The sequence below is a fragment of the Serratia sp. K1WW1 genome, from assembly GCF_055790865.1.
This window is the reverse complement of sequence record NZ_CM147697.1, coordinates 4,147,915-4,261,416: the sequence shown is the minus strand read 5'-3', so window position 1 is coordinate 4,261,416 and position 113,502 is coordinate 4,147,915. Positions and strand designations below refer to the sequence as shown.

At 54.9% G+C, this 113,502-nt stretch carries 109 protein-coding genes, 5 tRNA genes and 1 riboswitch (1 of these 115 only partly in view); of the genes, 70 read left to right on the top strand and 44 right to left on the bottom strand.

What is annotated here, in order from left to right; genetic code table 11:
- Positions 1 to 576 precede the first annotated feature (576 nt).
- The 26 genes from sdhC (at position 577) to pnuC (ending at position 23,307) form a co-directional block, all read left to right on the top strand.
- Positions 577 to 966, top strand: coding sequence for a succinate dehydrogenase cytochrome b556 subunit (gene sdhC / locus ACX9GU_RS19280; RefSeq protein WP_024483149.1), 390 nt, complete (start codon positions 577 to 579; stop codon positions 964 to 966).
- Positions 960 to 1,307 carry a succinate dehydrogenase membrane anchor subunit gene (gene sdhD, locus ACX9GU_RS19275; protein WP_021805273.1) on the top strand — a complete coding sequence of 116 codons (348 nt, stop codon included), beginning with the start codon at positions 960 to 962 and terminating at the stop codon, positions 1,305 to 1,307. Before sdhC ends, sdhD begins: the two co-directional genes overlap by 7 nt.
- Entirely contained in the window at positions 1,308 to 3,074 is a 1,767-nt protein-coding gene (gene sdhA / locus ACX9GU_RS19270) for a succinate dehydrogenase flavoprotein subunit (RefSeq protein ID WP_024529344.1), read from the top strand.
- A gap of 16 nt (positions 3,075 to 3,090) precedes the next feature.
- A complete protein-coding gene (locus ACX9GU_RS19265; protein ID WP_021805271.1) occupies positions 3,091 to 3,807 on the top strand; it encodes a succinate dehydrogenase iron-sulfur subunit in 717 nt (238 codons plus the stop codon).
- A 254-nt stretch (positions 3,808 to 4,061) separates the two neighbouring features.
- Positions 4,062 to 6,878 carry a 2-oxoglutarate dehydrogenase E1 component gene (gene sucA / locus ACX9GU_RS19260; RefSeq protein WP_166734456.1) on the top strand — a complete coding sequence of 939 codons (2,817 nt, stop codon included), beginning with the start codon at positions 4,062 to 4,064 and terminating at the stop codon, positions 6,876 to 6,878.
- A 10-nt stretch (positions 6,879 to 6,888) separates the two neighbouring features.
- Positions 6,889 to 8,106, top strand: coding sequence for a 2-oxoglutarate dehydrogenase complex dihydrolipoyllysine-residue succinyltransferase (gene odhB, locus ACX9GU_RS19255; RefSeq protein WP_021805269.1), 1,218 nt, complete (start codon positions 6,889 to 6,891; stop codon positions 8,104 to 8,106).
- 119 nt (positions 8,107 to 8,225) lie between these two features.
- On the top strand, positions 8,226 to 9,392 hold the full coding sequence (sucC, locus tag ACX9GU_RS19250) for an ADP-forming succinate--CoA ligase subunit beta (RefSeq protein ID WP_020825677.1): 1,167 nt from the start codon (positions 8,226 to 8,228) through the stop codon (positions 9,390 to 9,392).
- Positions 9,392 to 10,264: a succinate--CoA ligase subunit alpha gene (gene sucD / locus ACX9GU_RS19245; RefSeq protein WP_021805268.1), complete on the top strand. Its 873-nt coding sequence runs from the start codon at positions 9,392 to 9,394 to the stop codon at positions 10,262 to 10,264. Before sucC ends, sucD begins: the two co-directional genes overlap by 1 nt.
- A gap of 765 nt (positions 10,265 to 11,029) precedes the next feature.
- Positions 11,030 to 12,598, top strand: a complete 1,569-nt coding sequence (cydA, locus tag ACX9GU_RS19240) for a cytochrome ubiquinol oxidase subunit I (RefSeq protein ID WP_021805267.1) — start codon at positions 11,030 to 11,032, stop codon at positions 12,596 to 12,598.
- A 15-nt stretch (positions 12,599 to 12,613) separates the two neighbouring features.
- Positions 12,614 to 13,753, top strand: coding sequence for a cytochrome d ubiquinol oxidase subunit II (cydB, locus tag ACX9GU_RS19235; protein WP_021805266.1), 1,140 nt, complete (start codon positions 12,614 to 12,616; stop codon positions 13,751 to 13,753).
- Positions 13,754 to 13,770: 17 nt separating this feature from the next.
- Positions 13,771 to 13,884, top strand: a complete 114-nt coding sequence (cydX, locus tag ACX9GU_RS19230) for a cytochrome bd-I oxidase subunit CydX (protein ID WP_021805265.1) — start codon at positions 13,771 to 13,773, stop codon at positions 13,882 to 13,884.
- Positions 13,884 to 14,180, top strand: a complete 297-nt coding sequence (gene ybgE / locus ACX9GU_RS19225; protein WP_021805264.1) for a cyd operon protein YbgE — start codon at positions 13,884 to 13,886, stop codon at positions 14,178 to 14,180. The genes cydX and ybgE overlap by 1 nt, the downstream gene beginning before the upstream one ends.
- A gap of 133 nt (positions 14,181 to 14,313) precedes the next feature.
- On the top strand, positions 14,314 to 14,721 hold the full coding sequence (gene ybgC / locus ACX9GU_RS19220) for a tol-pal system-associated acyl-CoA thioesterase (protein ID WP_021805263.1): 408 nt from the start codon (positions 14,314 to 14,316) through the stop codon (positions 14,719 to 14,721).
- Positions 14,718 to 15,401 carry a Tol-Pal system protein TolQ gene (gene tolQ, locus ACX9GU_RS19215; RefSeq protein ID WP_024483139.1) on the top strand — a complete coding sequence of 228 codons (684 nt, stop codon included), beginning with the start codon at positions 14,718 to 14,720 and terminating at the stop codon, positions 15,399 to 15,401. Before ybgC ends, tolQ begins: the two co-directional genes overlap by 4 nt.
- Positions 15,402 to 15,417: 16 nt before the next feature.
- The gene (gene tolR / locus ACX9GU_RS19210) at positions 15,418 to 15,846 is read left to right on the top strand and encodes a colicin uptake protein TolR (RefSeq protein ID WP_021805261.1); all 429 of its coding nucleotides are present in this window, start codon (positions 15,418 to 15,420) and stop codon (positions 15,844 to 15,846) included.
- Between the two features lie 78 nt (positions 15,847 to 15,924).
- Entirely contained in the window at positions 15,925 to 17,130 is a 1,206-nt protein-coding gene (gene tolA / locus ACX9GU_RS19205; RefSeq protein ID WP_473192586.1) for a cell envelope integrity protein TolA, read from the top strand.
- 133 nt (positions 17,131 to 17,263) lie between these two features.
- Positions 17,264 to 18,556, top strand: a complete 1,293-nt coding sequence (tolB, locus tag ACX9GU_RS19200) for a Tol-Pal system beta propeller repeat protein TolB (protein ID WP_422527279.1) — start codon at positions 17,264 to 17,266, stop codon at positions 18,554 to 18,556.
- A 47-nt stretch (positions 18,557 to 18,603) separates the two neighbouring features.
- Positions 18,604 to 19,113 (top strand): peptidoglycan-associated lipoprotein Pal, encoded by a 510-nt coding sequence (pal, locus tag ACX9GU_RS19195; protein ID WP_065686444.1) that lies wholly within the window; start codon positions 18,604 to 18,606, stop codon positions 19,111 to 19,113.
- A 9-nt stretch (positions 19,114 to 19,122) separates the two neighbouring features.
- Complete coding sequence (gene cpoB, locus ACX9GU_RS19190) at positions 19,123 to 19,926, top strand: cell division protein CpoB (RefSeq protein ID WP_473192585.1); 804 nt, start codon at positions 19,123 to 19,125, stop codon at positions 19,924 to 19,926.
- Positions 19,927 to 20,119: 193 nt separating this feature from the next.
- Positions 20,120 to 20,195: transfer RNA gene (locus tag ACX9GU_RS19185), tRNA-Lys, on the top strand.
- A 152-nt stretch (positions 20,196 to 20,347) separates the two neighbouring features.
- Positions 20,348 to 20,423, top strand: a tRNA-Val gene (locus ACX9GU_RS19180).
- 7 nt (positions 20,424 to 20,430) lie between these two features.
- Positions 20,431 to 20,506 (top strand) — tRNA-Lys (locus tag ACX9GU_RS19175).
- A 166-nt stretch (positions 20,507 to 20,672) separates the two neighbouring features.
- Positions 20,673 to 20,748 (top strand) — tRNA-Lys (locus tag ACX9GU_RS19170).
- Positions 20,749 to 20,778: 30 nt separating this feature from the next.
- Positions 20,779 to 20,854, top strand: a tRNA-Lys gene (locus ACX9GU_RS19165).
- 635 nt (positions 20,855 to 21,489) lie between these two features.
- Positions 21,490 to 22,551: a quinolinate synthase NadA gene (nadA, locus tag ACX9GU_RS19160; protein WP_037375120.1), complete on the top strand. Its 1,062-nt coding sequence runs from the start codon at positions 21,490 to 21,492 to the stop codon at positions 22,549 to 22,551.
- A gap of 30 nt (positions 22,552 to 22,581) precedes the next feature.
- Positions 22,582 to 23,307: a nicotinamide riboside transporter PnuC gene (pnuC, locus tag ACX9GU_RS19155; protein ID WP_473192584.1), complete on the top strand. Its 726-nt coding sequence runs from the start codon at positions 22,582 to 22,584 to the stop codon at positions 23,305 to 23,307.
- Positions 23,308 to 23,339: 32 nt separating this feature from the next.
- On the opposite strand, the gene zitB is transcribed toward pnuC, so the two are convergent.
- A complete protein-coding gene (gene zitB, locus ACX9GU_RS19150; protein ID WP_473192583.1) occupies positions 23,340 to 24,278 on the bottom strand; it encodes a CDF family zinc transporter ZitB in 939 nt (312 codons plus the stop codon).
- A 209-nt stretch (positions 24,279 to 24,487) separates the two neighbouring features.
- On the opposite strand from zitB, the gene aroG reads away from it, so the two are divergent.
- From aroG to ACX9GU_RS19135, 3 genes are all read left to right on the top strand, one after another.
- The gene (gene aroG, locus ACX9GU_RS19145; protein ID WP_218519681.1) at positions 24,488 to 25,543 is read left to right on the top strand and encodes a 3-deoxy-7-phosphoheptulonate synthase AroG; all 1,056 of its coding nucleotides are present in this window, start codon (positions 24,488 to 24,490) and stop codon (positions 25,541 to 25,543) included.
- Positions 25,544 to 25,909: 366 nt separating this feature from the next.
- Entirely contained in the window at positions 25,910 to 27,088 is a 1,179-nt protein-coding gene (locus ACX9GU_RS19140; protein ID WP_473192582.1) for a YjgN family protein, read from the top strand.
- A 10-nt stretch (positions 27,089 to 27,098) separates the two neighbouring features.
- Entirely contained in the window at positions 27,099 to 28,136 is a 1,038-nt protein-coding gene (locus tag ACX9GU_RS19135; protein ID WP_473192581.1) for a M48 family metallopeptidase, read from the top strand.
- A 52-nt stretch (positions 28,137 to 28,188) separates the two neighbouring features.
- Here the strand turns inward: ACX9GU_RS19135 and gpmA are convergent, their stop codons facing one another.
- The 9 genes from gpmA to modE form a co-directional block, all read right to left on the bottom strand.
- Positions 28,189 to 28,941 (bottom strand): 2,3-diphosphoglycerate-dependent phosphoglycerate mutase, encoded by a 753-nt coding sequence (gene gpmA / locus ACX9GU_RS19130; protein WP_021180326.1) that lies wholly within the window; start codon positions 28,939 to 28,941, stop codon positions 28,189 to 28,191.
- 282 nt (positions 28,942 to 29,223) lie between these two features.
- Positions 29,224 to 29,562: a PsiF family protein gene (locus ACX9GU_RS19125; protein WP_024483131.1), complete on the bottom strand. Its 339-nt coding sequence runs from the start codon at positions 29,560 to 29,562 to the stop codon at positions 29,224 to 29,226.
- 187 nt (positions 29,563 to 29,749) lie between these two features.
- A complete protein-coding gene (galM, locus tag ACX9GU_RS19120) occupies positions 29,750 to 30,793 on the bottom strand; it encodes a galactose-1-epimerase (RefSeq protein ID WP_473192580.1) in 1,044 nt (347 codons plus the stop codon).
- On the bottom strand, positions 30,787 to 31,938 hold the full coding sequence (galK, locus tag ACX9GU_RS19115) for a galactokinase (protein ID WP_473192579.1): 1,152 nt from the start codon (positions 31,936 to 31,938) through the stop codon (positions 30,787 to 30,789). The genes galM and galK overlap by 7 nt, the downstream gene beginning before the upstream one ends.
- The gene (galT, locus tag ACX9GU_RS19110) at positions 31,938 to 32,987 is read right to left on the bottom strand and encodes a galactose-1-phosphate uridylyltransferase (RefSeq protein WP_473192578.1); all 1,050 of its coding nucleotides are present in this window, start codon (positions 32,985 to 32,987) and stop codon (positions 31,938 to 31,940) included. Before galT ends, galK begins: the two co-directional genes overlap by 1 nt.
- A 264-nt stretch (positions 32,988 to 33,251) precedes the next feature.
- On the bottom strand, positions 33,252 to 34,070 hold the full coding sequence (locus ACX9GU_RS19105) for a lysostaphin resistance A-like protein (protein ID WP_473192577.1): 819 nt from the start codon (positions 34,068 to 34,070) through the stop codon (positions 33,252 to 33,254).
- A 280-nt stretch (positions 34,071 to 34,350) separates the two neighbouring features.
- Positions 34,351 to 34,923 carry a cysteine hydrolase family protein gene (locus tag ACX9GU_RS19100; RefSeq protein WP_473192576.1) on the bottom strand — a complete coding sequence of 191 codons (573 nt, stop codon included), beginning with the start codon at positions 34,921 to 34,923 and terminating at the stop codon, positions 34,351 to 34,353.
- 120 nt (positions 34,924 to 35,043) lie between these two features.
- Positions 35,044 to 36,513 carry a molybdate ABC transporter ATP-binding protein ModF gene (gene modF / locus ACX9GU_RS19095; RefSeq protein ID WP_473192575.1) on the bottom strand — a complete coding sequence of 490 codons (1,470 nt, stop codon included), beginning with the start codon at positions 36,511 to 36,513 and terminating at the stop codon, positions 35,044 to 35,046.
- 90 nt (positions 36,514 to 36,603) lie between these two features.
- Complete coding sequence (gene modE / locus ACX9GU_RS19090) at positions 36,604 to 37,395, bottom strand: molybdenum-dependent transcriptional regulator (protein WP_473192574.1); 792 nt, start codon at positions 37,393 to 37,395, stop codon at positions 36,604 to 36,606.
- A gap of 179 nt (positions 37,396 to 37,574) precedes the next feature.
- Between modE and ACX9GU_RS19085 the strand changes: the two genes are divergently transcribed.
- From ACX9GU_RS19085 to modC, 4 genes are all read left to right on the top strand, one after another.
- Positions 37,575 to 37,718 carry an AcrZ family multidrug efflux pump-associated protein gene (locus ACX9GU_RS19085; protein WP_021180335.1) on the top strand — a complete coding sequence of 48 codons (144 nt, stop codon included), beginning with the start codon at positions 37,575 to 37,577 and terminating at the stop codon, positions 37,716 to 37,718.
- A gap of 150 nt (positions 37,719 to 37,868) precedes the next feature.
- Positions 37,869 to 38,642, top strand: a complete 774-nt coding sequence (gene modA / locus ACX9GU_RS19080; RefSeq protein WP_473192573.1) for a molybdate ABC transporter substrate-binding protein — start codon at positions 37,869 to 37,871, stop codon at positions 38,640 to 38,642.
- Positions 38,639 to 39,328: a molybdate ABC transporter permease subunit gene (gene modB, locus ACX9GU_RS19075; protein ID WP_473192572.1), complete on the top strand. Its 690-nt coding sequence runs from the start codon at positions 38,639 to 38,641 to the stop codon at positions 39,326 to 39,328. The genes modA and modB overlap by 4 nt, the downstream gene beginning before the upstream one ends.
- Complete coding sequence (modC, locus tag ACX9GU_RS19070) at positions 39,329 to 40,432, top strand: molybdenum ABC transporter ATP-binding protein ModC (protein WP_473192571.1); 1,104 nt, start codon at positions 39,329 to 39,331, stop codon at positions 40,430 to 40,432.
- A 217-nt stretch (positions 40,433 to 40,649) separates the two neighbouring features.
- Here the strand turns inward: modC and ACX9GU_RS19065 are convergent, their stop codons facing one another.
- A complete protein-coding gene (locus ACX9GU_RS19065) occupies positions 40,650 to 41,471 on the bottom strand; it encodes a pyridoxal phosphatase (protein WP_473192570.1) in 822 nt (273 codons plus the stop codon).
- 155 nt (positions 41,472 to 41,626) lie between these two features.
- On the opposite strand from ACX9GU_RS19065, the gene pgl reads away from it, so the two are divergent.
- A complete protein-coding gene (gene pgl / locus ACX9GU_RS19060) occupies positions 41,627 to 42,622 on the top strand; it encodes a 6-phosphogluconolactonase (protein ID WP_473192569.1) in 996 nt (331 codons plus the stop codon).
- 43 nt (positions 42,623 to 42,665) lie between these two features.
- On the opposite strand, the gene ACX9GU_RS19055 is transcribed toward pgl, so the two are convergent.
- Entirely contained in the window at positions 42,666 to 43,148 is a 483-nt protein-coding gene (locus ACX9GU_RS19055) for a kinase inhibitor (protein ID WP_473192568.1), read from the bottom strand.
- 75 nt (positions 43,149 to 43,223) lie between these two features.
- Positions 43,224 to 44,498, bottom strand: coding sequence for an adenosylmethionine--8-amino-7-oxononanoate transaminase (gene bioA / locus ACX9GU_RS19050; RefSeq protein ID WP_473192567.1), 1,275 nt, complete (start codon positions 44,496 to 44,498; stop codon positions 43,224 to 43,226).
- Between the two features lie 91 nt (positions 44,499 to 44,589).
- Between bioA and bioB the strand changes: the two genes are divergently transcribed.
- The 4 genes from bioB to bioD are packed head-to-tail and all read left to right on the top strand — an operon-like array spanning position 44,590 to position 48,202.
- A complete protein-coding gene (gene bioB / locus ACX9GU_RS19045) occupies positions 44,590 to 45,627 on the top strand; it encodes a biotin synthase BioB (RefSeq protein ID WP_473192566.1) in 1,038 nt (345 codons plus the stop codon).
- On the top strand, positions 45,627 to 46,778 hold the full coding sequence (gene bioF, locus ACX9GU_RS19040; protein ID WP_473192565.1) for an 8-amino-7-oxononanoate synthase: 1,152 nt from the start codon (positions 45,627 to 45,629) through the stop codon (positions 46,776 to 46,778). The genes bioB and bioF overlap by 1 nt, the downstream gene beginning before the upstream one ends.
- Complete coding sequence (gene bioC / locus ACX9GU_RS19035) at positions 46,762 to 47,529, top strand: malonyl-ACP O-methyltransferase BioC (RefSeq protein WP_473192564.1); 768 nt, start codon at positions 46,762 to 46,764, stop codon at positions 47,527 to 47,529. The genes bioF and bioC overlap by 17 nt, the downstream gene beginning before the upstream one ends.
- Entirely contained in the window at positions 47,522 to 48,202 is a 681-nt protein-coding gene (gene bioD / locus ACX9GU_RS19030) for a dethiobiotin synthase (protein WP_473192563.1), read from the top strand. The genes bioC and bioD overlap by 8 nt, the downstream gene beginning before the upstream one ends.
- A 25-nt stretch (positions 48,203 to 48,227) precedes the next feature.
- Here the strand turns inward: bioD and ACX9GU_RS19025 are convergent, their stop codons facing one another.
- Positions 48,228 to 48,938, bottom strand: a complete 711-nt coding sequence (locus ACX9GU_RS19025) for an ABC transporter ATP-binding protein (RefSeq protein WP_473192562.1) — start codon at positions 48,936 to 48,938, stop codon at positions 48,228 to 48,230.
- A 1,065-nt stretch (positions 48,939 to 50,003) separates the two neighbouring features.
- On the opposite strand from ACX9GU_RS19025, the gene uvrB reads away from it, so the two are divergent.
- Together uvrB and ACX9GU_RS19015 are read left to right on the top strand one after the other, a co-directional pair.
- A complete protein-coding gene (gene uvrB, locus ACX9GU_RS19020) occupies positions 50,004 to 52,016 on the top strand; it encodes an excinuclease ABC subunit UvrB (RefSeq protein ID WP_473192561.1) in 2,013 nt (670 codons plus the stop codon).
- Positions 52,017 to 52,118: 102 nt separating this feature from the next.
- A complete protein-coding gene (locus ACX9GU_RS19015) occupies positions 52,119 to 52,364 on the top strand; it encodes a VF530 family protein (RefSeq protein ID WP_021180393.1) in 246 nt (81 codons plus the stop codon).
- Here the strand turns inward: ACX9GU_RS19015 and ACX9GU_RS19010 are convergent.
- Positions 52,361 to 53,278 (bottom strand): uridine diphosphate-N-acetylglucosamine-binding protein YvcK, encoded by a 918-nt coding sequence (locus ACX9GU_RS19010; RefSeq protein ID WP_368438363.1) that lies wholly within the window; start codon positions 53,276 to 53,278, stop codon positions 52,361 to 52,363. The genes ACX9GU_RS19015 and ACX9GU_RS19010 overlap by 4 nt on opposite strands.
- Positions 53,279 to 53,540: 262 nt before the next feature.
- Positions 53,541 to 53,683: riboswitch (molybdenum cofactor riboswitch) on the top strand.
- Between ACX9GU_RS19010 and moaA the strand changes: the two genes are divergently transcribed.
- From moaA to ACX9GU_RS18980, 6 genes are all read left to right on the top strand, one after another.
- On the top strand, positions 53,674 to 54,657 hold the full coding sequence (gene moaA / locus ACX9GU_RS19005) for a GTP 3',8-cyclase MoaA (RefSeq protein ID WP_021180395.1): 984 nt from the start codon (positions 53,674 to 53,676) through the stop codon (positions 54,655 to 54,657). (Overlaps the previous riboswitch by 10 nt.)
- 138 nt (positions 54,658 to 54,795) lie before the next feature.
- The gene (moaB, locus tag ACX9GU_RS19000; RefSeq protein ID WP_422527304.1) at positions 54,796 to 55,308 is read left to right on the top strand and encodes a molybdenum cofactor biosynthesis protein B; all 513 of its coding nucleotides are present in this window, start codon (positions 54,796 to 54,798) and stop codon (positions 55,306 to 55,308) included.
- Positions 55,309 to 55,311: 3 nt separating this feature from the next.
- Complete coding sequence (gene moaC, locus ACX9GU_RS18995; RefSeq protein ID WP_071683176.1) at positions 55,312 to 55,791, top strand: cyclic pyranopterin monophosphate synthase MoaC; 480 nt, start codon at positions 55,312 to 55,314, stop codon at positions 55,789 to 55,791.
- A complete protein-coding gene (moaD, locus tag ACX9GU_RS18990) occupies positions 55,788 to 56,033 on the top strand; it encodes a molybdopterin synthase sulfur carrier subunit (protein ID WP_021180398.1) in 246 nt (81 codons plus the stop codon). Before moaC ends, moaD begins: the two co-directional genes overlap by 4 nt.
- 2 nt (positions 56,034 to 56,035) lie before the next feature.
- Positions 56,036 to 56,488, top strand: coding sequence for a molybdopterin synthase catalytic subunit MoaE (gene moaE, locus ACX9GU_RS18985; RefSeq protein ID WP_473192560.1), 453 nt, complete (start codon positions 56,036 to 56,038; stop codon positions 56,486 to 56,488).
- A gap of 126 nt (positions 56,489 to 56,614) precedes the next feature.
- The gene (locus tag ACX9GU_RS18980; RefSeq protein WP_021180400.1) at positions 56,615 to 57,322 is read left to right on the top strand and encodes a Bax inhibitor-1/YccA family protein; all 708 of its coding nucleotides are present in this window, start codon (positions 56,615 to 56,617) and stop codon (positions 57,320 to 57,322) included.
- A 243-nt stretch (positions 57,323 to 57,565) separates the two neighbouring features.
- Here the strand turns inward: ACX9GU_RS18980 and ACX9GU_RS18975 are convergent, their stop codons facing one another.
- Genes ACX9GU_RS18975 through ACX9GU_RS18955 form a run of 5 tightly spaced genes read right to left on the bottom strand, consistent with a single transcriptional unit; the run spans position 57,566 to position 63,273 of the window.
- Positions 57,566 to 58,672, bottom strand: coding sequence for an ABC transporter permease (locus ACX9GU_RS18975; protein WP_021805223.1), 1,107 nt, complete (start codon positions 58,670 to 58,672; stop codon positions 57,566 to 57,568).
- Positions 58,673 to 58,681: 9 nt separating this feature from the next.
- Positions 58,682 to 59,818, bottom strand: coding sequence for an ABC transporter permease (locus ACX9GU_RS18970; protein WP_414821415.1), 1,137 nt, complete (start codon positions 59,816 to 59,818; stop codon positions 58,682 to 58,684).
- Positions 59,815 to 61,551 carry an ATP-binding cassette domain-containing protein gene (locus ACX9GU_RS18965; RefSeq protein ID WP_473192559.1) on the bottom strand — a complete coding sequence of 579 codons (1,737 nt, stop codon included), beginning with the start codon at positions 61,549 to 61,551 and terminating at the stop codon, positions 59,815 to 59,817. Before ACX9GU_RS18965 ends, ACX9GU_RS18970 begins: the two co-directional genes overlap by 4 nt.
- Before the next feature lie 9 nt (positions 61,552 to 61,560).
- Positions 61,561 to 62,547, bottom strand: coding sequence for a secretion protein HlyD (gene hlyD, locus ACX9GU_RS18960; protein ID WP_473192558.1), 987 nt, complete (start codon positions 62,545 to 62,547; stop codon positions 61,561 to 61,563).
- Positions 62,548 to 62,574: 27 nt separating this feature from the next.
- On the bottom strand, positions 62,575 to 63,273 hold the full coding sequence (locus ACX9GU_RS18955; protein ID WP_473192557.1) for a transcriptional regulator: 699 nt from the start codon (positions 63,271 to 63,273) through the stop codon (positions 62,575 to 62,577).
- Between the two features lie 323 nt (positions 63,274 to 63,596).
- On the opposite strand from ACX9GU_RS18955, the gene rhlE reads away from it, so the two are divergent.
- From rhlE to dusC, 4 genes are all read left to right on the top strand, one after another.
- Positions 63,597 to 64,970 carry an ATP-dependent RNA helicase RhlE gene (rhlE, locus tag ACX9GU_RS18950; protein ID WP_024483101.1) on the top strand — a complete coding sequence of 458 codons (1,374 nt, stop codon included), beginning with the start codon at positions 63,597 to 63,599 and terminating at the stop codon, positions 64,968 to 64,970.
- Positions 64,971 to 65,041: 71 nt separating this feature from the next.
- Positions 65,042 to 66,004: a D-2-hydroxyacid dehydrogenase family protein gene (locus tag ACX9GU_RS18945; protein ID WP_473192556.1), complete on the top strand. Its 963-nt coding sequence runs from the start codon at positions 65,042 to 65,044 to the stop codon at positions 66,002 to 66,004.
- Positions 66,005 to 66,132: 128 nt separating this feature from the next.
- Complete coding sequence (locus tag ACX9GU_RS18940) at positions 66,133 to 67,221, top strand: hypothetical protein (protein ID WP_473192555.1); 1,089 nt, start codon at positions 66,133 to 66,135, stop codon at positions 67,219 to 67,221.
- 264 nt (positions 67,222 to 67,485) lie between these two features.
- Positions 67,486 to 68,415, top strand: a complete 930-nt coding sequence (gene dusC / locus ACX9GU_RS18935; RefSeq protein ID WP_021180408.1) for a tRNA dihydrouridine(16) synthase DusC — start codon at positions 67,486 to 67,488, stop codon at positions 68,413 to 68,415.
- On the opposite strand, the gene ACX9GU_RS18930 is transcribed toward dusC, so the two are convergent.
- Positions 68,412 to 69,173 carry an arylamine N-acetyltransferase family protein gene (locus tag ACX9GU_RS18930; RefSeq protein WP_473192554.1) on the bottom strand — a complete coding sequence of 254 codons (762 nt, stop codon included), beginning with the start codon at positions 69,171 to 69,173 and terminating at the stop codon, positions 68,412 to 68,414. The two genes, dusC and ACX9GU_RS18930, sit on opposite strands and share 4 nt — an antisense overlap.
- Positions 69,174 to 70,147: 974 nt before the next feature.
- On the opposite strand from ACX9GU_RS18930, the gene ACX9GU_RS18925 reads away from it, so the two are divergent.
- The 3 genes from ACX9GU_RS18925 to ACX9GU_RS18915 all read left to right on the top strand — a co-directional run bounded on the left by ACX9GU_RS18925 (position 70,148) and on the right by ACX9GU_RS18915 (position 75,267).
- Positions 70,148 to 70,900, top strand: coding sequence for an SDR family NAD(P)-dependent oxidoreductase (locus tag ACX9GU_RS18925; protein ID WP_473192553.1), 753 nt, complete (start codon positions 70,148 to 70,150; stop codon positions 70,898 to 70,900).
- Between the two features lie 139 nt (positions 70,901 to 71,039).
- Positions 71,040 to 72,155 carry an efflux RND transporter periplasmic adaptor subunit gene (locus ACX9GU_RS18920; protein ID WP_473192552.1) on the top strand — a complete coding sequence of 372 codons (1,116 nt, stop codon included), beginning with the start codon at positions 71,040 to 71,042 and terminating at the stop codon, positions 72,153 to 72,155.
- 10 nt (positions 72,156 to 72,165) lie between these two features.
- Positions 72,166 to 75,267, top strand: coding sequence for an efflux RND transporter permease subunit (locus tag ACX9GU_RS18915; protein WP_473192551.1), 3,102 nt, complete (start codon positions 72,166 to 72,168; stop codon positions 75,265 to 75,267).
- A gap of 63 nt (positions 75,268 to 75,330) precedes the next feature.
- On the opposite strand, the gene ansP is transcribed toward ACX9GU_RS18915, so the two are convergent.
- The gene (gene ansP, locus ACX9GU_RS18910; protein ID WP_473192550.1) at positions 75,331 to 76,797 is read right to left on the bottom strand and encodes an L-asparagine permease; all 1,467 of its coding nucleotides are present in this window, start codon (positions 76,795 to 76,797) and stop codon (positions 75,331 to 75,333) included.
- 160 nt (positions 76,798 to 76,957) lie between these two features.
- Positions 76,958 to 77,395: a PACE efflux transporter gene (locus tag ACX9GU_RS18905; RefSeq protein WP_473192549.1), complete on the bottom strand. Its 438-nt coding sequence runs from the start codon at positions 77,393 to 77,395 to the stop codon at positions 76,958 to 76,960.
- Between the two features lie 119 nt (positions 77,396 to 77,514).
- On the opposite strand from ACX9GU_RS18905, the gene ACX9GU_RS18900 reads away from it, so the two are divergent.
- Positions 77,515 to 78,402: a LysR family transcriptional regulator gene (locus ACX9GU_RS18900; protein ID WP_473192548.1), complete on the top strand. Its 888-nt coding sequence runs from the start codon at positions 77,515 to 77,517 to the stop codon at positions 78,400 to 78,402.
- A 330-nt stretch (positions 78,403 to 78,732) separates the two neighbouring features.
- Positions 78,733 to 79,359, top strand: a complete 627-nt coding sequence (locus ACX9GU_RS18895) for a LysE family translocator (protein ID WP_029710842.1) — start codon at positions 78,733 to 78,735, stop codon at positions 79,357 to 79,359.
- 2 nt (positions 79,360 to 79,361) lie between these two features.
- On the opposite strand, the gene ACX9GU_RS18890 is transcribed toward ACX9GU_RS18895, so the two are convergent.
- Positions 79,362 to 79,925: a DedA family protein gene (locus tag ACX9GU_RS18890; RefSeq protein WP_071683197.1), complete on the bottom strand. Its 564-nt coding sequence runs from the start codon at positions 79,923 to 79,925 to the stop codon at positions 79,362 to 79,364.
- 206 nt (positions 79,926 to 80,131) lie between these two features.
- Between ACX9GU_RS18890 and ACX9GU_RS18885 the strand changes: the two genes are divergently transcribed.
- The 6 genes from ACX9GU_RS18885 (at position 80,132) to ACX9GU_RS18860 (ending at position 86,330) form a co-directional block, all read left to right on the top strand.
- Positions 80,132 to 81,400, top strand: coding sequence for a sensor histidine kinase (locus ACX9GU_RS18885; RefSeq protein WP_473192547.1), 1,269 nt, complete (start codon positions 80,132 to 80,134; stop codon positions 81,398 to 81,400).
- Positions 81,400 to 82,023, top strand: a complete 624-nt coding sequence (locus ACX9GU_RS18880) for a response regulator transcription factor (RefSeq protein ID WP_473192546.1) — start codon at positions 81,400 to 81,402, stop codon at positions 82,021 to 82,023. Before ACX9GU_RS18885 ends, ACX9GU_RS18880 begins: the two co-directional genes overlap by 1 nt.
- A 109-nt stretch (positions 82,024 to 82,132) precedes the next feature.
- Positions 82,133 to 82,816, top strand: a complete 684-nt coding sequence (locus ACX9GU_RS18875) for an outer membrane protein (protein ID WP_024485774.1) — start codon at positions 82,133 to 82,135, stop codon at positions 82,814 to 82,816.
- Positions 82,817 to 83,043: 227 nt separating this feature from the next.
- Complete coding sequence (locus tag ACX9GU_RS18870; protein WP_024527411.1) at positions 83,044 to 84,147, top strand: adenosylhomocysteinase; 1,104 nt, start codon at positions 83,044 to 83,046, stop codon at positions 84,145 to 84,147.
- A gap of 156 nt (positions 84,148 to 84,303) precedes the next feature.
- A complete protein-coding gene (pbpG, locus tag ACX9GU_RS18865) occupies positions 84,304 to 85,233 on the top strand; it encodes a D-alanyl-D-alanine endopeptidase (protein WP_024485772.1) in 930 nt (309 codons plus the stop codon).
- 176 nt (positions 85,234 to 85,409) lie between these two features.
- Entirely contained in the window at positions 85,410 to 86,330 is a 921-nt protein-coding gene (locus ACX9GU_RS18860; RefSeq protein WP_473192545.1) for a DUF808 domain-containing protein, read from the top strand.
- 81 nt (positions 86,331 to 86,411) lie between these two features.
- Here ACX9GU_RS18860 and ACX9GU_RS18855 read toward each other — a convergent pair whose 3' ends face one another.
- The 7 genes from ACX9GU_RS18855 to ACX9GU_RS18825 all read right to left on the bottom strand — a co-directional run bounded on the left by ACX9GU_RS18855 (position 86,412) and on the right by ACX9GU_RS18825 (position 92,218).
- The gene (locus ACX9GU_RS18855) at positions 86,412 to 86,495 is read right to left on the bottom strand and encodes a small membrane protein YohP (RefSeq protein WP_023654377.1); all 84 of its coding nucleotides are present in this window, start codon (positions 86,493 to 86,495) and stop codon (positions 86,412 to 86,414) included.
- 110 nt (positions 86,496 to 86,605) lie between these two features.
- Positions 86,606 to 87,154, bottom strand: coding sequence for a GNAT family N-acetyltransferase (locus ACX9GU_RS18850; protein ID WP_473192544.1), 549 nt, complete (start codon positions 87,152 to 87,154; stop codon positions 86,606 to 86,608).
- 1,051 nt (positions 87,155 to 88,205) lie between these two features.
- Positions 88,206 to 89,231 carry a MerR family transcriptional regulator gene (locus ACX9GU_RS18845; RefSeq protein ID WP_473192543.1) on the bottom strand — a complete coding sequence of 342 codons (1,026 nt, stop codon included), beginning with the start codon at positions 89,229 to 89,231 and terminating at the stop codon, positions 88,206 to 88,208.
- Between the two features lie 132 nt (positions 89,232 to 89,363).
- On the bottom strand, positions 89,364 to 90,176 hold the full coding sequence (locus tag ACX9GU_RS18840; protein WP_021180425.1) for a MetQ/NlpA family lipoprotein: 813 nt from the start codon (positions 90,174 to 90,176) through the stop codon (positions 89,364 to 89,366).
- A gap of 118 nt (positions 90,177 to 90,294) precedes the next feature.
- Positions 90,295 to 91,128: a DUF1460 domain-containing protein gene (locus tag ACX9GU_RS18835; RefSeq protein ID WP_473192542.1), complete on the bottom strand. Its 834-nt coding sequence runs from the start codon at positions 91,126 to 91,128 to the stop codon at positions 90,295 to 90,297.
- A 79-nt stretch (positions 91,129 to 91,207) separates the two neighbouring features.
- Positions 91,208 to 91,750 (bottom strand): GNAT family N-acetyltransferase, encoded by a 543-nt coding sequence (locus ACX9GU_RS18830; RefSeq protein WP_473192541.1) that lies wholly within the window; start codon positions 91,748 to 91,750, stop codon positions 91,208 to 91,210.
- Entirely contained in the window at positions 91,751 to 92,218 is a 468-nt protein-coding gene (locus tag ACX9GU_RS18825) for an acyltransferase (RefSeq protein WP_024485763.1), read from the bottom strand.
- 207 nt (positions 92,219 to 92,425) lie between these two features.
- Here ACX9GU_RS18825 and ACX9GU_RS18820 point away from each other — a divergent pair, with 207 nt between their 5' ends.
- Positions 92,426 to 93,016 (top strand): Yip1 family protein, encoded by a 591-nt coding sequence (locus tag ACX9GU_RS18820; RefSeq protein ID WP_024485762.1) that lies wholly within the window; start codon positions 92,426 to 92,428, stop codon positions 93,014 to 93,016.
- 57 nt (positions 93,017 to 93,073) lie between these two features.
- Here the strand turns inward: ACX9GU_RS18820 and ACX9GU_RS18815 are convergent, their stop codons facing one another.
- The 6 genes from ACX9GU_RS18815 to ACX9GU_RS18790 form a co-directional block, all read right to left on the bottom strand.
- A complete protein-coding gene (locus ACX9GU_RS18815; protein WP_473192540.1) occupies positions 93,074 to 94,447 on the bottom strand; it encodes an NAD-dependent succinate-semialdehyde dehydrogenase in 1,374 nt (457 codons plus the stop codon).
- 61 nt (positions 94,448 to 94,508) lie between these two features.
- Positions 94,509 to 94,883 (bottom strand): hypothetical protein, encoded by a 375-nt coding sequence (locus ACX9GU_RS18810; RefSeq protein WP_473192539.1) that lies wholly within the window; start codon positions 94,881 to 94,883, stop codon positions 94,509 to 94,511.
- 54 nt (positions 94,884 to 94,937) lie between these two features.
- Complete coding sequence (locus ACX9GU_RS18805) at positions 94,938 to 95,897, bottom strand: IS110 family RNA-guided transposase (RefSeq protein WP_473192326.1); 960 nt, start codon at positions 95,895 to 95,897, stop codon at positions 94,938 to 94,940.
- Between the two features lie 257 nt (positions 95,898 to 96,154).
- Positions 96,155 to 97,852 carry a D-lactate dehydrogenase gene (dld, locus tag ACX9GU_RS18800; RefSeq protein ID WP_473192538.1) on the bottom strand — a complete coding sequence of 566 codons (1,698 nt, stop codon included), beginning with the start codon at positions 97,850 to 97,852 and terminating at the stop codon, positions 96,155 to 96,157.
- Between the two features lie 43 nt (positions 97,853 to 97,895).
- Positions 97,896 to 98,690 (bottom strand): type I methionyl aminopeptidase, encoded by a 795-nt coding sequence (map, locus tag ACX9GU_RS18795; protein WP_059200210.1) that lies wholly within the window; start codon positions 98,688 to 98,690, stop codon positions 97,896 to 97,898.
- Positions 98,687 to 98,890: a ParD-like family protein gene (locus ACX9GU_RS18790; protein ID WP_024527427.1), complete on the bottom strand. Its 204-nt coding sequence runs from the start codon at positions 98,888 to 98,890 to the stop codon at positions 98,687 to 98,689. Before ACX9GU_RS18790 ends, map begins: the two co-directional genes overlap by 4 nt.
- Positions 98,891 to 99,061: 171 nt before the next feature.
- Between ACX9GU_RS18790 and ddlA the strand changes: the two genes are divergently transcribed.
- Positions 99,062 to 100,168, top strand: coding sequence for a D-alanine--D-alanine ligase (ddlA, locus tag ACX9GU_RS18785; protein WP_473192537.1), 1,107 nt, complete (start codon positions 99,062 to 99,064; stop codon positions 100,166 to 100,168).
- Between the two features lie 51 nt (positions 100,169 to 100,219).
- Here ddlA and ACX9GU_RS18780 read toward each other — a convergent pair whose 3' ends face one another.
- Positions 100,220 to 101,002, bottom strand: a complete 783-nt coding sequence (locus ACX9GU_RS18780; protein ID WP_071683213.1) for an ABC transporter substrate-binding protein — start codon at positions 101,000 to 101,002, stop codon at positions 100,220 to 100,222.
- 33 nt (positions 101,003 to 101,035) lie between these two features.
- On the bottom strand, positions 101,036 to 102,190 hold the full coding sequence (locus ACX9GU_RS18775; RefSeq protein ID WP_473192536.1) for a methionine aminotransferase: 1,155 nt from the start codon (positions 102,188 to 102,190) through the stop codon (positions 101,036 to 101,038).
- Positions 102,191 to 102,329: 139 nt separating this feature from the next.
- Here ACX9GU_RS18775 and ACX9GU_RS18770 point away from each other — a divergent pair, with 139 nt between their 5' ends.
- The 7 genes from ACX9GU_RS18770 (at position 102,330) to ACX9GU_RS18740 (ending at position 110,463) form a co-directional block, all read left to right on the top strand.
- Entirely contained in the window at positions 102,330 to 103,256 is a 927-nt protein-coding gene (locus tag ACX9GU_RS18770) for a LysR substrate-binding domain-containing protein (RefSeq protein WP_473192535.1), read from the top strand.
- Between the two features lie 96 nt (positions 103,257 to 103,352).
- On the top strand, positions 103,353 to 105,650 hold the full coding sequence (gene bglX, locus ACX9GU_RS18765; protein WP_473192534.1) for a beta-glucosidase BglX: 2,298 nt from the start codon (positions 103,353 to 103,355) through the stop codon (positions 105,648 to 105,650).
- Positions 105,651 to 105,908: 258 nt separating this feature from the next.
- Entirely contained in the window at positions 105,909 to 106,832 is a 924-nt protein-coding gene (locus tag ACX9GU_RS18760; RefSeq protein ID WP_473192533.1) for a DUF7916 family protein, read from the top strand.
- Positions 106,833 to 106,931: 99 nt separating this feature from the next.
- Positions 106,932 to 107,972: an ABC transporter substrate-binding protein gene (locus tag ACX9GU_RS18755; RefSeq protein ID WP_473192532.1), complete on the top strand. Its 1,041-nt coding sequence runs from the start codon at positions 106,932 to 106,934 to the stop codon at positions 107,970 to 107,972.
- On the top strand, positions 107,969 to 108,967 hold the full coding sequence (locus ACX9GU_RS18750) for a FecCD family ABC transporter permease (protein ID WP_473192531.1): 999 nt from the start codon (positions 107,969 to 107,971) through the stop codon (positions 108,965 to 108,967). The genes ACX9GU_RS18755 and ACX9GU_RS18750 overlap by 4 nt, the downstream gene beginning before the upstream one ends.
- Positions 108,960 to 109,739: an ABC transporter ATP-binding protein gene (locus ACX9GU_RS18745; protein ID WP_473192530.1), complete on the top strand. Its 780-nt coding sequence runs from the start codon at positions 108,960 to 108,962 to the stop codon at positions 109,737 to 109,739. The genes ACX9GU_RS18750 and ACX9GU_RS18745 overlap by 8 nt, the downstream gene beginning before the upstream one ends.
- On the top strand, positions 109,732 to 110,463 hold the full coding sequence (locus ACX9GU_RS18740; RefSeq protein ID WP_473192529.1) for a substrate-binding domain-containing protein: 732 nt from the start codon (positions 109,732 to 109,734) through the stop codon (positions 110,461 to 110,463). The genes ACX9GU_RS18745 and ACX9GU_RS18740 overlap by 8 nt, the downstream gene beginning before the upstream one ends.
- 121 nt (positions 110,464 to 110,584) lie before the next feature.
- Here ACX9GU_RS18740 and ACX9GU_RS18735 read toward each other — a convergent pair whose 3' ends face one another.
- The 5 genes from ACX9GU_RS18735 to ACX9GU_RS18715 all read right to left on the bottom strand — a co-directional run.
- Entirely contained in the window at positions 110,585 to 110,890 is a 306-nt protein-coding gene (locus ACX9GU_RS18735; protein ID WP_021180442.1) for a hypothetical protein, read from the bottom strand.
- Positions 110,887 to 111,522, bottom strand: a complete 636-nt coding sequence (locus ACX9GU_RS18730; protein ID WP_473192528.1) for a division plane positioning ATPase MipZ — start codon at positions 111,520 to 111,522, stop codon at positions 110,887 to 110,889. The genes ACX9GU_RS18735 and ACX9GU_RS18730 overlap by 4 nt, the downstream gene beginning before the upstream one ends.
- A gap of 336 nt (positions 111,523 to 111,858) precedes the next feature.
- On the bottom strand, positions 111,859 to 112,200 hold the full coding sequence (gene yajD / locus ACX9GU_RS18725) for an HNH nuclease YajD (RefSeq protein WP_021180444.1): 342 nt from the start codon (positions 112,198 to 112,200) through the stop codon (positions 111,859 to 111,861).
- A gap of 64 nt (positions 112,201 to 112,264) precedes the next feature.
- A complete protein-coding gene (locus tag ACX9GU_RS18720) occupies positions 112,265 to 113,158 on the bottom strand; it encodes a LysR family transcriptional regulator (protein WP_473192527.1) in 894 nt (297 codons plus the stop codon).
- A gap of 61 nt (positions 113,159 to 113,219) precedes the next feature.
- On the bottom strand, positions 113,220 to 113,502 hold the final stretch of the coding sequence (locus tag ACX9GU_RS18715) for an MFS transporter (RefSeq protein WP_473192526.1). The gene runs 902 nt beyond the window's last position; 283 of the gene's 1,185 nt are visible here — the last part of the coding sequence; the start codon falls outside the window, past its right edge — the gene reads right to left on this strand; its stop codon occupies positions 113,220 to 113,222.

The following is a 113,502-nucleotide window of genomic DNA, read 5'->3' as shown; positions in this document are numbered from 1 at the left end:
CCGCAATAAAGTCGAGCGAACGCTAACTCTGTGAGCGACAGCGCATTTGCGCCGGTAGGGGACAGAGTTTGCACCAGGCGAACAAGACGGGTTAGCAGCCGTTAACGATTCATCGGGATTCGTTATTTTCTTTTAATCATTACCTACGATCTGTTTGGAATGTTAACCACATACACTATCGCTACACTGTTGCATAACTTGTGCTTAGGGGGAAGTGTATCCGGTGACAGCTAGTGCATCATAGGGTTGATTGCTGCCCTATTTGTAATGGAAATGTTGATCTCTTGTCAAATCAGATAATTAATTTCGTGCTAAATGTAATAATCGTGATCTAAATCACTGTTCTGGGGAAATGTGACCAAAGGGATTGTATGGGAATTGTAATAAGAATGTGAACCTCCTATACTGCCGCCAGGTCTCCGGATTACCCTGAAGTAGGAGCACCCAGCGTTATCACTACGCGCCGTTTAAGCACTAGGATGTCGATGTTTGAGCGCGTGAGGTGTAAGAGTGAAAACTCTTGGACGCTGTCTGATCCCCACCCAGGCCCGGAGGAAGGAAAATAATAAGAGCTGTGTGGGCAAAACCGTGAAAAAACAAAGACCTGTCAATCTGGATCTGCAAACGATCCGGTTTCCTGTAACTGCGATAGCGTCCATCTTACACCGAGTCTCTGGCGTAATTACTTTCGTTGCCGTGGGCATTCTCCTCTGGCTGCTGGGTATCTCTCTCTCTTCTCAAGAGGGCTTCCTGCACGCTGCCGCCATCATGAATAGCTTCTTCGTGAAATTCATTTTCTGGGGGATCCTCACCGCGTTGGCCTATCACATTTGCGGTGGCATTCGTCACTTGTTAATGGATTTTGGCTATATCGAAGAGAGTTTAGCCGCAGGTACCCGTTCTGCCCAGGTGGCGTTCGGTCTGACCGTCGTGCTGTCAATTCTGGCTGGAGTCCTCGTATGGTAAGCAACGTTTCTGCATTAGGACGTAACGGCGTACACGACTGGTTGTTACTGCGTGCTTCCGCCATCGTCATCACCCTGTATGTTCTCTATATCCTGGGCTTCGTCGTTACGGCTCCGGACATCACCTATGAAATCTGGCGCGGCTTCTTCGCCACCTCCATTACGAAAGTATTCACCTTGCTGACATTGCTGTCGATCCTGGTTCACGCCTGGGTGGGAATGTGGCAGGTGCTGACGGACTATATCAAGCCACTGGCGTTACGCCTGGTGCTGCAACTGGCGATTGTCGTCACGTTGCTGGTCTATTTACTGTACGGAACAATCGTAGTGTGGGGTGCTTAAATGAAACTGCCAATCAGAGAGTTTGATGCAGTTGTTATCGGTGCTGGTGGCGCAGGTATGCGCGCGGCGCTGCAGATTTCCCAGGCGGGCTCAACCTGTGCCCTGCTTTCCAAAGTATTCCCGACCCGTTCCCATACCGTGTCTGCACAAGGCGGCATTACCGTAGCCTTGGGCAATAACCACGAAGACAACTGGGAATGGCATATGTACGACACGGTGAAGGGTTCCGACTATATCGGTGACCAGGACGCCATTGAATATATGTGTAAAACCGGCCCGGAAGCGATTCTGGAGTTGGAACACATGGGCCTGCCGTTCTCCCGTCTGGACGATGGCCGCATTTATCAACGCCCGTTTGGCGGCCAGTCACTGAACTTTGGTGGCGAGCAGGCGGCCCGTACCGCTGCGGCGGCAGACCGTACCGGTCACGCGTTGTTGCACACCCTTTATCAGCAGAACCTGAAAAACCACACCACCATCTTCTCCGAGTGGTATGCGCTGGATCTGGTGAAAAACCAGGATGGTGCGGTAGTCGGTACCACCGCTATCTGTATCGAAACCGGTGAAGTCGTGTACTTCAAGGCCAAGGCAACTATTCTGGCTACCGGTGGGGCAGGCCGTATTTACCAATCCACCACCAACGCCCACATCAATACCGGTGACGGTGTCGGTATGGCGCTGCGTGCCGGTGTACCGGTGCAGGATATGGAAATGTGGCAGTTCCACCCAACCGGCATTGCCGGGGCTGGCGTACTGGTCACCGAAGGTTGTCGCGGTGAAGGTGGCTACCTGCTGAACAAACATGGCGAGCGTTTCATGGAACGTTATGCGCCAAATGCCAAAGATCTGGCGGGCCGTGACGTTGTGGCACGTTCGATCATGATTGAGATCCGAGAAGGCCGCGGCTGTGACGGTCCTTGGGGCCCACATGCCAAGCTGAAACTGGACCACCTGGGTAAAGAAGTGCTGGAGTCCCGCCTGCCGGGTATTCTGGAGCTGTCCCGTACCTTCGCCCACGTCGATCCGGTGAAAGAGCCGATCCCGGTCATTCCAACCTGCCACTATATGATGGGCGGTATTCCGACCAAAGTGACCGGCCAGGCGCTGACCGTGAACGAGAAAGGCGAAGACGTGGTGATCCCGGGCCTGTTCGCAGTAGGCGAAATTGCCTGCGTATCGGTACACGGAGCCAACCGTCTGGGCGGCAACTCGCTGCTGGATCTGGTGGTATTTGGTCGCTCTGCCGGTATGCACCTGCAAGAGTCGTTGGCAGAGCAGGGTGAAAGCCGCGAAGCCAGCGAATCGGACGTCGAAGCTTCGCTGGATCGTCTGAACCGTTGGAACAACACCCGTTCTGGTGAAGATCCGGTGGAAATTCGTAAGGCACTGCAATCCTGTATGCAGCATAACTTCTCGGTGTTCCGCGAAGGTGATGCGATGGCGAAAGGGTTGGAAGAGCTGAAAGTGATCCGTGAACGTCTGAAGAACGCACGCCTGGATGATACCTCCAGCGAATTCAACACCCAGCGCATCGAATGCCTGGAGTTGGATAACCTGATGGAGACCGCGTATTCCACCGCCGTGTCGGCCAACTTCCGTACCGAGAGCCGTGGCGCGCATAGCCGCTTCGACTTCCCGGAGCGTGACGATGCCAACTGGCTGTGCCATTCGCTGTATCTGCCGCAATCGGAAAGCATGACGCGTCGTGAAGTGAACATGCAACCGAAGCTGCGCGCGGCATTCCCGCCGAAAGTGCGTTCTTACTAATTGCGGAGCTCGATTGATGAAACTTGAATTCTCTATCTATCGCTACAATCCGGATGTCGATAGCGCCCCGCATATGCAGGACTACAGCCTGGAAGCGGAAGAAGGCCGTGACATGATGCTGCTGGATGCGTTGATCCAGCTGAAAGAAAAGGACCCGACCTTATCTTTCCGCCGCTCTTGCCGTGAAGGCGTGTGCGGTTCAGACGGCATCAATATGAACGGTAAGAACGGTCTGGCCTGTATCACCCCGGTCTCGTCGTTGCGTAAAGGCAACAACAAGATTGTGATCCGCCCGCTGCCGGGGTTACCGGTGGTGCGCGATCTGGTGGTGGATATGGGGCAGTTCTATACCCAGTATGAAAAAATCAAGCCGTTCCTGATTAATGATGGCAAGAACCCTCCGGCGCGTGAGCACCTGCAAACGCCGGATCAGCGGGAAAAACTGGATGGATTGTACGAATGTATTCTCTGTGCCTGTTGCTCCACCTCTTGCCCATCGTTCTGGTGGAACCCTGACAAGTTTGTTGGCCCGGCCGGTCTGTTGGCGGCGTACCGCTTCCTGATCGACAGCCGTGATACGGAAACTGAAGCACGATTGGATGATCTGAACGACGCTTTCAGTGTTTTCCGCTGCCATAGCATTATGAATTGTGTCAGTGTATGCCCTAAGGGCTTGAATCCGACCCGTGCAATTGGTCATATCAAGTCTATGCTGCTGCAACGCGGCGCATAAACAGAACGAGATGCTGCGCCGGTGGCTTTACCGGCGCACATCCCAAGAGGGTATCTCTAAAAACTGACCCGTGATTGTGGTTAAAGGCAATCAGGTTTGTCCCGCCGGTTTTTAGAGGTTCCTTGTATGGGGCCGCAAGGTCCAAAACAGAACGTGCACTTGTATAAGCACGTCTAGTGAACCGTTAAGCGTACCATTACGGTAATTATGTTAACCACGGCGAAAACTGAAGCTTTAAAGCTTAAGGGATCAAAATGCAGAACGGCGCAATGAAGGCCTGGCTGGATTCCTCCTATCTGGCGGGCGCGAACCAGTCCTACATAGAGCAGCTCTATGAAGACTTTTTAACCGATCCGAGTTCCGTTGAAGATAGTTGGCGTTCGATTTTCCAGCAACTACCAACTGCGGGTGTCAAACCCGATCAGCTCCACTCCCAAACGCGAGACTACTTCCGCCGCCTGGCGAAAGATTCTGCTCGTTATAACACCACCATCAACGATCCTGAAACCGATGCCAAGCAGGTCAAGGTATTGCAGCTGATCAACGCCTTCCGCTTCCGTGGGCATCAGCACGCCAACCTCGACCCGTTAGACCTGTGGAAGCAGGAGCGCGTTCCCGATCTCGATCCGGCGTACCACAACCTGACCGAAGCCGACTTCCAGGAAACCTTCAACGTGGGTTCTTTTGCCATCGGCAAAGAAACCATGAAGCTGAGCGATCTGTTTGCTGCGCTGAAGCAGACCTACTGCGGTTCGATCGGTGCCGAGTACATGCACATCACCAACACCGAAGAGAAACGCTGGATCCAGCAGCGCATTGAATCGGTCGCGGGGCGTGCCAGTTTCACCACCGATGAGAAACGCCGTTTCCTGAGCGAACTGACGGCGGCCGAAGGGCTGGAGCGTTACCTGGGTGCCAAATTCCCTGGGGCCAAACGCTTCTCGCTGGAAGGTGGCGATGCGCTGGTGCCGATGCTGAAAGAAATGGTGCGTCACGCGGGCAAAAACGGCACGCGTGAAGTGGTGCTGGGTATGGCCCACCGTGGCCGTCTGAACGTGTTGATCAACGTGCTGGGTAAAAAACCGGCCGACCTGTTCGACGAGTTTGCCGGCAAGCATAAAGAACATCTGGGCACCGGTGACGTGAAATATCACCAGGGCTTCTCTTCCGACGTGGAAACCGAAGGCGGCATGGTTCACCTGGCGCTGGCGTTTAACCCGTCGCACCTGGAAATCGTCAGCCCGGTCGTCATGGGGTCTGTACGTGCCCGCCGCGACCGTCTGGACGAAGCGCGCAGCAACATGGTGCTGCCAATCACCATTCACGGTGACGCGGCAATCACCGGGCAGGGCGTGGTTCAGGAAACCCTGAACATGTCGCAGGCTCGCGGTTATGAAGTGGGCGGCACGGTGCGTATCGTCATCAACAACCAGGTTGGCTTCACTACCTCCAACCCGTTGGATGCGCGTTCCACCCAATACTGTACCGATATTGCCAAGATGGTACAGGCTCCAATTTTCCACGTGAATGCCGATGATCCGGAAGCGGTGGCCTTTGTCACCCGTCTGGCGTTGGATTTCCGTAACACCTTTAAACGTGACGTGATGATCGATCTGGTCTGCTACCGTCGCCATGGGCATAACGAGGCCGATGAGCCAAGTGCTACCCAGCCGGTGATGTACCAGAAGATCAAGAAACACCCAACGCCACGCAAACTCTACGCTGACGTGCTGACCGAACAGAAGGTTGCCAGCCTGGAAGATGCCACGGAAATGGTCAACCTGTATCGCGATGCTCTCGACCGCGGTGACTGCGTGGTTGAAGAGTGGCGTCCGATGAACCTGCACTCCTTTACCTGGTCGCCATACCTGAACCATGAGTGGGACGAAGAGTACCCAAGCAAGGTTGAGATGAAGCGCCTGCAGGAACTGGCTCGCCGCATCAGCAGCGTACCGGAAGCGATCGAAATGCAGTCGCGCGTTGCGAAAATCTACGGCGATCGTGCCGAGATGGCCGCAGGCAACAAGCCGTTTGACTGGGGCGCAGCGGAAACGCTGGCTTACGCCACCATGGCTGATGAAGGCATCCCAATCCGTATTTCCGGTGAAGATGCTGGCCGTGGCACCTTCTTCCACCGCCATGCGGTGGTGCACAACCAGAAAAATGGTTCCGTCTATGTCCCGCTGGCTAATATCCACAGCGGCCAGGGCGAATTCAAAGTCTGGGACTCGGTGCTGTCTGAAGAAGCCGTTCTGGCATTCGAATATGGCTACGCCACCGCAGAGCCGCGCACCCTGACCATCTGGGAAGCGCAGTTTGGCGACTTTGCCAACGGTGCTCAGGTAGTGATCGACCAGTTCATCAGCTCCGGTGAGCAGAAATGGGGCCGTATGTGTGGCCTGGTGATGCTGCTGCCGCACGGTTACGAAGGCCAGGGCCCAGAGCACTCCTCTGCGCGTCTGGAACGTTACCTGCAGCTGTGTGCAGAACAGAACATGCAGGTGTGCATCCCGTCCACTCCGGCACAGGTCTACCATATGCTGCGCCGTCAGGCGTTGCGCGGTATGCGCCGTCCGCTGGTGGTGATGTCACCGAAGTCCTTGCTGCGTCATCCGCTGGCAGTCTCTTCCCTGGAAGAGCTGGCAAACGGCACCTTCCAACCGGCCATCGGCGAAATTGACGAGCTGGATGCCAAAGCGGTGAAACGCGTGGTGCTGTGTTCTGGTAAGGTTTATTACGATCTGCTGGAGCAACGCCGCAAGAACGACCAGAAAGACGTGGCTATCGTACGTATCGAGCAGCTGTATCCGTTCCCGCATCAGGCCGTTCAAGCGGTATTGGAACAGTATGCCCACGTGCATGATTTCGTCTGGTGTCAGGAAGAGCCGTTGAACCAGGGTGCCTGGTATTGCAGCCAACACAATTTCCGTGAAGTGATCCCGTTTGGGGCCTCTTTACGTTACGCAGGACGTCCAGCCTCTGCCTCTCCGGCGGTAGGTTATATGTCCGTACACCAGAAGCAGCAGCAGGCTCTGGTGAATGACGCGCTGAATATTGAAGAAAAAATTTAAAGGAAAGCTAATGAGTAGCGTAGATATTCTGGTTCCTGACCTCCCTGAATCCGTTGCCGATGCGACCGTCGCCACCTGGCATAAAAAACCGGGTGATACCGTTCAGCGTGACGAAGTGCTGGTTGAGATTGAAACCGACAAAGTTGTATTGGAAGTGCCAGCCAGTGAAGCCGGTGTACTGGAAGCGATCCTGGAAGACGAAGGCGCAACCGTGACTTCACGTCAGCTTCTCGGCCGTATCCGTCAGGGTGACAGCTCTGGCAAGCCGACCGAAGCGAAAGCTCAGAGCGTTGAGTCAACTCCGGCACAGCGCGCAACCGCCAGCCTGGAAGAAGAGAACAACGACGCACTCAGCCCGGCGATCCGCCGCCTGATTGCTGAACACGATCTCGATGCTGCCGCCATCAAAGGCAGCGGCGTGGGTGGCCGTATCACGCGTGAAGACGTAGAAGCGCACCTGGCTGCCAGCAAGAAAGCAGCACCGGCTGCAGCAGCCCCAGCGGCGGCACCTCAGCCAGCCTTGGGCGGCCGTAGCGAAAAACGTGTTCCTATGACCCGCCTGCGCAAACGCGTGGCCGAGCGCCTGTTGGAAGCGAAGAACAGCACCGCGATGCTGACCACCTTCAACGAAATCAACATGCAGCCGATCATGGATCTGCGCAAGCAGTACGGTGAAGCGTTCGAAAAACGCCACGGTGTACGTCTGGGCTTTATGTCCTTCTACATCAAAGCGGTAGTCGAAGCGCTGAAACGCTTCCCGGAAGTGAACGCCTCTATCGACGGCAGCGACGTGGTTTACCACAACTACTTCGATATCAGCATTGCGGTATCGACTCCACGCGGCCTGGTAACGCCGGTACTGCGCGATGTCGACTCCATGAGCATGGCGGACATCGAGAAGAAAATCAAAGAGCTGGCGATCAAAGGCCGTGACGGCAAATTGACCGTGGAAGAACTGACCGGCGGTAACTTCACCATTACCAACGGCGGCGTCTTCGGTTCATTGATGTCCACCCCGATCATCAACCCACCACAGAGCGCCATCCTGGGTATGCACGCCATCAAGGATCGCCCGATGGCGGTCAATGGTCAGGTCGTGATCCAGCCGATGATGTATCTGGCTCTGTCTTACGATCATCGTCTGATCGATGGCAAAGAGTCGGTGAGTTATCTGGTGACGGTGAAAGACATGCTGGAAGATCCGGCTCGTCTGCTGCTGGACGTTTAATCCCTGCAAGGGCGCGGTTTTTGCCGCGCCCACACCCTGTGCTATGTGGCCGATAAGTCATGCGGAATACCGCGAAAGTGACCCGGCTAAAACTTTCTGACCTGAATGGATAGAACATCATGAATTTACACGAATATCAGGCAAAACAGCTGTTTGCTCGGTATGGCATGCCAGCACCAACCGGTTACGCCTGTACCACTCCGCGTGAAGCAGAAGAAGCTGCATCTAAAATCGGCTCCGGCCCGTGGGTGGTAAAATGTCAGGTTCATGCTGGCGGCCGTGGTAAAGCTGGTGGCGTTAAAGTCGTTAACAGCAAAGAAGATATCCGTGCTTTTGCCGAAGCCTGGCTGGGTAAACGCCTGGTGACCTACCAGACCGATGCGCTGGGCCAACCGGTTCACCAGATCCTGGTAGAAGCGGCCACCGACATCGATAAAGAGCTGTATCTGGGGGCGGTAGTTGACCGTGCCAGCCGTCGCGTAGTGTTTATGGCTTCCACCGAAGGCGGCGTTGAAATTGAGAAAGTTGCGGAAGAGACCCCGGAGCTGATCCACAAAATGACCATCGATCCACTGGCAGGCCCACAGCCTTACCAGGGGCGTGAGCTGGCGTTCAAACTGGGCCTGACCGGTAAGCAAGTCGGCCAGTTTGCCAAAATCTTTATGGGCCTGGCAACGCTGTTCCTGGAGCGCGATCTGGCGATGGTTGAGATCAACCCGCTGGTAGTGACCAAGCAGGGCGATCTGATCTGCCTGGATGGTAAGCTGGGTGCTGATGGCAACGCCCTGTTCCGTCAGCCTGAACTGCGTGAAATGCGTGACCTTTCTCAGGAAGACGAGCGTGAATCGCGTGCGGCCCAGTGGGAACTGAACTATGTCGCCCTCGACGGTAACATTGGTTGCATGGTGAACGGTGCCGGTCTGGCGATGGGTACCATGGACATCGTGAAACTGCACGGTGGCGAACCAGCCAACTTCCTGGATGTGGGCGGTGGCGCAACCAAAGAGCGCGTGACCGAAGCCTTTAAAATCATTCTGTCTGACGACAAGGTGAAAGCGGTGTTGGTGAACATCTTCGGTGGCATCGTGCGTTGCGATCTGATCGCTGACGGTATCATTGGCGCGGTAGCCGAAGTGGGCGTTAACGTCCCGGTGGTCGTGCGCCTGGAAGGGAACAACGCCGAACTGGGCGCCAAGAAACTGGCGGACAGCGGTTTGAATATCATTGCTGCGACCAGCCTGACTGATGCGGCTCAGCAAGTTGTTGCGGCAGTGGAGGGTAAATAATGTCCATTTTAATCGATAAGAACACCAAAGTAATCTGCCAGGGTTTCACCGGTAGCCAGGGTACCTTCCACTCCGAACAAGCTATCGCTTACGGCACCAAAATGGTGGGTGGCGTGACTCCGGGCAAAGGCGGTACTGAGCACCTGGGTCTGCCAGTGTTCAACACCGTGCGTGAAGCTGTTGAAGCGACCGGTGCGACCGCGTCTGTTATCTACGTGCCAGCGCCATTCTGCAAAGATTCCATTCTGGAAGCCATCGATGCAGGCATCAAACTGATCATCACCATCACCGAAGGCATCCCAACTCTGGATATGCTGACTGTGAAAGTGAAGCTGGATGAAGCCGGCGTGCGCATGATCGGCCCGAACTGCCCAGGTGTGATCACACCGGGTGAATGCAAGATCGGTATCATGCCTGGCCATATTCACCTGCCAGGCAAGGTGGGCATCGTTTCCCGTTCAGGTACTCTGACCTATGAAGCGGTAAAACAAACCACTGATGCCGGTCTGGGGCAGTCTACCTGCGTAGGTATCGGTGGTGACCCGATCCCGGGTTCCAACTTTATCGATATTCTGAAGTTGTTCCAGGAAGATCCGCAGACCGAAGCTATCGTCATGATCGGTGAGATTGGCGGTAGCGCGGAAGAAGAAGCGGCAGCCTATATCAAAGAGCACGTCACCAAGCCGGTGGTGGGTTATATCGCCGGTGTTACTGCACCTAAAGGCAAGCGTATGGGCCATGCTGGTGCCATCATTGCCGGCGGCAAAGGGACTGCGGATGAGAAGTTCGCGGCTCTGGAAGCGGCAGGGGTGAAAACCGTACGCAGCCTGGCTGATATCGGTGATGCAGTGAAGGCGATCCTGAATCGTTAGTACCCTATAGCAAATAATAATATCTCGACATGTTTGGCCGCCCTTTGGGCGGCTTTTTTTTGTACAACCCACTGACAAGGAATTGTTTTTTCAAGCTCTTGGTTCGCTAGTTGCCAACTGTCCCCTCAGTATTTGCAAGTTCTGGGATCAACCTCGCAACATGGTCTATGATTACTTAGCAAAAAGCAGATTTGTGAGTTAACTCACTGCAATTACCATTGAAAATAAAAAGTTAATATCTATCGAATTGCAATGCTGAAGTAATACAATTGGGGGTATTTTAAATTACATTTATTTAACACAAAGATATCAATAAAAAACAATTAAACCATTGCTTAACATGGGCGCTGGGAAATTACAGCAAAATGCGTAATGAGCCTAGCAATAATATGCAGATAGGCTTAAATTGTTTTAGATCAATATTGGCCTGGCTACCTATTTAGGCTGATTTTTGACCTGTAGCCAAAAGTCCAACCTGTGTCACGCAAATACCTATTTATTGTATGGGCTTTGGCGAGTATCATGCCATTGTGTAATTACGGATGGTTGATCTTGTTGCATTTGTTACCCGCTGTCGGTTTTCATTGGTGCGTTTTGCTCCCGTCCCTCGTGGTCTGGCTCTGAACGTGCGGTTGAAAGCGGAGAGGCTGGATCAAATTTTGTTGTGTTTAAGGGCATTCACTGCGGGGCGTTACCGGCTACTCTTTCGGGAGTAATACCGATAACCGCAAGTCGGAGTCTTCCTGCGAGGAGCAAGGAGTCAAGATGTTTGATATTGTCGAACTGTCGCGCTTACAGTTTGCTTTAACGGCGATGTATCACTTCCTATTTGTCCCATTAACGCTGGGTATGGCGTTCTTGCTGGCAATTATGGAAACGGTATATGTGCTGTCCGGCAAACAAATTTATAAAGATATGACCAAATTCTGGGGCAAGTTATTTGCAATCAACTTTGCTCTGGGTGTGGCCACCGGGTTGACCATGGAGTTCCAGTTCGGGACCAACTGGTCGTACTTCTCTCATTACGTCGGTGACATCTTCGGGGCCCCGCTGGCTATCGAAGGTCTGATGGCGTTCTTCCTGGAATCGACGCTGGTCGGTCTGTTCTTCTTCGGCTGGGATCGCCTGAGCAAGATCCAGCACATGACGGTCACCTGGTTTGTTGCCCTCGGCTCAAACCTGTCTGCGTTGTGGATCCTGGTCGCCAACGGCTGGATGCAAAACCCAATCGCCTCCGACTTCAACTTTGAAACCATGCGTATGGAGATGCTCAGCTTCTCCGAGCTGGTTTTGAACCCGGTCGCTCAGGTGAAGTTTGTTCACACCGTAGCCTCGGGCTACACCACCGGTGCGATGTTTGTGCTGGGTATCAGCTCTTACTATTTGCTGAAAGGGCGTGACGTTGCTTTTGCCAAGCGTTCGTTCGCCATTGCTGCCAGCTTCGGTATGGCTGCTATCCTTTCCGTTATCGTGCTGGGTGATGAATCCGGTTACGAAATGGGGGACGTGCAGAAAACCAAACTGGCTGCCATTGAAGCCGAATGGGAAACTCAACCGGCTCCGGCCGCATTTACTCTGTTCGGGATCCCGAACCAGGAGAAAATGGAGAACTCCTTTGCGATTCAAATTCCTTGGGCGCTCGGCCTGATTGCTACCCGTTCTATTGACACCCCGGTTATCGGCCTGCGCGAACTGATGGCACAGCACCAGGTGCGTATCCGTAACGGTATGAAAGCTTACCAGCTGCTGGAAGAGCTGCGTGGCGGTAATACCGATCCGGCAGTGCGTACCGCATTCAACGATACCAAACAGGATCTGGGCTACGGCATGCTGCTCAAGCGCTATACCGAAAACGTCACCGACGCAACGGAAGCGCAGATCCAGCAGGCAACCAAAGATTCTATCCCACGCGTTGCTCCACTGTACTTCGCCTTCCGTATCATGGTGGCCTGTGGTGTGCTGATGCTGTTTATTATCGGCCTGTCATTCTTGAGCGTAGTACGTGGTCGTATCGGTCAGAAGAAATGGCTGCTTCGCGCTGCGTTGTTCGGCCTGCCATTACCTTGGATTGCCGTTGAAGCGGGCTGGTTCGTGGCGGAGTATGGCCGTCAGCCGTGGGCGATAGGTGAGGTGCTGCCAACCGCAGTCGCCACCTCTTCGCTGACCGCAGGCGACATTCTGTTCTCGATGGGGCTGATATGCGGCTTGTACACCCTGTTCCTGGTGGCTGAAATGTACCTGATGTTCAAGTTTGCACGTCTGGGTCCAAGCAGCCTGAAAACTGGCCGCTACCACTTTGAACAACCGACTGCCGCCGTGCAGGAAGCGCGCTAAACAGGAGTCCAAGATATGTTTGATTACGAAGTACTGCGATTTATCTGGTGGCTCCTGGTTGGCATCCTGCTGATCGGTTTCGCCGTCACCGATGGTTTCGATATGGGTGTCGGTATACTGATGCGCATTATCGGTAAAACCGATACCGAGCGCCGGGTCATGATCAACGCCATTGCCCCGCACTGGGACGGTAACCAGGTGTGGCTGATCACCGCCGGTGGCGCATTGTTTGCCGCCTGGCCAATGGTTTATGCTGCCGCGTTCTCGGGTTTCTATGTGGCCATGATCCTGGTGCTGGCTGCCTTGTTCTTCCGCCCGGTCGGTTTTGACTACCGCTCGAAGCTGGAGAACAGCACCTGGCGTAACATGTGGGACTGGGGCATCTTTGTCGGGAGCTTCGTGCCTGCGGTGGTGTTCGGCGTGGCGTTCGGTAACCTGTTACAGGGCGTACCGTTCCATATCGATGAATATCTGCGTCTGTTCTATACCGGCAACTTCTTCCAACTGTTGAACCCGTTTGGTTTGCTGGCCGGTATTGTCAGCCTGACCATGCTGGTGACTCAGGGGGCAACCTACCTGCAGATGCGTACCACTGCCGAGATTCACCTGCGCTCACGCGCTGCGGCGCAGATTTCCGCGTTGGTGATGGGCGTATGCTTCCTGTTGGCGGGTATCTGGCTGGTGAAAGGTATCGACGGTTTCGTGATCACCTCAGCACTGGATACGGCAGCGGAATCCAACCCACTGCGTAAAGAAGTGGCTCATCAGGCGGGTGCCTGGTTGATCAACTTCAACAAGTATCCATCTCTGTGGGCACTGCCGGCGTTGGGCGTGGTTCTGCCACTGTTCACTATCCTGTTTGCCCGTTTGGACAAAGCTGCGATGGCGTTCCTGAGTTCATCACTGACGATTGCCTGTGTGATCCTGACGGCTGGGGTAACCATGTTCCCGTTCGTTATGCCATCAAGCACCGTGCCTAACGTCAGCCTGACCATGTGGGATGCGACTTCCAGCCTGTTCACGCTGCAGGTGATGACCGTTGTTGCCATTATCTTCGTGCCAATCGTTCTGGCGTACACCGCTTGGGCGTACTACAAAATGTTTGGTCGCCTGGATAAGAACTTCATCGAAAAAAATAAGCATTCGCTGTACTAAGCAAAAGGAGCTAAACCATGTGGTATTTTGCCTGGATCCTCGGAACGCTTCTTGCCTGTGCCTTCGGTATCATCACGGCGCTGGCGCTTGAGCACAGTGAAGATTCAAAAGCGCAGCAAGACGGTAAGTGATGAGTTCGTCACTGGTGGATAAGCTGTACGCTATCACCGACAAGGGCCCGGTTCGGGCCCTTTCATTGGTGCTGGCGGTGATTTTGGCGGGATGTATCTTTTGGGATCCTAGCCGTTTTGCCGCACGTACCAGCTCGTTGGAGATCTGGCAGGGCATCTTGCTGATCTGGGCGGTATGTGCAGGCATCGTTCACGGTGTCGGCTTCCGATCACAGAGCACGTTTTGGCGTGCATTTTTCGCGCCATTACCTGCAATTGTGATCCTGGCCGCAGGATTACTTTACGTTTCTTTATAATCTATTACGCATCCCCCATGTTATGGGCCGTTCAGGCCCATAATTATTTTCATTCCCATTCAGTAACCCATTCCCAACCCGATCCGTCTTGCGTATAGTAGCAATCGTTCAATTGCCTTGGTTTGGAAGTCTCGTGAGTAATAAGTTGTTTCGATGGCCGGTTCGTGTTTACTTTGAAGACACCGATGCCGGTGGTGTGGTCTACCATGCCCGTTACGTCGCTTTTTATGAAAGAGCGCGCACCGAGATGCTGCGTCAACATAACTTTCATCAACAGCAGCTGCTCAGTGAAGAACATGTCGCTTTCGCTGTCCGGCGTATGACGGTGGATTACCTGTCACCAGCTCGTCTTGATGACCTGCTGGAAGTGCAGAGCAAAATCACCTCAATACGCGGGGCTTCTCTTACGTTTGCTCAACGCATTGTTAATTCTGACGGTACTCTCTTGAGTCAGGCCGATGTATTGATTGCATGCATTGATCCACACCAAATGAAGCCGATAGCGCTTCCTAAGTCTATTGTCGCGGAGTTTAAGCAGTGACTGACATGAACATCCTAGATCTATTCTTGAAGGCGAGCCTGCTGGTCAAGTTTATCATGCTGATTTTGATATGCTTTTCAGTGGCCTCTTGGGCGATTATCATCCAGCGTACCCGCATCCTCAATGCGGCCACTCGCGACGCCGAAGCTTTCGAAGACAAATTCTGGTCTGGTATCGAGCTTTCCCGTCTGTATCAGGAAAGCCAGGCACGTCGCGATAGCCTGACTGGCTCAGAGCAGATTTTCCATTCCGGTTTCAAAGAGTTTGCCCGTTTACACCGTGCCAACAGCCATGCGCCAGAGTCGGTGATCGAAGGGGCAACGCGTGCGATGCGTATTTCGATGAATCGTGAGCTGGAAACGCTGGAAAACCATATTCCTTTCCTCGGCACCGTGGGTTCCATCAGTCCGTATATCGGCCTGTTTGGTACCGTGTGGGGGATCATGCACGCTTTTATCGCCTTGGGCGCGGTAAAACAAGCCACCTTGCAGATGGTAGCACCGGGTATCGCCGAAGCGTTGATCGCTACGGCCATCGGTCTGTTTGCCGCGATCCCTGCCGTTATGGCCTATAACCGCCTAAACCAGCGCGTTAACAAGCTTGAGCAGAATTACGACAACTTTATGGAAGAGTTCACCGCTATTCTGCATCGCCAGGCCTTCTCCAGCGACAGCAAATAAGAAGTAGGAGGGTAGCATGGCGAGAGTTCGTGGTCGTAACAAGCGTGAGCTGAAGTCGGAAATCAACATTGTTCCGCTGCTGGACGTCTTGTTGGTGCTGTTGCTGATCTTTATGGCAACCGCGCCAATCATCACCCAGAGCGTGGAAGTTGATTTGCCTGATGCCACCGATTCCAAGACGGTGTCCAGCGACGATAATCCACCGGTGATCCTGGAAGTTTCCGGCGTAGGTCAGTACACCCTGGTGGTGGATCACAACCGTATGGAGCTGTTGCCGCCTGAGCAGGTGGCGGCCGAAGCCAAGTCGCGTCTGGCAGCTAATCCGAAGACGGTGTTTTTGATCGGTGGGGCCAAGGAAGTCCCGTACGATGAGATTATCAAGGCATTGAATATTCTGCATCAGGCGGGCGTCGCTTCCGTAGGGTTGATGACCCAGCCAATCTAACCTTAAGGTCAGTGGCAACCCGGTTCCTGCCCTGTGGCGCAGGAACCCCGTTTAAGCAGCAGTTTTTGGGATTCTATTTTGGTAAAGGCAACTGAGCAAAATGATAAGCTGAACCGCTCCGTGATTGTATCGGTGGTTCTGCACATTCTATTGATTGCCCTGTTGATTTGGGGTTCGCTGTACGAAAATACTGAAATGAGTAGTGCAGGCGGCGGCGGTGAGGGTTCCGTGGTCGGGGCCGTGATGGTCGATCCAGGGGCGGTGGTAGAGCAGTACAATCGCCAACAGCAACAGAGCAGCGATGCACAGCGTGCAGAAAAGCAGCGCCAGAAGAAGGCGGAGCAGCAGGCTGAAGAGCTGCAGCAGAAGCAGGCGGCGGAACAGCAGCGCCTGAAAGAACTGGAACAAGAGCGTTTGGCCGCGCAGGAAAAAGCCGCGCAGGACGCCAAGGCACAGGCCGAACAGCAGAAGAAAGCTGCCGAGCAGCAACAGCAGGCCGCTGAGCAGCAGAAAGCAGCAGAAGCCGCTGCGGCGAAGGCCAAAGAACAACAGAAGGCAGCCGAGCAAGCTGCGGCGAAAGCTAAAGCCGAGGCGGATAAAATAGCCAAGGCGCAGGCAGACGCACAGAAGAAAGCCGAAGCGGAAGCCAAGAAAGAAGCTGCCGCTGCCGCCGCTGCTAAGAAGCAGGCGGAAGAGGCGAAGAAAGAAGCCGCAGCTGCCGCAGAACAGAAGGCTGCTGAAGCCGCAGAGAAGAAAGCCGCTGCTGACGCCGAGAAAAAAGCTGCCGCAGAAGAAGCGAAAAAAGCCGCCGCTGCCGAGAAGGCTGCTGCCGCCAAGAAAGCCGCAGACGCCAAGAAGAAGGCCGCTGCTGAAGCCGCTAAACAGTCTGCTGATGTAGATGATTTATTCGGTAGCTTGGCCGATGGCAAAAATGCGCCAAAAGGTGGCGGTGCCAAGGCTAAAGGTGACGGTAAACCTGCAGGGCAGGGTAATGCCAAAACTGCGGGGGCAAGCGGTGCCGAGATTAATGGTTACCTGGGGCAGATTACCGCCGCAATACAGAGCAAGTTTTACGATGCCGACCTTTACAAAGGAAGGACCTGCGATTTACGGATTAAATTGGCACCGGATGGCTTGTTGATTGATGTTAAGGCCGAAGGTGGGGATCCTGCCTTGTGTCAGGCCGCATTGGCGGCAGCTAAGCAGGCTCGTATTCCAAAGCCACCTAGCCAGGCGGTGTATGAGGCGTTTAAGAATGCTCCTCTTACATTTAAGCCTCAATAATGATTGTCTTAAACCGAGTTAAACGCATGGATGTACCAAGGTAACCAACAGGGAATATGTAGTGTTGTTGGCGTTGGTTTGTTAAAATTCTGCTAAATTATCGCAGGCATACCGCCTGGATAAGGGAGATGAGATGAAGCAGGCATTTCGAGTAGCATTAGGTCTTTTAGTTCTGTGGGCATCCGTGCTGCATGCGGAAGTTCGCATTGAAATCACCCAAGGGGTCGACTCCGCTCGCCCGATTGGCGTGGTGCCATTTAAATGGGCGGGTCCAGGCACGCCTCCGGAAGACGTTGGCCAGATCGTTGGTGCAGATCTCCGTAACAGTGGCAAATTCAACCCGATTGATGTGGCACGTATGCCACAGCAGCCAACCACCGCGTCTGAAGTGACGCCGGCGGCCTGGACTGCGCTGGGCATTGACGCCGTAGTGGTTGGCCAGGTTCAGCCTGGTGCCGACGGCAGCTACCTGGTTTCCTACCAACTGGTCGATACTTCAGGTTCGCCTGGCACCGTATTGGCACAAAACCAGTTTAAAGTGACCAAACAGTGGCTGCGTTATGCGGCTCATACCGCCAGCGATGGCGTATTTGAGAAGCTGACCGGTATCAAGGGCGCATTCCGTACCCGTATCGCTTACGTGGTGCAGACCAACGGCGGGAAATTCCCGTACGAGCTGCGCGTATCGGATTACGACGGCTATAACCAGGTTCCAGTGCATCGTTCACCAGAGCCACTGATGTCACCGGCCTGGTCGCCGGACGGCAGCAAACTGGCCTACGTGACCTTTGAGAGCGGCAAATCTGCGCTGGTGATCCAGAACCTGTCTGATGGTGCTATCCGTCAGGTAGCTTCATTCCCACGTCACAACGGTGCACCTTCCTTCTCTCCAGACGGTACTCGTTTGGCTTTCGCCTTGTCTAAAAGCGGTAGCATGAACCTGTATGTGATGAATTTGGCTTCTGGCCAGATCTCTCAGATTACCGATGGTCGCAACAATAATACCGAACCTTCCTGGTTCCCGGACAGCCAGTCTCTAGCCTTTACCTCTGACCAGGGGGGGCGTCCTCAAATTTATAAAATCAGTGCCAATGGTGGTGCATCACAACGTCTGACCTGGGAAGGTGCCCAGAATCAGAACGCCACTGTGAGTTCTGATGGTAAATTCTTGGTGATGGTAAGCTCCAATAATGGGGCTCAGCATATCGCCAAACAAGATCTCGGATCGGGAGCCGTTCAAGTATTAACGGACACGTTCCTGGATGAATCGCCTAGTATCGCACCAAACGGCACCATGGTGATCTATAGCTCCACGCAAGGTATGGGCTCCGTGCTGCAGTTGGTATCGACTGATGGGCGCTTCAAAGCGCGTCTTCCGGCAACTGATGGACAGGTAAAATCCCCTGCCTGGTCGCCGTATCTGTGATGCATGTTTAAAATATGTATGGCAAAAACTATAAAAGGATCAAAGAAATGCAACTGAACAAAGTGCTGAAAGGGCTTCTGCTGGCACTGCCAGTTCTGGCTGTAGCAGCTTGTAGTTCTAACAAAAGCGCTAATAACGACCAATCCGGTATGGGCGCTGGCACTGGTACAGAAAACGGCAGCAGCAACCTGTCTTCTGAAGAACAAGCACGTCTGCAGATGCAAGAACTGCAACGTAACAACATTGTTTACTTCGGCCTGGACAAATATGATGTCAGCTCTGAGTTCGCTCAGATGCTGGATGCGCATGCTGCTTTCCTGCGTAACAACCCATCCTACAAAGTGACTGTTGAAGGTCATACGGATGAGCGTGGCACGCCAGAATACAACATCGCTCTGGGTGAGCGTCGTGCTAACGCAGTTAAAATGTACCTGCAAGGCAAAGGCGTTTCTGCTGACCAAATCTCTATCGTTTCTTACGGTAAAGAAAAACCAGCAGTACTGGGCCACGACGAAGCAGCCTATGCTAAAAACCGTCGTGCCGTTCTGGTTTACTAAGAGAATCGCATGAACAGTAACTTCAGACGTCACCTGTTGAGTCTGGCGTTACTGGTTGGCGTAGCGGTCCCATGGGCCGCTACTGCCCAAGCGCCAATCAGTAATGTCGGGTCCGGCTCGGTCGAAGACCGTGTCACATCACTTGAGCGTATCAGTAATGCTCAGGGCCAGCTTTTGAACCAACTCCAGCAACAACTCTCTGACAACCAACGCGATATCGATACGCTCCGTGGGCAGATCCAGGAAAGTCAGTATCAGTTGAATCAGGTGGTTGAACGCCAGAAACAGATCTATCAACAGATGGATAGCCTTAGCCAGGGTGGCGCACAGAATTCCGCTGGTGCAGCAGCAGGGGCCGCAGGTGGTACAGCCGCCGCGGCGTCCTCTGACGGCGCTGGCAGCGCTCCTGCGGGTGCGACAGCCGCTGCGGCTAGTACGGGCGATGAAAACAGCGACTACAACGCCGCTGTTTCACTGGCGCTGGAAAAAAAGCAGTATGACCAGGCGATCTCCGCTTTTCAGGCTTTCATAAAGCAGTATCCGAAATCCACTTATCAGCCTAATGCCAACTATTGGCTGGGCCAGTTGTACTACAACAAGGGTAAGAAGGAAGACGCGGCATACTATTATGCAGTGGTGGTTAAGAGTTACCCAAAATCACCCAAGGCGCCGGACGCAATGTATAAAGTTGGGGTGATCATGCAGGAAAAAGGGCAGGCTGATAAAGCCAAAGCCGTTTACCAGCAGGTGATCAAATCATACCCGAACAGCGATGCGGCCAAGCAGGCCAAGAAACGCGAAGCGAGTTTGTAAGTAAAAACTGAGCCCGGAAGTTAGTCGATTTGACTGAATTCTGGGCTCATTCGCGTGAAGAACAAGCAGTTGAACCTATTGCGCCAAAATTTAGGTTGCGCTGCTGAGATAAATTAGTAATATATGCCGCCGTTGCCAAGACAACTTGCAAGATGTTAAAGCAGCTAGGAAATTAGTAGTAAACCACATCAGTGGGTCGTTAGCTCAGTTGGTAGAGCAGTTGACTTTTAATCAATTGGTCGCAGGTTCGAATCCTGCACGACCCACCAATTCTTAATGAGTTGGTAAAGCTGGAATCGTGAAGGATGAGAACCGTCAAAGGTTCGAGCCGACCGTAGGGAGACCACGGCATGGCCGCTAATCCTGCACGACCCACCAATTCATAGTGAATTGGTAAAGAGTGGAGTAGTACCACGACAGTGGGTGATTAGCTCAGTTGGTAGAGCATCTCCTTTACACGGAGGGGGTCGGCGGTTCGAGCCCGTCATCACCCACCACTACAGTGGGTCGTTAGCTCAGTTGGTAGAGCAGTTGACTTTTAATCAATTGGTCGCAGGTTCGAATCCTGCACGACCCACCATTTTTAAGATTTAATTGTGAGTCAAATCGTGAGGATGAGAACCGTTAGAGGTTCGAGCCGAGCGAAGCGAGACAACGGCAAAAGCCGATAATCCTGCCAGGCCCACCATTATGTGCAGTCGAGTCCTTCCTCGTTGCTTTTGTATTAAGAAGTAAACCACGTCAGTGGGTCGTTAGCTCAGTTGGTAGAGCAGTTGACTTTTAATCAATTGGTCGCAGGTTCGAATCCTGCACGACCCACCATCTTAAGATTTAGCAGTAAACCACATCAGTGGGTCGTTAGCTCAGTTGGTAGAGCAGTTGACTTTTAATCAATTGGTCGCAGGTTCGAATCCTGCACGACCCACCATCTTAAAAATTCCAAAGCACTAAACTCCAAACTCCAGCACGTCATATCGCACCAGTCGTGCGGGTGAGATCCTGCGCTCAGGTTCGAGTCTCGCTTGCGAGACAACGGCGGCAGCCGGTCATCCTGCTAGACCCACCATCTTAAAAATTCCAAAGCACTAAACTCCAAACTCCAGCACGTCATATCGCACCAGTCGTGCGGGTGAGATCCTGCGCTCAGGTTCGAGTCTCGCTTGCGAGACAACGGCGGCAGCCGGTCATCCTGCCAGACCCACCATCTTAAAAATTCCAAAGCACTAAACTCCAAACTCCAGCGCACCATATCGCACCAATCGTGCGGGTGAGAGCCTGCGTTCAGGTTCGAGTCTCGCTTGCGAGGCAACGGCGGCAGCCGGTCATCCTGCCAGATCTACTCTCCCACAAATCACTGCTCCTAGCCGTTATTTTTTGAACTCAAAGCTTCTCATTTCAACCAAAATTTCAGCCCATTAAACAAATCTGCCCATGACAAGAAATGTTCAGCGACTTTTAGTCAAAAATTAGGTATTTTGTTTAGTATATAAAACGAGGTGGTTGAGCAAGCGGCAAGATATAGCCTAAAAAGCAGACCCACAGCCTAGCATAGAGATAACAGCGATGAGTGAAATGTTTGATGTCAATGCGGCGATATATCCATTCCCGCCGAAACCGGTGCCGTTAGACGTCGCAGAGAAGGCTTTTTATCGGCAGAAGATCAAAACCTTGCTCAAGCAGCGTGATGCGGTCTTGGTGGCTCATTACTACACCGATCCGGAGATCCAGGCGCTGGCCGAAGAGACCGGCGGTTGCGTAGCCGATTCACTGGAGATGGCACGTTTCGGCAGCCAACATCCCGCGTCTACTTTGCTGGTTGCTGGCGTGCGTTTTATGGGGGAGACGGCCAAAATCCTCAGCCCGGAAAAACAGGTGCTGATGCCAACGCTGCATGCCGAGTGCTCGCTGGACCTCGGTTGTCCCGAGGCGGAGTTCGCCGCGTTCTGCGATAGCCATCCAGATCGGACCGTGGTGGTTTACGCCAATACCTCAGCAGCCGTCAAAGCGCGTGCCGATTGGGTGGTCACTTCCAGCATTGCCGTTGAGCTGATTGAACATCTCGATAGCCTGGGGGAGAAAATCATCTGGGCGCCGGATCGCCATCTGGGCAACTATGTGCAGAAGCAGACCGGGGCGGACGTGCTGTGCTGGCAGGGGGCCTGTATCGTCCATGACGAGTTTAAAACCCAGGCGCTGATACGTATGAAAGCCTTATACCCGGAGGCTGCGATACTGGTGCATCCAGAGTCACCGCAGGCGATCGTCGATCTGGCTGATGCCGTCGGTTCGACCAGCCAACTGATCCAGGCGGCGGTAACCTTGCCCAACCGGCAACTGATCGTGGCCACCGATCGCGGTATCTTCTACAAGATGCAGCAAGCTTGTCCGGATAAAGAATTGTTTGAAGCTCCTACTGCCGGTGAGGGGGCAACCTGTCGCAGCTGTGCCCACTGCCCGTGGATGGCGATGAACGGCCTGAAGGCTATTGCCGAAGGGCTGGAACAAGGGGGCTCACAGCATGAGATTTTTGTTGATGGCGCACTGCGTGATCAGGCGCTGATCCCGCTCAACCGCATGCTGGACTTTGCAGCGCAGTTGAAAATGCAGGTTAAAGGCAACGCCTGAATCCAGGCTTACGTTTTTTAAGGAATAGACATGAGCTTTTTCAGCACCGGCAACATTCTGGTCCACATTCCGATTGGTGCAGGGGGTTATGACCTGTCGTGGATTGAGGCCATCGGCACGCTGTTTGGTTTACTCTGTATCTGGTATGCCAGCAAAGAGAAAATCATCAACTATCTGTTTGGCCTGATCAACGTCACGCTGTTTGCGGTGATCTTCTTTCAGATCCAACTGTACGCCAGCCTGTTGCTGCAACTGTTTTTCTTCGTGGCCAATATTTACGGCTGGTACGCCTGGAGCCGTCAGACGCAGGATAATCAGGCCGAATTGCAGATCCGTTGGTTGCCGCTGCCTAAAGCATTGGCATGGGGGGCGGTGTGCGTGGTTGGTATTGCGTTGATGACGTTTAATATCGACCGGGTATTTGCCTATCTGACGCAAATTGCGGTGGCGGTGATGCAGGGGCTGGGTCTTTACGTACAGATGCCAGAACTGCAACCGGACGCTTTCCCGTTCTGGGATTCGGCCATGATGGTGTTGTCCATCGTCGCCATGATCCTGATGACGCGCAAGTACGTCGAAAACTGGCTGCTGTGGGTAGTGATTGATGTGATCAGCGTGGCGATCTTTGCTTACCAGGGCGTATACGCCATGGCGCTGGAATACGTCATTTTGACGCTGATTGCTCTCAATGGCTCCTGGCTATGGATACGCAGCGCCGCGAAGAATCACTCCCAGCCGTTTTCTTCAGCACCTTAATACGTCAGGGGCGTAACCAGCGCCCCTGGATGTTAATGATGATGCCCCAGATGACTGGAGTGTGAGTGGTCACTCGCAATGCCGCAGTCAGGGGTATCACAATGCTGGTACTCCATCTGGATCGTCGCATGGCCAATCTGGTAATGCTCCAGCAAATAGGCCTGGATGCGGCGTAACAGCCCGTCATGATCGTGTGGTGGGATCACTTGGGCGTGGAGCGTCATCAGCTTTTGCTCACCAATCTGCCAGACATGCACGTGATGGATGTTACGGACTTCCGGAATATTCAGGCACAGATCCTTTTGCAGCTTATTGATATCTACCTCCTGCGGTGTTCCCTCCAGCAGTTCATGGAAACTCTCCTTCAGCAGGCGCCAGGCGCTGCGCAATACCAGGCAGGAAACCAGGACCGAGAGTATCGGATCGATGGGGGTCCAACCGGTTGTCAGAATGATGATGGCTGCTGCGATCGCCCCGACTGAGCCGAGCAGGTCACCAAGAACATGTAGGGCAGCGGCACGCACGTTGATATTTTTCTCTTCATTGCCGCGGTGAAGCAGCCAGAAGGCGAACAGGTTAGCCAGCAGACCTGCTACGGCGATCACCAGCATTGGGGTACCCATTACTGGCTGTGGTTCGAAGAAACGCCGTATGGCCTCCCACAGGATGAATACGACGATCAGCAGTAATGCGGCAGCATTGATAAACGCGGCCAACGTGGTCAGGCGCAGATAGCCAAAAGTATGGCGGGCGTTGGGTTTTCGCTGTGAGAAGTGCACCGCCATCAGCGCGACGAGCAGGGCTGCGGAATCCGTCAGCATATGCCCGGCGTCTGCCAGCAGCGCCAGTGAACCAGAAAGCAATCCGCCCACGGCCTCGACAACCATGAAGAGGGTGGTGACTAAAAATGCGGCTAGTAGGCGCTTACTGTTGCCGTCTTTAGGCTGATGGACATGGGAAGCTCCGGTCATTACTTATCCTTATTGCAAAGTTTGTCGGGTGCCAAAGTCCAATCTTGGCCGTTACTTAGCTCATTATAGGCTGCCCTGATTGAGAGCTGAATATTTGCCGATGGTGATTATGGGATCTAAAGGTGATTTACAGCGCCAGCCTCACAAGCTAGATTGGTGAAATCTACTCTACGCGCTGTGCGATACACCCGATACCGAATGGAAAAGTGATGAATTACCAAAACGACGACTTACGCATTAAAGAAATCAAGGAACTCCTGCCGCCGGTGGCCCTGTTGGAAAAGTTTCCGGCTTCGGCTCAGGCAGCAGAGACGGTGTCACTGGCTCGCCAATCGATCCACAACATCCTGCGTGGCAATGACGATCGCCTGTTGGTGGTGATTGGGCCTTGTTCCATTCACGATACCAAAGCGGCTAAAGAGTATGCCGCGCGCCTGATGACACTGCGCCAGGAGCTCAGTGGTGAGCTGGAAGTAGTGATGCGCGTCTATTTCGAAAAGCCACGTACCACCGTTGGCTGGAAAGGGCTGATCAACGATCCGCAAATGGATAACAGCTTCCAGATTAACGAAGGCCTGCGCCTGGCGCGTAAGCTGCTGTTGGATATCAATGACGGCGGTTTGCCTGCTGCGGGCGAGTTCCTGGATATGATCACTCCGCAATACCTGGCAGATTTGATGAGCTGGGGAGCGATCGGCGCACGCACCACGGAATCCCAGGTGCATCGTGAACTGGCCTCTGGCCTGTCTTGCCCGGTGGGCTTCAAAAACGGCACCGACGGCACCATCAAGGTGGCGATCGATGCTATCAATGCCGCTGGCGCACCGCACTGTTTCCTGTCCGTCACCAAATGGGGTCATTCCGCGATTGTTAACACTAGCGGCAATGGCGACTGCCACATTATTCTGCGTGGCGGCAAAGAGCCAAACTACAGTGCTGCCCATGTGAAAGAAGTGAAAGAGGGGCTGGCCAAAGCGGGCTTACCTGCACAGGTGATGATCGACTTCAGCCACGCCAACAGCAGCAAGCAGTTTAAAAAACAGCTGGAGGTGAACGCGGACGTTTGCCAGCAGCTGCGTGGTGGTGAAAAAGCCATTATCGGGGTGATGATCGAAAGCCACCTGGTGGAAGGAAATCAAAACCTGGAAAGCGGCGAACCGCTGGTTTACGGCAAAAGCGTGACCGATGCCTGTATTGGCTGGGAAGATACCGAAACCGTACTGCGCGATCTGGCCGCAGCGGTGAAGGCGCGCCGTAGCCGATAAGCTACCCGTGTTTGTGGCCCTGCAGCATTGCTGCGGGGCCCAACCTTTAGGGTGATTTTAAGAATTGACTCCTGCAACAATAACACCAGAACAAAATCTGACATTATACTAATTTCGTAGAGCTTTCTTCGTTCTGTTGGGCCTTTTCTAATGATAATAAGTTGGTGTTACCGGCCATTATTTTTATTTCCAGGAAAGCTCTTATTTAGCCCCAGCAGTTTCCATCTCGTGTAACTGTTACTAGTTAAACACAATTTGCTCTTGCTGCGCGGTATGATTATGATGACGTGCTTTTTACAACCAAAATACCCAATCTAAAAATAAGGGCATGATGGTGAATGACTTTAATTTCAGGATGAATAGCGGATGGAAAACAATAGTTCTCGGCATCAAATTTATTTTCGTGGTACGGGTGGGGAGTATTTCGCAATCTGGTTGGTTAACATATTACTGACGGCTATTACGTTGGGAATATACTCAGCCTGGGCAACGGTGCGTCGTCGCCGTTATTTTTATGGCAATACCGAATTGAATGGCGATCGCTTTGATTACCATGCGCAGCCAATGCAAATTCTCAAGGGCCGCCTGCTGGTGATTGGCGCCGTGATCCTGTTCTATATTCTTTTATTTATCAACCCATTGCTTGGCATGATTGCCATGCTGGCACTCCTTGCGTTGATCCCTTGGATTATTATCCGTAGCTGGCGTTATAACGCTATTATGTCTAGCTATCGTGGTGTTCGCTTCAATTACTTATGCCAGACCGGGCGCGCCTACTGGGTATTGCTGTTCTGCCCGATACTGCTAGTGATTGGTCTGTATGCGGTTATGATCGTATTAGGTTTGATTGGCAGCAGTCTGGGCAGCCCGACTGCGATCCTTGTGCTGGCCGCTATTACGGTCATCCTGTTTGTACCGATGCTGGCCGCTATCAATGGTATCCTGGCTACCCTGCAACACGATCTGTATGTGAACAACCTGCGTTTTGGCACTTCACCCTTTGTGGCCGAATTCAAGAAAGCAGAGTTCATTAAGATTGCATTGTTCAGCCTGCTGATCTTCTTGCCATTCCTGGTCATCGCCTTGGTCTTGGTTGGTTCGTTCTTTGTCAGCTTATTCCAAATGGCGCTGTTTGGCGGTATGTCCGATGCAATGCTGCAAGCCCAGATGGCAAATAATATTGGTAGCCTGTTCATGATGATGTTGGTGCTGCTGCTAGGTGTGATGGTTTCCAGCAGTTATATGGTTGTCGCTCAGCGTAACTACGTGTTTAACCAAACCACCTTGCAAGGTGAGGTTAAACTGCGTTCTTCCATGCAGACTCTGCCGTATATGGGACTGTTGATCACCAACAGCCTGATCACCGTGTTCTCATTGGGCCTTGCAGCTCCGGTGGCACACGTACGCCATGCTCGCTATATTGCTGAGTCCACTCAGGTTGAAGGCGATCTGTCGCTGTTGTCGGTACAGGCTCATCACGATACGGCCAATACCGCTATCGCTGAAGAAGCCGTACAGGCGCTCGATCTGGGCACCAGTTTTTGAGTAAAGACTGATGATCCTTGAAGGACACTATCAGTGCCCTGGCCGGGCCGCCCAACAGGCGGCCCGGCTGCTGTTAAACGATATGGGCGATGGGGTAACGCTGCAATATGATGGCGAGCATCGCTATTTTTCGTTAGCGCAAATTACCGTTTCCGAGTCATTAGGACGCATTCCTCTAACGCTGACTTTCCCAGACGGTGGCCGGTTCGTACCCTCCGATGATGCGTCATTCCGCCAGTGGTTTTATCAACGCCGTTCACCGGGGTTGGTGCACCGCTTAGAGCGTTATAAGCGTGGCGTGTTGCTGACGTTGTTGCTAACCGTTCTGTTGACCCTGGCCTATGTTTTCCTGGTTCTCCCTTGGGCGAGCAGTGAAATCGCCATGCGCATTCCTACCGCGGCCGAACAGAAGCTGGGTAAACATACGCTCGATTTCCTGCAAACCAGTGGCTTCAAGCAGTCGCAATTGCCCGCCGAGAAACAGCAGGCGATACAGAAGCTATTCTTGCAGGTGATGCCGGAGCAGATGCGGCACGAGCGCACTCCGCTCAAGTTGAAATTGCTGGCGGTGCCAGAGGTTGCCAATGCGTTCATGTTACCTGACGGGACATTGGTGATCACCGACGATTTGGCCAAGTTGGCGACCAATGACGACGGCCTGGCTGCGGTGATGCTCCATGAAATGGGACATCATGCGTATCGTCATCTCATGCGCATGGTGGTGCGTTCATCCCTGGTGGCACTGACGTTTATGTGGATGACCGGCGATGTCAGCGGCATCGGCGATACCTTGCTGCAATCGGCCTCATTTATGCATGAAATGCAGTTCTCCCGCAGCGTGGAGCGTGAGGCAGACGACTGGGCAATCGCGGAAATGCAGCGCCAGGGGCGTTCGTTATTGGCGATGGAAGATCTTTACCGCGCATTGCAACAGGCGGCAAGCACGTCAACCGTGGCACTAGAGGTGCCGGAGTGGTTAAGCACCCATCCAGAGATGCAGGCGCGTTTGCAGGCTATCGAAGCAGCCAGGATCAAAGAGCAGCAATAAAAAAAGCCCCCGGCTCAACACCGGGGGCTTGTTGTTTTTCAGAGGCGAAAACTTACTTCGCTTTACCCTGGTTGGCGACGGCTGCAGCTTTGGCTGCGATCTCATCGGCATTACCCAGGTAGTAACGCTTGATTGGCTTGAAGTTCTCATCGAACTCATACACCAACGGCACGCCGGTTGGGATATTCAGCTCGAGGATCTCGTCTTCGCTCAGGTTATCCAGATATTTCACCAACGCACGCAGGGAGTTACCGTGAGCCGCGACGATCACGCGCTCACCACTCTTGATACGTGGCAGGATCTCTTCGTCCCAGTAAGGGATAACGCGATCGATGGTCAACGCCAGGCTTTCGGTCAGCGGCAACTCTTTTTCGCTCAGCGCTGAGTAACGCGGATCGTGGCCCGGGTAGCGCTCATCTTCTTTGGTCAGCTCTGGTGGTGTGACCGCGAAGCCGCGGCGCCATTGTTTGACCTGCTCGTCACCGTATTTTTCTGCGGTTTCAGCCTTGTTCAGACCCTGCAGCGCGCCGTAATGGCGTTCGTTCAGCTTCCAGGACTTTTCGGTAGGCAACCAGGCCTGGTCCAACTCATCCAGAATGTTCCACAGAGTGTGGATAGCACGCTTCAGTACGGAGGTGTAAGCGAAATCGAAAGAGAAACCTTCGTCTTTCAACAGCTTGCCCGCTGCTTTTGCTTCGGTACGGCCTTTGTCGGACAGATCGACATCATACCAACCGGTGAAGCGGTTTTCGTTGTTCCACTGGCTTTCGCCGTGGCGCACCAGAACCAGCTTAGTTACAGCCATAGCTTAACTCCTTAATAATCTGAAGGTTTAATGATAACGAATATCATTATATTCTGCTGCTACTGACTCGGCAATCGATATACCCGTGAATATATCCACTAAAAGTCGAGGGTTTCGTACGACGTGCGACATTGTCTAACCCTTACTGCCACTGGGCATAGTGTTAACCATAGCCAATTTTTGGCCGCAAGGTAAGAGGGGCGCAAAGGAAAAAGCTGAATCGTTCAGGCTGGTCGAAGGGCGCGAATGAGAGCTATTCACTCGCGCCACAGCGTTAATGTATCAGGCGGTTTTTTTCAGGCAGCTACTCATAAAGGTTTTGCGCTCGTCACCTTTCAGGCTCTTTTTAGCGGCGTCGGCATTACAGTCTTTCATCTTCTGCTGCTGCGGCGTCAGGGCCTTCTCGGTATGGTGGCCTTCGGCCTTCAGGCAGGTGCTCATGAAGGTGGTGCGGTCAGAACCTTTCAGCGATTGGGTGGTAGCCTGTTGATTACAATCGGTCATGCGTTTTTGCTGGGCAGCCTGCGCCGGAGAAGGCGTTTTTGCTGCGGTATCGGCAGCCATCAGGTTGGTGCTCAGCAGTAAACCTGCCAGTAATGGAAGTGCAGTAATCAGACGCATTAGGTGTTCCTTCAGCTATTGAACGGCCAGCAGGCCGAAAATTGTGATATCACTCACGGGCTTGTGCATACCACGGTAGCCTGATTCTAGTGCGGGGTTGGCAATAAGGAAAGGTAACGGCCTGGGGGTGCAATGTAAGCAATTATAACAATCACGCCCCTTACCGCATGACAAGGGGCATGGCGGCTCAGCTAGGAATAAGCTGATAGTGCGTTGCGCTCTGATAACGCTGGCCAGGCTGTAGCCAACAGTCCGGCTGTGGCCATTCTGGGTGGTTCGGACTGTCCGGCAGGAACTCGCTTTCCAGCGCCACGCCGGCGTAATTTTGGTAGCTACCGCCGTCGCGCGCCGGTGTACCACCCAAATAATTACCGCTGTAAAGCTGGAGTGCTGGCGCGGTGGTGAACACCGTCATCGCGACCTTGCCATCGGCAGACCACAGGTGAGCTGCCGGGCTTGCCAACCCGTGGCAGGTGTCGTGCAACAGGTAAGCATGGTCGTAACCCTTAACCCGTTGCTGATCGCGGTCGCGTAATAAATCTTGCTGCAGGGTTTTCGGCTGGCGGAAATCCATCCCGGTGCCTGCCACCGCCGTCAGATCGGCACTGGGGATGCCATCGCCGTCCACGGGCAGATAACGGTCGGCGAACAGCTGCAAGCGCTGTTGTCGGGCGTCGTGGCCTGCGCCATCCAGATTGAAATAAGCATGGTTGGTCAGATTGACCGGGCAGGCGCGATCGGTCTGTGCCTGATATTCAATCTCCAGCCGGTGATCGGCGGTGAGTCGATAAGTCAGCGTCACGTCGAGGTTGCCAGGGAAGCCCTGGTCACCGTCTGGCGAATGGAGCTGATAAACCACCTGCTGTTCATCCTGCTCCACAATCTGCCAGCGGCGAGCGTGGAAGCCGTTTGGCCCGCCGTGCAGTTGATGCTCCCCTTGGTTAGCGATCAGCGGGTGTGGCTTGCCATCGATGTTCAGGCTGGCATGTGCAATACGGTTGGCATAGCGCCCGACCGTGGCCCCCAGATAAGCTCCTTGATGCAGGTAGTCCTGCGGGGTTTGGCACCCCAGCAGCAGCTCACGTTGTTCCCCTGATTTCAACGGTAGCAGGGCGGAAAGCCAGGTTGCGCCCCAATCCATCAACGTGACCGTCATTCCCGCGGCATTTTTCAGGGTGGTGAGAATAAAGGGCTGGCCGTCTGGGGCAACGGCGGAGTTATCACTCAGCATAGACCGGATCCTTGTGAAGCTTTGCAGACGTAGAAGGTTTCTTGCAGGCCGTTGGTCCGCAGTGGATATTCGCGGGCTACCGCCGTACGTACCGACTCTACCAGATCCTGCGGCATCAGGGCCACGATGCAACCCCCAAAGCCCCCTCCGGTCATGCGCACACCGCCACGATCGCCAATGACCTCTTTAACAATCTCGACCAGCGTATCGATAGGGGGCACGGTAATTGCAAAATCATCACGCATCGACGCGTGTGATTCAGCCATCAGTTTGCCCATCAGCTTCAGGTTGCCAGCGGCCAAGGCATCGGCAGCGGCCAGGGTGCGATCGTTTTCGGTGATCACATGGCGCGCCCGTTTGGCCACGATCGGATCCAGTTCATGCAGGATCGGGAAGAACAGATCCGGGCTGACGTCGCGCAGCGCCTTGACGCCGAAGAAGCGAGCCGCCGCTTCGCACTGTTGCCGGCGGGTGTTGTATTCGCTGTCGACCAGGCCGCGTTTGACGTTGGAGTTGATGATCACCACGGCGACATCGGCTGGCATGGGCACCGCCCGAGTTTCCAAAGAGCGGCAGTCGATCAGCAGGGCGTGATCTTTCTTGCCCAACGCAGAAATCAGCTGATCCATAATGCCGCAGTTGCAGCCGACAAACTGGTTTTCCGCTTCCTGTCCATTCAGCGCCAGCGCTACGCCGTCCAACGGCAATTGATAGAGCGCCTGCAACACCTGCCCGACGGCCACTTCCAGTGAGGCGGAAGAGCTGAGCCCGGCACCCTGCGGGACGTTGCCGCTGATCACCAGATCGGCACCGCCAAAATTGGCATCGCGGGTCTGCAGGTGTTTCACCACGCCGCGCACATAGTCGGCCCAGCGCAGATTGGCGTGGCTGACGATCGGCTCATCCAGCGAAAATTGATCCTGCTGGTTCTCGTAATCGGCGGCCAATACGCGGATCTGGCGATCGTTACGTGGAGCCCCGCTGATCACGGTTTGATAATCAATTGCGCAGGGCAGGACGAAGCCGTCGTTGTAATCGGTGTGCTCACCGATCAGATTGACTCGGCCCGGAGCCTGGATCGTCAGGGTGGGTGCGTAGCCAAAGTGTTCGGTAAACAGGGCTTGGGTAAGTTGCTTCAGACTCATTATTTCACTCCGGCTTCGCGGTAATGGATATCACTGACCGCACGCAGGCGTTCAGCGGCTTGTTCTGCGGTCAGGTCACGTTGGGTTTCCGCCAGCATTTCATAGCCCACCATAAATTTGCGCACCGTGGCGCTGCGAAGTAACGGCGGGTAGAAGTGGGCATGCAGTTGCCAGTGGCGGTTATCGGCCTGGTTGAAGGGCGCGCCGTGCCAGCCCATGGAATAAGGGAAAGAGCATTGGAACAGGTTGTCATAGCGGCTGGTGAGTTTCTTCAACGCAATGGCCAGATCGCGGCTTTGTGCTGCACTAAGGTCGGTCAGGCGCTGTATCGGCGCTTTTGGCAGCAACAGCGTTTCAAACGGCCAGGCTGCCCAGTAAGGGACAACCGCCAACCAGTGCTCGGTTTCCACCACCGTACGGCTGCCGTCGGCCTGCTCGCGCTGAGCATAGTCCACCAGCATGGCGGATTGATGCTGGCTGAAATACTCCTGTTGCAGGCGATCTTCTCGTTCGGCTTCATTCGGCAGGAAGCTGTTGGCCCATACCTGACCGTGCGGGTGAGGATTGGAACAGCCCATCGCGGCCCCTTTATTTTCAAACACCTGTACCCAGGGGTAGCTGCGCCCCAGATCGGCGGTCTGTTCCTGCCAGGTGGCGATCACCTGTTCCAGCGCGGGTAGCGTCAGCTGCGGTAGCGTTTTACTGTGATCGGGGGAGAAGCAGATCACCCGGCTGGTGCCACGGGCGCTTTGGCAACGCATCAGCGGATCGTCACTTTCCGGCGCCTGCGGGGTATCTTGCATCAGGGCGGCAAAATCATTGGTGAACACGTAGGTGCCCGGATAGTCAGGGTTTTTATCACCGGTCACGCGCGTATTGCCGGGGCAAAGGAAGCAGTCGGGATCGTGGGCTGGCAATGTTTCCTGAGCGGGGGATTCCTGCTGGCCCTGCCACGGGCGTTTGGCCCGGTGCGGAGATACCAGCACCCATTGCCCGGTAAGGGGATTAAAACGGCGATGTGGATGATCGATAGGATTGAAATCAGGCATTGCGCTTCCTTTATCTCGCGACCGGGCTAATTGTAATCGCTTTCACCTGCTGCGTGACAGACTATAGCCGAGTGCATTTTGGAAAATAATGGCTAGAAGATAGCACGGCCGCGGTGATAAAAAGGTGATCTAGCGCGAAAAATGGAATCGCTTACATCGATTGAGGCTTTAATCCGGTTGAGGTAGGCAAGGCGGCAGGGGAGGTTAAGTGGTAGCGATTACACAAGGCAGGCCGGCAGAGAAATCTGCCGGTCTGGGGGAGGACTAATATTGGTATGCCGGGTAGGTAAAGAACAGCAAATGGACCAGATTTAGCCCAAAGTGGAAGAGAATGGGCACCCACAGGCGGCCGCTCCACATCCAGGCCAGGCCATAAATCACCCCCGCCAGCGTGGCAAATGCCACCATCAACATGCCACCGGCAAAGTGAGCGGCTCCAAACAGCAGGGCGGTGATAATCAGTGCCGGATAGGCACCCAGCCACTGGCGCAGACGCTGCTGCAAATAGCCACGGAACAGTGCTTCTTCGGCCATCGAAACAAAAAACAGGTTGGCCATAATGAAAGCCAGGATCCAAGAGGGCAGGTGCAGTTCAACTTTCAGCCCACCGAGCGCCACTGCCAGCAGCAGCACCGCAGGTATGCAGAGCACCAGGATCAGCCAGGCGCTGACGCCTACTTGTTTGTCGGGCTTACCCGCGTTAAACAGTGTTGGCAGGCAGGCTACCAGCAGAAAGGGGACCAGTGCCTTATCGAAATTGTAATACATGGAATACAGCGAGCTCATCGGGCCCACTTTGACCTGATCGACCATCAATTGGTTATTGAAGCCCGGTATCAGGTGATAAAACAGAGCGATTGAGCAGGCGACTAAAAATACTTCCAGCGCTAGTGCGATGCTGCGCTGCTGACGATAGTGTTGATGAAGACAGATGGCAATGGCGATAACCGCCAGATAGCCCAGCCCCACGGGCGTCAGGACATGATGGTAAACCCCCATTGCAGCAGCCGCCGCCAATACTACTGAGGCAATCAGCCGGTTAAATGGCAAAAAAAACAACGAAGCCGAAAGTACGCCCCACATAATAGCTATCCCTTTAAATAGATACACGGCGCTCAATGCCGGAAATCCGGCGTGTTAATGTCTGGTTAAATATAAATGAGCACTAAATGGGATAGTAGCACAACAGGATGAATATTAAGGTCGGGACAGTAGTTAATCGTGCCATCCCCGTCGTCTTTCAAGCTGCAGCGTTGTTACCTGCACTTACCCACCCCAGTCACTTACTAAAAGTAAGCTCCTGGGGATGAGTAAGCTTGTTGCCTAGCTGCAGCTTGAAATCCATAGGGTATGAGTGAGTGTTTTAACCCTTCATCCATGCCTGCGAACGCATAACCTCCCCAAGGTTCTGCAAGGTCTCCAGGCTCTGCTGGTGGATCTCTTCCGTTGGGGCGGCGCACAGATCTTGTAGCACCGTTACCTGTAAGCCTGCATCGTGCGCCTGTCGGGCGGTGCTCTCAATGGCTAACGGGGTGCTGATACCGCCCAATAACAGGTGGTGGCAGCGATGCTGCTGTAACCAGGATAACAAATTGTTACCGGCAAACGCGCTGAGCCCTTTCTTTTCCAGGCACAGATCCTCGGTTTTTACTTCCAGACCGGCCAGCCAATGGCATCCCCCGTTACTTAAACGCAGCGCGCCGATATGTTTGAGCTGATTGAACAGCGGCGAGTGTCGGGGAATATCGTGGTAATTGTCGGCAAAACCGGTGCGCAACCAAATCACCGGGATTTTACGCACCCGCGCGTAGGCCGCAGCAGCATTGACGTGCGCGATCACATCACGCGTTACGATCTGTTTGTGGCAGTGATTCGCCCGCCCTTTAGGGCCAGCCAGATCTTCAATCAGGTCAATCATAATCAGCGCGGCGGACATACCTTCTCCAAAAACGTTTCTGTACCCTTTAAGGATAAAAGGCCAAATGTGATGCGTGGTGGAGGAAGTGTTGCCGGATATGTCCCCAGGATGAGCGCTGTAGCACTCACCCCGAGCATGTTAAGCCAGGACGTCTTGCAGATAGCGATAGCTATCGCCTTCAGGAATGAAGGAGAAACGGTGGGTGATACATTGCGGCGCGTCTTCTGCGTGGTGGGAAACAAACAGCAACTGGGTTGAGCCCTGTTGGATCAACACATCTACGAAGCGCCTTACCAATTGGCGGTTTAGCGGATCCAGGCCTTGCAGTGGCTCATCGAGGATCAGCAGCGCCGGATGTTTGACTAACGCCCGGGCGATCAGTGCCAGGCGTTGCTGGCCCCAGGACAGGCTATGGAAGGGGGCATCGCCCATAGCGCCAAGCCCGAGCAGAGCCAGCCATTGCGAGGTCAGCTGATGCTGACGATCGGAAACCGCCTGATAAATACCGATCGAATCAAAGAAACCGGACAGGATCACGTTACGCACGCTGGAGCTGACCCGATAGTCCAGGTGCAGGCTGCTGCTGACGTAGCCGATATGGCGTTTGATATCCCAGATGGTTTCTCCACTACCGCGTCGGCGGCCAAACAACGTCAGATCGTTGCTGTAGCCTTGCGGATGATCGCCGGTGATCAGGCTGAGCAGGGTGGATTTTCCCGCCCCGTTCGGGCCGACGATCTGCCAGTGTTCACCGGGGTTAACCTGCCAACTGAGTTGGTTGAGGATAGGGCGATCGTTATAGCTTACTACGCCATCACGCAGAACGATCAGTGGCCGATCGTCCGGCAGCCTGATGACTTGGGTGGGATCTTCGGTTTCTGGCAGCGTCAAACCGTTGAGATTTTCACTGTGCGCCAGTTGGGCGATTAGCGCATCGGCCATCACCTGTTGCCGTGGGCCCTGGCTGGTGAGGGTGCAATCGGCCAGCACGCCGACCTGCTCAATGAAGTCTGGGATTTCATCAAACCGGTTCAGCACCAGGATCACGGTATAACCTTGCTGTGAAAGTTCGCCAAGCAGAGTGGCGAGCTGAGCGCGCGAATTGACGTCCAGCCCGTCGAACGGCTCATCGAGGATCAATAAATCGGGCTGGGCCATCAGGGCACGACACAGCAGGGTTTTGCGGGTCTCACCGGTAGAGAGATATTTGAAACGTCGCGTAAGCAGGGACGTGATGCCAAACTGCTCGGCCAACTGTGCGCAGCGAGCGGGATCGTTGAGCTCTTCCTGAATGATTTCCGCCGTGGTGCGCCCGGTGTCGTCTTCGTCCTGGCTGAGCAGGTCGGTATTGTTGCGTTGCCATTCGTCGCTGACCAGCTTTTGCAACTGCTCAAAAGAGAGCCGCACTACGTGGCGAAAATCACTGTGGCTTTCGTCTTTCAGCAACGTCAGCTCACCGGACAGCGCACGGGCCAGCGCGGATTTCCCGCTGCCGTTAGCCCCGACGAATGCCCAGCTATCGCCGGACTGAATATCAAGCCGATCCAGCTCCAGCGTGCGGGTATCGCTCAGACGAAATGAACCTTGCGAAATGTGCAACGACGACATCCTATGTTCCCTATTCTGCAATTAATTTCCTTAGAAATAGGCGCAAGCGGAAAAGATGTCAATCGGCAATACTGCAACGTGACGTTGCGTTTAACACAACGTCGCGACAATCACCCGATCGGCGTTGAACAAGGCGTGTACCGGCGTGCCGACGCTCAGTTTCAACTGGGCCAGTTCCTGATTGCTGACGGTGGCGCACAGCGTTTCTCCGCCGTTGAGCGTCACCAGAACCTCACTGTGATCGCTACCAGGCTGAATGCTGACTACGCTTCCCGGCAGCGCATTATCGGCCAGGCCGGTCGAAGCCGGATCGGTACTGAGTTTCACCCAAGGCGCTTTAATCAGGGCTAACACCTCTTTGCCCGGCGTCAACTGTAGGCGGTCGGCGCTTTGCTGAGTCACGGCAGCGGTCAGGCGGGTGTTGCCGTCGGCCAGCAGCAGGCTGATATGCTGTTGGACCTGCTGATGGTCGCGTTCAATCACTGTGCCGAAAAACTGGTTGCGGGCGCTGGTCTGCAACGAAAAACGGGCGATGGCGGCCAACAGGCTGTCCAGCGGCAGAGAGTCCTGCTGCAACACGTCAAAGGCCTTCTGCTGGATTTGACCCAGCAGATCGTAAAGTTGGATCAGCCGCAGGCCATAACGGGTCACCTGCGCGCCGCCGCCGCCTTTGCCGCCGGTAGCGCGTTCGACCACCGTCTGCTCGGCCAGCTGATTCATCTCGTTGATGGCATCCCAGGCGCTTTTGTAGCTGATCCCCGCCAGTTTGGCTCCCTGGCTGATCGAGCCGGTATGCACCACTTGCTTGAGAAGGGCGATGCGGCGTGGGTCAGCGAACAGTTTCTGCTGCAGCTTTAAGGTAAGGAGGATCTCGGCCTGCATGATGGGTCCTTATAAGGCAGTAAGTCAGGCTATTGTCGCCGATTTGCCGCAAAGCGCCAACTGAGCACGTTTAGCCGGTTACAAATTTCCCGCAGTCGGTAAAATAACCGCGTTTTCGCCTGCGTTTTGGTTTACAGTGAAGCCTACGCAGCGGTTTAAAGCAGTCAAGTGAGGCTACGATGTTAGAATTATTGAAAAGTCTGTTGTTTGCCGTGGTCATGGTGCCGGTAGTGATGGCCATTATTTTAGGCCTGATTTATGGCTTGGGCGAGGTGTTCAACATCTTCTCCAAAGTTGGCCATCCTAAAGAAAACCGCAGCTAATCCCCCCTCCCAAATGCCCGCTGAGCTCTCTTGGCGGGTATTTCTCAAGTTATCTCTCGCTTTGCCGATAAACCGCATGACAATCGTTCTCGCTGCGTTATATTATTTTTTACATAGCGATGTGATGAGAGTTAACTTGCGGAGAAAACAATGAAACAGCAATGGATTAACTGGGTTGGCGGTGTGGCATTGGCTTGCGGGCTGGTGGCACAGGTTTCTGCGGCGGAGAAAATCACCGTGTTTGCCGCGGCTTCGCTGACCAACGCCTTACAAGATATCGCCACCGAATACCAGAAAGGCAAAGACGTCGAAGTCGTCTCCTCTTTTGCTTCCTCCTCAACGCTGGCACGCCAGATTGAGCAAGGGGCGCCTGCGGATATGTTTATCTCTGCCGATCAGCAATGGATGGATTACGCCATCGATAAGCAGCAGATGGTGAAAGACACTCGTTATACCCTGTTAGGCAACGAACTGGTGCTGATCGCCGCCAAATCGGCCAAACAAGATAAAATCACTATCAACAAGCAAACCGACTGGGCCAAATTGCTCAACGGTGGCCGCCTGTCCGTAGGCGATCCGGATCATGTTCCTGCGGGCATCTACGCCAAAGAAGCGTTGCAGAATCTGGGGGCATGGACCACGCTGGAATCTCAGCTGGCGCGGGCTAATAACGTGCGCAGCGCCATGGCCATGGTTGAGCGTGAAGAAGCCCCGCTGGGCATCGTTTACGGCTCCGACGCCGTGGCCAGCGACAAGGTCAAAGTGATTGCCATCTTCCCGGAAGACAGCCACAAGCCGGTTGAGTATCCAATGGCCATCGTTAAAGATCACCAAACGCCAGCCGTGACGGCTTTCTACGATTACCTGAAGACCCCGGCCGCTGCGGCTATCTTCGAACGTTATGGATTCACCCCGCGTAAATGATATTAAGTGAGTATGAATGGCAGGCGGTCGAACTGAGCCTGAAAGTCTCCAGCCTGGCGGTGATCTGCAGTTTGCCGCTGGGTATTTTAATGGCCTGGATCCTGGTTCGATGCAATTTCCCCGGTAAATCGTTGTTGGATAGCATTGTTCATCTGCCGTTAGTCTTGCCACCGGTGGTGGTGGGCTATCTGCTGCTGATTGTCATGGGGCGGCGCGGCTTTATCGGGGAATGGCTGTACAACTGGTTTGGTTTCAGCTTCAGTTTCAGCTGGCGCGGTGCTGCCTTGGCTTCGGCGGTGGTGGCATTCCCGCTGATGGTACGTGCTATCCGCATGTCGCTGGAGGCGGTAGATACCCGTTTGGAACAGGCGGCACGCACCCTGGGTGCCAACCCGTGGCGGGTGTTTTTCACCATCACCTTACCGCTTTCGCTGCCCGGCGTGATCGTTGGCGTGGTGCTGGCCTTTGCCCGCTCTTTGGGCGAGTTTGGCGCCACCATCACCTTTGTTTCCAATATCCCTGGTGAAACCCGTACCATCCCGCTGGCAATGTACACCCTGATCGAAACGCCAGGGGCCGAGGCGGCGGCAGCGCGTTTGTGCGTGATTGCCATCGTGCTGGCACTGGCTGCCCTGATGGTTTCCGAATGGCTGGCCCGCTGGGGCCGCAAGCGTATGGGCCTATAGATGTTAGAACTGGATTTCTCCCAGCAGCTTGGCGATCTCAATCTCAACGTGCAGGCCAATCTGCCGGCTCATGGGATCACCGCGATTTTCGGACTTTCCGGGGCCGGTAAAACCTCCTTGATCAATGCCATCGGCGGCCTGACGCTGGTGCAACAGGGGCGTATTGTGCTTAATGGCCGCACGCTGGTGGATACCGCCAGCGGCATCTGTTTACCACCTGAAAAACGCCGCGTTGGCTATGTTTTCCAGGATGCGCGCCTGTTCCCGCATTATCGCGTGCGCGGCAACCTGCAATACGGCATGGCGGCCAGTATGCGCGGCCAGTTTGACAGCATTGTCGAGTTGTTAGGGATTGCGCCGTTGCTGAACCGTTTGCCTTTGACCCTGTCCGGCGGTGAGAAACAGCGCGTCGCGATTGGTCGGGCGCTGCTGACCGCGCCGGAACTGTTGCTGATGGATGAACCGCTGGCCTCGCTCGATATGCCACGCAAGCGTGAGCTGCTGCCGTATCTGGAGCGACTGGCGCAGGACGTCAATATCCCCATTCTTTATGTCAGCCACAGCATGGACGAGATCTTGCGCCTGGCAGAGCAGGTGATGGTGCTGGATCACGGCCAGGTGCGGGCGTACGGCGGGTTGGAGGAGGTTTGGGCCAGCAGCGCGCTGCGGCCTTGGCTACAGCGAGAAGATCAGAGCAGCGTTTTGAGCGTGAGCGTGATTGAGCATCACCCACGTTATGCCATGACCGCGCTGGCACTGGGCGATCAGCGGCTGTGGGTCGGCGGTATTGAAGCGCCGGTCGGTAGCCAGATGCGTATTCGTATCAACGCTGCCGACGTTTCTTTAGTGCTGCAACCGCCAGCCAACAGCAGCATTCGTAATATTTTGCCCGCCAAGGTGGCGGAGTGTCTGGATGTGGCGGGGCAGGTCGAGGTGAAGCTGATGGTCGGGGAAAATATCCTCTGGGCGCGCATCACCCCATGGGCACGTGACGATCTGGCTATCAGGCCCGGTCAGTGGCTGTATGCACAGGTCAAGAGCGTGTCGATCAGCCGCGATGGCCCCTCACCCCAACCCTCTCCCACAGGGAGAGGGAGCTATTAGCCCCTGCTCGTTTGGAAATAAAGAGGTCACTTCAGCAAACTCGACCGCTCCCTCATGCAAGGTGCGTTACCGAATTTTCAACCCAACGTGATCGGTCCCTTTCCCTACGAAAAGTGAGTTGATACAGGGCCGTGGTAGGGTAGTTTTCTGTAATTAATAGCGGCTCGATCGGTCCCCTCTCCCTGTGGGAGAGGGTTAGGGTGAGGGGTCGTTTTTGTTAATTCAGCACACGAGAACGGATCACTTCGGCAATACCCGGCTGCAGGTGATCGGCAATCACCAGGTCCGCACGTTCCTTGATGGCATTATCGGCATTACCCATGGCAACGCCCAGCCCAACGGCTTCAAGCATGCTCAGGTCGTTGTAGTTGTCACCAAAGGCGACCACCTGATCCATGCTCAACCCCTGTGACTCCACCCATTGCTGCAGGCGTTTACCCTTGCTGTTACCGCCTTTGGCAATGTCCACCTGATCGTGCCAGGACCATTCACAGGCCAGGCCCAGCTCTTTTTCTACCATTTCGGCAAAGCTGCGCAGCGCTGGGAGATCGCTATGTGAAGTGGCAAACTTCCAGATGGCCTGCGCGTCATCCGCCGCCTGCGTCAGGCTGTTGACCTGCAACAACGTTGGGCGCTGGGCTACCGGCAAAGTCTCTGACCAAGCCAACGAACGGATCACATGACCGCTGGTCTCCTGATACAGCATGGCGTCGTCCACATACATCAGGCCGTGAATAGCGTTTTGCTTGAGCAGTTGCAGCACCTGCTTGGCCTGCTCTTTTGCCAGCGGATCGGACGCCAGTACCTTTTTCTGCTGGAAGTCGTACAGATAGGTGCCGTTACAACAAATGGCTGGCGTATCGATTTGTAGCGCCTGATAGAAAGGGTGGATAGCCACGTGATGACGGCCGGTGACCACCACGACTTTCACCCCGGCGGCGCGGGCTTCCTCCAGCGCGGCCAGCGACTGCGGCAAGATACGTTTCTGGTTGTCTAGCAAAGTGCCGTCTAAATCGAGGGCAATAACACGGTAGCTCATAGCGGTCTCATTATAGTTAGCAAGAAAATTACCTCGATGGTACACCGGATAACCGTTCGATAAAACTGCGTAACCTGCCAGGGTTGCCATGTCACAAATGTCGCGTAAGCTAGAACAAACTGAAACCGGTTACCCTTTCTCATTAAGGAGAGCAAATGAAGCAAATCGTTTATGTCGCCAGCCCGGAGAGCCAGCAGATCCACGTATGGCAGTTAGACGACAAGGGCGCACTGGCGCTGCTGCAAACGGTCGAGGTCGCGGGGCAGGTACAGCCGATGGCGATCCACCCGGACAAGACTCATCTGTATGTTGGGGTACGTCCGGCGTTTGGCATTGTCAGCTACCGTATCGCGGACGATGGCACGCTGCATGAGGCAGGGATGGCACCACTGCCAGGCAGCCCAACCCATATTTCCACCGATTTGCAGGGCCGTTATCTGTTCTCCGCCTCTTACAGCGGCAACTGTGCCAGCATCAGCCCGATTGGCCATGATGGCGTAGTGCTTGCGCCTACCCAGCAGATCGATGGCCTGACCGCGCCGCATTCGGCCAATATTGACCCGACCAATCAATTGCTGCTGGTGCCGTGCCTGAAAGAGGACCGCATCCGCCTGTTTAATCTGAGCCAACAGGGCCAACTGACGCCACACGGCCAAGAGGCGGTAGCGACGGCAAGCGGTGCAGGCCCGCGCCATATGGCATTCCATGGTAACGATAAATTCGCTTACTGCGTCAATGAACTGGATGGCACGGTAGATGTGTTCGCTATCGAAGCCAACGGTGGCAAATATACGCTGGTGCAAAGCCTGGACATGATGCCTGCCGATTTCACCGGCACCCGTTGGGCGGCGGATATCCACCTCACGCCAAACGGCCGGTTCCTGTATACCAGCGATCGCACCGCCAGCATTTTAACCGTGTTCAGCGTCTCGGAAGACGGCGGCAAGATTGCGGTGGTTGGCCACCATGCCACAGAAGAGCAGCCACGCGGTTTCAATATCGATCACAGCGGTCGCTTCGTGATTGCGGCAGGGCAGAAATCTGGTCATATCGGCGTGTATCAGATTGACCAAAACAGCGGTGAGCTGACGGATCTGGCGCGTTACCCGGTGGGCAAAGGCCCAATGTGGGTGAGCGTGCTGGCAAAATAATGGGTTAAAAATCGGGGCGAAGCGCTTCGCCCCTCAACGTTTCTCAGCTGTATTTTACCGTCAACGTCGCTTTGCCAAGGCTATGGAAGTGGATGTTAAAACCGACCATTGCGCCGCTCGCCTCTGCGTCCACTGGAATGTTTTCCACGTCCAATGCATGCACGGTGAACTGATAACGATGGCTTTCCCCCTGCGGCGGAGCCGCGCCACCGTAACCGGCCTTACCGAAATCGGTACGGGTTTGCACTGCGCCAGCAGGTAGCCCCGGTTTGCCGGAACCCGCACCTTGCGGCAGTTCATGCACGTTTGCCGGGATATTGGCGACCACCCAGTGCCACCAGCCGGAGCCGGTAGGGGCATCGGGATCGTACACCGTGATGGCAAAGCTCTTGGTGCCCGCCGGTGCATCTTCCCAGGCCAGATGAGGGGAGAGGTTATCCCCGTGGTAGCCCATGCCGTTAAATACCTGCCGTTCAGGCATTTTTGCGCCGTCTTGCAGATCGTTGCTGTACAAACGAAAAGCCATAATGACTCCCAGTTGTCTAAAATACCGAACCCCTAAGCTAGATCGGTTTGCCGCCACAATACAACTTTAAAACCGTTACTCCACCGTCACGGCGATTGCTGCCGTCAACTGGGTGAGCTGTTCTGGCGTAATGATATAAGGCGGCATCAGGTAGATCAGTTTACCGAAGGGCCGGATCCACACACCTCGTTCGACAAAGCCACGTTGTAGCAACGCCACATCCACCGGCTGATGCATCTCCACCACGCCAATTGCCCCAAGCACCCGCACGTCGGCCACTTTGGATGATGCCACCAGCGGTAAGAGCTGCTGTTTAAGCTGTGTTTCAATGGCGGCGACCTGATGTTGCCAGCGATTTTCCTCCAGCAAGGACAGGCTGGCGCAGGCTACGGCACAGGCTAGCGGGTTGCCCATAAAGGTTGGCCCATGCATAAAGCAGCCTGCAGCTCCGTTACTGATCGTTTCTGCTATGTGGCGCGTGGTCAGGGTGGCGGAAAGGGTCATATAGCCACCGGTCAGCGCTTTGCCCAGGCAAAGAATATCCGGCACTACGTCGGCATGTTCACAGGCAAACAGTTTGCCGGTGCGGCCAAAACCGGTGGCGATCTCGTCGGCAATCAGCAGGATTTGGTGGCGATCGCACAGCTCCCGCACGCGTTGCAGATAGGTTGGATGATAGATGCGCATTCCACCGGCACCTTGTACCACTGGCTCCAGGATCACAGCGGCTATTTCCCCGGCGTGCTGGTCCAGTAATTCGGCAAACGGGACAATATCCTGTTCGTCCCAAGGCTGGTCAAAACGGCACTGCGGTGCGGTGGCAAACAGGTGGGTGGCCAAATAGCCCTGATACAGACTGTGCATGGAGTTGTCCGGATCGCAGACCGACATCGCGCCAAAGGTATCGCCATGATAGCCATGGCGTAAGGTCAGAATGCGCTGCCGCCGTTCACCACGGGCCTGCCAATATTGCAGCGCCATCTTTAGCGCCACTTCAACCGCCACCGAGCCAGAATCTGCCAGGAATACGCACTGCAACGCTTCCGGCGTCATCGCTACCAGTTTGCGGCACAGTTCAATAGCGGCGGGATGAGTGATGCCACCGAACATCACATGCGACATTTTTTCCAACTGCTGTACGGCTGCCTGATTCAACTGTGGGTGATTGTAACCGTGGATCGCCGCCCACCAGGAAGACATGCCATCCACCAGTAGGCGGCCATCGTCCAGTTGCAGCTCGACACCGCTGGCGGACACCACCGGATAGCAAGGCAAGGGCTGGGTCATGGAGGTGTAAGGGTGCCAGATGTGGCGTCGATCGAATTCAATATCGCAGGGGGAAACAGACATTAACCGTAAACCAAATTTCAATAGAATGGTTGACAGTATAATCGCAAACTCTACACTGACGACACTTTTTTCCCTTTTGGAGACGCCGTAAATGGCCGACCGCATTCGCTGGACAGTGGGGCAAGCCCAGGCCCTGTTTGATAAACCCTTACTCGAACTGCTGTTCGAAGCACAGACTATTCATCGCCAACATTTTGATCCGCAACAGGTGCAGGTCAGTACGCTGCTGTCGATCAAAACCGGTGCCTGCCCGGAAGACTGTAAGTACTGCCCGCAAAGTTCGCGTTATAAAACCGGCCTGGAATCCGAGCGGCTGATGCAGGTGGAACAGGTGCTGGAATCGGCGCGCAAGGCTAAAGCGGCCGGTTCGAGCCGTTTCTGTATGGGGGCTGCCTGGAAAAACCCACACGAGCGCGATATGCCTTATCTGCAACAGATGGTGCAGGGTGTCAAGGCGATGGGGATGGAAACCTGCATGACGCTGGGCACGCTGGATGGCGCGCAGGCCGAACGGCTGGCCGAAGCGGGGCTGGATTACTACAACCATAACCTGGACACCTCGCCGGAATTCTACGGCAACATCATCACCACCCGCAGCTATCAGGAACGTCTGGATACCTTGGATAAGGTGCGTAACGCCGGGATCAAAGTCTGCTCCGGTGGGATTGTCGGGCTGGGCGAAACGGTGCGTGACCGCGCTGGGCTGTTGGTGCAGTTGGCCAATCTGCCCAAGCCGCCGGAAAGCGTGCCGATCAATATGCTGGTGAAGGTGAAAGGCACGCCATTGGCCGATAATGACGACGTCGATCCGTTCGACTTTATCCGCACCATTGCCATTGCCCGCATCATGATGCCGACGTCCTACGTCCGCCTATCGGCAGGCCGTGAACAGATGAGCGAGCAGACTCAGGCGATGTGCTTTATGGCCGGGGCCAACTCCATCTTCTATGGCTGCAAACTGCTGACCACGCCTAATCCGGAAGAGGACAAGGATCTGCAACTGTTCCGCAAGCTGGGCCTGAATCCGCAGCAAACCGCCACCGAACAGGGTGACAACCAACAGCAGCAGGTGCTGACCGAGCAGTTGCTGCACGCCGATACCACCGAATTCTACAACGCGGCGCTGTAATGAGCTGGCAACAACGGATCGAACAGGCGCTGGAGGAGCGGCGAGGAGCCGCTGCTTATCGGCAACGTCAGGTGAATCAAGGCGGTAATGGCCGCTACCTGCAACTCGACGGCCAGCGCTATGTGAATTTTTCCGGCAACGACTATCTGGGCCTGAGCCAACATCCTGAGGTGATTGCCGCCTGGCAGCAGGGGGCGCAGCGTTACGGCGTTGGCAGCGGCGGTTCCGGCCACGTCACCGGTTTTTGCCATGCTCATCATGAGCTGGAGCAGCAACTGGCGGAGTGGCTCGGCTACCCGCGTGCGCTGCTGTTTATTTCCGGCTACGCGGCCAATCAGGCATTGCTGGCTGCCCTGATGCAGGCCGACGATCGCATTTTGGCGGATAAGCTCAGCCACGCCTCTATATTGGAAGCGGCCACTTACTCACCGGCGCAACTGCGGCGTTTTCGGCATAACCAGCCCCAGGCATTGGCCACCTTGCTGCAAAAAACCTGTGCGGGCCAACAGTTGGCGATCACCGAAGGGGTGTTCAGCATGGACGGGGATAGCGCACCGTTGGTCGAACTACATCGGTTGACGCAGCAGGCAGGTGCCTGGCTGATGGTGGATGATGCGCACGGCATTGGCGTACGTGGCGAGCAGGGGCGCGGCAGTTGCTGGCAGCAAGGTGTGCGCCCGGAAGTGCTGGTCGTCACCTTTGGCAAGGCATTTGGCGTCAGCGGCGCGGCGATCCTCTGCGATGAGCCGTTGGCGGAATATCTGCTGCAATTCGCCCGCCATCTGATTTACAGCACCGCGATGCCTCCTGCCCAAGCCTGTGCCTTGCAGGCCGCGTTAAGCTGTATTCAGCAAGGGGATGAACTACGTAGTCGGCTGCAAAAACACATCCAGCATTTTCGTGCCGGAGTGGCAGGTCTGCCGTTAACGCTAACCGCGTCGGATACCGCTATCCAACCGTTGCTGGTGGGGGATAACCAACAGGCGCTGGATTTGGCGCTGCGCCTGCGAGAGCAGGGGTTGTGGGTCAGCGCCATCCGTCCACCAACGGTACCACCGGGGGGCGCGCGGTTACGCATTACGCTCACTGCGGCACACCAGCCACAGGATATCGATCGCTTGTTGGAGGTATTGCATGACGTCTGCCATTGATACGGTGAACAAGCAGGCGGTGGCGGCGGCCTTCAGCCGGGCAGCGGCGAGTTACGATACCGCAGCGGTGCTGCAACGCGAGGTTGGTGAACGCTTACTGGGGATGGGGCTGTCTCATCCAGGCCAACAGGTGTTGGATGCCGGTTGCGGCACGGGCTATTTCAGCCGTCGCTGGCGCGAGCTGGGCAAGCAGGTCAGCGCGCTGGATCTGGCTGCGGGCATGCTGGCTTTTGCCCGCCAGCAGCAAGCGGCGGATCGCTATTTGCTGGGGGATATCGAACATATCCCTTTGCCGACCGCCTCGGTGGATATCTGTTTTAGCAGCCTGGTGGTGCAGTGGTGCAGCGATCTGCCTCTGGCGTTGGCTGAGTTGTATCGGGTAACGCGGCCCGGTGGACTGATCCTGTTTTCTACCTTGGCGCAAGGGGCTTTGCACGAGTTAGGCGATGCCTGGCAGCAAGTTGATGGCGAGCGTCATGTTAATGACTTCCTGCCGCCAGCTCAGATTGCCGCCGCTTGTCATCCCTATCGGCACCAGCTTACGGCAGATTGGCAAACGCTCAGTTATCCCGACGTGATGACGCTGATGCGATCGCTAAAGGGCATCGGTGCGACTCACCTGCATCAAGGACGCGAGGCTGGCCTGCTTTCCCGCCAGCGGCTTGCCGCATTGCAGGCTGGTTATCCTTGCCGGGACGGGCAGTTTCCTCTCAGTTATCATTTGGTTTATGGAGTGATTTATCGTGATTAAGCGCTGGTTCGTTACCGGAACCGACACCGAAGTGGGTAAAACCGTGGCCAGCAGCGCCTTGCTACAGGCCGCCAGCGCGGCGGGATGGACATGTGCTGGCTATAAACCGGTGGCGTCAGGCAGTGAGATGACCGATGAAGGGTTGCGCAACGGCGATGCGCTGGCGCTGCAGAGAAACAGCAGCGTAGCGCTGGATTACGCCGTAGTGAACCCTTACACCTTTGCCGAACCGACCTCGCCGCATATTGTCAGCCAGGCCGAACGTCGGCCCATCTCTCTGGCACGGCTTTCCACCGGTTTACGTCATCTTGAACAACGTGCGGACTGGCTGTTGGTAGAAGGTGCTGGCGGTTGGTTCACCCCACTTTCTGAGCATGAAACCTTTGCCGACTGGGTACAGCAGGAGCAACTGCCGGTGATCCTGGTGGTGGGCATCAAGCTTGGCTGCATCAATCATGCTTTGTTGACTGCGCTGGCGATCCAACAGTCAGGTCTGACCCTGGCAGGCTGGATCGCCAATGACGTTACCCCGCCAGGAAAACGCCATCAAGAGTACCTTGCCACTCTTTGCCGCCTATTGCCCGCGCCCCTGCTGGGCGAGATCCCGCATTTATCGCAGGTAGAACAGCAGGCATTGGGACAGTATCTCGATTTAACCAGGTTGAACCCTTAACCTGATGGCCCACGGAGGGGCCAAATCACTCCGTCAGATAGGCATCAATCAGCCCCTCATCCAACTGCCCCAGCGTGCCATTGGCCACGTTACGGCCTTTATCCATCAAGCAGAAACGGTCAGCCAGATGGCGGGCAAAGGGGAGTTGGTGCTCAACCAGCAAAATGGTCATGCCCAGCTCCTGATTCAGCTTACGAAGTACCTGGCCGATCTCTGTCGCCAGGGAAGGTGACATACCGGCGGTGGGCTCATCCAGGATCAGCAGTTCCGGCTCCAGCATCAGAGCGCGGCCTAATGCCAACTGCTGTTGCTCACTTTGGCACAGGTCGCCCGCACGGCGCATACGCATCGCCTGGAGCCGGGGGAACAGATTGTAAATGATGGGAGGCATACGGCGGACCTTGTCACGCCCGGCCATCAACGCCACCTGCAGGTTTTCTTCTACGCTCAGTTGGGAAAAGATTTGCCGCCCTTGTGGCACGTAACCAATGCCGAGTAACGCCCGGTTTTCTACCGGCTGCCGCAACAGGTTTTGCGGTGGCTCATCGGCCAACTGCCAGGTCATGCTGCCGCTGACGATCGGCAGGTGTCCCATGATGCAATTGACCAGCGTGGTTTTGCCCACCCCATTGCGGCCAAGCAACAGGGTGCATTGCCCACGAGGCAACTCAAGGCTGACATCCCACAGCGTATGCTGTTGCCCATAATATTGGTTTACCGCCCGTAAGCTTAACATTTGGCATCTCCTCCAAGACCGATATTCACGTATGGATAACGTTGACCGCAGCAAGCGGTGTCTCTCCCGGGTGTGGCAAATGCTGTGCTGATTACCCTAATCGCGGCTCAGGCTAAAAAATTGGAAAATGGCCGCTACCGGTCGTTTGGCGGCTCTAGGGGGGCTTTTTGGCATGCTATACGCTTTTTCGCCGAAGATAACCCAGCTGGCTCTGGCCGGTTTTAGCCTGAATTTACCGGTTCTTCTGCAAGGTAACCCCCCCTGATCAGGAAATGCAATTCCCAGGCCATCAGGCGTTGCGCAACAAAAAAGGTGGTTTGTTATTGCTTTGTTAACTGATTTTGGCCCGGTGCACTGGGGGCTCTGCCAAAGCCAGAAGGTTAACTTGGGCGTTTTTTGCACCGTTACCGTGCGGCATGGCAAGCGTTTGGTGCAAGCCTTAAAGGTTGTTGCCGCAACTTGCAACCCCTGAAAAGCAAAATAGCGAAAAGCGCGTTTTCGTTATCACGGCTTTTAGCATTAATCGGCATAACCAAAGCAGAATTATTGTAAAAAAATAACTAAAAAACCGACTCAGTTGACGTTTCATTGGGAAAAGCGTTCTTTCCACAACTCCCGCCCCCCATGGGGTAGTGAGAGTTATCCACTATTCCTGTGGATAACCTTGTGCATTATACTTAGAAAAGCGGTGTGAACAGAGAGCGGGCGCGGGTTGTGCGCAGGTTGTCCGCATTCTCGTCTTTTTATTAAATATATTTAATATCAATAGGTTAATTAAAATCAAGCCAACGGATATTGATAACGTGCCGATGGGTGTTTTTTCAGCGCAATCCGGGCCAAAAGTTAATTTGTAACGCATTCTGGGGATAACAGGGTGATTGACAATAAAAATGTCATGGTATTGTCACCTTGCCGGTGCGCTCGCGCCCCGTTAACGGCCATAATAGCGTAAATCCGCTTGAAGCTGGTTTTATATCCAGTATCATGGGCACTGGCGGAAATCTTCCGGTCTTTCCATAATTAGGCCGCTACCGTCTGGCCGCAAACCTGAAAGATGATGGGGATATGAGCAAACATTTCAAACTGCATTGCGAATTCAAACCGGCCGGCGATCAGCCGCAAGCCATCCAAAAGCTGGAAGAGGGCCTGGAGGACGGCCTGGCGCACCAAACGCTGCTGGGCGTGACCGGCTCGGGTAAAACCTTTACCATCGCCAATGTGATCGCCGATCTTAACCGGCCCACCATGGTGCTGGCGCCCAACAAGACCCTGGCGGCGCAGCTGTATGGCGAGATGAAAGAGTTCTTTCCCGAGAATGCGGTGGAATATTTTGTCTCCTACTACGATTACTATCAGCCAGAAGCCTATGTGCCTAGCTCCGATACCTTTATCGAGAAAGACGCCTCGGTCAACGAACATATCGAGCAGATGCGCCTGTCGGCCACCAAAGCGCTGCTAGAACGGCGTGACGTGGTGGTGGTGGCTTCGGTTTCCGCGATCTACGGTCTGGGCGATCCGGATCTGTACCTGAAAATGATGCTGCACCTGACCAAGGGCATGATCATCGATCAGCGTTCGATCCTGCGCCGTCTGGCCGAGCTGCAATATACCCGCAACGATCAGGCCTTCCAGCGTGCCACCTTCCGAGTACGTGGCGAAGTGATCGACATTTTCCCGGCGGAATCGGATGAGCTGGCGCTGCGCGTTGAGCTGTTCGACGAAGAGGTCGAGCGCCTGTCGCTGTTCGATCCGCTAACCGGCCAGATTGAGCAGGTGGTGCCACGCTTTACCATCTACCCTAAATCTCACTACGTCACGCCGCGTGAACGTATCGTGCAGGCGATGGAAGAGATCAAGGTAGAACTGGCTCAGCGGCGCAAAGTGCTGCTGGAAAATAACAAGCTGTTGGAAGAACAGCGGTTGACGCAGCGTACCCAGTTCGATCTGGAAATGATGAACGAGCTGGGTTACTGCTCCGGTATCGAAAACTACTCGCGCTATCTTTCCGGGCGCGGTGAGGGCGAGCCACCGCCAACCCTGTTCGACTACCTGCCGGCAGACGGGTTGCTGGTGGTAGATGAATCCCACGTCACCATCCCGCAGATCGGCGGCATGTTCAAAGGCGACCGCTCGCGTAAAGAGACGCTGGTGGAATATGGCTTCCGCCTGCCTTCGGCGCTGGATAACCGGCCGATGCGTTTTGAAGAGTTTGCCGCTGCGGCACCGCAGACCATCTACGTGTCCGCCACGCCGGGCAAATATGAGCTGGAGAAATCCGGCGGCGATATTATCGATCAGGTGGTACGCCCAACCGGCCTGCTGGATCCGATCGTCGAAGTGCGCCCGGTGACCACTCAGGTGGACGATCTGCTTTCCGAGATCCGCAAGCGCGTGGCCATCAACGAGCGCGTACTGGTTACCACGTTGACCAAACGCATGGCAGAAGACCTGACGGAATACCTGGAAGAGCACGGGGAGCGGGTGCGTTATCTGCACTCGGACATCGATACGGTAGAACGTGTCGAAATCATCCGTGATTTGCGTCTGGGCGAGTTTGACGTGCTGGTGGGTATCAACCTGTTAAGGGAAGGCCTGGATATGCCAGAGGTGTCGCTGGTAGCGATCCTGGACGCAGACAAGGAAGGGTTCCTGCGTTCTGAGCGCTCACTGATCCAGACCATTGGCCGAGCGGCGCGTAACCTCAACGGTAAAGCAATCCTGTATGGCGACAGGATCACCGATTCCATGGCCAAGGCGATCGGTGAAACGGAACGCCGCCGCGCCAAGCAGCAGGCGCATAACGAAGCCAACGGTATCGTGCCTAAGGGCCTGAACAAGAAGGTTTCGGATATTCTGCAGCTTGGGCAACCAAGCAGCCGTGGCAAGCACAAAGGGAAGGGCAAAGCGGCAGAGAGCGCGGCGCAATACCAGCTACTCACCCCCAAAGCGCTGGAGCAAAAAATCCAGGAGTTGGAGGCGCAGATGTATTCTCATGCACAGAATCTGGAGTTCGAGCAGGCCGCTGCGGTGCGTGATGAAATCCACCAGCTGCGCGAGCAGTTTATCGCGCTATCATAGTGAACTTAAGGGGCGTGCTATGCGCGCCCCGGTAAATTTTCTTGCCGTACGCCCGTTTGCTGATTAAGGTGTGCGCCCCAAGTATTGAGACGAGCAGCCGCCATGACCGCAACCCCATCCAAAGACCCATTACACGGCATTACGCTGGAGCAACTGCTGAACAAGCTGGTAGCCCAATATGGCTGGAACGGGCTGGCAGAGCGTATACGCATCAACTGTTTCAGCAGCGATCCGAGCATCAAATCCAGCCTCAAGTTCTTGCGCCGCACCCCGTGGGCACGCAAGCAGGTGGAAGATCTCTACATCGACAGCGTTAGCGATAATCCTTGGCTCCGTGGTCAAGATTAACCGCGGCTAGCTAGCTGCACCAACGCGGTATCCAGCGCCTGGCGTAATAGTTGGCGATCGTGGCGATACGGGATATCGCTGGCTTCCAGCGGTTGTTGCACCACAATGCGATCCTGCATGGCGCTGGTATCCACCGCCGGGCCAACGATCACCGCGTCAATCATTTTACGGCCGATCTTCTCTTCCATCAGCGCCAGTTTGTCTTGCAGCGTCAGTGCGGCTGCGGCGACGCTCAGCTCGCGGCCCAGGTTACCGATATACACCATATTGGCGCTGCTGCGGCGCAGGGCCTGAGTCAGATCCTCAAGCAGCAACAGTGGCATCAGGCTGGTAAGAAAACTGCCTGGCCCGATCAGGATCAGATCGGCCTGCGCGATTGCCTCAACCGCTTCACGGGTGGCGTGTACCGGCGGGGAGAGCATCAGCTCTTGCGGCATGATCCTCAGTTGATCGATATTGACTTCACCGTAGACCTGGTGCCCCTCATGATCGTGGGCCATCAGATCGACCGGTTGTTCCGACATCGGGATCAGCGCCGCGTCGATCTTCAGCAGGCTACGCACCAGATTGATCGCCTCCAATGGGCGCACGCTCAGGTGATCCAAGGATTTTAGCATCAGATTTCCCAGGTTATGCCCCGCCAGCTCCCCGTTGCCGCTAAAACGGTATTCAAACATCGCCGAGGCGACGCTAGGCTCGGTAATCAGCTGATTGAGGCAATTACGGGTGTCACCCCAGGCAATGCCGCCTTCAGAACGGCGGATGCGGCCGGTAGAACCGCCGTTATCGGTCGTGGTGACAATGCCGGTCAGGCGAGAGCCCAACGACGACAGCGAAGACATCACACGGCCAAGACCGTGACCACCACCTAATGCCACGACGCGATCAAGATCGGCCAGGGTACGGTTGCGCATAAAATTCCTTAACTCAGGGTAGGTAGACTGCCTGCATAAAGTAGCGGATTTGACACAAAAACGCGATAAAGAGTGCGATTTGCGTGATTCTGGTCAATTCGCTGGCATAAGGGTTGTTTATTATGGTTATCCAGACTTGAGAGGGTGAAAAACGCTGTATACACAAGTATATAGCGTTAATCCACATTGGCTATCGCGGCTGTTTAGCGCTAGAATTCTCTGGAAAACCACGGTTTCGTTCCGGCTACTTGAGGTAGCGGGGATGGGATCAAAACTCCTAGCCTTGGTACCTACGTTGTTCTTTGGAGCGATAGGGTATCCTGGCCGTGGCGAAGTCAGCCACCAGGGTGCAGAGTGGAAACGCTCGCATCTCCCGTATTTGGAAGGTGTTACAGGTGCCGCAACTTATTGATGCTTTTGAGCGCAAATTCTACTATTTGCGCCTGTCGATCACCGACGTGTGTAACTTTCGTTGCACCTACTGTCTGCCGGATGGCTATAAACCGAGCGGCAGCCCCAAGACCTTCCTCTCTCTGGATGAAATTCGGCGCGTCAGCCGTGCCTTTGCCGAACTGGGTACCGAAAAGGTACGCCTGACCGGCGGTGAGCCTTCTTTACGCCGCGATTTTACCGACATTATTGCCGCCGTGCGCGAAAACCCGGCCATCCGAACCCTGGCTGTAACCACCAACGGCTATCGCCTGGCACGTGATGTGGCCAGTTGGCGTGATGCGGGCCTTACGGCGATTAACGTCAGCGTAGACAGCCTTGATGCACGCCAGTTTCATGCCATCACCGGCCAGGACAAGTTCCGCCAGGTGATGGAGGGCATCGATGCCGCCTTTACCGCCGGTTACAGCAAGGTGAAGGTGAATGCGGTGCTGATGCGTGATGTTAATCACCAGCAACTGGGCAGCTTCCTGAACTGGATCAAGGATCGGCCAATCCAACTGCGGTTTATCGAACTGATGGAAACCGGTGATGGCAGCGATCTGTTCCGCAAGCACCATGTGTCTGGCGAAGTGATCCGCCTGCAGTTGGAGCAGCAGGGCTGGCAGCGCCAAGTCCGTGGCCGCAGCGATGGCCCGGCGCAGGTATTCAGCCACCCGGATTATCAGGGCGAGATAGGGCTGATCATGCCGTACGAAAAAGATTTCTGTGCCAGTTGCAACCGCCTGCGGGTTTCCGCCATCGGCAATCTGCATCTGTGCCTGTTTGGTGAGCAAGGGATTACCCTGCGCGATCTGCTGGCGGATGACGGCCAGTTGGAACAGCTGAAAATGCGCATTCAAAGCGGGCTGCAAACCAAAAAGCAGACCCACTTCCTGCATCAGGGCAATAGCGGTCTCACGCAGAACTTATCGTTTATCGGCGGTTAACACGTCCCCTATAGCCTCGGGGAACGCCAGATGATTAATATGAGCTCGATCGGTCCCCTCTCCCTGTGGGAGAGGGTTAGGGTGAGGGGGCAACGCCAAGTCTAACCGAGCATCCAATCAGCAGGAGCACAACACATAATGAGCAAAACCAGCAGTGAATTTATTGCGGCAAAGATTGCCATTCTGACCGTTTCGGATCGCCGCACTGAAGCGGACGATACCTCCGGGCAATATCTACAGGAAGCCGCGCAGGAAACCGGCCATCAGGTAGTGGCACGTGCCTTGGTCAAAGACAATATTTATCAGATCCGTGCGCAGGTTTCCGCATGGATTGCCAGCGATGACGTGCAGGCCGTGTTGATTAACGGTGGCACCGGTTTTACCTCCGGGGACAATACGCCAGAAGCGCTATTGCCGCTGTTTGACCGTGAAGTGGAAGGGTTCGGCGAACTGTTCCGCATGGTGTCATACGAAGAGATCGGCACCGCGACCCTCCAGTCCCGCGCCGTGGCCGGTATTGCCAACCAGACGGTGATCTTCGCCATGCCGGGTTCCACCCGCGCCTGTCGTACCGCCTGGGAACGTATTATTGAAGAACAGTTGGACGCGCGCCATCGCCCGTGCAACTTCTTACCCCATTTGAAGAAATAATCCATGACGCAGCTAACCCACATTAACGCCGCTGGCGAGGCCCATATGGTCGATGTCTCCGCCAAAGCGGAGACGGTACGTGAAGCCCGTGCCGAAGCTTTTGTTGAAATGCAGGCGGCAACGCTGGCGATGATTATCGACGGCAGCCACCATAAAGGCGACGTATTCGCCACGGCGCGTATTGCCGGTATTCAGGCCGCGAAGCGCACCTGGGAACTGATCCCCCTTTGCCATCCGTTGATGCTGAGCAAGGTGGAAGTACAGCTCGAAGCGCAGCCGGAATTTAACCGCGTGCGTATCGAAACCTGCTGCCGTTTGACCGGTAAAACCGGGGTTGAAATGGAAGCGTTGACCGCCGCTTCGGTGGCCGCGCTCACCATCTACGACATGTGCAAAGCGGTGCAGAAAGATATGGTCATTGGCCCGGTGCGGCTGCTGGCAAAAAGCGGCGGCAAGTCCGGTGATTTTAAGGTGGGATCATGATCACTATTCTATTTTTCGCCCAGGTGCGTGAACTGGTCGGCACCAGCACGCTGAGCCTGCCGGCGCAGTACCTTACGGTTGAAGAGCTGCGTAAATCGCTGTGCGAGCGTGGCGATCGTTGGGCGCTGGCGCTGGAGCCCGGTAAATTGCTGACGGCGGTCAACCAATCGCTGGTGGCCGCAGAGCATCCGCTGCAAGCCGGTGATGAAGTGGCTTTCTTTCCACCGGTAACCGGAGGTTAACAGTGGAAAATACTCGTATCCGCGTTGGTCAGGCAACCTTTAGTGTAGGTGAAGAATACCAGTGGCTGGCACAGTGTGATGATGACGGCGCGGTAGTGACCTTTACCGGCAAGGTACGCAATCACAATCTGGGGAATGACGTCAGCGCGCTGTCGTTGGAGCATTACCCTGGCATGACTGAAAAAGCCCTTGAAGAGATCGTTGCAGAGGCAAGAACCCGTTGGCCATTGCAACGGGTAACGGTGATCCATCGCATCGGTGATCTCTTTCCTGGTGATGAAATTGTGTTTGTCGGCGTGACCAGCGCCCACCGCAGTATGGCGTTTGAGGCGGCACAATTTATTATGGATTACCTGAAAACCCGAGCTCCCTTCTGGAAACGTGAGGCGACCGGGCAGGGAGACCGCTGGGTAGAGGCTCGCGATACGGATAAACAAGCCGCCAAGCGTTGGTAAATCGCGCCTCAACAGCGGAAATAAATCAATACCTTTGTCCGTTTCGCGCGGTGTTTTCTGTGGTACGCTTATTATTGGCAGGGGAAGTTCCCCCGAAACTTGGCTCACATGTAAAAGGTAACCGTCATGGACCGATATCCACGTAATGGTTCGATCGTTGAACGTGCCAACAGCGGCATTCAGGCTTATATGGCGCAGGTGTATGGCTGGATGACCTGTGGCTTGCTGTTGACCGCATTTGTTTCCTGGTATGCAGCGCATACGCCTGCGATCATCAACTTTATTTTCTCTAGCCAGATCACCTTCTTTGGGCTGATTATCCTGCAGCTGGGCCTGGTGTTTGTGATTTCCGGCATGGTTAATCGCCTGAGCGGCACCATGGCCACTGGGCTATTTATGCTTTACTCGGCGCTGACCGGGTTAACGCTATCGAGCATCTTCATTGCCTACACCTATAGCTCGATCGCCAGTACCTTCGTGGTCACTGCGGGTATGTTCGGCGCGATGAGCCTGTACGGCTACACCACCAAACGCGATTTGAGCGGTTTCGGCAGCATGCTGTTTATGGGGCTGATTGGTATTGTGCTGGCTTCACTGGTGAACATCTGGCTGAAAAGCCCGGCGCTGATGTGGGCAATCACCTATATCGGCGTGCTGGTATTTGTGGGCCTGACGGCGTATGACACCCAGAAACTGAAAGCGATGGGTGAGCAACTGAACGCTGATGATAAAGACAGCTTCCGTAAATACGCTATCGTTGGCGCATTGACGCTGTATCTCGACTTTATCAACCTGTTCCTGATGCTACTGCGTATCTTCGGCAACCGCCGCTAATACCCGTCGCCTTTCAAGCCGCAGCGTTGTTACCTGCACTCGTTCACCCCAGTCACTTACTGAAGTAAGCTCCTGGGGATGAGCGAGCTTGGCGCCTAGCTGCAACTTGAAATTCATAGGGTATTACGGACGGAGCCTGTTGCAGTTTTGGATGTAGAGAGTCTCATCTCTTGCTAGAGTCGCACAATTCAGTTCCGGAACATAAAAACCGACCTCACCCGTCGGTTTTTTTACGTCTGCTATTCAGGCAATCTTGCGCCGGAACATGGCATAGGCCGCGCTGCCGGTGGTGGCGGTGATCACCAGTAACGGCCACAGGCTGTGCCAGATGATGCCGAAACCCGCATCCTTGAGGTAGATCTGCTTGGTGATATCGGTGAAGTGGCGGATAGGGTTGGCCCAGGTGAGATGCTGAAGCCAAACCGGCATATTCTCCACCGGCGAGACATAGCCGGAAAGCAGTATCGCCGGCATCATAAACACAAACACCCCGATAAACGCCTGCTGCTGTGTCGCGCACAGCGAAGAAATCAGCAGCCCGAAGCCCACCAAAGACAGCCCGTAAACCAGCATGGTGCCGTAGAACAGCAGCAACGAACCGGCAAATGGGATCTGATAGGCAAAGATACCGATAAACAGCACGATCGAAGCCTGGAAGGTGGCAATGATCAGGGCCGGTACCGCCTTGCCGATAAAGATCTGCCAGGTGGTTAAAGGCGAAACCAATAACTGCTCTAACGTGCCTTGCTCACGTTCACGCGCGACGGAAAGTGAGGTAACGATCAATACGCCGATGGTAGTGATCATCGCGATCAGTGAAGGCACCACGAACCATTTGTAGTCCAGATTCGGGTTATACCAGTTACGCACCACCAGTTCGCTGTTGTTGGGCTTGGTACGCTGCCCAATCAGCTCATTCTGGTAGTCCTGCACGATCTGTTGCACATAGTTGGCGGCGATCTGCGCGCTGTTGGAGTTACGGCCATCGAGGATCAGCTGCAACGGCGCGGTATTACCGCTGGCGATATCCCGTGAGAAGTTGGCCGGGAAGCGGACCAGCAGCAGCGCCTTCTGATTATCAATGGTGGTTCTAATCTCCTGCGGGCTGCGTAACAACAGCACGTGAGAAAAGGCTTTGGCCTTGGCAAGGCGTTGAGTCAGCTCAATGGAATGCTGGCCGCTGTCCTCACTGTACACCGCGATGGTGGCGTTGGTGACTTCGAGCGTCGCGGCAAACGGGAACAGCACTACCTGCAACAACACCGGCATAATCAGGATCGCGCGGGTCTGCGGATCGCGCAGCAGCGACTGCATTTCTTTTACGATCAACGTCCATAGACGGTGAAACATGGCTTCCCCTTAATCCAGCCGCCGCTGGGTTTTCCAGGCCGTCAGGCCGATAAACACCACCGCCGAGGCGATCAAAAACAGCAGGTTAATCACCAGCACGGTGCCGATATTGCCCGCCAGGAACAGCGTTTGCAGCGTACTGACAAAGTAGCGCGCCGGAATGATATAGGTCACCGCACGCACCACGGCGGGCATACTGTCGATCTGGAAGATAAATCCAGACAGCATAATTGAAGGTAAAAAGGCGGCATTCAGAGCCACCATTGCCGCGTTAAACTGGTTGCGGGTGATGGTCGAGATTAACAGCCCCATGCCGAGCGTGCTGGCCAGGAACAGGCTGCTGATCACGAACAGCAGCAGCAGGGAGCCACGGTAGGGCACGCCGAGTACAAACACCGAAACCACCATACACAGCACCATGGCGATCATACCCAGGAAATAGTACGGCACCAGCTTGGACAGCAGCAGCTCGCTGCGTGTGACCTGGGTCGAAAGCAGTGCCTCCATGGTGCCACGCTCCCATTCGCGGGCGATTACCAACGAGGTCAGAATGGCACCGATCACCGTCATGATAATGGTGATGGCCCCCGGAATAATAAAGTGCTGGCTGATGGCCGCCGGGTTAAACCAGTAGCGCATCTGGACTTCAATCAGCGGCTTGTCATCACGCCCCAGATCGGTGGCGCGCTGTTGCTGCCAGATTTGCCAGATCCCTTGGGTATAGCCTTGCACAAAGTTGGCGGTATTGGGCTCGCTGCCGTCGGTAATGACCTGCAACGGAGCGCGATCGTTAGGCCTTGCCAAATGCTCGGCAAAATCGCTGGGGATCACTACCAGGCCGCGGATGCTGCCAGCCTGCATCATCTGGATCAGCTGCTGGCGGTTATCGCTGACGGTCGGTTCAATATAGGGTGAGCCGATAAAAGCATTGGCCAGATCGCGGGCCTCTTCGCTTTGCTGCTCCATCAGGATCCCCAGCCGTAGCTTGCTGGAATCCAGATTGATGCCGTAGCCAAAGATAAACAGCAGCATCAACGGAATGACGAAGGCAATCAGTCCGCTGCTGGGATCGCGCAATATCTGCCGGGTTTCTTTCAGGCACAACGCCCGCAGTCGCCGCCAGGAAAAGCCGTTGTCGCTGTTCATGCAGTCTCCTCCCGATCGTAACCCTGCACCAGTTCGATAAACGCTTCTTCCATCGAAGGGTTGGGGTTTTGCTCGCTGGCTATCTGCTGTTTGAGATCGTCTGGCGTACCGGCGGCGATAATTTTGCCGCGATACACCAGGCCGATACGATCGCAGTATTCCGCTTCATCCATAAAGTGGGTGGTGACCATCACCGTCACGCCTTTATCCACCATGCCGTTGATGTGCAGCCAGAACTCGCGCCGGGTCAGGGGATCGACGCCCGAGGTGGGCTCATCAAGAAACAGAATATCTGGCTCATGCATCAGCGCACAGGCCAGCGCCAACCGCTGTTTGAAACCGAGCGGTAGCGAATCCGGCGTTTGGTTGAGGATCGGGGCGAAGTTGAAGGCGCGAGACATCTCGTCAATTTTATCGCGCTGGCTCTTGCCGCTCAGCCCATAAACGCCAGAGAAAAACTTCAGGTTCTGCGCCACCGTCAGGTTGCCATACAGCGAAAATTTCTGCGCCATATAGCCTAAATGCTGGCGCGCTTTGCCGGAGCTGGTTTTTAGATCCATACCGAGCACCAGCGCTTTGCCATCGCTAGGCACCAGCAGGCCACACATCATCTTGAAGGTGGTGGATTTGCCCGCGCCGTTGGGGCCAAGCAGGCCAAAAATTTCGCCGCGCTGCACCTTGAAATCCACATGATCGGTGGCCGCAAAGTCGCCGAATTTTTTGGTCAACCCCTGTGCTTCGATCACCGTTTCCGAGCTGTCGCCCGTTACCGTAGGCATGATCTCGGCCAGGGCGGATTTGCTGTTCGGGCCGCCGCCCAGCAGATCGATAAACGCATCCTCAAAACGCGGATCGGCCTCGGTTAATTCGGCCTGTGGCAGATCCAGATCCCGTAATACTTGCTGGTGATCTTCACCCGGCTTGAGGATCAGCCGCAGATATTTCCCCTGGATCACACCGTCGCTAACCGCAGGCAGACAGATCGCCCGTTGCAACAGCGCCCGGTGGCTACCGGCTGGGGTATCGATCAGGATGGTGCGGCCAGCCATGCGCTGGGTAAGATCCTGTGGCGCACCGCTAAATAGCAGTTCGCCTTCGTTCATCAGCAGCACTTCGCGGCACTGCTCGGCTTCGTCGAGATAGGAGGTACTCCACAGGATCAGCATGCCGTCGTTGGCCAGCTCATGCACCATTCGCCACAGTTCACGACGTGAAATGGGATCGACGCCGACGCCGGGCTCATCCAGCAGCAACACCTGAGGTTGGCCAAGCAGCGTACAGGCCAGCCCGAGCTTTTGCTTCATCCCGCCGGAAAGCTTGCCCGCCAGCCGTTTGGTAAAGCGGGTCAGATCGGTAAACGTCAGCAACCGCTCAAAGGTTTGCTTACGCAGATCGCCGGTGACTCCGCGCAGATCGGCATACAGCGTGAGATTTTCCATCACCGTCAGATCCTCATACAGCCCAAATTTTTGCGGCATGTAACCAAGAATGGCGTGCAACTGACGATCCTGTGCGATCGGATCCAACCCGGCGACGGTCAGCTTGCCGCTGCTGGGGAGCAGCAAACCTGCCAACATGCGCAGCAGGGTAGTTTTGCCCGCGCCATCGGGGCCAACCAGCCCGGTCACCGCGCCACTGCGCAACGTGGTCGTCAGGCTGGCTACCGCCGGTTTATCGAGTGATGGAAAGCGTTTTTCCAACGCCACCAGTTCAATCGTATGTGCCTGTGCCATCACGGTTCCTTACGGCTGTGTGAAATGGACGGTTACCGGCATCCCCTGACGCAAGGCGTCATCGGCATCGTTGACGATGATCCGCAGGCGGTAGACCAGATCGGTACGCAGATCCGGTGTTTCTACGCTTTTGGGAGTGAACTCCGCGGTGGGGGAAACAAAGCCGATCTTGCCGTGATAAGGCTTGCCAGGGCGGCTGTCAGTCTCTATCAAAACTTCGGTACCTGGTGTGGCGTTACCCAGGCTGGTTTCATTAATGTAGGCACGAACCCATACCGGCCGGGTCAACGATAGGGTAAACACCGTGCTGCCAGCGCTGAGCATGGTGCCTGGCTCCACGGCTCGCGTCATTACCGTACCAACGGACGGAGAGAGCAGGGTGGTGTCATGCAGATCCAACTGAGCCTGTGCCAGTGCCGCTTCGGCTAGTGCCAGATTGGCGTTGGCCTGTTCGATTTCCTGCGGGCGGTTACCGGTCAGGTATTGCGACAGTTTGTCTTTCGACGCCTGCAGATTAGCCTGCGCCTGATTACGCGCGGTGCGGGCATCTTCCAGGGCGTTGGCAGAGGTGGCCTTTTTCGCCCATAGCCCCTGCTGGCGCTGGAAGAAGCTGTCGGCATAACTGAAGGCCGACTGCCGTTGTGCGACTTCGGATCGCACCTGAGCAATCTCCTCGTTGCGGTAGCCTGCCTGCAATAAATCCAGCTTGGCTTTGGCGCTGGCAACGTTGGCCTGCGCCTGTAGCAACGCGTTCTGGTAAGGGGCATCGTCCAGTTTGCCCAGCAGCTGCCCCTGTTGCACGCTGTCCCCTTCGTCTACCGCCAGTGAGGCCAACCGGCCATTAACGCGGAAACCCAGGTTGACCGTGCGGATATCTACATTGCCATACAGCGTCAAAGGCTTGTCCTGCTGGCGTTGGTAAGACCAGAAACCGTAGGCCGCAGCGGCGATCAGCACGATCGCTATACCCACAATGGCAACTCTTTTCTTGTTCATAATGTTCCTTGACTGCAAGACGGAAAGTTAGACGGCGTAACGCTGGCGTAGCCCGTTAACCAGAATGTCGATATGTTCGGCCAGCACCTCGCTAATTTGCTCGGCTTCTTCTGCCGCGATCTGATGCCAGCCTGCCTGGCGTAGCAAAGTTTCCCGGCCAACGCGGAATGCCAGAACCTCACCGATCAGCGCATGAGTATGCAAGACGATTTTGGTGGAACGCTCATCGATGCCGGTGTAGCCCGCTAACAGGCGACACAGTAAGTGATGCAACGGGGCTATCACTTGCTGGTGGATCAGCGGATAAGCATCGGTTGGCGAAAGCTGTTCGCGAGACATAATCTTGCTCAGGTTGAGCGTGTGGGGTTCGGTCATCAGTTGGCTGAAGGCCAGCAACCCGCTTTTGAGATGGTAGAGATAATGCTCCGGCTGGCGTTGCTCCGCGCGCAGTTGATAGAAACGTTCGATTTCTTCGCTCAGTGGGCGGAAACTTTGCTGGATAAAGTCGGCAATCCACTGGGCTACCGCCAGATATAACCCCTCTTTCGAGTTGAAATAATAGGTGATAGCGGCGATGTTCTGCCCGGCACGCTGGGCGATTTGCCGCGTGGTGGCACCCGAAAGGCCATATTCGCCGAACACTTCAATCGCGGCGGAGAGCAGTTGTTGGCGCGCTTGTTCACCCCGTTTGAGAGGTCTTAGCGGCGGGTTTTCTGCAGAGGACATGGGTTGATCCGAAAAGTTAATCAATCATATGATTAACTTTAGGCCGAGCGGGCTAAAATGTAAACCACAGGCCAGAACATTTTGCTCTTCCGTGAACTTGCTCGGCGAAAAGTGCTATGAACACGTAAAATTGCCTTTTCTTGTTCGATTTCTGCTACACTCTCGCGCTTGGTGCACTGCAGTTTGTGCCAATCCCTCGAGGTCATGCCGAGGATGTGCCGCAAAAAAGTGCGAGTACCTCCTTATGCCCCGTCTGATAATCCTCCCGGAAACTGCACCGAACATTTGTTTAGGTTAGGGGGGATCTGGAGTTTTTCTCTACTATGTCATTTGAAACCCTCGGCTTAAGTGCTGAAATTCTGCGCGCTGTTGAAGAACAGGGCTATCGCGAACCTACGCCAATTCAACGCCAGGCAATCCCGGTGGTATTGGCAGGCCGTGACCTGATGGCCAGCGCCCAGACCGGCACCGGTAAAACAGCTGGTTTTACCTTGCCGCTATTACAGCTGCTGAGCAAACACGATCACCCAATCAAAGGCCGTCGCCCGGTGCGCGCGTTGATCCTGACGCCAACCCGTGAACTGGCTGCACAAATCGGTGAAAACGTTGAGGCTTACAGCAAACACCTGCGCCTGCGTTCGCTGGTGGTGTTTGGTGGTGTGAGCATCAACCCGCAGATGATGAAGCTGCGCGGCGGCGTCGACATCCTGGTGGCAACGCCGGGTCGCCTGCTGGATCTGGAACATCAGAACGCGGTTGATCTGTCTAAAATTGAAATTCTGGTGCTGGACGAAGCCGACCGCATGCTGGATATGGGCTTTATCCATGATATCCGCCGCGTGCTGTCCAAGCTGCCTGCCAAGCGTCAGAACCTGCTGTTCTCCGCGACCTTCTCCGATGAGATCAAAGGGCTGGCCAGTAAACTGCTGACCAACCCGGCCTCGGTAGAAGTGGCCCGCCGCAATACCGCATCCGAGCAAATTGAACAGAGCGTTCACTTTGTCGATAAGAAGCGTAAGCGTGAACTGCTTTCCCAGATGATCGGCGAAGGTGACTGGAAGCAGGTGCTGGTATTTAACCGTACCAAGCACGGTGCCAACCATTTGGCTGAACAGCTGAATAAAGATGGCATCACCGCTGCGGCTATCCACGGCAACAAAAGCCAGGGCGCACGTACCCGCGCACTCGCCGACTTTAAAGACGGCAAAATCCGTGTGCTGGTAGCTACAGACATCGCTGCGCGCGGCCTGGATATCGATCAGTTGCCACACGTAGTGAACTACGAGCTGCCAAACGTACCGGAAGATTACGTTCACCGCATTGGCCGTACTGGCCGTGCCGAACGTACCGGTGAGGCGATCTCGTTGGTCTGCGTGGATGAACACAAACTGCTGCGTGATATTGAGCGCCTGCTCAAGCGTGAAATTCCACGCATTGCGCTGCCAGGCTATGAACCGGACCCAAGCATCAAAGCCGAACCGATCATCAATGGCCGTCAGGCTGGTGGTGGCCGTGGTGCTCCACGTGGCAACGGCGGCGGCGCTCCGCGTACCGGTAACGGTGGCGGCCAGCGTAGTGGCAATGGCGGCGGTCAGCGTGAAAATCGCGGCGGCGGCAGTGCTCGCCCGCAGGGTGACGGCAAACCACGTTCAGGTGCTCCATCGCGCCGTCCGCATAGCCGTAAACCGTCTGAGTGATCCTCGATTGATGATCTATACTGAACCGCCATTGATTGGCGGTTTTTTTTCGCCTGTTTCCGGAGGTCCAGATGAAATTGAAGTGTGCAATTCTTGATGATTACCAAGGTGTAGCGCTGACGATGGCGGATTGGTCCGTCCTTGGCGAGCAGGTCGAGGTCTTCTCCCTGCGTGAGCATATTGACGATGAAGATCAACTGGTGAGCCGCATCAACGACTGTGAGATCGTGGTGATTATGCGAGAACGTACGCCGTTCACCGCCGCATTGCTTGCCCGTTTGCCAAAACTGCAATTGCTGATCACCTCAGGCATGCGCAACGCTTCGATCGATCTGACTGCGGCAACCCGCCAAGGCGTTACCGTTTGTGGCACCGCCAGCGGTTCTGAAGCGCCGATGGAACTGACCTGGGCGCTCGTCCTCGGCTTGGCCAAGCATCTGGTGGCTGAAAGCGGAGGATTGCGTGCCAACGGGCCTTGGCAGCAACATGTTGGCATCACCTTGCATGGCAAAACGTTAGGCTTACTGGGGCTGGGTAAGATCGGCGGCCAGATGGCGAAGGTGGCACAGGCGTTTGGCATGAACGTCGTGGCCTGGAGCCAAAATCTGACGGCTGAAAGGGCACAGGAATTCGGTGTGCAACTTGCCGAGTCAAAACAGGCGTTACTGTCAGCGAGCGATTTTGTTTCGGTGCATCTGGTGTTAAGCGATCGCAGCCGTGGGCTGATCGACCGTCAGGCGCTGGCGCAGATGAAAAACAGCGCTTTCCTGATTAACACCTCACGCGCGGCAATTGTCGATCAACAAGCGTTGGTTGAGGCGCTGCAAACCGGGCAGATCGCCGGTGCCGGGCTGGACGTGTTTGAAGTAGAGCCACTGCCAGCCGATCACCCATTGCGCCGCTTGCCCAACGTGCTGGCTACGCCGCATGTGGGTTATGTCGCGGATGATAACTACCGCACCTATTTCCGGGAAGCGATTGCCGATATCCAGGCGTTTATTGCCGGTGAGACGCTGCGCAAGTTAACGAGTTGAGTGATAAAAAAAGGGGCAATACTCCCAAGTTCCAGATACACACCCTGGAAGTCCTTGGTGGCGGTAACAGCCACTATCAAGATTACCTTTGTATCTAACCCTACCGAAGTGCAGTTAGGAGAAGTATTTTGAACATCAACTTAGATTTCCTAATCATACGTACTTGCAAGTTTTTACCATTGGTCAGCTTGCTCACCGTTGCGATGTGTTGCTCGACAGCGTCGGCGTCCACTGCACCCGATTACAGCGCTTATCGTGCAGGTACCTATCTCACGTATCTGCCAAACGTTGACGAGACTGACCCCTCCCGCTCGGCCCATATCCCAAAATTGCGGATTGCCTTCGGAGACGGCAGCGGCGGGCTGCATCCCATCGTCATGGATACCGGCTCAACCGGCATAGTTGTTTCAGCAGATCGCATCCCCCACTTCGATGAACTCACCGTGACACCGGGGCGCCTGATTTATAGCAGCTCGGGCCGGATTATGCTCGGCGTCTGGGTTACCGTGCCTGTGACCATCGCTGGAGAAAATGGTGCCAGCGTTACGACCGCACCGCTCCCCGTTTTGGCGGTAACGCGTATCGAATGTCTGCCCGATGCTCGTGAGTGCGAGCCAGGTGATGCGCCCCGAGGGGTCGCCATGATGGGAGTCGGTTTTGGTCGGGGATCCGATGGGCAAGGTCAAAGCACTCCGCGTAACAACCCTTTCCTGAATGTAACCAGCGAACAGCCTATGCGTCATGGTTATATCGTGACACGCAACGGCGTTCATATTGGGCTTACTTCGGCCAACACCCAGCGTCAATTCAGCTACGTCAAACTCGCGCCGAACCCTAACGTTGAGCACGAATGGATGAGCGCCTCGGTCTGCATCACGATTAACCACAAAACACCAGCGGCCTGCGGCATTTCGTTAGTCGATACCGGAGTGACCGCGATGTTTTTGACCTTGCCACCGGCCATGCTTGATGGCGCCAAGACGCTTTCATCCGGTACCACTCTGAGTTTGAGTTTTCCAGGCGTCGATAAAGCAGCCATCGCAGCTAAATATGAGTTGACCGTGGGTGGCGAAGCTACCCCGCTCACACCGACGTCTATCCATCTCAACACCACGCGCCCGACGCCATTCGTCAATACAGGCGTGCATTTTTTAAATGGCTTTGATGTGCTGTATGACGCCGATGGCGGTTTTATTGCTTATCGGCCTGTCGAATAGAGGGGGAGGCCCTTGCGTTGTAGTGTTCAGCAGGGGCAGCCTCAATATAGACTGAGAACCGGTGCCGATCTTGGCGCCATCTCTTGTATCACCTGCATATCTCGGCAGACATGGTAACCAGTCGGTTAGGTGCAGGCCTTCCCCGTTACAAAAATTTCTCCAGCGAATAATGCTACCGCTTTTGCTAGCCAATTCGGTCATCTCATGTTGCTGGCACCGCCTTTCGCCCGTATCATTGCGCCCTCTTTGATTGCAGGGGTAGGCATGCGCGTATTATTGGCTCCAATGGAGGGGGTACTCGACTCTCTGGTGCGGGAATTGCTCACCGAGGTGAACGATTACGATCTCTGCATCACCGAATTCCTGCGGGTGATCGATCAGCGGCTGCCAGCCAAATCCTTCTACCGGCTATGCCCGGAACTGCACCATGCCAGCAGAACGCCATCCGGCACCCAGGTGCGGGTGCAACTGCTGGGCCAGTATCCCGAATGGTTGGCGGAAAACGCCGCTCAGGCGGTTGAACTGGGTTCTTACGGCGTCGATCTGAACTGCGGTTGCCCGTCCAAACATGTCAACGGCAGCGGCGGCGGGGCCACCTTGCTCAAAGATCCCGAACTGATTTATCAGGGTGCCAAAGCGATGCGCGCCGCGGTGCCTGCGCATCTGCCGGTGACGGTAAAAGTGCGCTTGGGTTGGGATTCAGATTCCCGCAGCTTTGAAATTGCCGATGCGGTGCAGCAAGCGGGTGCGACCGAAATCACCATTCATGGCCGTACCAAAGAGGACGGTTATAAAGCCGATCGCATCAATTGGCAGGCGATCGGTGAGATCCGCCAGCGTTTGACCATCCCAGTGATTGCCAACGGGGAAATCTGGGACTATCAAAGTGCGCAGGCCTGTATGCAGGCCACCGGGTGCGACGCGGTAATGCTGGGGCGCGGGGCGTTGAACATCCCCAACCTGAGCCGGGTGGTGAAATATAACGAACCGCGTATGCCTTGGCCGCAGGTGGTGCAGCTATTGCAAAAGTATGTGCATCTGGAAAAGCAGGGCGATACCGGTTTATACCACGTTGCCCGCATCAAACAGTGGCTCAGCTACCTGCGCAAAGAGTATCAGGAAGCCACGGAGCTGTTTACCGAGATCCGCACGTTAAACAACTCCAAGGATATTGCGCGGGTGATATGCCGCTAACTCCTTAGCTCAATGGCGAAATAGTGCCGCAGCGCCTCCAACCGTTCTTCCTCCGAATGCAGCGTAGACTCCTTGCGGTGATGGTCTTGGGTCACGATCAGCTTTAACTCGCTGAGGGTGATGCGGCCATCCTCTGTGGGGCGCGAGCACACCAGCTTTTGGGTAAAGTGCGACTGTGGCGAAGTGCTGTGATAGTGGCACATGTCGTTAAATTCTTCCGGCTGCCGGGGTTGCAGGGTAAAGCGATAAAGCGTCTTGGCGTGGGAGGTCCGATCGCCGTTGCGGCGCTCCAGATGATACCACTCGCCGTCTTGCTCAAGATGAAAGGTGCCGCTGGCCTGCGGTTGTTGCTCGGTGGTGGTGATTTTCAGCGGGGCGAGGAAAGAATCGCCAAATCCTACATCGACCAGATACGGCTGATCCAGGGTCACCACCAGCGCCATATGGTCAAACGGCGGGCCAAAAGAACCGTCTCTGGCATGGATTTCCCCGGAAATAAACGCTACCTGAAAGCCGATCTGCTGCAACAGCAGGGCGAATATCCGATTCAATTCATAGCAAAACCCCCCGCGATTATGCTCGACGATTTTGCTGAACAGCCCGGCCTCGCCAAGATCGATTCCCTGATGATAGATAATGCTCAAATTCTCGAAGGGCACCGCCAGCATATGGCAGCGATGCAGCTGTTGCAGAGTTTGCAGATCGGCCTGTGGTGTGCCTGTGAAGCCGATGTGTTGCAGATAGCGTGCTATGTCCACCAGAATTCTCGCTATACGGGAAATTTTGCATAAATTAGCGGGAATTGCGGCAGTCGGGGAAGCAATATGTGCGGTGCTGAAAATCGCAGGCGTAAAGCCGCTTGTGCCAATGCATTACACTCGTCTTCCTGATAGGCGTAGCCACCGAGCTTGCAAGCATGTGAAAGCCGTTTGTAATTAATTATAAAGGTAAATACGTATCGATTTCAGTCCGTTTAAAATTAGCGATTTAGCCAATAAACGTATGTTGTTAAAAACAGTATTGACATAGTTTGAAAAAGTCGTAGATTAGTATCCAGCAGCAGGAAATTGATAGTTAGCTGCTTAGCTAAATAACAGATTGAAAGGTTATCTTTAATAAGTTGTTTAGTGATATTGCGATAAAGGCCACGAAGTTCTGTTGTATGGGGAAGTCGTCGTTGAGTAGCCAGTTCGGACTCAAGGACAATGCTTTAAGGCCACGTAGTCAGTACCGACGATCGCAGGGTGTGTACCATAACGCGATGATGTAAGGCTCTGTTTATCAAGTGTTAATGTTGCAACTTGTTAATTTTATCCTGTAAGTTTGTTGCAATGAAAGTAAAGCCATGCGTCAATAGTTTATATCGCGAGGGGGAATGTACCAGTTTAGCTTGCTTTACCTTGGCTAATTATTATGAGGTAGGTGAGTCGGAATTTGTAAATCAGCCAGTATAGGGGAGGATGTAGTTAGCTTTTTAATACCCAATATTATCTGTGATAAACAAGTACATTTTAAGCAGTATCGAAAGTAGTACCCAGTTAGTAAGTTGATTAATGTTGAATTTTAAATATGCAGTAACCTAAAAGCCCTGGCAAATATTGTCAGGGCTTTTTCGTTTTATCCTTTTGCCCATGGGGTGATGCTTCAGCATTTTTGGAGGATAGCCACTGCCAGAAACTGTCATGCCCAAGCCTTAGCCTGAACGCCTAACTCAAAGCGATCGGGAGGCGTTATGCAAGATTTTACGGGTAAAGTGGCATTGGTGACCGGTGCTTCCACCGGTATTGGTGAGGCTATTGCTCAAGAGTTGGTCGATCGAGGGGCGAAGGTAGCGATCACCGCCAGAAATCACGCAAGGCTGTCAGCAACGGCGCAACGTATCGATCCGACAGGTAAATCGGTATTTCCGTTGGTTATGGATGCTCGCGATCCTGAATCGGTGCGCAGTGCGGTAGCGCAGACGCTGGCCCTCGGCGGGCAATTGCATCTGCTGGTCAACAACGCCGGTATTACCGGGCCGCATGATGTGCCGCTGAATGAATACTCCATTGAAGATTGGCGTGCGGTGATTGAAACCGATCTCAGTGGCACCTTCTATGGCATGAAGTACGGATTACCCGCTATCGCAGCGGCAGGCGGTGGCGCGGTAGTGAATCTCTCTTCCGTCAATGGCATGGTCGGAATTGCAGGCATTGCGCCTTATACCGCGGCCAAGCATGGCATTATCGGTTTGACACGGGCCGCCGCCCTGGAGTTTGCCGAAAGGGGGGTACGCATCAACGCCGTCGGGCCTGGTTATGTCGATACGCCTTCGATGGCCAAATTACCAGCTTTGATGCGGGAGAAAATGGCTGCCTCCCATCCGATGGGGCGTATGGCTACGCGTGAAGAGGTAGCGAAAACGGTGGTTTTTTTGCTTTCTACAGACAGCAGTTTCACCACCGGGGCCTTTTACAGCATTGATGGTGGTTATACGGCACAGTAAACTATGCTGCGCCCTCTGGCCAAGGTGTTAGCGAGCTTGCGTCTTTGCAATAAATCGTCAGCAGAGTTCATTCTGACTTGCTATGAGTGAACTATAATTTTCATCAAGTTAGATTAATTGATGAGCGATCTTGCTGCCGATGACAAAATCTCTGTTCTCCCGTTTTATGGCACTGTGGCTGCTGGCCATAGCCACACCGATCGTTGCTGCACCGCTGCCTGCGGTGACCGTGGCGCTGATTGAACAAAGCCAACCCGAACGCGCATTGCACTATCTTGGCCGCATCGAGGCGATACAAACCGTGGAGGTGAAGACCCGTACCGAAGGGTTTATCGCCAAACGGCCGTTTACCGAAGGGCAGATGGTCAAGGCCGGGGATTTACTGTACGAGATCGAGCCTGCATTACACCATTCTGCCGTGGCACAGGCTCAGGCTCAGTTGGATAGCGCGACGGCCACAGCCAACCTGGCTCAGGTAAACCTGACGCGCTTGCAGCAGTTGGGCAATAACCGCGCGGTTAGCAGAGCGGATATCGATGCTGCGGCAGCCGAGCGTGATACCAGCAGGGCGGCGGTCGCTCAGGCGCGGGCACTGCTTAATACGCAGCAGTTACAACTCAGCTATACCCGTATTTATGCGCCGATAGCCGGGCGCATCGGCCACAGCCGTTTTCATGTGGGCAGCCTGGTCAACGCGGCGAGTGGCACACTGGTCAACATTATTCAGCTCGATCCGATCCGCGTGGCGATCTCCATCAATGAACGCGACTATATTACCGCCGCCTATCAGCGTCAGCGTGGGGAGGGTAAGCTCGCCGAAGGGCAGTTTTCTGCACGTCTTGAACTGGCCAACGGCAAGTCCTACCCGGAGCCGGGCAGTTTTGAATCGGTAGATAACCAGATCGATGCCCACACTGGCACCGTCACGTTGCGCACCCGTTTTGCCAATCCTAATCATCTGCTGCTGCCCGGGGGCGTGGTGAACGTGATCCTGACCGCCGAGCAACCACAGACGGTTACGCTGGTGCCAATTGCTGCGCTACAGCAAAACCAGCAGGGCCACTTTGTGCTGGTGGTCACGCCTGAGAATATTGTGGAAGTCCGAGCGGTGACGCTGGGTAAACAACATCAACAATATTATCAGGTGAATGCCGGGCTCAGTGCTGGCGAAAGGGTGATTATCTCCGGTGTCCAGCACGTCAGGCCCGGAATGCAGGTGAACGCCATTCTCTCCAGCGCCAACGCGCAACCATAAGGGGACGTTGATGCTGCATTTCTTTATCCGGCGGCCAAAATTCGCCATCGTGATTGCGCTGGTGATCACCCTGGTGGGGATCGTTTCTCTCAAGGTGATCCCGGTGGAACAGTACCCCGACATCACGCCACCGGTCGTTTCCGTCAGCGCGCTCTATCCTGGAGCCAGCGCCCGTGACGTAGCTCAGGCGGTGGCATCGCCCATCGAAGCTCAGGTCAACGGCGTCAGCAACATGCTGTACATGGAATCGACCAGCGCCAACAACGGCGGTTATCAACTGAGCATTACCTTTGCCAGCGGCACCGATCCGGATATGGCCGCCGTGGAGGTGCAAAACCGTATTTCACAGGTTAGCGCACAGCTACCGGCAGAGGTGAATAACAACGGGGTTTCGGTGCGTAAGCGGGCCTCGAATCTGCTGTTGGGCGTTAGCGTGTTCTCTCCCAAGGGCAGCCGCGACACGCTGTTTCTGAGCAATTACACCAGTATCCAACTGCGCGATGCCTTGGCCCGCATCAGCGGTGTAGGGGATGTGCAGGTGTTTGGTGCCCGGGATTACAGCATGCGCGTCTGGCTCGATCCGCAGCGTATGGAGTCGCTCAATATCAGCGTGCAGGACATCGTGCAGGCGTTGCAGCAGCAGAACGTGCAGGCCGCAGCAGGCCAGATCGGTTCCGCGCCTTCGCCTTCCCGGCAGCAGCAAACCTTGACCATCAGCGGGCAGGGGCGTTTAACCGATCCGCAGGAGTTCGCCAGGGTGATTATCCGCAGCGGGGCCAATGGCGGTACGGTGCGCGTGGGTGACGTGGCGCGGGTCGAGTTGGGGGCACAAAACTACCAGGTTAATGCTTCGATGAACCAACAGGAATCGGCATTTTTGGTGGTTTACCCCACGCCGGGAGCTAACGCGCTGAATGTTGCTAACGCGGTACGCCAGGAGATGGCACGCTTGTCGCAGTCCTTCCCCAGCGATATGAGCTATGACATCAAATATGACTCTACCCGCCCGGTAACGGCAACGCTGCACGAGATTGCCATTTCGCTGGCGTTAACCCTGGCGGTGGTGTTGCTGGTGGTTTATCTGTTCTTACAGAGCCTGCGGGCCACCTTTATCGTGGCGCTCACCATTCCAGTTTCATTGCTCGGTACTTTCGCCGTGCTGTATGTTTTCGGCTATTCCGCCAACACCCTGAGCCTGTTCGCCATTATTCTGGCGCTGACTATCGTGGTAGACGACGCCATCGTGGTGGTGGAAAACGTGGAGCGTCTGCTGGCCCAAGATCCCGCTCTTAGCCCGGCAGAGGCGACCCGCAAGGCGATTAGCCAGATTGCCGGGCCGATCGTCGCTACGACGTTAGTGCTGATGGCGGTGTTTGTGCCGATTGCGGTGCTGCCGGGCATTACCGGTGAGCTGTATCGTCAGTTTGCCGTGACCCTGTCGGCGGCGGTGATCCTGTCGAGCATCAACGCGTTGACGCTGTCCCCGGCGCTTTGTGCCACACTGATCCGGCGGCGTGAGCTGGCGCAAACCGGCTTTTTTGGTGGTTTCAACCGGGGTATGAACCGGATGCGTGATGGCTATGTTCGCATGACCGCATTGGCTAGCAAGCGAGCTTTAACCACGGTGATTGCACTCTTTGTCGTTGGCTTGGCCACCTGGTATGGCTATAGCCGTCTGCCGACCTCTTTCCTGCCGGAGGAGGATCAGGGCTACTTTTTCGTCAACGTACAACTGCCGGATGGGGCTTCCCTTGAACGTACCCAGGTGGTGATGGATCAGATGCATCAGCAGGTGATACAAAACCCGGCGGTGGAAGATGTGATTAAAATTACCGGCTTCAGCCTGCTGAGCGGGGGCAATTCGCCCAATGCGGGCTTCGCCATCGTGATGCTCAAACCCTGGGGCCAACGCGAACATGTTGATCGGGTGTTAGCCGATCTTCAGGGCCGGCTGGCGGCAATCCCCTCGGCGATGATCATGGTGGTTAATCCACCGGCAATCGCCGGGCTAGGCAACGCCGCCGGTTTTGATTTACGCCTGCTGGCGCTGGAGGGGCAAACGCCGCAGCAGATGGCTCAGGTGGCCCAGGGGATAATTTTTGCGGCCAACCAGCGGCCAGAGCTGAGCCGGGTATTTACCACCTTCAGCGCCGTGGTGCCGGATATCGATCTAGCGGTCGATCGTGAACGGGCTGCACTGTTGCAGGTGCCGGTCAGCCGGATTTTCAATACGCTGCAAGTTTCGCTTGGCGGCCTGAACGTGGGGGATTTTTCGGTCAATAACCGTATGTTCCGGGTGCAGTTGCAAAATGATATGGATTTCCGGCAACGCACCGAACAAATTAATCGCCTGAACGTGCGCAGCGACACCGGCGCTCTGGTGAGCCTGGCTAATCTGGTGCGGCTCACGCCGTCTATCGGCGCGCCTTTTATCAGCCAGTTCAACCAGTTTCCGTCGGTATCGGTGAACGGTTCTGCGGCCGAGGGGGTTAGCTCCGGGCAGGCGATGAAAACCATGGAATCTTTATTGGCCGAGCAGTTGCCAAAGGGTTACGGCTACAGTTGGAGCGGCCTGTCCTGGCAGGAACAACAAACCGGTGACCAAGCCCTGCTGATCTATCTGGCGGCGCTGGTGTTCGCCTATCTGTTCCTGGTGGCTCAGTATGAAAGCTGGAGTATCCCGCTGGTGGTGATGCTGTCGGTGATTTTCGCGGTGGCAGGGGCGGTCGCGGGGTTACGTATGATGGGGTTCGCCAACGACGTTTACGCCCAAATCGGGCTGGTTCTACTGATCGGCCTGGCAGCCAAGAATGCCATCCTGATCGTTGAGTTCTCCAAGGCGCGGCGTGAAGAGGGGGCCAGCATTCGCGAAGCCGCGCAGGACGGTGCCCGGCAACGTTTCCGGGCGGTGATGATGACGGCCATCTCCTTTATTCTCGGGGTGATGCCGTTGGTGTTTGCTACCGGAGCCGGGGCGATGAGCCGCCAAATTATCGGCATTACCGTGTTTGGCGGGATGTTACTGGCAACGCTGGTCGGGATCTTCTTTATTCCTGCGCTGTATCTGCATATTCAACGGCTGCGCGAATGGATGAAATCACGTTTTGCCTAAATAACGACATGTCGTCGTCAGGTTTACCCAGCGAAGTGCTGGGTAAACCCGATAAGTTAACCCTTATTGGCCGATCTGTTGCTCATGAGCCTGTTGTTCCAGCTTCACCTGTGCGGCACGCTTGCGCAGGCCAAACCAGCCAAGTAGCAGTAACACGGCCAGCACTGGGATGGTGGCAATAGTCCAGGTGCCGTTCGGATAATCAAAGGCCATCATGATCACCACCGCTAACAGGAACAACAGCGTCAGCCACGAGGTGACCGGTGCTCCTGGCATTTTAAACGCCACCGGTTTGGCTTTCCCCGCCTTGATCGCCTTACGCAGTTGCATCTGACAAACGATAATAAATGCCCAAGAGCAGATGATGCCCAGTGAAGCGATATTCAGCACGATCTCGAATACCTGCGATGGCACCAGATAATTCAGCACCACGCCAATTACATAGATGCCGCAGGTCACCAGAATACCGGCATAAGGTACCTGCTGGCTGCTCATTTTAGCCATCAGCTTTGGTGCTGAACCACCCATGGAAAGTGAGCGCAGGATACGGCCTGTTGAGTACAGACCAGAGTTCAGGCTGGAAAGGGCGGCGGTCAGCACCACGATATTCATGATGGTACCGATGTAGGGTACGCCAAGCTTGGAAAAGAAGGTGACAAACGGGCTTTGCCCAGCCTGATAGGCGTTCCAGGGTAGCAGCAGAACCAGCAGCACCACCGAGCCGACATAGAACAAACCGATACGCCAGATCACGCTGTTGATCGCTTTTGGCATCATTTTTTCCGGATCTTTACACTCGCCAGCGGCGGTGCCTATCAGTTCGATACCGGCAAAGGCGAAGATCACCCCTTGTACCAACACCAAAGCAGGCAACAGACCGTGTGGGAACATGCCACCGTTATCGGTGATCAGGTGGATACCGGTTGGATTGCCCGCTACCGGTGTGCCGACGCCAAGGAAGATGACCCCCACGACCAGGAACAGAGAGATGGCGGCGACCTTGATCAATGCAAACCAGAACTCCATTTCGGCGAACCATTTCACGCCGATCATATTCATGGTAGCCACAATCCCAAGCGCCCCCAGGGCAAACAGCCACTGGGGAACCTCGGCGAAGGTACCCCAATAATGCATATACAGCGCTACGGCGGTGATATCGACAATGCCGGTCATCGCCCAATTAAGAAAGTACATCCATCCTGCAACGTAGGAGGCCTTTTCACCGAGAAATTCGCGTGCATAGGAAACGAAACTGCCGCTGGATGGGCGGTGTAATACCAGCTCGCCCAAGGCGCGTAGGATGAAAAAAGAAAACACGCCACATACCAGATACACCAGCGCCAGTGCCGGACCCGCCATCTGTAGACGTGCGCCGGTGCCAAGGAATAGGCCAGTGCCGATTGAGCCGCCAATGGCGATCATCTGTATCTGCCGTTTACCCATGCTTTTGTGGTAACCGGACTCGTGCGAGTCCAACCAACGCTTTCTCGCCGCCTGCTTGTCATGTGCAGTCGTTTTGTCTGAGTGCATTATTCGTCCTGTTCCTGTCTGTTTGCATCATGGGAATGAGGTCATGGCAACATTCCGCAGTTTATGGTTGATACCAGCGCCGTTAAATAACGGCGAGGCATGCTACCCGTTCTAAGGAATTGAGGCAAAAAAACTGCGGTTCAGAGGAAGAGGGTGTCACTCAGGCCGATTCGGCGGCAGGCAGGGCGGAGGTCGGCAGCCCGAATATTTTGTCGAAGGCCCAGTTAAATACAAAGGTATAGCAGGGAATAATCACGATCAGCGCCATATCCAGCAGCAAGGCCTGCAGCAAGGAAATCTCCATCCACCAGGCGATCAGCGGGATCAGATAAACCACCAGCGTCAGTTGGAAGCCCACGGCGTGCAGAATGCGGCGTTTCAGCGTGCGGGTGCGTGATGCCTGGCGGCTTTCCCAGAATTCGTACAAGTAGTTGTAAATCAGGTTCCAACTGACGGCGATGGTGGTGATGATCACCGCCAACGGCCCGGTGCTGCTCGGGGCGGTACCAGAGAGTAGTGCCAACCCAAGGGCCGAAATGACCATACCGATAACTTCATAAGCGGTCACATAGACCAGTTTGCGTTTCACGCCTTGCATGTTTTTCTCCTGCTTTATTTTTCGTGCCTGATGACGTCCGGCAACCCGATGCGTAAGATAACGTCAATGCTATTGATAGAAAAAGTCAGGAGCTGTCAGTTTTACTGACAGGTGAGGCGATGAATTTTTCCAGTGACAATATCGAACTGTTTTTGGCCGTGTTGGATCGCGGCTCATTCTCGGCGGCAGCCAGGGCGTTGCGGCGCGTGCCTTCGGCGGTCAGCATGGGGATCGCCAATATGGAGGCGGAGCTGGGTTTTCAGCTGTTCGACCGCTCGCACCGCGAACCGGTGCCCACCGCGCTGGCATTGACACTGGCTCCCCACGCACGCTTGATTGCCGAACAGCTCAAGCAGCTGCAGATCCACGCCATTGAGCTTTCTCAGGGGCTGGAAAGCAGGCTGTCGATCGGTGTGGCATCTGATATCAACAGCAGCGGTCTATTGGCGGCGGTGAAAGCGTTGGCGGAACGCTACCCGTTGTTGGATATTGAGGTGCTGACTGCCCCACAAGATGATGTTTTGCATATGCTGCATCAACAGCGGGTCAGCCTGTGCCTGGCATTCGGCGGGCTGGACGTTAACAGCCAGGAACAGTTTCACTATGTGGGTAGCGAGTCGCTGGTGGCAACCATTGCGGCGCAGCATTCAGCCCTGAGTGCTGGCGGTGCCGAGTTGTTTCTGGAGGAACTGGTCAACGTGCGGCAGATCATGGTGGCCAGCCGGGATTTGCCTATGGCGGATAAACGCCCACAGGTAGCGGAATCTTTCTGGCGCACTGACAGTTTGCCGATGGCGTTAAGCATGGTGGAAGCCGGGCTGGGGTGGGGCAACTTTCCGCTGTCGTTAACTACGCCATTGCTGGAACAGGGCCGGTTGATCCGGCTGAAATTTAAAAATACCAAAAATGAACTGCGTCTGCCTGTGCACCTGATTTGGCTGAAGAATCAGCCGCAACAGAAGGCGGCCAGGGAGTTGGTGGCGTTGATGATGGGCCCCTCACCCTAACCCTCTCCCACAGGGAGAGGGGACCGATCGAGCCATAAATTAACAACGGTATTCACCCTCAACATCAACTATGCAATAGATTAACCTCTGTATTTCTCCCACAGGGAAGGGGACTGATCGAGCCACAAATTAACAACGGCATTCATCCTCAACATCAACCATGCCACAGATTAACCTCTGTACCTGACGGGCAACACCGGACTAGCTCCCTCTCCCTGTGGGAGAGGGTTGGGGTGAGGGGCAGTTTTCTCCCGTATCCTTACGTTACTATTGCTTTTATTTTGGCCAGCGCGTTAATTTGAATAACGGAACCAGGCAAGGGAAAAGAGCATGATCAACGAAACGCTATTATCGGTACTCAGCATTACCGGGGCTATTACGCTTGGCGCCATGAGCCCAGGGCAAAGCTTTATTCTGGTGGCGCGAACGGCGGTGGCTTCGTCACGGCGCGATGGGATGGCGGTGGCATTGGGGATGGGGATCGGCTGTTTTATCTTCGCACTAATCGCCTTGTTGGGCCTGCAATCGCTGCTGTTGGCGCTGCCTTGGCTGTATACCACGCTGAAAATGCTGGGGGGGGCCTATCTGATCTATCTGGCGTTCAAAATGCTGCGCGGAGCCAATCAGCCATTGATGATCGAAGCGGTTGGCGGCCAGCAGCTAGGCTTTCGCCGGGCGTTCACCACCGGGCTGCTAACCCAGCTGGGCAACCCGAACACCGCTATCGTCTTCGGCAGCGTGTTTGCGGCGTTGCTTAGCCATAAGATCCCCATGGTGCTGTATATCGTGTTGCCGTTGATTGCTCTGGCCGTCGATCTGCTGTGGTATGCCTTTGTGGCGTTTGTGCTGTCATCACCGCGCCCGCGCCGCGTCTACCTGCGTTTCAAGGCCTGGTTCGATCGCCTGGGCGGCAGCGTGCTGGCCTTACTGGGCCTGAAGCTGATGCTAAACAAATAGTCTTATTGTGCGTGACGCCGCCGCCACCAGTAGCGAAGCAGCAGAATAGCGGCGATCACCACCACGCAGAACAGCAGGCTATACAGCTTTTTGTCACTACCGCTGACAAAACTGCTGATGGCCTGGCCACCAAAATAGCCGAGCAGTACAAATAGCGTGGCCCACAGGATAGCCCCCAGAATATTCAGCGGGATAAAGCGCGAGGGGGGCAGCTTGCTGGCACCGATCAGCACCGGGCCGATAAGCCGGAACCCGTACATAAAACGTACGCCAATCACAAATAAAATCGGGTGGCTGGCAATCAGCTTTTGGGCGCGTTCAATACGGGCTTGTTGGCTCTCGATACGGGCAAGCACCCGGCCACCAAAATGGCGCCCGGCAAAATAGAGCAGCTGATCGCCCAAGGCGCCGCCAATAGCGACCACCGCAATCACCAACGGCAGGCGCAGCAATCCGTTGTGTGCCGCAATTCCTCCCAGCAGGGTGATGGTTTCCCCTTCGAGCAGGCAGCCAATCAGCAGTGCCCAGTAGCCATATTGGGTAATGTAGTGGGCTAAATCCGTCATTGTTGTTCCTTCATTGCGATGAAATAGGATTATAACACCCTGTCCCCGCAGCGGGAGGTAAATTGAAATAGCCCGATGTTAATAATAGATTCTTGCATTCGCATAGTGTTTAATCCGTTATTAATAAACTCGTCTGCCAATGACATGGAGATATTATGCTCAAGGTTGCTCTCTGGTTGGTTCTATCTCTGTTTTCAGGGAGCGGGGTGATAATTTATGCTTTGCAACAGCAATATGAAGAGCAATCAGTCACCTATCGTATTTTATATCGTGAGGTTACGGTTAAATTATCCCAACTTGAGACGGTGCTTTCCTTACTGTCGGTGTCCAGCGATCCTGCCATCGTCCAGCAAAAATTCCCGCAGATTGTGGCATGGAAACGCATGCCACAGGCACAGTCAATCCCGACCTTGACGCCAACGGGAGAGGGAACTTACTGGCTGGCACACCAACATTTTGCGCTGTTGATCGATCCTGCGCTGTTATTTGCTGACATTCCCCAGCGTCATGATTTCCAGCAGATCGGCCTGAGTTGGCACAACAAACCGTTATTTGAGCAGGGGGATCATGCTCAACCAGCGTATTGGCAATGGGACAAGGGGATCAGTAGTGCCTCTCAGCCTTTTGAATTATCCGCCCGAAACGACCCTGATTGGGCGCGTTTGCCTTGGTTGCTGTTATTGCTGCTGCCGGTTTTTTGGGCTGGTGTCGTCTATTTTATCGACCAATACCGTATTCAAAAACGCCAACGCAATATTGCCGTTTTGCGTGAACACTTCTCGCAATTGACGCGGCTCAACGCCATGGGGGAAATCACGGCCAGTATGGTTCACGAGCTCAACCAGCCGCTAACTGCGGTGTTAAGTTATAACCAGGCCGCTCTGCGCCTGTTAGACCAACAGCAGCAGGATAAAGCCGTGCCGTTGCTTGATGCGGCAGTGATACAAATCAAACGCATCAGCACCTTGCTGCTGCAATTTCGGCAAAAGTTGGCTCATGAGCAGGTAGTATTGCACGAGGTCGACCTGCATAAGGTCTGGTTGCGCGTCACTATGCTGCTGGAAGATGAAATCAACAAGGGCAAAGTCAGGATCGTTAACCGGATGCCCGATGCGTTACCCACTCTACGAGCCGATCCTCTCTGGGTTGAACAAATCTTCCATAACATAGTGACCAACGCGATTCAGGCACAACAGCCCAATCAGCCGGAACCAGGTTGGGTGGCAATCGATGCTGAATACTCGGATCAAGGGATCCAACTGATGATTACCGATGGTGGGCCAGGGCTTTCTGAACCAGCATTACAACAGGTCTTTATTCCCTTCTTCACGACTCGCCAAGAGGGATTGGGGCTGGGCATGGCGCTGACAGAAACTCTGGTTCAGCGCCTGAACGGCACTATTACGGTGGAAAATATGGCCGGTCAGGGAGCGCGTTTTACCCTGTGGTTTCCGTTTAACACTCAGGAGGAGTGATGGAACAGTTTATTTATCTGATTGATGACGATCGGGCTATCCGTAGTTCGCTAACTTCACTATTGGCAACCATGGGCTGGCAAACGCTGGCTTATGAAAATAGTCTGGATTTTCAACAGCGGATGGGGGAACCGCAGGCGCTGTGCGGCTGTTTGCTGCTGGATATTCGCATGCCGGGTAAAAGCGGCATCACGCTACTGGAAGAGTGGCAACAACAGGGGCTGGATATCCCCGTTATCATCATGACCGGCCACGGGAATATTGATTTATGCCGGCGGGCCTTCAAAAACGGGGCTTTTGAATTCCTGACCAAGCCCATTGATGCCGATCTGTTGATCGAAACTGTCGCTGGGGCATTGGATCATCAGCGAACGTTGCAACAACAGCGGCAAGCAACCGCCGAGTTGCAAGAGAGGCTCAATGCGCTGTCAGCGCGGGAACTGGAAGTCACCGGGCTGATTATGCAAGGGAAATCCAGCAAGGAAATTGCTCAGGAGCTGGAGCTTTCGCCGCGCACGGTAGAGGCCCATCGCGCCAATTTATTTGCCAAACTGGCGATTAACTCGTCGGTGAAGTTAATGAAAGTCTATGGTGAGCTGTTTTCTGTAACAAGAGTTAAGTAAAAATACCTAGGGTTTTAGGTATTCAACCGAATTGCGACACCGCTGCGCACTGGTTATTTTAGCTGAACCTTCATTGTTCATCATAAATAACCTTTCAAGCGAGGATCGCATGAATATTAAACCTCTGGTACTGCTGGTTTCCCTCTCCGTTGTTTCCGGTAATGTTTTAGCCGATGATTATTTAGAGGGATACTATGGGGCGATAAAACTATTGCACGCCAGACAATCTGCAGAAGATATGGATACCAGCAGCCGCCCAGGCGTGGGTGATTTTGTCAGCGGTGACGAAAAACATAATTTCTATAACGGGGCTATCGCCGCAGGCTATCAATTCGGCAATGGCTGGCGCAGTGAAGCTGAGTATGTGTTCAAAAAGAAAAGCGAATACACCAGCGGCTCAACCACTTTTGCCAGCAGCTACAATCACCACAAAGTGGACGCTCAGCGCCTGATGCTCAATGCCTATCGTGACTACGCGCTAGGGTATGACTTCTCGGTTTATGGCACGGTTGGCCTGGGTATCGCCAAAGTGAAATCCGACGGCTGGCAGGGCAATACCTCGCGCCAATACGCGGCAAGCACACAAAATAATCTGGCTTACTCCATTGGCGCAGGGATCAGCTATGCGGCCATGGAGCGGCTCAATCTTGATTTGGGCTACCGCTACGTGGATATGGGCAAGATTGAAAGTGGTTACAATAACTTTACCAATGCCCGTGGGTTAAAAGATGAGCAAATGAAAGCACGCCTAGTTTCCAGTGAGTTTGCTTTAGGCGTGCGTTACCTGTTCTAGTCTTATCATTGATATCGGGCCGTGAGTTGCGCCATCGCGGCCTGTACCGCTGAACAATCCGTTCGGCGGTTCCTCCCCCCTGATAGATCGGAAAAACCATCACTCATGCTGCTGTCATGATAGTCACCTCGGTTTTTTGCTGCGAGATAAGTGATAATAGCCGCCATGCGATGCAGATTAATCATTCTGCCATGCCCTGGCGGCGTGGCGTAGTAGAGGAGTAACCGATGTATCAGGATTTTGACAGTGAGTTGAAGTGGGCCATGCGCCATATGCCGCGTACCCGCGCGGCAGTAGCGGCTTTACCGGATCTGCACGGCGTGCGCCTGGCGTGTAACATGCACCTGGATCTGAAAATGGCCCCGCTGGTAGCCGGGCTGTTGGATAAGGGAGCTGCCATTTATCTCACCACCTGTAACCCGACCACGGTACAGGATGACGTAGTGGCCTGGCTGGAACGTCACGGTGCCCAAGCGCACGCCTGGCGTGATATGAGCGATGCCGACTGGTCTGAATCTTTCGACCGCGCGCTGGCCTGGGGGCCGACTCACCTGTGTGAGATGGGAGCCGATCTGACCACTCGCCTGCATCAATCTGCCAATGGCCCGCAGATCAAGGCTGGGCTGGAAGCGACCGGTTCAGGCATCAGCCGCTTGGGGGGCATTGCACCGCGTTACCCGATCTTTAACTGGGATGACCTGCCGGTCAAAGAAGGGCTGCATAATCGCCACATGGTTGGGCTGACCGCCTGGCACACCTTCTTCCAGACCACTCATCTGACGCTGCATGAAAAATGTGTGGTGGTGATTGGTTATGGGCTGGTAGGCCAGGGCGTAGCCGCTTCTGCCAAGGCTTATGGCGGGCAAGTTATCGTGGCGGAAATCGATCCGGCCCGTGCTTTGCAAGCGCGCTACGATGGTTGGGCGGTAGTCGATTTAGCCACTGCCGTAGAGCAGGCCGACGTGATTGCCACGGCCACCGGAGCCAAAAACGTGCTGTCTGCACGGCATCTGGAACGGGCCAAGGATGGGGTGTTTATCCTCAACGTTGGGCATGTGGCGGAAGAGATCGACGTCGGTTTCCTGCAGGCCCTGCCACACAGCGAGCCAATGCCATTTGTGAACGCTTACCAACTGGCAGACAAAACGCTGTATCTGCTGGCCAACGGGTCGATGTTCAACCTGACGGCAGGCTACGGCGACAGCCTGAATGCCTTCGATGTGACCCTGGCCGTGATGGCCGCCGGGATCGGACATATTGTCGGTGCCGGTGAGCAGCATGCTGCCGGATTGTACCTGTTGCCACAATCTGCCTGGCAGCCAGCGCTGTAACTTTTACCTCGCGGGCGTACAACCCAGTACGCTCGCGGGTTGCATAAATTTTGCGCCGATAGATTTTGTCACAAATAGCTACTCACAATCACAGTGCAATTCTATACCCCTCACTTATAATTCAACGCAGTCGGTTCTCTCCTCCGTTACAGAGTAATACATGTGAAAATCCGTGTTTTGGTTCTAACCCTGCTCGCGTTGCAAGCCGGTACTGGACTGGTGCCGAGTGCATTAGCCAGCAATAAAACCGCCGCAGTGCAGGCCTCCCAGCCTGAGTTGGCTTCTGGCAGTGCCATGGTGCTGGATATGCAAACGCATCGGGTGATCTATTCACGTAACCCCGATGAAGTGGTGCCTATCGCCTCGATCACCAAGCTGATGACGGCGATGGTGACGCTGGATGCCCGCCTGCCGCTGGACGAAATGCTGTCGGTCGATATCAGCCAGACGCCAGAAATGAAAGGGGTCTACTCCCGGGTGCGGTTGAACAGCGAAATCAGCCGCAAGGATATGCTGCTGTTGGCGCTGATGTCGTCGGAAAACCGTGCCGCGGCCAGCTTGGCGCATCATTATCCAGGGGGCTATAACGCCTTTATCAAGGCGATGAATGCCAAGGCGAAAGCGCTAGGCATGACTAATACCCGTTACGTTGAACCGACCGGGCTATCGATTCATAACGTATCTACCGCGCGTGACCTGACCAAACTGATGTTGGCGACCAAGCAGTACCCACTGATCGGCCAGTTGAGCACCACTACCGAACGGATGGCGACCTTCAAGGATCCCAACTATACGTTGCCGTTTCGCAATACCAACCATCTGGTCTACAACCAGAAATGGAATATCCAGCTGACCAAAACCGGTTTTACCAATCAGGCCGGACACTGCCTGGCGATGCGTACCGTGATCGGCAACCGCTCCGTTTCGCTGGTGGTGTTAGACGCTTTTGGCAAATATACCCATTTCGCGGATGCTAGCCGCCTGCGTACCTGGATTGAAACCGGCAAAGTAACGCCGATCCCAGCGGCGGCGCGGGATTATCGCCGCCAGAAAGATGCCGCCCTGGCGAAGAACGACACGGAATAAAACGTGACTTATTAGCCTGCCGCCTGTCGCGGCAGGCTATCATTTTCCCATTGTGTAAAATTCACGACTTAAGCCCGCACCTACAGTAAAATCATTAAGATTTTCCCTCTTCATGTTTGCAACCCGCTATGCTAAACCGGTATGGCTATCCCACCCTTTGATAAGGAAAGTGCATTTTGGCAGGCAGTAGCTTATTAACTCTGATCGATGACATCGCTTCGTTACTGGATGATGTTTCACTGATGACGAAAATGGCGGCCAAAAAGACCGCCGGGGTGCTGGGAGACGATCTGGCGCTCAATGCCCAACAGGTCAGTGGTGTTAAGGCCGATCGCGAAATCCCCGTGGTGTGGAAGGTGGCCAAAGGCTCGTTTATCAACAAGGCGATCCTGGTACCGCTGGCATTGCTGATCAGCGCTTTCGCCCCCTGGGCGATTACGCCGCTGCTGATGGTCGGTGGGGCTTACCTCTGCTATGAAGGGTTTGAAAAGGTTTACCACAGCCTGACGCACCGCAAGGGCGCAGAGGCAGAAGAGAAAGCGGAACTGGATGCCAGTGAGGACGTTGCGGTCTATGAACAGCGCAAAATCAAAGGCGCCATTCGTACCGACTTTGTACTCTCCGCCGAGATTATTGCCATCACGCTGGGTACCGTAGCCGGAGCCACTTTTAGCCAGCAGGTGATTGTGCTGTGTGGCATCGCCATTGTGATGACGGTTGGGGTGTACGGCATCGTGGCAGGCATCGTCAAGCTGGACGATCTGGGGTTCTACCTGGCCCGTAAGAGTAGCGCGTTAGCACAATCGTTAGGGCGCGGTATCGTCAGTGCGGCACCTTATCTGATGAAAACCCTGTCGGTGGTGGGAACCCTGGCCATGTTTATGGTGGGGGGAGGGATTTTGACCCACGGCTTACCGCCGGTGCATCACCTGTTCACCGACTGGGCGAGTTATTCTGCGGTGGTACCTGGCGTAGGTGCGATCTTGGGGGGCTTGACCCCAACGCTGCTGAATGCAGTGTTCGGCTTGATCGCCGGTGGCGTTGTGATGCTGGTGGTCTCTGGGGTGAGTTCGGTGCGGGCTCGTTTTAAGGCTTGATGCAAAGAGGATACGGCAGACCATCTCAATCAACTCTTTATCCGCCATTGGGCGCATTGATGCGCCCAATGGCGGTGAGAACTAGAAGATCAGTTTGAACACACCGGTAATGGTCAGTAGGCCAACAATAAAGATAATCGCAATAATCCACAGAAAAATTTTCATCCGTCTCTCCCGACTGTTTATGTTTAGTGAATGCGTGAATGCACGCTGAGATCGCTAAGCCACGACAAGATTAACTATAGATGAAAATCAGCAGCTTGCCCGGAAAGGGCCTAAGGCAGCGTATGGCTGCCGCCATTCAGTGGCCGTTGCATGATGTGGGTATCCAGCCAACCGCCAAATTTAAACCCGACGCCGCTTAGGGTGCCGATACTGGTGAAGCCCAGTTTGCGGTGCAGGGCAAGGGAGCCAGCATTGCCAGCAGCATCGCCAATCGTTGCCAGCATCTGCCGCCACGGGCCGTGTTCACAGCGGGCAATCAATGCGCCGAGTAATGCCTTGCCAATACCGTGCCCTTGCAGGCCTTCGGCGACATAGACCGAATTCTCGATGGTATAACGATAAGCGGGTCGCGGCCGATACGGCGTGGCATAGCAATAGCCCACGACGCGGTCTTCCATCTTCGCCACCAGCCATGGCAACCCCGCAGCCAAGACGTTTTGGCGGCGCTGTTGCATCTCATCCAGCGTCGGGGGCGTTTCTTCGAACGAGGCGGGCCCGTAAAGCACATGATGGGCATAAATCTGTTGAATGGCGGCCATATCCTCAGTGCTGGCATCGGAGACGCTTAGCGTTGCCAGCGGTGGGGGTGCAAGTGACATAGAGCTCCCTTTTATGATGATAAATCAGAGTACCAAGGCATTATGCTCTGTACCTGGCGACAAGATAAATTGGCTTTTTGTCTGGCGGGGATAAGAAAAAATGATGGCATTTTCATGCTGAGAAATGTGTTAAGTGACGAAAGGTATGCCATTGCGTTAGGTGTTACCCCTCACCCTAGCCCTCTCCCACAGGGAGAGGGGACCGATCGAGTCCGTTGATACCCCCATTACCTCCTGAAGCTACACGGATGCCTCAAAGGCGCAAGCTAGTTCAATTACCCTATAATTATTTGATATTAATATATTTTATTAACGTAGCGGGCTAACCAAGTACTCCGGCCAGCTCCCTCTCATACAGGGCTAGGGGACCGCTCGAGTCCGTTGATACCCCCCCATTACCTCCTGAAGCTACACGGATGCCTCAAAGGCGCAAGCTAGTTCAATTACCCTATAATTATTTGATATTAATATATTTTATTAACGTAGCTGGCTAACCAAGTACTCGGGCCAGCTCCCTCTCACACAGGGCGAGGGGACCGATCGAGTCCGTTGATACCCCATTACCTCCTGAAGCTACACGGATGCCTCAAAGGCGCAAGCTAGTTCAATTACCCTATAATTATTTGATATTAATATATTTTATTAACGTAGCTGGCTAACCAAGTACTCGGGCCAGCTCCCTCTCACACAGGGCGAGGGGACCGATCGAGTCCGTTGATACCCCATTACCTCCTGAAGCTACACGGATGCCTCAAAGGCGCAAGCTAGTTCAATTACCCTATAATCATTTGATATTAATATATTTTATTAACGTAGCGGGCTAACCAAGTACTCGGGCCAGCTCCCTCTCACACAGGGCGAGGGGACCGCTCGAGTCCGTTGATACCCCCGATTACTTCCTGAAACGACGCAGATGTATCGAAGGTACAAGCTAGTTCCGTTATCCTATAGTTATTTGATATTGCTATTTTTTATTAATATTGCGAGTTAACCAAGTACTCCGGCCAGCTCCCTCTCCCTGTGGGAGAGGGTTGGGGTGAGGGAAGACGGGTTACCCCCGCATCAGCTGTGTGACGCACTGGCGCAGATAGTCCAACAGCGCCGGGGTGAGCCAGGTACCCTCGGTCAAAGTCGGCTCTTGCTCCATCGCCTGACGGATCTTCATCTGGGTGGCTGGATTGTCACTGGCATAGGACTGGAACAGCTCCAGCCAAAGGGCTGCCAGCTGTTTAGCCTGTGTCGATGCAGGTGCAACCTCCTGCTGCATCGCTTGCTGGAATTGAGCAATGAGCGCAGGCCATTCCTGAATGCGATCAAAATAGTGAGCGCGGACATAGGCATATTCGGTATCAGACAGGTATTTTTGATAAATCGCCAGCTTGGTTTCGGCAAAGGCACGGGTGACGTAATCGGTCATTGCCGGTGTGATCCCCGTTTGTTCGCGCATCGAAGGCTCATCGGCGTGCATGGCGTTGAGGCGGGTCAGAAATGCCGGATTGCCTGCCGTATCACGCTCCAGCGTGCACATCCAGCGGCGCGCAATGGCCTGAGCACGCGGATCTTCGGTGCTTGCCCCACCGTCCATCAGCGCTTGCACCGTGCTCACCATCTCCCGCCATTCACGATTACGCGCTTCGTCGGCCTGATAGAACGGCAGCTGCGCCAGTTCGTCGGCGGTAAAGTATTTGTCGTACATGGTCATCATCTCCAACGTGATCAGCCAATCATTCAGTTCGGGTTCATTGCCTTGAGTCAATTGGGCGTGCATATGCTGTAAGCGACTGCGCAACGTGGTTATCTGCGTCAGTTGCCGATCGAGCATGGCAATTTGCTGTTCAATAACCGCAGGTAACGCCAGCCCCGAGTTCGCCAGAATCGAGTCGATTTCTGCCAGTGCGACTCCCATTCGCCGCAAGGCTTGAATATGGTGCAGGCGAGTAATATCTTCCCGGTTGTAGAGGCGATATCCGGCATCGGAACGTGCAGAGGGAACCAGCAGCCCAATGCTGTGGTAATAATGTAAGGTTCTTATGGTGATGCCCGAACGGCGGGCCAGTTCGCCGACTTTCAGTAACATGCTGGTTATCTCCCTGGTGTGAGCAGAGATACTACAGCCTGACGTTACGTGAGGGTCAAGCAGGGAGGTGGGGAATTTTTGTGACGCGTTGCAGGCACCAACAACCAGCACCTGCAACAGATCGCGGGGGAGTTACCAGCCTTTGACGGCACCGCCGTTGAAGATTTTCTCTGCCGCTTTGGCGACTTCATCGGACTCGTAGGCTTTCACGAAGTTCTGCACGTTCTGCGCATCTTTATTATCTTCGCGCGCCACCACGATATTGGTGTACGGCGAATCTTTATCCTCGATAAAAATCCCGTCTTTGGTCGGCGTCAGGCCAATCTGGTTGATGTAGGTGGTGCTGATCACCGCCACCGCGACTTTAGGATCGTCCAATACCTGGGGCAGTTGCGCACCTTCCAGCTCCATAATCTGGTAGTTGTGCGGGTTGGCACTGATATCCAGCGAGGTTGGCAGCAGGCCTTTGCCTTGCTTAAGCTCGATCAGCCCAACCTTTTGCAGCAGCAACAGCGCGCGGCCCAGGTTGGTGGGATCGTTCGGGATGGCAATTACCGCGCCGTCCTGCAACTCTGACAGTGATTTGATCTTTTTCGAATAGCCCGCCATTGGGAACACAAAGGTATTGCCTACCACCACCAGTTTGTAGCCGTGATCTTTATTTTGCTGTTCCAGGAAGGGGCGGTGCTGGAATACGTTGGCATCCAGTTCGCCTTTGTCGGTGGCATCATTGGGCAGCAACGAACCGCTAAAGCCAATCAGCTCCACGTCCAGGCCATATTTCTCTTTGGCCACCCGTTTGGCGACCTCTGCCACGTCCTGCTCGGCACCGTTAATGACGCCAACCTTGATATGGTTTTGATCGGCCTTCTGATCGCACCCTTGTAATAACAACGTTGCTGCTAATGCTGCGGCCAAAGCGGTGCAGCGCCAAACAATTGCCATGAGTGACTCCCTGTAAAAACAATAAGATCGGTCAGTGTTGTGCCAACAGCTAAACCTATGGCCGTAGCCAAGTCAAATCCTGGTTAAGCACAATTTCTTATAGCTCATAACGCGGCGATCAGCGCGGCCGTAACACCACAATGCCCGGCGTATTCAGCACATAGCTGGCAAACGCCGAGTCCATCACTTTGTAGTTTTCTGGGCGTGAGGATGCATGGCGCAGTACCGGCCCATTAGGGGTCATGATAAAGAAACCGGTATGGGTAACGTCCAGCCCAGGCAGCCTGGTATAGATGCCGATATAGTCGCCGGTCTGTAATTGGCCTATCACCTGCTCATCAATGAATTCGCTGGGGATATAGGTGACGCTGCGCTCGGTGACCGCGATGCCAGGCAGATAGAGCTCGCCGTCCGCTTTGCGGTTGAGCTGTTTGACCACGGTGACGGCATGCGGGCTGAGCTGAGCGGTAACGTCGTCGGCAAGGATCTGGCGGGTGTACGCCCAGTCGGTGAAGAAATGCTTGCGCTGCTGGAAACTGACATCACCATTGATATAGCGCGTCTGAATCACATTTTCGACGAATTCGTTTTCGCTGGTGGCGGTTCTGAGCGCCTGCACGTAATCCAGATAGGTAAAGCAATCTACCCCACGGAAATCGATCACCAATTGTTCCGCAGTGGTGGCGGAACCGATCAGCCGGTTGGCTAGGTAAGGAGTTTCCAGGAAAGTCTGTGAGAGCATCTCAATGGCCCGCCCTTTATCGATTTCCGGTACCGCCGCATGCAGAGCCAGCGCTGCCTGCAGTTTGTTTACTGTGTAATCGTCCATTACTATCGCCATTGTCAGAGGTTTCACCTGTTGCGGTAGCGATTCTACCGGGATTTTGGCCGGTTGTTTACCGCTGCAACCCATCAGCGTCGTACTCAATATTATCAGGGCCAAGCCACGCATCCCTTTCTCCCAAGCGATCATTGGTTTGGCCAGTATGGCGTGCGCAAGGTAAACCTAACGTCACCCAAAAAGTGGTAAATCAATAGCCCACTTCATTATTGAACGGCAGGTACCAGAACAGCGCGATCTCATGATCGGCAATGTCCGGTTGCCCACGATAGAGTAAATGATCGATGCCGCCCAGCACAAAGCCATAGCGTTGATAGCAGCGGCATGCGGTCAGATTATTGTTTTGCGTTTCCAGCATCAGCCCGGCGGTGTCCTGCTCCCGTGCCCAATGACGTGCGGCATGCAATAGCGCCGTGGCTACGCCTTGGCGGCGAGCGTGGCGGCTGACGGCAATCTCCTCGATCAGCGTATAGTCGTTCCAGTTTTTGCTGAGTGTGATATGTCCCACCGCTTCCCCCTGGTAACGAGCGAGGAAGGTTTCCCCATCGTCATTGAGGAACGGGGCCAGCGGATAGACTTTATTGAAAGGAGCCACCGGCTGGGTCGGCCACTGCTCGACCGGCTTATCAAAGCAGGGCTGAGCGTAACAGGCGACGGCAAAGGAAAAATCACCGTATTCCAGGTAACCGAAGGGGAGTTCGCTGATAGTTTCGATGCCGATCGCCTGATGCAATTATTCCAGCTCCCTTAGCAGCCTGGCGGGGTTGCCCGCATAAATGCCTTTGCGGGTAATGCTCTTGCTGACTACCGCACCGGCACCAATCACCACGTCATCGCAGATTTCCACGGCCAGTATGGTGGCACCAGAACCCACCGAAACCCGGTTGCCGAGCCGCGTGTGCCCCCAGCTTGCCGGGTCGGCGTTAGGGGTACCCCCTTTGAACAGATCGTTGGCAAACATCACGCCGTGGCCAATAAAGCAATCTTCGCCCAAGGTCACGTATTCACAAATAAAGCTATGCGACTGGATCTTGCTGCGCGCACCCACGCAGACGTTCTTCTGGATCTCGACAAACGGGCCGACAAACACGTCGTCCCCCAACTGGCAGCCATACAGGTTGCTGGGCTCTATCACCATCACGTTCTGTCCGGCCTGGACGTTATTAATCCCGCTTTGGCGGGTGCGGATCTTGGTTGTCATGGTCTCCCTCCATCAAATAACGCAACATATTGATTATAGTGCAGAGTAACCCACAGGCCGCTGACAGCGTACGTTTTTTCAGCCAAAGACTATAATTGATGCAGGGCAGAGAGCCTGATAGCCGCAACCCTTGCGCGGTGTCTGAACCGCCAGTGGTGTGTTTTCCGTTCGCCGATCGCGGTTGGCGGCGAAATGAGGAGGTGTCTCATGGTCAATCATGTCTGGGGTCTGTTGGCCCATCCCAACGTCGAGTTGAAACAGATCAAAAGCGAGAATGAATCCGTCTCGCACCTGTATACCCACCACGTGCTGCTAATGGCGTTGATACCGGTGGTCAGCGCATTTATCGGTACCACGCAGCTAGGCTGGCTCTCTGGTCAAGGGCAGGCGATCCGCCTGGATATGTTCACCGCTTTCTACACCGCCGTGGCATTTTATCTGTTGATGCTGGCTGGTGTGGCGATCATGGGCAAGGTGATCCACTGGATGGCTCGCCGTTATGAGTCACGGCCAAGCCTGCATCTGTGTATGGTCTTTGCGGGCTATGTTGCTACTCCGATGTTCCTCAGCGGATTAGTGGCGCTGTACCCGGTGGTTTGGCTGTGTCTGTTCGTCGGGGTTATTGGCCTGGCTTATTCGGGCTATCTGCTGTACCTCGGCATTCCGCATTTCCTGAATATCGATCGCAAAGAGGGGTTTATCTTCTCCAGCTCGACGTTGGCTATGGGCATCCTGTTGCTTGAACTGCTACTTGGGCTGACAGTACTGCTGTGGGGGTATGGTTCCTGGTTATTCTGAAGTTAGCGTGATTGTTGCCCCTCATACCCTGCGGTATGGGGGGCTTTCCTTAATAGGCTAGCTGTTGCTTACCACCACCAGCTTCTGGTTCACAAACTCCTTAATCCCCAGATCTGACAGCTCGCGGCCAAAGCCGGAACGTTTCACTCCGCCAAACGGCAGCTCAGGCGCGGTATCGGTCAAGGAGTTGATATACACCATGCCGGTTTCAATGCGTGAGGCCAGCTTTTTGGCTCGTTCAATATCCGTGCTGAAGATGGCCCCGCCAAGCCCGTAGTGGGAGTCGTTGGCCAGCTTGACGATCTCCTCGTCATCGCTCACCACATAGACCTGCGCCACCGGGCCGAAGAACTCGGTGAAATAGGCCGGATTATCGCGGCTGATATGCGTGAGGATGGTGGGTTCAAAGAAGTTACCTTCATGCTGTAACGCCTTGCCGCCCAGGTGCAGTTTGGCCCCTTGTTTCACCGCCTCATTGACCTGCTCGGTGAGCCCTTCCAGTGCCGACTTGGAGGATAGCGGCCCTAAGGTGGTGGTTTCATCCAGCGGATCGCCCATTTTCACATTCTTGAAATGCTCAGTGAGCTGTTGCAGGAACGCTTTCGCCACTTTCTCCTGCACGATAAAACGCTTGGCGGCGGTACAGACCTGCCCGGCATTGTTCAGCCGTGCCTCTGCACCCACTTTGACGGCCTTCTCAAGATCGCAATCGTCGAGCACCACGAAAACGTCGTTACCCCCCAGCTCCAGCGTGGCCTTTTTCAGCTTCTTGGCCGCCTGAGCTGCCACGATGCTGCCCGCTTTTTCCGAACCGGTCAGTGCCACGCCCTGCACCCGATCGTCGGCGATGATGTTGGCCACCTGATCCTGGGAAATATACAGGTTGGTATAGGCCCCTTTGGGCGCTCCGGCCTCATGCACCAGCTTTTCGAACGCTTCGGCGCAGTGCGGCACGATGCTGGCATGTTTAACCAATACCGGGTTACCGGCCGCCAGGTTAGGGGCGAGCACGCGCATCAGTTGGTAAAAAGGGAAGTTCCAAGGTTCGACCGCCATCAACACCCCGATGGGATGATGCTCGACCCAGGCCTCACCCAGGCTGGACTGATAGCTTATCGGGGCCAGGAATTTTTGCGCATTATTGGCGTAGTAACGGGCAATCTGGCCACACAGTTTTACTTCGCCACGGCTTTGCTCGATCAGCTTACCCATCTCAACGCTGGCAATGTTCGCCAGTTCCTCCACCCGGCTCTCCATCAGATCGGCCAACTTATGCAACACGGGTAGGCGCTGGATGATTTCACCCTTGGCCCAGTCGGAATGATACAGCGCATCGGCCTGGGCCAGCGCCAGCTCCACCTGATCGTCGTTATGCGGGGTATATTCTTTAATTAGCTGATTGTTAAAGGGGTTTACTGTCTGGTATGGCATGAAGTGCTCCTTTCGTCGCTCATGTTGACGCCTGACAGACGCCTTATTCAGAACATTAAGTCTAGACGACAGGGCAGAAGAACAGGGGCATAAAGAGCGATAACGCGCCAGCGCCCCTCATGCAGAGGCTGAATACGAGTGTGCTGAGATGATCCTTTGCTTCCAAAAGGGCAGGCTCTACCAGCTCCCTCTCCCTGTCAGTGCCCCGCATGCGGAGGCTTAATACGAATGTGCTGAGATGATCCTTTGCTCCCAAAAGGGCAGGCTCTACCAGCTCCCTCTCCCTGTCAGTGCCCCGCATGCAGAGGCTTAATATGAATGTGCTGAGATGATCCTTTGCTCCCAAAAGGGCAGGCTCTACCAGCTCCCTCTCCCTGTCAGTGCCCCGCATGCAGAGGCTTAATACGAATGTGCTGAGATGATCCTTTGCTTCCAAAAGGGCAGGCTCTACCAGCTCCCTCTCCCTGTGGGAGAGATACCGTCTTGTCGGCTATCCGGCAAGCGGTATTTCCGCATTAAATACCTTTCCTGATTTCACCACACCATAGGCCAGTTGCAGCAGTTTTCGCATCGCCGCACACACTCTCTCTTTGCCCGACTTCCCACGCAACTTCAGCCTTTCTGTCAAGTCCTTAACCACAACATTGTATTGGCCTGCTACTACCGCTGGCATGTATAACGCGCTTCGTAGCTCACTGTGTCCCACTTTCGATAACCGGCTTTTCCCTTTAAACATCCCCGACTCACATCGCTGTGGATTCAGTCCTGCGTACGCCACCAGGGCCTTGCTGCTGGTGAACCGACGCAGGTTTCCAGCAAAGGCCAGCAGGCTGGAGCTCAGCATCTCTCCCACCCCTGGGATGCTTTTTAGCAACTCGCTGTCCCGTTTCAGGTCAGGGTTATCATCGATGTGCTGACTGATTCTCTTCTTCGTTTCTCGTATCAGTTCATCCAACGTGGCGATGTGTTCATTGAGTGAAGGGACGATGACCGCTTCTGCCACCTCCAGGCGATTTTCTTCCATCTGACGCATCTCTTCCAGGTTCTTAAGATGCCTGACCAACGCGGTCAACTGGCGTTCGCTCAATGGGGCTGGGAACCACGGGTCAGGCTGATGCAGTGCGCAGTAGCGGGCTATCATCGCTGCATCGCTTTTGTCCGTTTTGTTCCGGGTCAGTTCTGTATTGCCGAAGGAATGGATACACGCCGGGTTCATCAGACTGACGTGGTAGTTGTTGTCTGCCAGATAAGTGGCCAGTTCCGTGCTGTAGCTCCCAGTGGCTTCCATGCAGACATGACAGTCGCCAAAGCGGCTCAACCAGGCCGCGAACTCGCGGCATCCAGAAGGGGTATTGGCAAACTTTTTGGTTTTATACTTCTGATTTTCCAGCAGTACGGCGACATCAAACTTGAGTTTGGCGATATCAACGCCGACAGGGGTTCTGCGCATTATGGCACTCCATAACCATGTCTGTAATTTATCGCCGGACCATCCTTATATGTGGGTGCTCATAGGCACAGGATACCGTTCGGTCTACAAGGCGACAGGGAAATAGACAGTTGGGGCACAATCTCTCCCACGGGCTCATAGGCACTAGGGTTAGGAGGAGCTCACCAACTATCTCCCGATGATCAGTCGGGGATCTTCTCCGCTAAGGCGGAGAAGATCAAGACATAAGGGTTGGGGTGAGGGGATAGGATAAAATGTTACTGAATGTTGTTACCCCAGTGTTTTTGCTTGCTGGTTTTGCCAATGCCGGGATTAAAACTGTTGGTAGGATCGGCATCCTGATAGAACGCCTGCAAATCCGGCTTGGCATGATACAGATGGCCGACGTTGTGCTCGGCCGGATACTCCGCACCACGCTGGTTGAGGATCGCCAACATCTGTTCTTTCAGCGCATGGCTGTCCGCGCCTTTTTTCACCACGTAATCCTGGTGGAACACGTGGCACATAAAGTGGCCGTAATACAGCTTGTGTACCAACTGGTTGTCGATCTCTGGCGGCAGGGTTTCGAACCACTCGCTATCGTTGCGACGCAGGGCGATATCCAGCGCCAGAATGTCCTCGACCTGATCGGCATGTACCGAGTGATAGCGCACGGCGGCACCTGCTGCGGCAAAGCGGTGCAGGAACGCTTTCTTGCCTTCTTCAGGCGTGCAGACGAAAAAGTCACCGTCGATCTCGGCAAAATAGCTTTGCAGATAATGCTGGGCTTCCTCCACGCCTGGGCCAGCCATTTTCAGCAGCAGATGGTGTTCAAAGCGTTGGCGATACTCTTTCATGCGCGGCGGCAGATGGTTAGGGGCCAGCTTGCTCAGCTTCTGCATCAGGTTATCGGTGAGGTTGTGCGGTATCAGTGGCAGTTTGTTCAGTGTGGCATCCACCCGGCCTTTCAGGGTGAAGAAGCGCGGCATTTGATCGGTGCCCAGTTTGTCGATCATCATAAAGGTGTCTTTGCCATACACCTCGGCGATATCGAAAATATCGCGGTGCATATATTCCCCGGCCACCGGCAGATTTTCAAACTGGGTCAGCATATGGCGGCGCAGCTCGGTCAAGACCGCGGTGTCGTTGGTGCCGATATAGAACACCTGTTCCTTGTCTTCTTTGGCAAAGGTGTCCAGACGCACTGCAAACACCGCCAGCTTCCCGGCACAGCCGGAAGCCTCGAACAGGCGGCGTTTATCGGCATTAAAGCGGGAAGGGGTATCGGCATCCACATCGCGCACCCGGCTGGCGTATTCGTTATCCGAAGCGCGCAGTTCGCCATGTTCAACATCCGTTGGCCGGTAATCGCCCTTTTCCAACCGCGTAAGGATCTCTTCCGGCGTATCGCCCAGGTTAATCCCCAGATGATTGACCAACCGTAACTGGCCATCGGCGTCCAGCTTGGCGTACAGCGCCATTTCGGTATAGGCCGGGCCGCGTTTGACCAACGCCCCCCCGGAGTTGTTGCATATTCCCCCGATCACCGAAGCGCCAATACAGGAAGAACCGATCACCGAGTGCGGTTCACGGCCATAAGGTTTCAGTAACCTCTCCAGCTTATTAAGCGTGCTGCCGGGGAAGCCGACCACCTGCTTGCCGTTATCCAACACCTGAATATGATCGAGCCGCAGGGTGCTGACAATGACAATATCACGGTCATAATCCTGGCCGCTGGGGGTAGAACCTTCGGTCAAGCCGGTGTTGGCCGCCTGCATAATGACGATCTTATCGGCGGCAACGCAGGTTTGCAGGATCTGCCACAGTTGCAGCAGACGGGTAGGGAACACTACGGCCAATGCCTTGCCACCGCCGGAGCGGAAACCTTTGCGATAACGTTCGGTGCTACGCTCACCGGTCAGCACTTGCGCGTTGCCGACGATATTCTTCAACTGAGTGATAAATGCCTGCGTCATGCCCATCTCCATGTCCCCGCCTGGCTGCAACGGGGTTTAATGTTTAATAGCGTTCCTGATATCCCGCCTCACGTTCTTCTGCACGCAACGTCAGGATCTCCACGCCGTCAGCGGTCACCGCCACGGTGTGCTCCCATTGGGCGGAAAGTTTTTTATCGCGGGTGACCACGGTCCAGCCATCTTTCTTCTGTTTGATGCGGTGGTCGCCCTGGTTAATCATCGGTTCGATGGTAAACACCATCCCTTCCTGCAACACCGTACCGGTGCCGGGCAGGCCGAAGTGTAGCACTGCTGGGCCTTCGTGCATTTCACGGCCAATGCCATGCCCACAATATTCCCGTACTACGCTGTAACCTGCCTGTTCTGCATGTTGCTGTATGGCGTGGCCGATGTCACCCAGCGTAGCACCGGGTTTCACAGCCCGAATGCCTTGCCACATTGACTCGTAGACATTGTTGACCAGGCGCTTGGCGAGCGGGGTGGTTTGACCGATGCAATACATCTTGCTGGAATCGGCAATAAAGCCATTATTTTCCAAGGTGATATCGACATTGACGATCATCCCCGAGCGCAGAATTTTGCTGGCCGACGGGATGCCGTGGCAGATCACCTCGTCGATCGAGGTATTAAGCACGTAGGGGAAATCATACTGGCCCTTGCTGGCAGGGCGTGATTTCAGCTCATTGACGATAAAGGCTTCGGTACGGTCATTGATCTCCATGGTGGTGATCCCTTCATGGATCACCTCATCGAGCATGGCAAACACCTTGGCCAGCAGCGCGCCGGAGTGGCGCATGATGGCAATCTCCTGCGGCGTTTTAATCACAATATCTTTCACCCAACAATCTCCTTCAGCGTCAGCGCATTATCTTTCATCATCTTCTTTACCAGTTGCGGATAGGTCAGCTCCGGGTTCAGCTCTGCCAGCATGCCGATCCTGATCCAGTGTTCCGCCTGTGCGTTGATAGAACGCGACATGGTCAGGCTGGCGAGCCTGAGATCGTCATGTAGCGTCTCCGAGATTTTTACAATCCCCATAGCCGACTCCGTAAGTGAACAATATACGGAGTGTATACGTTTTGGATGCTGTGGGTTTGGCATTCTGTGGCGCAGGCATTTTAGGTCCAATGGCCATTGCCGGGGTCGCACAATGCGTTTATTGTGATCGTCGGCTTTGTTGCCATGACATTTTAAAGAAGGATTTAGGGCGTGACTAAACTACGTGTTGGGGTGATCTTTGGGGGCAAATCGGCGGAGCATGAGGTTTCGCTGCAGTCGGCAAAAAATATTCTGGATGCCATCGACAAAGAGAAGTTTGACGTCACGCTGTTGGGCATTGATAAGCAGGGGCAGTGGCACCTTAACGATGCCTCCAACTTCCTGCTGAATGCGGAAAACCCGGCGTTGATCGCGCTGAACCACTCGAATAAAAACGTGGCGCTGGTCCCTGGGTATGAGAAACAGCAACTGATTGAAGCCGACGGTGCTGGTGCGCTGGGCCAGCTCGATGTGGTGTTCCCGATCGTCCACGGCACCTTGGGGGAGGATGGCTCTCTGCAAGGGCTGCTGCGCATGGCGAATATGCCGTTCGTGGGGGCGGGTGTGCTGGGCTCCGCCGTCAGCATGGACAAAGACGTAACCAAACGCCTGCTGCGGGATGCCGGTCTGGCGGTGGCACCGTTCGTTACGCTGACGCGTTCCAACCGTAACAAGTACAGCTTTGCTCAATTAAGTGAGAGCCTGGGGTTACCGCTGTTTGTTAAACCGGCGAACCAGGGCTCCTCGGTTGGCGTCAGCAAGGTGCATGACCAGGCTGAGTTCGAAAAGGCCATCGCCTTGGCATTCAGCTTCGACCATAAAGTGCTGGTGGAGTCGGCTATTGTTGGCCGTGAGATCGAATGTGCGGTATTGGGTAACGACAATCCGCAAGCCAGCGTCTGTGGCGAAATCGTCCTGAGCGATGAGTTCTACTCTTACGACACCAAATACATTAATGAGCAAGGCGCGCAGGTGGTGGTACCGGCTGCGATCGATCAGGACGTCAGCGATAAAATCCGCGAGGTGGCATTGCAAGCCTTCAAGGCGCTGGATTGCCTGGGTATGGCGCGTGTCGACGTGTTCCTGACGCCGGACAATAACGTGATTATCAACGAAATTAATACGTTGCCCGGATTCACCAATATCAGCATGTATCCAAAACTGTGGGGAGCCAGCGGGGTGAACTATAGCCAACTGATCACCATGTTGATTGAGCTGGCGCTGGAGCGGCATCAGCAGGATCGTGGGCTGAACAGTTCGGTGTTTGACAGCAAGTAAATGGCGTTTTCCTGGCACTCTCCGAGTTGAAGAGTGCCAGAAGACAACGGTTTACTTCACCGTGACATCAATATCGCCAAAGTACTTTTTGGAGAGTTCGCCAATGGTGCCTTGCTGCTTCACCTTGGCAATGGCCTCGTTGAGCTTTTTCAGCGTCGCGGTGTCGTCTTTGCGCAAGCCGAAGGCGATGCCCTCACCCAGGATTTTATCGTCCTGTACCGCATCGCCAACAAACGCGAAGCCTTTACCATCCGGATGCGCCAGGAAACCGCTCTGCCCGGCAGGGGCCATGATCAAGGTGGCATCCAGGCGGCCAGCGGTCAGATCCAGATAGACCTGGTTTTGATCCTGATAGGATACGACATCAACCCCTTCCGGTGCCCAGTGTGCCTTGGCATAGTTTTCCTGAATGGAACCCTGCAATACCCCGACGTGCTTACCCGCCAGCGATTTGGCATCGGGTTGCAGGCCGCTGTCGGCCTTGGCAATCAGGCGGTTTGGCACCTGGTAGATTGAATCGGTAAACGCAATCGCCTGCCTGCGCTGCTCGGTGACGTTCATCGCCGAGTTAATCACGTCAAATTTACGGGCCTGCAACGCCGGGATCAGGCTGTCGAACGAAGTTTCTACCCAACTGCATTTGACCTGTGCGGCGGCGCACACGGCGTTACCCAGATCGATATCAAACCCTTCCAACTGACCGCTGGCGGATTTGGACTCGAAAGGCGGATACAGGGCTTCAAGCCCAAAACGCAGGCTGTTCTCTGCCGCTAGTGTGGAACCGGCTGCCAGTAAACATCCCGCCGCGATCAGCGTTTTCAGTGCTTTTTTCATTGTTGTTGCTTCCCCATGGTAAAAATCAATGGATCACACCTGACACAGACGGCGAGCGCCTTCCAGCAGGGTGTCATTATCTTTCGAGAAACTAAGCCGGATAATGCCGGTATCGGTGCCGTCGCTGTAGAACGCCGACAGCGGGATGGTTGCCACCTTGGCTTCGCGGATCAAGCGGACCGCAAAGTCGTTGTCGCTTTCATTACTGAAACCGCTAAAGCGGGCCAACATAAAGAAGCTGCCACGGCTGGGCAGTAACTCAAAGCGTGATTTTTGCAACGCGGCTGCCAGCAGATCGCGCTTTTGCTGGTAGAACTCCGCTAACCCCAGGTAGCTTTGTGGATTATTCAGGGCGGCGGCAAAGGCGTATTGCATCGGCGTATCGGCAGAGAACACCATAAATTGGTGCACCTTGCGGATTTCGTCCATCAGCGCTGCCGGTGCCATACAGTATCCGACGCGCCAACCGGTGACGTGATAGGTCTTGCCAAAGGAAGAGACGATCACGCTGCGCTCTGCCAGGGCAGGATGGCAGGCCATGCTGTGGTGAATGCCGCCATCAAACACCACGTGCTCATACACTTCATCGGAAAGAATGACGATATCGGTATTGCGGGTCAGGGCGGTCAAGCGCTCGATATCGTGTTCATCGAATACGCTGCCGGTAGGGTTGTGCGGGCTATTGACGATGATCATCCGCGTTTGGCTGTTGATTGCCGCCGCCACCTCATTCCAGTCGATGGTTAAATCTTGCAGCGAAAGCTTGATGGCAACCGGGGTTGCCCCTTGCAGACGCACAATCGGGGCGTAGCTGTCGAAGGCGGGTTCGAAATAGATCACCTCATCGCCGGGATGCACCAGCGCGCTGATGGCGGAGTACAACCCTTCGCTAGCGCTGGCGATCACCGTGATTTCGTCGTCGGCGTCATAGCGGGCACCATACAACCGCTCAACTTTTTCCGCCAGTGCATGACGCAGTGCCGCTACGCCGCTCATTGGAGCGTACTGGTTATGACCTGCACGCATGGCTTGGGCAACGCCCTCAACCAGTTGCACATCACAGGCAAAATTGGGGGCGCCCTGCGACAGATTCAGGGCTTGATGTTCGGCGCTCAGTTGGCCAATCACGGTAAAAATGGTAGTGCCAACGTCCGGCAGTTTCGAACGTTGCGAGCAAGCGCTGTGCATGGGGGCTCCCGGCAAAAGAATCGAGTGTCGAATGATTAAGCATCAGTTAGGATGGGCTAACAAGAGAAAATTCGTCATGCTTGCCATGCAGCCAGATCATGGCTGACAGTGAAAATAAATGCAGGTATCGGGATTTATTATGCAAACATCGCTGCCGTCGCTCGACGTGCTGAAAACCTTTGTGGTGGTCGCTGAGCGTCTCAATTTCACCCATGCCGCCCAGACGCTGCATCTGACGCAGGGCGCGGTCAGCCGCCAGATCCTGGGATTGGAACAGCAACTGGGTTATCCGCTGTTTAGCCGCCGCGCGCGTGGGTTAACGCTGACGCCACAGGGCGCGCTGCTGTTGGCACCGGTACAGTTGGCGTTAGAACAATTGGCGCAAGCGCTGGCCAAGGCCGGGGAACAGCCGGGTACGCTTCGCGTCAAATGCCCAACCTGCGCGATGCGCTGGGTATTGCCGCGTATTATTCGCCTGCAGAATGAACGGCCAGAGATGCATATCGAACTGACCGCGTCGGTGTCGCACGGGCTGGATTTTGGCAGCGAACATTTTGATGCGGCGGTGGTGTTTGGCAAACCTCAGGGCAAACGGCTGGTGGTGCACCACCTGTTTGATGAGATCCTGACGCCGGTTTGTACTCCGAACTATCTGCCCGATCTGGCGCAGCCACACGAACCTGCCGATCTGGCGGAGACAACCTTGCTGCATCCTACGCGCGATCGCCGTGATTGGTTGCTATGGTTGAAAGCGGCGGGGCAGACGGCTTTGCCCTCCGCCAAGTCACAGCATTTTGATACGCTCGATCTGGCGATGAGCGCCGCATTACAGGGCTGTGGCATCGCCATCGGCGATCTGTGCCTGCTGGAGGAGGATATCCAAGCCAATCGCATTATTACGCCGTTCCCGATCAGCGTGGTCAGCGGGGCCGCCTATTATCTGGTTTATCCCGAACATGCGGTGGTGCCTGCGGCCTTAACCCGGCTGGTGGAGTGGCTGGGGGCAGAGGCGCAAGCCAGCCGGACCAGATTGCATCATCTGCTAACAACAACGCAGACGAATTGATTCTGCAAACAAAAAGAGTATGGCAAACTGCGTGCTCACATCTATTAATGCCTCCTGGCCGACATTGCCGGCGGGGACGTGCCTGAGAATCAAACTATGAAATGGCTTTGTGTGGTGAGTATGTTGTCCGGCCTGGCTATCAGCCCGGTTTTTGCGCAGGAAAGCAGTGCGACCCAAGGGATTTATGCTCAGGAGCGTGATGCCTTTGTCTCCAACCTGATGAAGCAAATGACCCTGGAAGAGAAAATCGGCCAGCTACGTTTGATCAGCGTTGGGCCAGATAACCCGAAAGAGGCCATTCGCGACGGTATCAGCAAAGGCCAGATCGGGGCGATCTTCAACACCGTGACCCGGCCAGATATCCGCGCAATGCAGGATCAGGCCATGCAACTCAGCCGCCTGAAGATCCCACTGTTTTTTGCCTATGACGTGGTACATGGCCAGCGTACCGTATTCCCGATCAGCCTGGGGCTGGCGGCGAGCTTTGATCTGGAGGCTATTGCCCTGAGCGGGCGCGTTTCAGCGCAGGAAGCCAGTGATGACGGCCTGAACATGACCTTCTCACCGATGGTCGATATTACCCGCGATCCACGTTGGGGCCGTGTCTCCGAAGGGTTTGGGGAGGATACCTGGCTGGTATCAAAGATTGCCAAAGTGATGGTGGATGCCTACCAGAATGGCGATCCGTCCAAGCCGGGTTCGGTGATGGCCAGCGTGAAGCACTTCGCCCTGTATGGCGCAGTTGAAGGCGGCCGTGACTACAACACCGTCGATATGAGCCCGTTGCGTATGCATCAGGACTACCTGCCGCCGTATAAGGCGGCGGTAGATGCTGGCAGCGGTGGTGTGATGGTTTCGTTGAACTCGATCAATGGCGTACCGGCGACGGCCAACCCATGGTTGCTGAAAGATCTCCTGCGCGACCAGTGGGGCTTTAAAGGCATCACCATCAGCGATCACGGCGCGATTAAAGAGTTGATTAAGCATGGCGTGGCCGCGGACGCGCGCGACGCGGTGCGCTTGGCGATCACCTCCGGCGTCGACATGAGCATGAGCGACGAGTATTACGACCAATACTTGCCGGGGCTGGTGAAGGAAGGTCTGGTTTCTGAAAGTGAGATCGACCGTGCCTGCCGCGACGTACTGAACACCAAATATGATATGGGCCTGTTTAAAGATCCGTATAACCACCTTGGCCCGGTTGGTTCCGACCCGCAGGATACTAATGCCGAAAGCCGCCTGCACCGTGCGGAAGCCCGTGTGATTGCCCGTAAAACGATGGTGCTGCTGAAAAATGACAAGCAGACGCTGCCATTGCAAAAGCAGGGTACCATTGCGCTGATCGGGCCGATGGCCGACAGCCAGCGCGATATTATGGGGAGTTGGTCAGCAGCAGGCGTGGTGAAGCAGTCGATCACCGTGCGTGAAGGGTTGCAGAATGCGGTGGGCGATAAGGCCAGCATCCTGTATGCCAAAGGGGCCAATATTACCCAAGACAAGAGCATTATTGATTATCTGAACGAGTATGAAACTGCGGTGGCCTTTGACACGCGTCCGCCACAACAGATGATTGATGAAGCAGTGAAGATCGCCAAACAGTCCGACGTGGTGGTGGCGGTAGTGGGTGAGGCGCAGGGGATGGCTCATGAAGCCTCCAGCCGGGCGGATATCACCATTCCACAAAGCCAGCGTGACCTGATCGCGGCGTTGAAAGCCACTGGTAAACCGCTGGTTCTGGTGCTGATGAATGGCCGTCCGTTGGCATTGAGCTGGGAAAGTGAACAGGCAGATGCGATGCTGGAAACCTGGTACAGCGGCACCGAAGGCGGTAACGCCATCGCCGACGTGCTGTTTGGTGACTACAACCCTTCCGGCAAGCTGCCAATGACTTTCCCACGTTCGGTGGGGCAGATCCCGATTTACTACAACCATCTCAACACTGGCCGACCGTTCGGCAAGGAAAACCCAGGCAAGTACACCTCACGCTACTTCGACTCGCCAAATGGTCCGCTGTATCCGTTCGGTTTTGGCCTGAGCTATAGCCCGTTTGAACTGTCTGACTTCAAGCTTTCCAGCCCGGAAATGGCGCGCGATGGCAAAATTACCGCCAGCGTGATGCTGAAAAACACCGGTAAATATAACGGTGCTACCGTGGTGCAGCTGTATGTGCAGGATGTGACCGCCTCGGTCAGCCGCCCGATCAAGGAGCTGCGTAACTTTAAGAAGGTGACGTTGCGTGCCGGGCAGGAACAGCGGGTGGAATTACCGATTACCGAGGACGATCTGAAGTTTTATAACGCCAGCCTGAAATGGGGCGCGGAGCCAGGTAAATTCAACGTGTTTGTTGGCCTGGACTCGGACAACCTGCAACAGCAGAGCTTTATCCTGAAATAAGTTTGTAAGCGTTTACTTTTGTTACTGGCCCCTCACCCCAACCCTCTCCCACAGGGAGAGGGAGCAGGTATGGAGCCGTTGTCAGGTGCCGGAGTCAATTTTTGGCACTTTAAATCTAGAGCGAAGATCAAATACTAGAGTTACGTTGTGGCACGTTCAATCCCCTCTCCTGGGGAGAGGGTTAGGGTGAGGGGGTCTTTACCAGCTCAAAGATCTGCTCTCCCTTTTCTATGAGTACCCATCATCGGAGATCCCATCATGAAAAGATATCTGGACTGTAGCGCCAGCGATCTGGCCAACATCAGCAAAGACGATCTGATCTACGCCATCCGTGCCAGCGAAGGGCGCATTCTGGTCAGTGAGACCATCGCGGTCACTCAGCCGCTGCTCAATAACGTTACCAATGCCGAGCTGGCTGCCAGCCAGGGGGCCGACATCCTGCTGCTGAACCTGTTTGATGTCAATCAGCCGCACATTGCCGGGCTGCCTGGCGATGTGCCGCCTGAGAATGCCATACGCGAACTGCAACGGCTGACCGGGCGCGTTATCGGGGTCAATCTGGAAGCCGTCGATCCGGCGTTTGCCACCACGCACAATGAGTTCTGGCAGATGACGGCGGGGCGCGCGGCCACGGCGGAAAACGCCCGAAAGTTGTATGATCTTGGCGCTCGCATAGTGGTTTTGACCGGTAACCCGAATAACGGCGTCAGCAACCAGGCCATCGCAGAGGCGCTAAAGCACATTCGTGACGAAGTGGGCGATAAGCTGGTGCTGGTGACCGGCAAAATGCACGGTGCCGGGATTGTGCGTGAAAGCGGCAGTCAGTTGATCACTGAACAAGATATCGCACTGTTTGTAGAAAACGGAGCCGACATCGTCCTATTGCCTGCACCGGGTACCATCCCTGGCATGTCGCAGGAAAAGGTCGCCTCTCTGATTACGTTTACTCAGCAACAGGGCGCGCTGGCGATGACCGCCATCGGCACTTCTCAGGAGGGGGCCGATGTGCAAACCCTTCGCCAGATTGCCCTGATGAGCAAAATGGCCGGAGCCGATCTGCATCATATCGGTGATACCGGCTATCTTGGCTTGGCGTTGCCTGAGAATATCTTTGCCTACAGCGTTGCGATCCGCGGTGTACGCCACACCTATACCCGCATTGCCCGCTCTGTTAACCGGTAGCAATTTGCCTTTTCAACGCGTTGTTTGATCCGGTAGATTGTTTCATTGTGGTTATCGCTATATTATTTTGTATATAACGATAGCCCACCGGAAACGTCCATGTTCAAACGCCTATTACTGCTTGCTCTTCTTTTCTCATCCGCCGCCTTGGCGGATCGCCAGGTTACCGATCAACTCAACCGCAACGTGACGCTGCCGGACCACATTACCCGTGCCGTGGTGCTACAACATCAGACGTTAAACCTGCTGGTACAGCTAGACGCCATGCCGCAAGTGGTTGGCGTGCTCAGCAGTTGGCAGAAACAGCTGGGGCCGAACTATTTACGGCTGGCTCCGAGCCTGGCCAAGATGCCCATGCCGGGCGATCTTACGGCGGTCAATATCGAAAGCCTGCTGGCTCTGCACCCGCAGGTAGTGTTTGTGGCCAACTATGCCCCGGCGGATATGATCGCCCAGATCGAACGTGCCGGTATTCCGGTGGTGGCAATCTCGCTGCGCCATGAACCGGCGGCTCAGGCTGGGAAAATCAATCCGGTACTAGAAAATGAAGATCGGGTTTATCACCTTGGCCTGCAGGATGGTATTCGCCTGATTGGCAAGGTGATGGGCCGCGAGCTGCAGGCGGATGCGATGGTGAAAGATGTTTTCCAACAGCGCGCGTTGGTGGCCAGGCGTTTGCAGGATATCCCAGAGGACCAACGGGTGCGGGTCTATATGGCCAATCCGGATCTCACGACTTACGGTTCGGGTAAATACACCGGCCTGATGATGCAACATGCCGGTGCCGTGAACGTAGCGGCCAAAGACATTCAGGGGTTTAAACAGGTTTCCATCGAAGACGTGCTCAAGTGGAACCCGGCGGTGATCTTTGTGCAGGAACGTTACCCCGACGTGGTGCAGCAGATCCTCACCTCGCCACAGTGGCAGGCGATTGACGCGGTAAAACACAAACGGGTTTACTTGATGCCGGAATATGCCAAAGCCTGGGGCTACCCAATGCCAGAAGCGTTGGCGCTTGGGGAATTGTGGATGGCAAAAACGCTCTACCCACAACGTTTCACCGATGTTGATCTGCAACAGCACGTAGACACCTACTACCAACGCTATTACCGCACCAACTGCTGCCAGAGCGGCAAATGAAACTGGGGTTGTTGCTACTGCTTACGGCCTGTTGCGCATTGCTCTCCCTGGGGATTGGCCGCTACCCGGTCACGGCGGGTCATAGCCTGATGATTTTGTTGGAACCGGTTATCGGCCAGCATGCAGATATCACGGCGATCGAACGGCAGGTGATCCTCGGCGTGCGCGTGCCGCGCGTGCTGTTGGCTATGGGGGCGGGTGCGGCCTTGGCGCTTTGTGGAGCGGCCTTGCAAGGGGTATTTCGTAACCCATTGGTCGATCCACATATTATCGGCGTGTCTTCTGGGGCCGCTTTTGGTGGCACCTTGGCGATCCTGCTTGGCCTGCCGGTATTGGTGCTGTTGCTGAGTGCTTTCGTCTTTGGCATGTTGGCGCTGTTGCTGATTTTTGCCATCACCAGCGCCATCGCTCGGCGCAATATTCTTTCTTTGGTGCTGGCCGGGGTGATCCTTAGCGGCTTTTTCTCTGCCTGCGTCAGCCTGGTGCAATACCTGGCCGATAGCGAAGAGAAGCTGCCCAGCATCGTGTTCTGGTTACTAGGCAGCTTTGCCACGGCGGATAGCCATAAGTTGCTGATGCTGTTCTTGCCGCTACTGCTGGCCGGTGGCCTGTTATTGGCCCTGCGTTGGCGTATCAACCTGCTTTCTTTGGGGGATGAGGATGCAGCCGCGCTTGGGATTAACGTTGAACGCACTCGTTGGCTGATCCTGACGCTGTGTGCGGTGATTGTGGCAGCACAGGTGGCAGTCAGCGGCAGCATTGGCTGGGTAGGGTTGCTGATCCCGCATTTGGCCCGCCTGCTGGTGGGGCCGGACCATCGGCGTTTATTACCCGCCGCGATGTCCCTTGGAGCGCTGTATATGGTGCTAATCGACGATTTGGCGCGCACCTTAAGCAGCAGTGAAATTCCTCTGGGTATTCTCACCGCTCTGATCGGGGCTCCTCTGTTTGCCTTGCTGCTACGGCGTGCGCAGGTAAGGGGCTGGAATGGCTGAAACGCTGCTACAGGTCAGCAACCTGAGCTTTGGTTGGCCGGGACAACCCAAGCTGTTTCAACAACTTGATTTGCAGTTACAGCGTGGGGAAGTGCTGGCAGTGCTTGGCCCCAACGGGCGTGGCAAAAGCACCTTGATGCAACTCTTGCTGGGCACTTTGCCGTTACAGCAAGGGAGCGTTGTCGTTCATTGCGGATTAGGGTTTGTGCCGCAGTATTTCACGCCGCCGTTTGCCTACAAGGTGCTGGATATTGTGTTGATGGGCAGAGCTCGGCATATTGGGCTGTTCCGTTCGCCTTCGGCTGAGGATCATCAGTTAGCCAAACAGGCCCTTTATTCGCTGGATATGCAGGCATTTGCCGATCGTGAGTTTGGCAGCCTTTCCGGCGGGCAACGCCAATTGGTGTTGATAGCCCGGGCGTTGGCGATGGCCTGTGAAGTGCTGATCCTCGATGAGCCGACCTCGGCACTGGACTTACACCATCAGGATCGGGTGCTGACCATGATCGATCACCTGGCACGCGAACGGCAGATGGCGGTGATATTCTCGACACACCAACCTAATCATGCTCATGCCGTGGCAGACCGTGCACTCTTGCTGGGGGCAGAAGGGAGCCATCAGTTGGGCAGTTGCCAGCAGGTGCTGACGGCAGACCATCTTTCGCCGCTGTTCCATCTGCCGATTGAACGGGTATCCGTTCCCTTTGCAGGCAGCCAGTTGGAAACGTTGGTGCCCATCTTCCACAGCCAACGGGAGCGCAATTGTGAATAGCATTACTCTTTTTGCCGCAGGAAGCCTGAGGCTGGCGTTTTCTCCGCTGTTGACGGCGTTTGAGCAGGAGAGCGGTCACCGGGTCGAGGCCACCTTTGGCCCGGCAGGGATGCTGCGGGAACGGATTGAGCGGGGGGAAAGGCCGCAGGTGTTTGCCTCTGCCAATCTCGAACATCCACAGCGGTTAGTGGCACTTGGCTTTGCGCAGGCGGTACAGCCGTTTACCCGCAATCGCCTATGCGCCACGGTGCGTAATACCCCGGAGTTAACGCAGCCGGATTTGCTGACGTTGCTGTGCGACCCACAATGGCGTGTCGGCACCTCGACACCGGTAGCCGATCCTTCCGGCGACTATGCGCAACAGCTGTTCGATCGCCTGGAGCATTGCTTGCCGGGGCAGGGGAGCGCATTGCGTAGCAGAGCAGTGGCGTTGGTTGGTGGGCCAGATTCTGCGCCAATACCGGCGGGCCGGTTGGCGGCGGAATATCTGCTTGCTGAAGGTTTGGCAGATATCTTTCTTGGCTACGCCAGCTATGCCGATGCCTTAGCCTCCTGCGCGCAGCTAAAAGTACGTAGATTGCCAGCCGTACTCGACTTCAAAGTGACCTATGGACTGTGTCTACTGGATGAGGGATGCGTGGTCGCACAGGCGTTGGTGGCCTTTATTCTGGGCGTTAGAGGGCAGAGGATTTTACAGCGCATGGGTATGCTGGCGTTAGATTAATGTTTTATTATCAATAACATTAAGTTGCCAGCTTAACAAGTTGATAGCTTGGTAATTTGCCTGTTAAGCTTGCCAGCTTACTTGTCTGCTAACTTGTTAAGCTGGCAAGTTGTTGAGTTGCTCAGATCTTCTTCAGCAGGGCCAACAATTGCGCTTCGCTCTTGTCGGCCAAAGTGTCGATGGCCAACTTGATCACGTCGGAACGGGTGATGCGTACGATGCCGTTACGCGCCGCATGACCGATCACTTCGTCGATCATCTCCACGTGGTTATCCGTCAGGCTGACGGACAGCGCTTTATAAATGCGCTTACGGCCCTGGGGCTTTTCGGCAACGGCGGGAGGGGCAGGAACAATCAACGTATGTGAAGTGGCGCTGTTGATAAATTCATCTTCCGACATGCGGTGGGTTGGCGTACGTTTTTTCACAGGATCACCTCTGTTACCAGGCTTTCGATTTCGTGCTGCGCTTTTTCATTGTGCGCTTCATGCACGGTTAGCGCTTCGCCCCAGGCATCGCGATAAATTTTGCGATCGCACAGGCGGTTGTTCACCAACTTCAGTTCCGGGTATTCGCTTAGCACTTCGGCCGCTTCGTTGGCTTCGTTAATGAAGATATTGGTTGGGCACAGGTTGAGCACAATGTGGCCTTTTACCTTTTCATTGTATTCCTGGGCGGTGGAGAACATTTCGGACAGGTAGCCGATAGTATCCAGGTCCATCTGCGAAGGGCGCAGCGGGGAGATAAACAGATCGGCGGCCAGCAGCCCGGAGCGTAATTCTGCGCTGTCGCGGCCAGCGGTATCGACAATCACATAGTCGTAGTGACGGTTCAGTTCCAGCAGGGTTTCTTTGATCTTACCTGAGGCAGCCACCACCGGGATCTGCGGAAGCCCTTCAACATTCTGACGGTCGTTGAACCAGGTCATGATGGATTTCTGGTCATCGGCATCGACGATAATGGCCGTTTTCTTCTGTTTCAGGATCAGGTATCCGGCGATGTTTACCGCCATGGTCGATTTGCCGACGCCGCCTTTCTGCGAACCAATCAAAACAATCATGTTGCCATCTCTCAAGTTGCCAAGCAGATAACTTATTAATTAACTAACTTAATAAGTTAATGCGCTTGCTAGGTTGGTAATTAAATGAGTTAACAAGTACGTATGACGACAATATGCCCCATTGGCCGCGGCTTGCCAAGTAGTGAAAGTCTTAACTTGTGGGTTTATTTGTTTGGCAACTTACTAGCTTAGTAAGTATTTGGTTGGGGGAAAGGGTTAAAATAGGTGTTGGATTTAACTAAGTTAATAGCTTAACAGGTTGGCATTTTGTGAAGTAGTTAAGGTAGGGATCTGGCGGAACCGCACGCAAGCTGCGGCCCCGCTTGGTGAATAACGTTACTTTTTCATCATGTTTTTCAGATTGGCGAAGGGGTTATGTGTGGCTAACCCTACATCTTTCTGCGCATCTTCACCTGCCACCACCGTGGAGCCATATTGATCGGCCTCGGTGTATTTTGAGTGTTCATGATCGTGGCAGTACAGGCACAGCATTTCCCAGTTGCTACCGTCTTCCGGGTTGTTGCTGTGGTCATGATCGATGTGATGCACCGTCAGTTCACGCAGGTTGGAGTAAACAAATTCGCGTGAACAGCGCCCGCAGACCCACGGGAAGATTTTCAGTGCTTTTTCGCGGTAACCGGTTTCCAGTCTCGCGTAGTTTTTTGGAATGTATGCCATGTGGGCACCTACAGGATCAGAATAATATTGCGCTCAATATTACCACAAACCGCATGCAGACAGACTAGTGGAATCGTTCTACCGCCCAGTCGATAAAGACCCGCAGTTTGGCACTGAGATGGCGGTTTGAAGGGTAAACCACGTACATCTGTTCGTCCGGCGGTTGCCAGTTATCCAATAAACTGATCAATTCTCCGTTGTCCAGATGAGGTTGTGCCATAAAACGCGGTGTTTGAATGATGCCCAGACCCGCCAGCCCGGAGGCAAGATGCGCGTTACTTTCATTGACGCTAACCTGGTAGCGGTGCTGGATATCGAGGGTTTTTCCCCGATCGACAAATTGCAGCGGCTGAATGCGATCGTTCAGCGCGTGGCGATAGTGCGCCAACGGGTATCCCTGCTCCAGATCGCAAGGGTGTTGCGGAGTGCCGTGTCGGGCAAGGTAGGCTGGCGTTGCGCAGGTCACCCATTGCAATGTGAATAACCGCCGGGCAATCAGGCTGGAGTCGGCCAACGGGCCACTGCGGATCACGCAGTCTGCGCTGTCGTTGATTAAATCGATATTGCGGTCCCCCACCCCCAGGTCGATCTGAATCTGTGGATAGCGGGCTATAAACTCGGGCAGTGCGGGTAATAGCACCAATCGCGCGGTGGAACCTCCGGCATCAATGCGTAATACGCCCTGAGGCGCGGATTGTGATTCAGTCATGCAACCTTCCATCTGCTCCAACTCCGCCAGCCATTTTACCGTGCGCCGGTAATAGCATTCGCCTTCTGAGGTGACGGAAACGCTGCGGGTGGTGCGTTGGATCAGCTTGGTTTGCAGGTGGTTTTCCAGGCTCTGGATCAGTTTGGTGACGGTGGCTTTTGGCATACGCAGCGAATCAGCGGCGCGGGTAAAGCCGCCGGTTTCCACCACGCGATTAAACACGCGAATAGCTAGCAGATGGTGATCCATAACGCTCTCAATAATTTGCCCCGGCAATTTTCCAGGGCATGTTTCTCTAGGGGAATAATGATTATGGCTGCTTAACGCTAATCATGCCGCTGCGTAATGACCAGCCAAACACCAGCATGGCGGAAAGGATCAGGGCCCCACCGAACAGCATTGCGCTGCTGACGCCTTGCCAATCAACCACTTCCCCACCGAGCAATGCACCCGAGGCCAGAGCAATCTGGATCACGCTTACCAATAATGCTTGCCCGGCCTCCGGTGCCTGGGGAACGGCGGCAAACATCCAGTTGGTGGCACAGACGGGTACCGCACCAAATGCTAGCCCCCAGACCAACACCATTAGGGTG

What these genes read in the sequence shown, in the direction of transcription:
- bioB (WP_473192566.1), top strand. Translation starts at nt 44,590, where the DNA reads ATGGCCGACCGCATTCGCTGGACAGTGGGGCAAGCCCAGGCCCTGTTT.
- ACX9GU_RS18820 (WP_024485762.1), top strand. Translation starts at nt 92,426, where the DNA reads ATGGTCAATCATGTCTGGGGTCTGTTGGCCCATCCCAACGTCGAGTTG.
- dusC (WP_021180408.1), top strand. Translation starts at nt 67,486, where the DNA reads ATGCGCGTATTATTGGCTCCAATGGAGGGGGTACTCGACTCTCTGGTG.
- ACX9GU_RS18915 (WP_473192551.1), top strand. Translation starts at nt 72,166, where the DNA reads ATGCTGCATTTCTTTATCCGGCGGCCAAAATTCGCCATCGTGATTGCG.
- ACX9GU_RS18825 (WP_024485763.1), bottom strand. Translation starts at nt 92,218, where the DNA reads ATGACAACCAAGATCCGCACCCGCCAAAGCGGGATTAATAACGTCCAG.
- ACX9GU_RS18720 (WP_473192527.1), bottom strand. Translation starts at nt 113,158, where the DNA reads ATGGATCACCATCTGCTAGCTATTCGCGTGTTTAATCGCGTGGTGGAA.
- sdhA (WP_024529344.1), top strand. Translation starts at nt 1,308, where the DNA reads ATGAAACTGCCAATCAGAGAGTTTGATGCAGTTGTTATCGGTGCTGGT.
- modF (WP_473192575.1), bottom strand. Translation starts at nt 36,513, where the DNA reads ATGTCGTCGTTGCACATTTCGCAAGGTTCATTTCGTCTGAGCGATACC.
- ACX9GU_RS18840 (WP_021180425.1), bottom strand. Translation starts at nt 90,176, where the DNA reads ATGGCAATTGTTTGGCGCTGCACCGCTTTGGCCGCAGCATTAGCAGCA.
- ACX9GU_RS19135 (WP_473192581.1), top strand. Translation starts at nt 27,099, where the DNA reads ATGATCCTTGAAGGACACTATCAGTGCCCTGGCCGGGCCGCCCAACAG.
- ACX9GU_RS18880 (WP_473192546.1), top strand. Translation starts at nt 81,400, where the DNA reads ATGGAACAGTTTATTTATCTGATTGATGACGATCGGGCTATCCGTAGT.
- ACX9GU_RS19010 (WP_368438363.1), bottom strand. Translation starts at nt 53,278, where the DNA reads ATGCGCAACCGTACCCTGGCCGATCTTGATCGCGTCGTGGCATTAGGT.
- ACX9GU_RS19105 (WP_473192577.1), bottom strand. Translation starts at nt 34,070, where the DNA reads ATGTGGGGCGTACTTTCGGCTTCGTTGTTTTTTTTGCCATTTAACCGG.
- ACX9GU_RS18835 (WP_473192542.1), bottom strand. Translation starts at nt 91,128, where the DNA reads ATGCGTGGCTTGGCCCTGATAATATTGAGTACGACGCTGATGGGTTGC.
- ACX9GU_RS18770 (WP_473192535.1), top strand. Translation starts at nt 102,330, where the DNA reads ATGCAAACATCGCTGCCGTCGCTCGACGTGCTGAAAACCTTTGTGGTG.
- ACX9GU_RS19015 (WP_021180393.1), top strand. Translation starts at nt 52,119, where the DNA reads ATGACCGCAACCCCATCCAAAGACCCATTACACGGCATTACGCTGGAG.
- ACX9GU_RS18925 (WP_473192553.1), top strand. Translation starts at nt 70,148, where the DNA reads ATGCAAGATTTTACGGGTAAAGTGGCATTGGTGACCGGTGCTTCCACC.
- ACX9GU_RS19065 (WP_473192570.1), bottom strand. Translation starts at nt 41,471, where the DNA reads ATGAGCTACCGTGTTATTGCCCTCGATTTAGACGGCACTTTGCTAGAC.
- yajD (WP_021180444.1), bottom strand. Translation starts at nt 112,200, where the DNA reads ATGGCATACATTCCAAAAAACTACGCGAGACTGGAAACCGGTTACCGC.
- tolB (WP_422527279.1), top strand. Translation starts at nt 17,264, where the DNA reads ATGAAGCAGGCATTTCGAGTAGCATTAGGTCTTTTAGTTCTGTGGGCA.
- ACX9GU_RS18895 (WP_029710842.1), top strand. Translation starts at nt 78,733, where the DNA reads ATGATCAACGAAACGCTATTATCGGTACTCAGCATTACCGGGGCTATT.
- sucC (WP_020825677.1), top strand. Translation starts at nt 8,226, where the DNA reads ATGAATTTACACGAATATCAGGCAAAACAGCTGTTTGCTCGGTATGGC.
- ACX9GU_RS18815 (WP_473192540.1), bottom strand. Translation starts at nt 94,447, where the DNA reads ATGCCATACCAGACAGTAAACCCCTTTAACAATCAGCTAATTAAAGAA.
- ACX9GU_RS18980 (WP_021180400.1), top strand. Translation starts at nt 56,615, where the DNA reads ATGGACCGATATCCACGTAATGGTTCGATCGTTGAACGTGCCAACAGC.
- ACX9GU_RS19125 (WP_024483131.1), bottom strand. Translation starts at nt 29,562, where the DNA reads ATGCGTCTGATTACTGCACTTCCATTACTGGCAGGTTTACTGCTGAGC.
- tolR (WP_021805261.1), top strand. Translation starts at nt 15,418, where the DNA reads ATGGCGAGAGTTCGTGGTCGTAACAAGCGTGAGCTGAAGTCGGAAATC.
- sucA (WP_166734456.1), top strand. Translation starts at nt 4,062, where the DNA reads ATGCAGAACGGCGCAATGAAGGCCTGGCTGGATTCCTCCTATCTGGCG.
- moaD (WP_021180398.1), top strand. Translation starts at nt 55,788, where the DNA reads ATGATCACTATTCTATTTTTCGCCCAGGTGCGTGAACTGGTCGGCACC.
- sucD (WP_021805268.1), top strand. Translation starts at nt 9,392, where the DNA reads ATGTCCATTTTAATCGATAAGAACACCAAAGTAATCTGCCAGGGTTTC.
- ybgE (WP_021805264.1), top strand. Translation starts at nt 13,884, where the DNA reads ATGAGTTCGTCACTGGTGGATAAGCTGTACGCTATCACCGACAAGGGC.
- nadA (WP_037375120.1), top strand. Translation starts at nt 21,490, where the DNA reads ATGAGTGAAATGTTTGATGTCAATGCGGCGATATATCCATTCCCGCCG.
- galT (WP_473192578.1), bottom strand. Translation starts at nt 32,987, where the DNA reads ATGCCTGATTTCAATCCTATCGATCATCCACATCGCCGTTTTAATCCC.
- pal (WP_065686444.1), top strand. Translation starts at nt 18,604, where the DNA reads ATGCAACTGAACAAAGTGCTGAAAGGGCTTCTGCTGGCACTGCCAGTT.
- hlyD (WP_473192558.1), bottom strand. Translation starts at nt 62,547, where the DNA reads ATGAACAAGAAAAGAGTTGCCATTGTGGGTATAGCGATCGTGCTGATC.
- bglX (WP_473192534.1), top strand. Translation starts at nt 103,353, where the DNA reads ATGAAATGGCTTTGTGTGGTGAGTATGTTGTCCGGCCTGGCTATCAGC.
- ACX9GU_RS18945 (WP_473192556.1), top strand. Translation starts at nt 65,042, where the DNA reads ATGAAATTGAAGTGTGCAATTCTTGATGATTACCAAGGTGTAGCGCTG.
- cydA (WP_021805267.1), top strand. Translation starts at nt 11,030, where the DNA reads ATGTTTGATATTGTCGAACTGTCGCGCTTACAGTTTGCTTTAACGGCG.
- ACX9GU_RS18790 (WP_024527427.1), bottom strand. Translation starts at nt 98,890, where the DNA reads ATGGGGATTGTAAAAATCTCGGAGACGCTACATGACGATCTCAGGCTC.
- ACX9GU_RS19055 (WP_473192568.1), bottom strand. Translation starts at nt 43,148, where the DNA reads ATGGCTTTTCGTTTGTACAGCAACGATCTGCAAGACGGCGCAAAAATG.
- ACX9GU_RS18900 (WP_473192548.1), top strand. Translation starts at nt 77,515, where the DNA reads ATGAATTTTTCCAGTGACAATATCGAACTGTTTTTGGCCGTGTTGGAT.
- modC (WP_473192571.1), top strand. Translation starts at nt 39,329, where the DNA reads ATGTTAGAACTGGATTTCTCCCAGCAGCTTGGCGATCTCAATCTCAAC.
- ACX9GU_RS18755 (WP_473192532.1), top strand. Translation starts at nt 106,932, where the DNA reads ATGTTCAAACGCCTATTACTGCTTGCTCTTCTTTTCTCATCCGCCGCC.
- modA (WP_473192573.1), top strand. Translation starts at nt 37,869, where the DNA reads ATGAAACAGCAATGGATTAACTGGGTTGGCGGTGTGGCATTGGCTTGC.
- ACX9GU_RS19025 (WP_473192562.1), bottom strand. Translation starts at nt 48,938, where the DNA reads ATGTTAAGCTTACGGGCGGTAAACCAATATTATGGGCAACAGCATACG.
- moaC (WP_071683176.1), top strand. Translation starts at nt 55,312, where the DNA reads ATGACGCAGCTAACCCACATTAACGCCGCTGGCGAGGCCCATATGGTC.
- dld (WP_473192538.1), bottom strand. Translation starts at nt 97,852, where the DNA reads ATGACGCAGGCATTTATCACTCAGTTGAAGAATATCGTCGGCAACGCG.
- ACX9GU_RS18805 (WP_473192326.1), bottom strand. Translation starts at nt 95,897, where the DNA reads ATGCGCAGAACCCCTGTCGGCGTTGATATCGCCAAACTCAAGTTTGAT.
- galM (WP_473192580.1), bottom strand. Translation starts at nt 30,793, where the DNA reads ATGCTGAGTGATAACTCCGCCGTTGCCCCAGACGGCCAGCCCTTTATT.
- ACX9GU_RS18745 (WP_473192530.1), top strand. Translation starts at nt 108,960, where the DNA reads ATGGCTGAAACGCTGCTACAGGTCAGCAACCTGAGCTTTGGTTGGCCG.
- ACX9GU_RS18875 (WP_024485774.1), top strand. Translation starts at nt 82,133, where the DNA reads ATGAATATTAAACCTCTGGTACTGCTGGTTTCCCTCTCCGTTGTTTCC.
- rhlE (WP_024483101.1), top strand. Translation starts at nt 63,597, where the DNA reads ATGTCATTTGAAACCCTCGGCTTAAGTGCTGAAATTCTGCGCGCTGTT.
- ACX9GU_RS18730 (WP_473192528.1), bottom strand. Translation starts at nt 111,522, where the DNA reads ATGATTGTTTTGATTGGTTCGCAGAAAGGCGGCGTCGGCAAATCGACC.
- ACX9GU_RS18905 (WP_473192549.1), bottom strand. Translation starts at nt 77,395, where the DNA reads ATGCAAGGCGTGAAACGCAAACTGGTCTATGTGACCGCTTATGAAGTT.
- ACX9GU_RS18890 (WP_071683197.1), bottom strand. Translation starts at nt 79,925, where the DNA reads ATGACGGATTTAGCCCACTACATTACCCAATATGGCTACTGGGCACTG.
- moaB (WP_422527304.1), top strand. Translation starts at nt 54,796, where the DNA reads ATGAGCAAAACCAGCAGTGAATTTATTGCGGCAAAGATTGCCATTCTG.
- ACX9GU_RS19265 (WP_021805271.1), top strand. Translation starts at nt 3,091, where the DNA reads ATGAAACTTGAATTCTCTATCTATCGCTACAATCCGGATGTCGATAGC.
- ACX9GU_RS18975 (WP_021805223.1), bottom strand. Translation starts at nt 58,672, where the DNA reads ATGTTTCACCGTCTATGGACGTTGATCGTAAAAGAAATGCAGTCGCTG.
- ACX9GU_RS18955 (WP_473192557.1), bottom strand. Translation starts at nt 63,273, where the DNA reads ATGTCCTCTGCAGAAAACCCGCCGCTAAGACCTCTCAAACGGGGTGAA.
- bioC (WP_473192564.1), top strand. Translation starts at nt 46,762, where the DNA reads ATGACGTCTGCCATTGATACGGTGAACAAGCAGGCGGTGGCGGCGGCC.
- cydB (WP_021805266.1), top strand. Translation starts at nt 12,614, where the DNA reads ATGTTTGATTACGAAGTACTGCGATTTATCTGGTGGCTCCTGGTTGGC.
- cydX (WP_021805265.1), top strand. Translation starts at nt 13,771, where the DNA reads ATGTGGTATTTTGCCTGGATCCTCGGAACGCTTCTTGCCTGTGCCTTC.
- ACX9GU_RS18850 (WP_473192544.1), bottom strand. Translation starts at nt 87,154, where the DNA reads ATGTCACTTGCACCCCCACCGCTGGCAACGCTAAGCGTCTCCGATGCC.
- ACX9GU_RS18760 (WP_473192533.1), top strand. Translation starts at nt 105,909, where the DNA reads ATGAAAAGATATCTGGACTGTAGCGCCAGCGATCTGGCCAACATCAGC.
- galK (WP_473192579.1), bottom strand. Translation starts at nt 31,938, where the DNA reads ATGAGTCTGAAGCAACTTACCCAAGCCCTGTTTACCGAACACTTTGGC.
- odhB (WP_021805269.1), top strand. Translation starts at nt 6,889, where the DNA reads ATGAGTAGCGTAGATATTCTGGTTCCTGACCTCCCTGAATCCGTTGCC.
- sdhD (WP_021805273.1), top strand. Translation starts at nt 960, where the DNA reads ATGGTAAGCAACGTTTCTGCATTAGGACGTAACGGCGTACACGACTGG.
- ACX9GU_RS19100 (WP_473192576.1), bottom strand. Translation starts at nt 34,923, where the DNA reads ATGTCCGCCGCGCTGATTATGATTGACCTGATTGAAGATCTGGCTGGC.
- ACX9GU_RS18965 (WP_473192559.1), bottom strand. Translation starts at nt 61,551, where the DNA reads ATGGCACAGGCACATACGATTGAACTGGTGGCGTTGGAAAAACGCTTT.
- ACX9GU_RS18970 (WP_414821415.1), bottom strand. Translation starts at nt 59,818, where the DNA reads ATGAACAGCGACAACGGCTTTTCCTGGCGGCGACTGCGGGCGTTGTGC.
- ACX9GU_RS18845 (WP_473192543.1), bottom strand. Translation starts at nt 89,231, where the DNA reads ATGTTACTGAAAGTCGGCGAACTGGCCCGCCGTTCGGGCATCACCATA.
- ansP (WP_473192550.1), bottom strand. Translation starts at nt 76,797, where the DNA reads ATGCACTCAGACAAAACGACTGCACATGACAAGCAGGCGGCGAGAAAG.
- aroG (WP_218519681.1), top strand. Translation starts at nt 24,488, where the DNA reads ATGAATTACCAAAACGACGACTTACGCATTAAAGAAATCAAGGAACTC.
- ACX9GU_RS18855 (WP_023654377.1), bottom strand. Translation starts at nt 86,495, where the DNA reads ATGAAAATTTTTCTGTGGATTATTGCGATTATCTTTATTGTTGGCCTA.
- gpmA (WP_021180326.1), bottom strand. Translation starts at nt 28,941, where the DNA reads ATGGCTGTAACTAAGCTGGTTCTGGTGCGCCACGGCGAAAGCCAGTGG.
- ACX9GU_RS18780 (WP_071683213.1), bottom strand. Translation starts at nt 101,002, where the DNA reads ATGAAAAAAGCACTGAAAACGCTGATCGCGGCGGGATGTTTACTGGCA.
- ACX9GU_RS18750 (WP_473192531.1), top strand. Translation starts at nt 107,969, where the DNA reads ATGAAACTGGGGTTGTTGCTACTGCTTACGGCCTGTTGCGCATTGCTC.
- ACX9GU_RS18870 (WP_024527411.1), top strand. Translation starts at nt 83,044, where the DNA reads ATGTATCAGGATTTTGACAGTGAGTTGAAGTGGGCCATGCGCCATATG.
- ACX9GU_RS19140 (WP_473192582.1), top strand. Translation starts at nt 25,910, where the DNA reads ATGGAAAACAATAGTTCTCGGCATCAAATTTATTTTCGTGGTACGGGT.
- ACX9GU_RS18775 (WP_473192536.1), bottom strand. Translation starts at nt 102,190, where the DNA reads ATGCACAGCGCTTGCTCGCAACGTTCGAAACTGCCGGACGTTGGCACT.
- zitB (WP_473192583.1), bottom strand. Translation starts at nt 24,278, where the DNA reads ATGACCGGAGCTTCCCATGTCCATCAGCCTAAAGACGGCAACAGTAAG.
- ACX9GU_RS18920 (WP_473192552.1), top strand. Translation starts at nt 71,040, where the DNA reads ATGACAAAATCTCTGTTCTCCCGTTTTATGGCACTGTGGCTGCTGGCC.
- pgl (WP_473192569.1), top strand. Translation starts at nt 41,627, where the DNA reads ATGAAGCAAATCGTTTATGTCGCCAGCCCGGAGAGCCAGCAGATCCAC.
- modE (WP_473192574.1), bottom strand. Translation starts at nt 37,395, where the DNA reads ATGCAGGCCGAGATCCTCCTTACCTTAAAGCTGCAGCAGAAACTGTTC.
- modB (WP_473192572.1), top strand. Translation starts at nt 38,639, where the DNA reads ATGATATTAAGTGAGTATGAATGGCAGGCGGTCGAACTGAGCCTGAAA.
- cpoB (WP_473192585.1), top strand. Translation starts at nt 19,123, where the DNA reads ATGAACAGTAACTTCAGACGTCACCTGTTGAGTCTGGCGTTACTGGTT.
- uvrB (WP_473192561.1), top strand. Translation starts at nt 50,004, where the DNA reads ATGAGCAAACATTTCAAACTGCATTGCGAATTCAAACCGGCCGGCGAT.
- pnuC (WP_473192584.1), top strand. Translation starts at nt 22,582, where the DNA reads ATGAGCTTTTTCAGCACCGGCAACATTCTGGTCCACATTCCGATTGGT.
- ACX9GU_RS19085 (WP_021180335.1), top strand. Translation starts at nt 37,575, where the DNA reads ATGTTAGAATTATTGAAAAGTCTGTTGTTTGCCGTGGTCATGGTGCCG.
- bioF (WP_473192565.1), top strand. Translation starts at nt 45,627, where the DNA reads ATGAGCTGGCAACAACGGATCGAACAGGCGCTGGAGGAGCGGCGAGGA.
- bioA (WP_473192567.1), bottom strand. Translation starts at nt 44,498, where the DNA reads ATGTCTGTTTCCCCCTGCGATATTGAATTCGATCGACGCCACATCTGG.